The 115,343-nt window shown below is 41.4% G+C and carries 97 protein-coding genes, 2 pseudogenes and 1 riboswitch (1 of these 100 only partly in view); of the genes and pseudogenes, 15 read left to right on the top strand and 84 right to left on the bottom strand.

Translation table 11 applies throughout. The features are described 5' to 3' along the window. Positions 1 to 7: 7 nt before the first annotated feature. Positions 8 to 2,575 carry a zinc-ribbon domain-containing protein gene (locus tag CD03_RS0107905; protein ID WP_027293182.1) on the bottom strand — a complete coding sequence of 856 codons (2,568 nt, stop codon included), beginning with the start codon at positions 2,573 to 2,575 and terminating at the stop codon, positions 8 to 10. A 659-nt stretch (positions 2,576 to 3,234) separates the two neighbouring features. Here CD03_RS0107905 and CD03_RS0107900 point away from each other — a divergent pair. Then, positions 3,235 to 4,125 carry an AraC family transcriptional regulator gene (locus CD03_RS0107900; RefSeq protein WP_027293181.1) on the top strand — a complete coding sequence of 297 codons (891 nt, stop codon included), beginning with the start codon at positions 3,235 to 3,237 and terminating at the stop codon, positions 4,123 to 4,125. A gap of 212 nt (positions 4,126 to 4,337) precedes the next feature. Here CD03_RS0107900 and asnB read toward each other — a convergent pair whose 3' ends face one another. The 6 genes and pseudogenes from asnB to CD03_RS32840 all read right to left on the bottom strand — a co-directional run bounded on the left by asnB (position 4,338) and on the right by CD03_RS32840 (position 8,674). Further along, positions 4,338 to 5,876 (bottom strand): asparagine synthase (glutamine-hydrolyzing), encoded by a 1,539-nt coding sequence (gene asnB, locus CD03_RS0107895; protein ID WP_027293180.1) that lies wholly within the window; start codon positions 5,874 to 5,876, stop codon positions 4,338 to 4,340. A gap of 423 nt (positions 5,877 to 6,299) precedes the next feature. After that, positions 6,300 to 6,518, bottom strand: a pseudogene (locus CD03_RS37130) (transposase domain-containing protein); the annotation flags it as partial. A 589-nt stretch (positions 6,519 to 7,107) separates the two neighbouring features. Then, positions 7,108 to 7,527: an IS66 family transposase zinc-finger binding domain-containing protein gene (locus CD03_RS39885; RefSeq protein ID WP_027293179.1), complete on the bottom strand. Its 420-nt coding sequence runs from the start codon at positions 7,525 to 7,527 to the stop codon at positions 7,108 to 7,110. Between the two features lie 76 nt (positions 7,528 to 7,603). Further along, positions 7,604 to 8,230 carry a tyrosine-type recombinase/integrase gene (locus CD03_RS39435; RefSeq protein ID WP_334291640.1) on the bottom strand — a complete coding sequence of 209 codons (627 nt, stop codon included), beginning with the start codon at positions 8,228 to 8,230 and terminating at the stop codon, positions 7,604 to 7,606. An 80-nt stretch (positions 8,231 to 8,310) separates the two neighbouring features. Continuing rightward, on the bottom strand, positions 8,311 to 8,460 hold the full coding sequence (locus CD03_RS39430) for an Arm DNA-binding domain-containing protein (protein WP_334291639.1): 150 nt from the start codon (positions 8,458 to 8,460) through the stop codon (positions 8,311 to 8,313). Beyond that, positions 8,438 to 8,674, bottom strand: a complete 237-nt coding sequence (locus CD03_RS32840; protein ID WP_044289236.1) for an excisionase — start codon at positions 8,672 to 8,674, stop codon at positions 8,438 to 8,440. Before CD03_RS32840 ends, CD03_RS39430 begins: the two co-directional genes overlap by 23 nt. Positions 8,675 to 8,861: 187 nt before the next feature. Here CD03_RS32840 and CD03_RS0107870 point away from each other — a divergent pair, with 187 nt between their 5' ends. The 4 genes from CD03_RS0107870 (at position 8,862) to CD03_RS0107850 (ending at position 11,863) form a co-directional block, all read left to right on the top strand. Continuing rightward, positions 8,862 to 9,383: a helix-turn-helix domain-containing protein gene (locus tag CD03_RS0107870; RefSeq protein WP_027293178.1), complete on the top strand. Its 522-nt coding sequence runs from the start codon at positions 8,862 to 8,864 to the stop codon at positions 9,381 to 9,383. A 603-nt stretch (positions 9,384 to 9,986) separates the two neighbouring features. Next, positions 9,987 to 10,820 (top strand): hypothetical protein, encoded by an 834-nt coding sequence (locus tag CD03_RS0107860; RefSeq protein WP_027293176.1) that lies wholly within the window; start codon positions 9,987 to 9,989, stop codon positions 10,818 to 10,820. A gap of 169 nt (positions 10,821 to 10,989) precedes the next feature. Further along, on the top strand, positions 10,990 to 11,265 hold the full coding sequence (locus CD03_RS32835; RefSeq protein WP_242849065.1) for an IS66 family insertion sequence element accessory protein TnpB: 276 nt from the start codon (positions 10,990 to 10,992) through the stop codon (positions 11,263 to 11,265). Positions 11,266 to 11,434: 169 nt separating this feature from the next. Continuing rightward, the gene (locus CD03_RS0107850; protein ID WP_027293175.1) at positions 11,435 to 11,863 is read left to right on the top strand and encodes a hypothetical protein; all 429 of its coding nucleotides are present in this window, start codon (positions 11,435 to 11,437) and stop codon (positions 11,861 to 11,863) included. 77 nt (positions 11,864 to 11,940) lie between these two features. On the opposite strand, the gene CD03_RS0107845 is transcribed toward CD03_RS0107850, so the two are convergent. From CD03_RS0107845 to CD03_RS37120, 12 genes and pseudogenes are all read right to left on the bottom strand, one after another. Continuing rightward, positions 11,941 to 12,780, bottom strand: coding sequence for a hypothetical protein (locus CD03_RS0107845; RefSeq protein WP_027293174.1), 840 nt, complete (start codon positions 12,778 to 12,780; stop codon positions 11,941 to 11,943). A 107-nt stretch (positions 12,781 to 12,887) separates the two neighbouring features. Next, positions 12,888 to 15,146 carry a DEAD/DEAH box helicase gene (locus tag CD03_RS0107840; RefSeq protein WP_027293173.1) on the bottom strand — a complete coding sequence of 753 codons (2,259 nt, stop codon included), beginning with the start codon at positions 15,144 to 15,146 and terminating at the stop codon, positions 12,888 to 12,890. Positions 15,147 to 15,161: 15 nt separating this feature from the next. Further along, positions 15,162 to 16,094, bottom strand: coding sequence for a HamA C-terminal domain-containing protein (locus CD03_RS0107835; protein ID WP_027293172.1), 933 nt, complete (start codon positions 16,092 to 16,094; stop codon positions 15,162 to 15,164). A gap of 163 nt (positions 16,095 to 16,257) precedes the next feature. Beyond that, positions 16,258 to 16,491, bottom strand: a pseudogene (locus CD03_RS32830) (glutamyl-tRNA amidotransferase); the annotation flags it as partial. Next, entirely contained in the window at positions 16,452 to 16,676 is a 225-nt protein-coding gene (locus CD03_RS37750; protein WP_156042826.1) for a hypothetical protein, read from the bottom strand. The gene CD03_RS37750 and the pseudogene CD03_RS32830, both read right to left, overlap by 40 nt. A 101-nt stretch (positions 16,677 to 16,777) precedes the next feature. Next, complete coding sequence (gene tnpC, locus CD03_RS0107825) at positions 16,778 to 18,400, bottom strand: IS66 family transposase (protein WP_027293171.1); 1,623 nt, start codon at positions 18,398 to 18,400, stop codon at positions 16,778 to 16,780. A gap of 275 nt (positions 18,401 to 18,675) precedes the next feature. Next, positions 18,676 to 19,032: an IS66 family insertion sequence element accessory protein TnpB gene (tnpB, locus tag CD03_RS0107820; protein WP_027293170.1), complete on the bottom strand. Its 357-nt coding sequence runs from the start codon at positions 19,030 to 19,032 to the stop codon at positions 18,676 to 18,678. Continuing rightward, a complete protein-coding gene (locus CD03_RS0107815; protein ID WP_027293169.1) occupies positions 19,025 to 19,405 on the bottom strand; it encodes a hypothetical protein in 381 nt (126 codons plus the stop codon). Before CD03_RS0107815 ends, tnpB begins: the two co-directional genes overlap by 8 nt. 342 nt (positions 19,406 to 19,747) lie before the next feature. Continuing rightward, positions 19,748 to 20,533 carry a hypothetical protein gene (locus CD03_RS0107810; protein WP_027293168.1) on the bottom strand — a complete coding sequence of 262 codons (786 nt, stop codon included), beginning with the start codon at positions 20,531 to 20,533 and terminating at the stop codon, positions 19,748 to 19,750. Between the two features lie 303 nt (positions 20,534 to 20,836). Continuing rightward, positions 20,837 to 22,075: a hypothetical protein gene (locus CD03_RS0107805; RefSeq protein WP_027293167.1), complete on the bottom strand. Its 1,239-nt coding sequence runs from the start codon at positions 22,073 to 22,075 to the stop codon at positions 20,837 to 20,839. Positions 22,076 to 22,290: 215 nt separating this feature from the next. After that, positions 22,291 to 22,617: a hypothetical protein gene (locus CD03_RS37125; RefSeq protein WP_052377727.1), complete on the bottom strand. Its 327-nt coding sequence runs from the start codon at positions 22,615 to 22,617 to the stop codon at positions 22,291 to 22,293. A 146-nt stretch (positions 22,618 to 22,763) separates the two neighbouring features. Beyond that, positions 22,764 to 23,102 (bottom strand): hypothetical protein, encoded by a 339-nt coding sequence (locus tag CD03_RS37120; RefSeq protein WP_052377726.1) that lies wholly within the window; start codon positions 23,100 to 23,102, stop codon positions 22,764 to 22,766. Positions 23,103 to 23,250: 148 nt separating this feature from the next. Here CD03_RS37120 and CD03_RS0107795 point away from each other — a divergent pair, with 148 nt between their 5' ends. Beyond that, the gene (locus CD03_RS0107795; RefSeq protein ID WP_027293166.1) at positions 23,251 to 23,430 is read left to right on the top strand and encodes an Arc family DNA-binding protein; all 180 of its coding nucleotides are present in this window, start codon (positions 23,251 to 23,253) and stop codon (positions 23,428 to 23,430) included. A gap of 411 nt (positions 23,431 to 23,841) precedes the next feature. Here the strand turns inward: CD03_RS0107795 and CD03_RS0107785 are convergent, their stop codons facing one another. After that, positions 23,842 to 24,390, bottom strand: coding sequence for a hypothetical protein (locus tag CD03_RS0107785; protein WP_027293165.1), 549 nt, complete (start codon positions 24,388 to 24,390; stop codon positions 23,842 to 23,844). Between the two features lie 186 nt (positions 24,391 to 24,576). Between CD03_RS0107785 and CD03_RS32820 the strand changes: the two genes are divergently transcribed. Next, positions 24,577 to 24,780: a hypothetical protein gene (locus CD03_RS32820; RefSeq protein ID WP_330373689.1), complete on the top strand. Its 204-nt coding sequence runs from the start codon at positions 24,577 to 24,579 to the stop codon at positions 24,778 to 24,780. Positions 24,781 to 24,955: 175 nt separating this feature from the next. Here CD03_RS32820 and guaA read toward each other — a convergent pair whose 3' ends face one another. The 5 genes from guaA to CD03_RS0107755 all read right to left on the bottom strand — a co-directional run bounded on the left by guaA (position 24,956) and on the right by CD03_RS0107755 (position 30,174). Then, the gene (gene guaA / locus CD03_RS0107775; protein ID WP_027293164.1) at positions 24,956 to 26,497 is read right to left on the bottom strand and encodes a glutamine-hydrolyzing GMP synthase; all 1,542 of its coding nucleotides are present in this window, start codon (positions 26,495 to 26,497) and stop codon (positions 24,956 to 24,958) included. Positions 26,498 to 26,705: 208 nt separating this feature from the next. Then, positions 26,706 to 28,031 carry an MATE family efflux transporter gene (locus CD03_RS0107770; RefSeq protein WP_044289234.1) on the bottom strand — a complete coding sequence of 442 codons (1,326 nt, stop codon included), beginning with the start codon at positions 28,029 to 28,031 and terminating at the stop codon, positions 26,706 to 26,708. A 75-nt stretch (positions 28,032 to 28,106) separates the two neighbouring features. Next, a complete protein-coding gene (locus CD03_RS0107765; RefSeq protein WP_027293162.1) occupies positions 28,107 to 28,622 on the bottom strand; it encodes a DNA-deoxyinosine glycosylase in 516 nt (171 codons plus the stop codon). Between the two features lie 219 nt (positions 28,623 to 28,841). After that, positions 28,842 to 29,099, bottom strand: a complete 258-nt coding sequence (gene spoIIID / locus CD03_RS0107760) for a sporulation transcriptional regulator SpoIIID (RefSeq protein WP_027293161.1) — start codon at positions 29,097 to 29,099, stop codon at positions 28,842 to 28,844. 79 nt (positions 29,100 to 29,178) lie between these two features. Continuing rightward, positions 29,179 to 30,174, bottom strand: a complete 996-nt coding sequence (locus tag CD03_RS0107755) for a hypothetical protein (protein ID WP_027293160.1) — start codon at positions 30,172 to 30,174, stop codon at positions 29,179 to 29,181. A gap of 242 nt (positions 30,175 to 30,416) precedes the next feature. On the opposite strand from CD03_RS0107755, the gene CD03_RS0107750 reads away from it, so the two are divergent. Continuing rightward, positions 30,417 to 31,388, top strand: coding sequence for an alpha/beta fold hydrolase (locus CD03_RS0107750; protein WP_027293159.1), 972 nt, complete (start codon positions 30,417 to 30,419; stop codon positions 31,386 to 31,388). 94 nt (positions 31,389 to 31,482) lie between these two features. Here the strand turns inward: CD03_RS0107750 and CD03_RS0107740 are convergent, their stop codons facing one another. Continuing rightward, positions 31,483 to 32,424, bottom strand: coding sequence for a helix-turn-helix transcriptional regulator (locus tag CD03_RS0107740; protein ID WP_027293158.1), 942 nt, complete (start codon positions 32,422 to 32,424; stop codon positions 31,483 to 31,485). 116 nt (positions 32,425 to 32,540) lie between these two features. Between CD03_RS0107740 and CD03_RS32815 the strand changes: the two genes are divergently transcribed. After that, positions 32,541 to 33,185 (top strand): peptidase E, encoded by a 645-nt coding sequence (locus CD03_RS32815; protein ID WP_044289232.1) that lies wholly within the window; start codon positions 32,541 to 32,543, stop codon positions 33,183 to 33,185. Here the strand turns inward: CD03_RS32815 and CD03_RS35890 are convergent. Next, positions 33,115 to 34,119, bottom strand: a complete 1,005-nt coding sequence (locus tag CD03_RS35890; protein ID WP_027293157.1) for an AraC family transcriptional regulator — start codon at positions 34,117 to 34,119, stop codon at positions 33,115 to 33,117. The two genes, CD03_RS32815 and CD03_RS35890, sit on opposite strands and share 71 nt — an antisense overlap. 133 nt (positions 34,120 to 34,252) lie before the next feature. Between CD03_RS35890 and CD03_RS0107725 the strand changes: the two genes are divergently transcribed. Next, positions 34,253 to 35,305 carry a uroporphyrinogen decarboxylase family protein gene (locus CD03_RS0107725; RefSeq protein WP_027293156.1) on the top strand — a complete coding sequence of 351 codons (1,053 nt, stop codon included), beginning with the start codon at positions 34,253 to 34,255 and terminating at the stop codon, positions 35,303 to 35,305. Positions 35,306 to 35,958: 653 nt separating this feature from the next. Here the strand turns inward: CD03_RS0107725 and CD03_RS0107715 are convergent. From CD03_RS0107715 to CD03_RS32805, 9 genes are all read right to left on the bottom strand, one after another. Next, complete coding sequence (locus tag CD03_RS0107715; RefSeq protein WP_197041644.1) at positions 35,959 to 37,014, bottom strand: uroporphyrinogen decarboxylase family protein; 1,056 nt, start codon at positions 37,012 to 37,014, stop codon at positions 35,959 to 35,961. 61 nt (positions 37,015 to 37,075) lie between these two features. Then, positions 37,076 to 38,320: a Gfo/Idh/MocA family protein gene (locus CD03_RS0107710; protein WP_027293154.1), complete on the bottom strand. Its 1,245-nt coding sequence runs from the start codon at positions 38,318 to 38,320 to the stop codon at positions 37,076 to 37,078. Further along, complete coding sequence (locus CD03_RS0107705) at positions 38,317 to 39,471, bottom strand: uroporphyrinogen decarboxylase family protein (RefSeq protein WP_027293153.1); 1,155 nt, start codon at positions 39,469 to 39,471, stop codon at positions 38,317 to 38,319. The genes CD03_RS0107710 and CD03_RS0107705 overlap by 4 nt, the downstream gene beginning before the upstream one ends. A 12-nt stretch (positions 39,472 to 39,483) precedes the next feature. Beyond that, positions 39,484 to 40,311: a carbohydrate ABC transporter permease gene (locus CD03_RS0107700; protein ID WP_027293152.1), complete on the bottom strand. Its 828-nt coding sequence runs from the start codon at positions 40,309 to 40,311 to the stop codon at positions 39,484 to 39,486. A 74-nt stretch (positions 40,312 to 40,385) separates the two neighbouring features. After that, entirely contained in the window at positions 40,386 to 40,532 is a 147-nt protein-coding gene (locus CD03_RS38220; RefSeq protein ID WP_197041643.1) for a hypothetical protein, read from the bottom strand. 26 nt (positions 40,533 to 40,558) lie between these two features. Then, the gene (locus CD03_RS0107695) at positions 40,559 to 41,446 is read right to left on the bottom strand and encodes a carbohydrate ABC transporter permease (RefSeq protein WP_027293151.1); all 888 of its coding nucleotides are present in this window, start codon (positions 41,444 to 41,446) and stop codon (positions 40,559 to 40,561) included. 23 nt (positions 41,447 to 41,469) lie between these two features. Beyond that, positions 41,470 to 42,861 (bottom strand): ABC transporter substrate-binding protein, encoded by a 1,392-nt coding sequence (locus tag CD03_RS0107690; RefSeq protein ID WP_027293150.1) that lies wholly within the window; start codon positions 42,859 to 42,861, stop codon positions 41,470 to 41,472. 247 nt (positions 42,862 to 43,108) lie between these two features. Next, positions 43,109 to 44,722, bottom strand: coding sequence for a response regulator (locus CD03_RS0107685; RefSeq protein ID WP_027293149.1), 1,614 nt, complete (start codon positions 44,720 to 44,722; stop codon positions 43,109 to 43,111). 46 nt (positions 44,723 to 44,768) lie between these two features. Beyond that, positions 44,769 to 46,511 (bottom strand): sensor histidine kinase, encoded by a 1,743-nt coding sequence (locus CD03_RS32805; protein ID WP_027293148.1) that lies wholly within the window; start codon positions 46,509 to 46,511, stop codon positions 44,769 to 44,771. A 74-nt stretch (positions 46,512 to 46,585) separates the two neighbouring features. On the opposite strand from CD03_RS32805, the gene CD03_RS37745 reads away from it, so the two are divergent. Further along, on the top strand, positions 46,586 to 46,729 hold the full coding sequence (locus CD03_RS37745; RefSeq protein WP_156042825.1) for a hypothetical protein: 144 nt from the start codon (positions 46,586 to 46,588) through the stop codon (positions 46,727 to 46,729). A 53-nt stretch (positions 46,730 to 46,782) separates the two neighbouring features. Here CD03_RS37745 and CD03_RS32800 read toward each other — a convergent pair whose 3' ends face one another. Continuing rightward, positions 46,783 to 47,838, bottom strand: a complete 1,056-nt coding sequence (locus CD03_RS32800) for a uroporphyrinogen decarboxylase family protein (RefSeq protein WP_044289231.1) — start codon at positions 47,836 to 47,838, stop codon at positions 46,783 to 46,785. A gap of 155 nt (positions 47,839 to 47,993) precedes the next feature. Between CD03_RS32800 and CD03_RS35885 the strand changes: the two genes are divergently transcribed. Then, positions 47,994 to 49,019 (top strand): AraC family transcriptional regulator, encoded by a 1,026-nt coding sequence (locus CD03_RS35885; RefSeq protein WP_027293147.1) that lies wholly within the window; start codon positions 47,994 to 47,996, stop codon positions 49,017 to 49,019. 233 nt (positions 49,020 to 49,252) lie between these two features. Here the strand turns inward: CD03_RS35885 and CD03_RS0107665 are convergent, their stop codons facing one another. From CD03_RS0107665 to CD03_RS0107620, 10 genes are all read right to left on the bottom strand, one after another. Continuing rightward, positions 49,253 to 51,055: an Ig-like domain-containing protein gene (locus CD03_RS0107665; RefSeq protein ID WP_027293146.1), complete on the bottom strand. Its 1,803-nt coding sequence runs from the start codon at positions 51,053 to 51,055 to the stop codon at positions 49,253 to 49,255. Beyond that, complete coding sequence (locus tag CD03_RS0107660) at positions 51,052 to 56,211, bottom strand: M60 family metallopeptidase (RefSeq protein WP_027293145.1); 5,160 nt, start codon at positions 56,209 to 56,211, stop codon at positions 51,052 to 51,054. Before CD03_RS0107660 ends, CD03_RS0107665 begins: the two co-directional genes overlap by 4 nt. Before the next feature lie 243 nt (positions 56,212 to 56,454). Continuing rightward, entirely contained in the window at positions 56,455 to 57,147 is a 693-nt protein-coding gene (locus tag CD03_RS0107655; RefSeq protein ID WP_044289820.1) for an HAD family hydrolase, read from the bottom strand. Between the two features lie 32 nt (positions 57,148 to 57,179). Continuing rightward, entirely contained in the window at positions 57,180 to 57,539 is a 360-nt protein-coding gene (locus CD03_RS0107650; protein ID WP_027293143.1) for an arsenate reductase family protein, read from the bottom strand. Positions 57,540 to 57,893: 354 nt separating this feature from the next. Then, positions 57,894 to 58,970: an LptM family lipoprotein gene (locus CD03_RS0107645; protein WP_027293142.1), complete on the bottom strand. Its 1,077-nt coding sequence runs from the start codon at positions 58,968 to 58,970 to the stop codon at positions 57,894 to 57,896. Between the two features lie 292 nt (positions 58,971 to 59,262). Next, positions 59,263 to 59,424 carry a rubredoxin gene (rd, locus tag CD03_RS0107640; RefSeq protein WP_027293141.1) on the bottom strand — a complete coding sequence of 54 codons (162 nt, stop codon included), beginning with the start codon at positions 59,422 to 59,424 and terminating at the stop codon, positions 59,263 to 59,265. 72 nt (positions 59,425 to 59,496) lie between these two features. Then, the gene (locus tag CD03_RS0107635; RefSeq protein ID WP_027293140.1) at positions 59,497 to 60,732 is read right to left on the bottom strand and encodes an NAD(P)/FAD-dependent oxidoreductase; all 1,236 of its coding nucleotides are present in this window, start codon (positions 60,730 to 60,732) and stop codon (positions 59,497 to 59,499) included. A 3-nt stretch (positions 60,733 to 60,735) separates the two neighbouring features. Continuing rightward, positions 60,736 to 61,197 (bottom strand): 4Fe-4S dicluster domain-containing protein, encoded by a 462-nt coding sequence (locus CD03_RS0107630; RefSeq protein ID WP_027293139.1) that lies wholly within the window; start codon positions 61,195 to 61,197, stop codon positions 60,736 to 60,738. Between the two features lie 14 nt (positions 61,198 to 61,211). Further along, positions 61,212 to 63,101 (bottom strand): anaerobic carbon-monoxide dehydrogenase catalytic subunit, encoded by a 1,890-nt coding sequence (cooS, locus tag CD03_RS0107625; protein ID WP_027293138.1) that lies wholly within the window; start codon positions 63,099 to 63,101, stop codon positions 61,212 to 61,214. 119 nt (positions 63,102 to 63,220) lie between these two features. Next, on the bottom strand, positions 63,221 to 64,246 hold the full coding sequence (locus CD03_RS0107620) for a LacI family DNA-binding transcriptional regulator (protein WP_027293137.1): 1,026 nt from the start codon (positions 64,244 to 64,246) through the stop codon (positions 63,221 to 63,223). A 212-nt stretch (positions 64,247 to 64,458) separates the two neighbouring features. Between CD03_RS0107620 and CD03_RS0107615 the strand changes: the two genes are divergently transcribed. After that, positions 64,459 to 64,968 carry an alpha-amylase family glycosyl hydrolase gene (locus CD03_RS0107615; protein WP_027293136.1) on the top strand — a complete coding sequence of 170 codons (510 nt, stop codon included), beginning with the start codon at positions 64,459 to 64,461 and terminating at the stop codon, positions 64,966 to 64,968. Here CD03_RS0107615 and CD03_RS32790 read toward each other — a convergent pair. The 9 genes from CD03_RS32790 to CD03_RS0107570 form a co-directional block, all read right to left on the bottom strand. After that, positions 64,940 to 66,694, bottom strand: a complete 1,755-nt coding sequence (locus tag CD03_RS32790) for a glycoside hydrolase family 13 protein (RefSeq protein WP_052377725.1) — start codon at positions 66,692 to 66,694, stop codon at positions 64,940 to 64,942. The genes CD03_RS0107615 and CD03_RS32790 overlap by 29 nt on opposite strands. 9 nt (positions 66,695 to 66,703) lie before the next feature. Beyond that, positions 66,704 to 67,549 carry a sugar ABC transporter permease gene (locus tag CD03_RS0107605; protein WP_027293135.1) on the bottom strand — a complete coding sequence of 282 codons (846 nt, stop codon included), beginning with the start codon at positions 67,547 to 67,549 and terminating at the stop codon, positions 66,704 to 66,706. Further along, positions 67,549 to 68,436 carry a carbohydrate ABC transporter permease gene (locus CD03_RS0107600; RefSeq protein ID WP_027293134.1) on the bottom strand — a complete coding sequence of 296 codons (888 nt, stop codon included), beginning with the start codon at positions 68,434 to 68,436 and terminating at the stop codon, positions 67,549 to 67,551. Before CD03_RS0107600 ends, CD03_RS0107605 begins: the two co-directional genes overlap by 1 nt. 82 nt (positions 68,437 to 68,518) lie before the next feature. Next, the gene (locus tag CD03_RS0107595) at positions 68,519 to 69,841 is read right to left on the bottom strand and encodes an extracellular solute-binding protein (protein WP_027293133.1); all 1,323 of its coding nucleotides are present in this window, start codon (positions 69,839 to 69,841) and stop codon (positions 68,519 to 68,521) included. 249 nt (positions 69,842 to 70,090) lie between these two features. Then, positions 70,091 to 72,034: a fructose-bisphosphatase class III gene (locus CD03_RS0107590; RefSeq protein WP_044289816.1), complete on the bottom strand. Its 1,944-nt coding sequence runs from the start codon at positions 72,032 to 72,034 to the stop codon at positions 70,091 to 70,093. A 147-nt stretch (positions 72,035 to 72,181) separates the two neighbouring features. Beyond that, entirely contained in the window at positions 72,182 to 72,943 is a 762-nt protein-coding gene (gene dapB, locus CD03_RS0107585) for a 4-hydroxy-tetrahydrodipicolinate reductase (protein WP_027293131.1), read from the bottom strand. Between the two features lie 19 nt (positions 72,944 to 72,962). After that, entirely contained in the window at positions 72,963 to 73,853 is an 891-nt protein-coding gene (gene dapA, locus CD03_RS0107580) for a 4-hydroxy-tetrahydrodipicolinate synthase (RefSeq protein WP_027293130.1), read from the bottom strand. Between the two features lie 69 nt (positions 73,854 to 73,922). Further along, positions 73,923 to 74,101: riboswitch (Lysine riboswitch) on the bottom strand. 39 nt (positions 74,102 to 74,140) lie between these two features. Beyond that, complete coding sequence (locus CD03_RS0107575) at positions 74,141 to 74,644, bottom strand: cob(I)yrinic acid a,c-diamide adenosyltransferase (protein WP_027293129.1); 504 nt, start codon at positions 74,642 to 74,644, stop codon at positions 74,141 to 74,143. A 98-nt stretch (positions 74,645 to 74,742) separates the two neighbouring features. After that, positions 74,743 to 75,369 carry a single-stranded DNA-binding protein gene (locus tag CD03_RS0107570; RefSeq protein ID WP_027293128.1) on the bottom strand — a complete coding sequence of 209 codons (627 nt, stop codon included), beginning with the start codon at positions 75,367 to 75,369 and terminating at the stop codon, positions 74,743 to 74,745. Between the two features lie 236 nt (positions 75,370 to 75,605). Between CD03_RS0107570 and typA the strand changes: the two genes are divergently transcribed. Beyond that, positions 75,606 to 77,426 carry a translational GTPase TypA gene (gene typA, locus CD03_RS0107565; protein ID WP_027293127.1) on the top strand — a complete coding sequence of 607 codons (1,821 nt, stop codon included), beginning with the start codon at positions 75,606 to 75,608 and terminating at the stop codon, positions 77,424 to 77,426. Between the two features lie 22 nt (positions 77,427 to 77,448). Beyond that, the gene (locus tag CD03_RS0107560) at positions 77,449 to 78,270 is read left to right on the top strand and encodes a hypothetical protein (RefSeq protein ID WP_027293126.1); all 822 of its coding nucleotides are present in this window, start codon (positions 77,449 to 77,451) and stop codon (positions 78,268 to 78,270) included. A 147-nt stretch (positions 78,271 to 78,417) separates the two neighbouring features. Here CD03_RS0107560 and nadA read toward each other — a convergent pair whose 3' ends face one another. The 28 genes from nadA to CD03_RS0107420 form a co-directional block, all read right to left on the bottom strand. Continuing rightward, positions 78,418 to 79,317 carry a quinolinate synthase NadA gene (gene nadA / locus CD03_RS0107555; protein WP_027293125.1) on the bottom strand — a complete coding sequence of 300 codons (900 nt, stop codon included), beginning with the start codon at positions 79,315 to 79,317 and terminating at the stop codon, positions 78,418 to 78,420. A 342-nt stretch (positions 79,318 to 79,659) separates the two neighbouring features. After that, on the bottom strand, positions 79,660 to 80,796 hold the full coding sequence (locus CD03_RS0107550) for a Gfo/Idh/MocA family protein (protein ID WP_044289230.1): 1,137 nt from the start codon (positions 80,794 to 80,796) through the stop codon (positions 79,660 to 79,662). A gap of 15 nt (positions 80,797 to 80,811) precedes the next feature. After that, entirely contained in the window at positions 80,812 to 81,933 is a 1,122-nt protein-coding gene (locus CD03_RS0107545) for a uroporphyrinogen decarboxylase family protein (RefSeq protein WP_160295781.1), read from the bottom strand. 22 nt (positions 81,934 to 81,955) lie between these two features. Next, positions 81,956 to 83,467 (bottom strand): FGGY-family carbohydrate kinase, encoded by a 1,512-nt coding sequence (locus CD03_RS0107540; protein ID WP_027293122.1) that lies wholly within the window; start codon positions 83,465 to 83,467, stop codon positions 81,956 to 81,958. Between the two features lie 12 nt (positions 83,468 to 83,479). Continuing rightward, positions 83,480 to 84,526, bottom strand: a complete 1,047-nt coding sequence (locus CD03_RS0107535; protein ID WP_027293121.1) for a zinc-dependent alcohol dehydrogenase — start codon at positions 84,524 to 84,526, stop codon at positions 83,480 to 83,482. A 27-nt stretch (positions 84,527 to 84,553) separates the two neighbouring features. Continuing rightward, positions 84,554 to 86,479 (bottom strand): transketolase, encoded by a 1,926-nt coding sequence (locus CD03_RS0107530; RefSeq protein WP_044289229.1) that lies wholly within the window; start codon positions 86,477 to 86,479, stop codon positions 84,554 to 84,556. A 38-nt stretch (positions 86,480 to 86,517) separates the two neighbouring features. After that, complete coding sequence (locus CD03_RS32785) at positions 86,518 to 87,603, bottom strand: aldose 1-epimerase family protein (RefSeq protein ID WP_044289228.1); 1,086 nt, start codon at positions 87,601 to 87,603, stop codon at positions 86,518 to 86,520. Positions 87,604 to 87,609: 6 nt separating this feature from the next. Next, positions 87,610 to 88,785, bottom strand: coding sequence for a uroporphyrinogen decarboxylase family protein (locus CD03_RS0107520; RefSeq protein ID WP_027293119.1), 1,176 nt, complete (start codon positions 88,783 to 88,785; stop codon positions 87,610 to 87,612). A gap of 35 nt (positions 88,786 to 88,820) precedes the next feature. Continuing rightward, positions 88,821 to 90,239: an L-fucose/L-arabinose isomerase family protein gene (locus tag CD03_RS0107515; RefSeq protein WP_027293118.1), complete on the bottom strand. Its 1,419-nt coding sequence runs from the start codon at positions 90,237 to 90,239 to the stop codon at positions 88,821 to 88,823. A gap of 55 nt (positions 90,240 to 90,294) precedes the next feature. Beyond that, on the bottom strand, positions 90,295 to 92,460 hold the full coding sequence (locus CD03_RS0107510) for a glycoside hydrolase family 36 protein (RefSeq protein ID WP_027293117.1): 2,166 nt from the start codon (positions 92,458 to 92,460) through the stop codon (positions 90,295 to 90,297). Between the two features lie 15 nt (positions 92,461 to 92,475). Continuing rightward, positions 92,476 to 94,509: an alpha-galactosidase gene (locus CD03_RS0107505; RefSeq protein WP_027293116.1), complete on the bottom strand. Its 2,034-nt coding sequence runs from the start codon at positions 94,507 to 94,509 to the stop codon at positions 92,476 to 92,478. Between the two features lie 46 nt (positions 94,510 to 94,555). Continuing rightward, positions 94,556 to 95,467: a carbohydrate ABC transporter permease gene (locus CD03_RS0107500; RefSeq protein WP_152614179.1), complete on the bottom strand. Its 912-nt coding sequence runs from the start codon at positions 95,465 to 95,467 to the stop codon at positions 94,556 to 94,558. A 33-nt stretch (positions 95,468 to 95,500) separates the two neighbouring features. After that, the gene (locus CD03_RS0107495) at positions 95,501 to 96,433 is read right to left on the bottom strand and encodes an ABC transporter permease (protein ID WP_027293114.1); all 933 of its coding nucleotides are present in this window, start codon (positions 96,431 to 96,433) and stop codon (positions 95,501 to 95,503) included. 93 nt (positions 96,434 to 96,526) lie between these two features. After that, a complete protein-coding gene (locus tag CD03_RS0107490) occupies positions 96,527 to 98,260 on the bottom strand; it encodes a hypothetical protein (protein ID WP_027293113.1) in 1,734 nt (577 codons plus the stop codon). Between the two features lie 125 nt (positions 98,261 to 98,385). Then, positions 98,386 to 100,449: a glycoside hydrolase family 36 protein gene (locus CD03_RS0107485; RefSeq protein WP_027293112.1), complete on the bottom strand. Its 2,064-nt coding sequence runs from the start codon at positions 100,447 to 100,449 to the stop codon at positions 98,386 to 98,388. 16 nt (positions 100,450 to 100,465) lie between these two features. Continuing rightward, positions 100,466 to 101,428: a hypothetical protein gene (locus tag CD03_RS0107480; protein WP_027293111.1), complete on the bottom strand. Its 963-nt coding sequence runs from the start codon at positions 101,426 to 101,428 to the stop codon at positions 100,466 to 100,468. A gap of 55 nt (positions 101,429 to 101,483) precedes the next feature. Further along, positions 101,484 to 102,512, bottom strand: coding sequence for a LacI family DNA-binding transcriptional regulator (locus tag CD03_RS0107475; RefSeq protein WP_027293110.1), 1,029 nt, complete (start codon positions 102,510 to 102,512; stop codon positions 101,484 to 101,486). 483 nt (positions 102,513 to 102,995) lie between these two features. Continuing rightward, the gene (locus CD03_RS0107470) at positions 102,996 to 104,024 is read right to left on the bottom strand and encodes a LacI family DNA-binding transcriptional regulator (protein ID WP_027293109.1); all 1,029 of its coding nucleotides are present in this window, start codon (positions 104,022 to 104,024) and stop codon (positions 102,996 to 102,998) included. Between the two features lie 468 nt (positions 104,025 to 104,492). After that, complete coding sequence (locus CD03_RS0107465; RefSeq protein ID WP_027293108.1) at positions 104,493 to 105,797, bottom strand: ATP-binding protein; 1,305 nt, start codon at positions 105,795 to 105,797, stop codon at positions 104,493 to 104,495. Further along, positions 105,794 to 106,510 carry a LytR/AlgR family response regulator transcription factor gene (locus CD03_RS0107460; protein ID WP_027293107.1) on the bottom strand — a complete coding sequence of 239 codons (717 nt, stop codon included), beginning with the start codon at positions 106,508 to 106,510 and terminating at the stop codon, positions 105,794 to 105,796. The genes CD03_RS0107465 and CD03_RS0107460 overlap by 4 nt, the downstream gene beginning before the upstream one ends. Before the next feature lie 120 nt (positions 106,511 to 106,630). Further along, positions 106,631 to 106,963: a helix-turn-helix domain-containing protein gene (locus tag CD03_RS0107455; protein ID WP_027293106.1), complete on the bottom strand. Its 333-nt coding sequence runs from the start codon at positions 106,961 to 106,963 to the stop codon at positions 106,631 to 106,633. Positions 106,964 to 107,169: 206 nt separating this feature from the next. Beyond that, on the bottom strand, positions 107,170 to 107,925 hold the full coding sequence (locus tag CD03_RS0107450; RefSeq protein ID WP_027293105.1) for an alpha/beta fold hydrolase: 756 nt from the start codon (positions 107,923 to 107,925) through the stop codon (positions 107,170 to 107,172). Between the two features lie 209 nt (positions 107,926 to 108,134). Continuing rightward, a complete protein-coding gene (locus tag CD03_RS0107445; RefSeq protein WP_027293104.1) occupies positions 108,135 to 109,403 on the bottom strand; it encodes an amidohydrolase family protein in 1,269 nt (422 codons plus the stop codon). 72 nt (positions 109,404 to 109,475) lie between these two features. Next, on the bottom strand, positions 109,476 to 110,435 hold the full coding sequence (locus CD03_RS0107440) for an ABC transporter permease (RefSeq protein ID WP_027293103.1): 960 nt from the start codon (positions 110,433 to 110,435) through the stop codon (positions 109,476 to 109,478). Further along, positions 110,435 to 111,532 carry an ABC transporter permease gene (locus CD03_RS32780; RefSeq protein ID WP_044289225.1) on the bottom strand — a complete coding sequence of 366 codons (1,098 nt, stop codon included), beginning with the start codon at positions 111,530 to 111,532 and terminating at the stop codon, positions 110,435 to 110,437. The genes CD03_RS0107440 and CD03_RS32780 overlap by 1 nt, the downstream gene beginning before the upstream one ends. Beyond that, positions 111,495 to 113,072 (bottom strand): ABC transporter ATP-binding protein, encoded by a 1,578-nt coding sequence (locus CD03_RS32775; protein WP_044289224.1) that lies wholly within the window; start codon positions 113,070 to 113,072, stop codon positions 111,495 to 111,497. The genes CD03_RS32780 and CD03_RS32775 overlap by 38 nt, the downstream gene beginning before the upstream one ends. 5 nt (positions 113,073 to 113,077) lie before the next feature. Then, entirely contained in the window at positions 113,078 to 114,298 is a 1,221-nt protein-coding gene (locus CD03_RS0107425; protein WP_027293102.1) for a BMP family lipoprotein, read from the bottom strand. Between the two features lie 185 nt (positions 114,299 to 114,483). Further along, positions 114,484 to 115,343, bottom strand: partial view of an AraC family transcriptional regulator gene (locus tag CD03_RS0107420; protein WP_027293101.1) — the 3' portion only. 4 nt of this gene lie beyond the right edge of the window; 860 of the gene's 864 nt are visible here — the last part of the coding sequence; its start codon lies beyond the right edge, outside the window; it ends in the stop codon at positions 114,484 to 114,486.

Below are 115,343 nucleotides of genomic sequence, written 5' to 3'. Positions count from 1 at the left end.
TATCTAATTATCTTCTACTCTCTTTTCTGCAATGCGGACACTGTTTTTTATCTCTGGTTCGGCTTATTACACTTGCTTTCCAGCGATGTCCCTCCTCACAAATCCATCCAACAACTTTATGACTCTTATAGAGGACATCATGGGCATTTAATGTTCCGTTTTCCCGATCATCCCATTCTTTTACCAATTCCGGATATAACGAAGCCAGGGAATTTTCCTTACACACACGGTATCCCGCACAATATGGACACCCCCTTTTGCTTTCCACCTCGTGGGCAATCCTTCGCTGCCATTCATGATGGGGATAGTCCGGACACTGCCACCAGACCTTTTCCCCGGATTTAGAAGAAACAATGGAAGGATTCAGATCACCATTTCTATTATAATTCCAGCGCACTGCAACATCCGGATACATTTTAATCAGACTTTCACCATTACGCACGTACCTGCTTCGGCATTTCGGGCATTTACATCCCATAACACGATTATTAATTTCGCATTCCCATTCGTGTCCCTGAGGACAGATCCACCATACCTTTTTATTAGATCTGGGACGTACATCCTGAGGATTTAACTTTCCATTCCTGGTATAATTCCATTCCTTAGCCAGTTCCGGATATTGGATAGCAAAGTTTTCATCCACTGTGGCCAGACGTTTGCTGCAATATGGACAGCCTCTGTCTAACATACTACGGTTAGCCACCCGCGCTTTCCAGCAATGCCCCTTATCACAAATCCACCATGCCTCCACCTTATTCCCGTAAGAAATCTCCCATGGAGAAATATCATTTTTGTCCCAGTCCCATTGCTCCAGCAGATGGGGATATTTTTCAGCCAGACTATTTTCCTTCGTAAATCTTCTGCCACTACAATATGGACATCTGCCGCTCCTAACCATTTCTTTCACTGATCTTTGCCACAAATGGCCCTTTTCACATTTCCAGCTGACATTTATATGAGAATTTACCGCTACATCATCCGGGGTGAGTTTACCATTCTTGGCCTTATCCCACATTTTAGCAATCCCAGGCTTTACTTTGGAAAGCCTGTTTTCATTACTTACCCGATGCCCAGAACAGTACGGACAATTCTGATTGCGATTCGTTCTCTTATTGGGTGTCGCCTTCCATACATGACCATATTCACATTTCCACACATATGGTGATCCTTCACCAAAGCTGACCATCTCCGGTGTAATAGGCCAATTCGCCTCCTTGTGCCACTCCCTGGCAAGTTTCGGATACCTGGATGCCAGGCTGTTCTCTTTTCTCCCATTAACAAGAAGTGTACGAATGTAATGCCTGTCCCGGTTCACATCAATATCCGCATTAATTCCCCCATTCGTATCCAAATGATATTTTACATTAATGTATTCAAAAATTTTAGAAATAACCTCATCCATATATTTATAGGATGCATCCACCTGGCATGTTATTTCTCCGGTTTCCAGGATTTTCTGCTTTTCTTCTTCGGAGCTGTCTTCCTCGTTATTACATTGGCTCTGGCTGGTAAATGTGAACTGCTTTAAGGACTGAGAAGAAGGGTGACCGTTTCTAGTATGGCAATGACTCATATCGTGATTGGTGTTGTGGATGTGGTTGGTGTTCTGGATGTGATTAGCGTTCTGGATGTGATAATCACCTTTTCTTTGCATCATACTTTGTTCGCTGCAATGACTCTTATTTTGAGTCCCGGTCTGATTCTTGCACTCCCTGATTGTCAAAATATCCATCCCGTGCCTACGCAAGTATTCCACTTTCTTTTTATCAAATGCTTCCCGGTTATAAATCTCATGGAACACCCCATTATATTCAATCCCCAATTTAAAATCCGGTATATAGATATCTACTTCAAAACCACTGATCATGGCACGGTTCTGGCAATCGGGAAAAAACTTCTTCATATAATAAAAAACAGCCTGTTCAGGAAAAGATGACTTACTTTGCTTATTACATTCCGGACATCCCTGAGCATTTTTTGTCCTGTTAACAATAACAGCCTGCCATTTATGAGACTGATTAAAACTACATACCCAAAACACCTTTTTCCCGCTGTAAGGATGGACCTCTTTGGGATTCAATTTATTCTTTCCATAATCCCATTCTTTCGCTATTTCCGGAAAAAATGCTTCTAAATTATAGTCCTCACTGACTCTGCTTCCATTACAATAAGGACACCCCTCTAAGCGGTACTGCTCTTTTGGTCCCAAAGACCATGAATGCCCCTTGTCGCATTTCCACCAATATTTTACTTTAGAGCGAGGAAGAACTTCTTCCGGCAATACTTTATTTCTGTCATAATCCCAGAAATCCAGCATTTTAGGATCAGTAATCGCTAAATTATATTCGGATGATGCCCTCCTGCGCGAACAATAAGGACAGTCCGTGTTTTTACATCTGGTCCGCCACGCTGGAGACATAGTCCAGCTATGACCTTTTTCACACTTCCATGCCACAGGTATTTTAGAACTGCTTGGTACCTCACCTGGTGATTGTTTATTTGTATCGTAATCCCATTGACTGATCATTTCTTCTTTGTGGTATTTTATGCAGTAGTCTTTAAAAGATAGCTTCATTTTATCACTCTTCTTTTTTGGTATTATGTTTATGATCGACTGGATCATATCACATTGTTTCGTAATTTACTGTTCCTGGATGGAAATAATATAATTTTTATCTTTATAATTGCTTTTGCTGCTATTTAATTTTACCTTCATAATTGCACTTGCTGCTTTTTATTATTACCTTCATAATTGCTTTTGCTGCTTTTTATTATTGGTTTTTACTATTGCCTTTCACTCTTGCTTTTCATTGTTTTATTTTCATTGCATTTCATACTTACTTTTTATCATTATCTCATAATTATTCTCCGACGTCATCCTTACTACTTGTAATCGTAAAAGCTATTCGATTTATATCATAAAAATAATCGATCTATAATCTTAATGGCGGACTTTCTTTTACTTTTATTAATAGATTATTTTCTGCTCCTTAGACTTCATGTTTTTTACCGCGAAGATTTTGTATAAATATTGCACATATTTATAATTATAGGTTTTCATTATTGCATTACTAAGCTACAATATATATCTATAAAAGCTGTAATCATAACAAGCCTATTTAATCAGCATTTAAAAAATGACTTATTAAATACTACCAAATCTGTGCAAATAAAAACAGGAAAAACGGAACCTATACTGTTATGATAAATCTACAAAGGCAAAAGGAGAACCACATGGAATGGACCGAAAGTATTAAAAAAACAATTTCCTATATAGAAACCCATTTACTGGATCAGGAAAACATACAAAATATTTCAAAAAAGATAGGCATTTCCAATTTCTATTTGCAAAAAGGTTTTAAACTTATGACCGGATATTCTATCTCAGAATATATTAAAAACCGCCGGCTTTACCTGGCTGCACTGGATGTCATCGCCCACAGAGACAAAATCATAGACCTTTCCTATAAGTATGGATACGAAACACCCGAAAGCTTCACAAAAGCCTTTGTCCGTTTTCATGGACTAGCTCCGCGGGAACTGAGAAAGAATCCTGAAAAAATCAAAATCTTTCTGCCTTTGAAAATAAAAATAAGTATTCAGGGAGGCAATAACATGAATTATACGGTTGAGAAAATGAAAAGTTTTAAAGTAATCGGTTTTCAAAATGAAGTTCCCTTTGATACATCTTATCAGGTAATTCCAAAAACCTGGAATAACTTTGCCCAAACATATCTCCTTCCACTTTATTCAAAAGAACAGCCTGAAGGTGATATAGAAGAAACTATCTGCAATTGCTGTATAGGCGAATATGGCATCTGCATTGATGATCTGGGCTCAGAAGAAAATTTCCGATATATTATTGGCGGTCATTATAACGACGGAAAAATCCCGGAAGGCATGATTATATACGAATTTCCAGAAATGTTATGGGCAAAATTTTCCTGCAAAGGACCTCTTCCCGAATCCTTACAATCCATAAACACAAAAATATTCAGTGAATGGCTGCCAGGTAACAGCGAATATGAAATTGCAATGGGGGCAAATATCGAATGGTATAGTAAAGGTGATATGACAGAGTTAGATTATGAAAGTGAGATTTGGATTCCGGTCAAACAAAAATAAGGTTATAGCTTAGTTGAAGATAATTTTATTGAATAATCTTTTAAACTTGCTTTACTTGCTTTCTAAAATCAAGTCTTGACTCAGCTATATGATAGCATTTCGGGGGGATTATATGGGGTTTCAGTTCCATACAACCCCCCCTAATTTCAGGTTAAAGCAAGAAAATACGTCATTTACAGCTTCACGTCACTGCAACTATCTGATTATATCTTCTAACATTTCACAAAATATAATTCATACCATACTAAGAATGTATAAATCGTCCAAATCTTTCTCCAGTTATCGGAGTTTCCTGCGATATAGTCCTCAAATATTTCATTAATTTCCTCTACGTCAAAGAATTTTTCTGCCATCTCGCTGCGGAATTTTTCCCGAACATCCTGATTATATCTATCATCTGCCATCCAAATCCGAATCGGCACAATAAACCCAAGCTTTTTACGAAAGGCAATTTCATCCGGCAGAACTTTTGCAGCAGCTGTACGGAATGCCACTTTATTCTGCTCCTCATTGACTTTATATTTAGAAGGCATCCGTGATGCAATGTCAAATATTCTAGTATCCGTAAGGGGCATTCTGATTTCCAGGCCAGCAGCCGTACTCATATTGTCTACATTAAAATAAATGTCCCCTTCCAGCCAAATCTGAATATCTACAGCCGACATCTTCGTAAGAGGATCCAGACCTTCTGTTTCCTCATAAATTCTCTCAGCAAGTTCAATCGGAAGAACATCCGGATCATACTTTTTCAGAATCCTCCGCTTCTCATCTTCCTTCATGATATTGGTATTTCCCACATAAAACGTCTTCAAATTTTCCCCATAGCGTTCCGCATTACGATACATATTATATCCGCCAAAGAATTCGTCTGCTCCCTCTCCGGAGTAACAAATCTTCGTGTGCTCGGCTGCCGCCTTACATCCAATGGCAAAAACAATAGCAGAAGCATCCCCAAGCGGCTGTTCCATATTATACATAACATAGGGAACTGTTTCAAAATATTCTTCTGGGGTAATCACACGTCTGGAACTCTTACGTCTAAGAATTTCAGCCGTCTGCTGTGCCAATTTTGACTCATCAAACCGTTCTTCTTCATAACCGCAGGAATCCGTCATCTCTACATCGGACATAGCCAGGACGTAAGAAGAATCAACCCCTCCGGATAAAAATGATTCCGCCGACTCATCCGCCGACTTTACCTCAGGCATAATCTTCTGAAGCGTAGTATGAATCTCATCTGCCCATTCCTCAAGAGACTTACTCTCATCCGGATGAAATTCCGGAGACCAGTAACGTTCAATCTTCAGCCTCCCCTTTTCCCAGACCATATAACGTCCGGGCATCAGCTTTTTCAGGCCACGGAAGAACGTATTCTCTCCCGCCACATAGGTAAGGCTCAAATACAACTGCAGCATCTCTTCATTCAATTCTTTCACAAATCCCGGCATTTCCAAAATCTTACGAATAGACGTACCATAGAGAAGTTCTCCATCTCCCGTCTCATAATAATAAAATGGCTTCGTTCCAAACTGATCTCTCAGACAGAAAAGCTGCTCTTTTTCATCATCCCAAAGTGCAAACGCAAACATGCCATGCATGTGGTTTGCCATGTCGCTTCCCCAGGTTTCGTATGCTTTTGTTAAAATTGCATGCTCACGGTTTTCGCGTGATAAAGAAGGGTCAATGTCCAGTTGCTTGCAAAGTGCTTCCCAATTGCGGATATGGCCTCTGTATTCTTTTATTTTTATCATGTATGTATCCCTCTCATATATAGTATCTTTTTCTGGTTTGTCGCTTCCAACCAGGATATTTGTTTGATTTACTTGTTTATTTTAGCATAGTATTGAGGATTCAGCAAGAAAACGTGAGAAATATGGGGGATTTTGTAGAAATGGGTGGATGAGGGGATTGCGCATTTACACCACTTCCTTTATATTTTTATGGGGCCAGACTCTTAATGAGTCCCGCTTGTTTGGGGATACCAATTAAAGTAACTCTCGGGAAGTCTTCTGTATGTACCGGAACTGTGACCTTACCATGTTTGGAAACTTATTCTCATCTTTACCCAGATAAGGAAAAGATGCTTTTCACACGTAAGCGCAAAATAATTCTACGTCCCTCAAAAATAATCTTGCATCTCTTTGCCAGGTTGCAAGAAATGCAAGCGTTTTACTTCATTTTACATTTGCGCAGCTATCTATCACTTCATTACTCCATGGCGCAAGCGACTCCAACTGTTTATCCGTCATGTGAATGCTTGGTCGATGCTCAAGTAAATAGTTTAGATATTTATAGATGTTTAGATCATTCGCTTTTGCCATTTCAACCATCGTATAGACCATGGCACTTGCGGCAGCTCCTTTGGGCGTATCACTGAACAGCCAGTTTTTTCGATTATGTGCCGTTTCAGGTTATGTGCTCCTAAACAATCTATAATGATATCATAGTTTCCTAAAATCATACGAGGAGGAAAACTATGAATCCACAAATCATTCAGAACTTGCTGAATACTTAACGGGTAGAGGGTATTCGGCACAAACTATTCACGCCTACTCAAAAGCGTTGGAACAGGCACCTGACACATGGAATACAAGTGTCCCTCAAGAATTATATGAGCACATAAATGCCAGCCTTCAATTGAAACAAAAATTATTTCTTCCAGGGATATACGGGATTATGTGTGTACAGATTACAAAAATTTAAGAACTTCCAGCATGGGAAGGTATGTAACGTCATTGCGCAACTTTTTCCGCTTCTTGGAATACAAAGCTTACCCTGCCCTTTACCCCTGCTGACTGGGCAAAATCAAAAGTCCCGGTTATTTTATCTGCAGATGAAGAAATGCGACTGCGCAGTCATTATCCTTCCAATCATGAATCGGGCGTCCGCAATAACATAATCATCCGGCTTATGCTTGACCTGGGGCTTTGGTGTGCCGAAGTTTCTGATCTGAGTATTAACGATATCATTGGAATAACGGTACTATCTGCCTCTGCAAGACAAAAAACATGCAGGGCCGAGAACTGCCAATCTCCTGCGAATTTGGTGCACTGCTTGAGTATTATGTTTTAAACTACAGGCCCCAGGTATCCGATAATCATTTGCATTTACGAAAAGTATATGACCCAGACAACAACAGAAGCTGATGCATAGCTGTGGGGGGATCAGCACCCCCGGGACATGTGCTTTCACAAACTGTATATTTGTAGCCAGCGTATTTGAGGTGGAGCATTCCGGACATTTATAGGTTGCCCGATAAATTTTTACAAGTGTTCCTCTGGCAGGGGTAAAGCGGAATTCCTGACAGACGAATTCTTTTCCGATCCGCTCTAATAAAGCATTGCATTTGATGCAAGACTGCTCTGCCTCTGTCAGTTCGATGACTTCCTCTTTTACCAGCACTCCTTTGAAGATTTCTTCACTCCTACTTTTGGATTTACGTATATGCTCATGGACAGTTGTTTCTTCATCCGATATTTCAGTGATCGATGCATCGGCTTCCTACATCAGCCTGCGGATCTTTTTCAGTTTCATGCTCACCGGCGGGGTCATATGAAGCAGTTCCATATAGATGCCCTGGCCCCTTTGGCATAACCATGCAGCCTGTAAGCGGCCAGAACCAGATCAAAATTCTCACGATCCTTCTGTTCCTAAAGCGAACGGACAGACGTTGATAGGATTTTGATATACGGATTGTACACTTTTCAAAGTCCACATCATCAGCCGTAAGTGCAAGTAGTTCTCCAATGCGTATACCTGTCCAGTACAGTATCATAAACGCCATGTAAGATTGATGCTTATTCATCAATGCATCAATGAATTTTGAAAATTCCTCTTGTGTCCAAAAATTCCTATCATCAGCATTGCTTTTTCCCATGCTTACAGCCTTTCTGCACGGATTATTGGGTAGGTCATAATATTTCACTGCATAGTTGAAAAGTGCCGGCACTTGATTGTTAATCGTTTTGAGATAAGTTTGTGCGTAGCCTTGTCCAATAAGTTCATTCTGCCATTTCCTAATATCGGGAGCTTTGATTTCATTCATTTTCAGCTTTCCAAAGTAGGGAAGTACCTTTAGGTCGATAATGTATTTTTTTGTTCTCATGGTATGTTCTTCAACCGTGTTTCCATATCGGCATAGTAAATCTTCAAGAAATCCTCAAACAACATATTGAAATCGGCTTGCTATGTAACAAGAAAGTTCCGTAACCATTCCTCGGCTTCTCTTTTTGTATTAAACCCTCTCTTTGTAGATTTTTTCCGATTGCCCTGCCAATCGGTATACCGATACTGGATAAGCCACTTCCCACTTTTAGGGTCTTTCTCCGCTTTCAATGCTCATTCCCCCTTTACTGCTTAGTTGCGCCCCATAGCCACACCATTTCTCTTCTAAATAGCGGCGGGGGCATTTTCCCGCGACAGTGATATAACCGTTCTTTGCCAGCTCATTGTTCAGATTTCGGATAATCTTGTAAGCCTGTCCCAAGGAAATACCAAGGTTTTCAGATAATTCAGAAGCAGTAATGTAAATTTTGTTCTGTGTATTCATATTTTCTCCTCCTTTCAAATCAGTTTAATTTTAAGCATATTTACTTAAATATTTTTATATTCTACCGTGTAATTTCTTGATTGTCATTTATTTTTATTAAACATATTTGCTTTCATCTAATCAATATGATATATTATTATGCAGTTGTACATATGTTGTCACTATCTTGTCATACGAAGGATTGCTTATGCAAATCGGTGAACGAATTAAAAAAATAAGAGAATTTAGAGATATAACGCAAAAGGATTTAGGGGTTGACTTAGGCTTTCCTGCCAATAATGCGGCTGTGCGTATCGCTCAATATGAAAATGGTTCAAGAATACCAAAAAAGGAGACTGCTCTTGCAATCTCCCAAAAGTTACGGTGTAATTATATAAACTTTTATGATGGTTCTGACTTAGGCGAAGCGGAACGAATTATGATGGATTTCTTTTGGCTTGAAGAGTCCGTAAATGGGTCAATCTATATTTTTCAGTTACAGAAATACAACGACAACAAGGACAACCGTATTGCCCATGGGATGTATAATGACCATCAATATGGCGGTGTCTATCCACCTGTTGCCATAGCACTCAACTATAACATGGTAAATGACTTCATGCGGGAATGGGCAATACGCTTTCAAGAATTAACGGATAAAGCGATTACCGCAGAAGAATACTTTGAATGGAAAATAAACTGGCCGTCCACCTGTGATGACGGTGGATGATTTGAACCGTCATGTCAGTGGAGAAAGCCTTAATACTCTTCTAAAGATAGACTGAAATTTTCCAGAAAGGGGACAAGCAATGATTAAATTCTTATACCGAGTTCTGTTAACTGCCAATTCTATTTTTTTGCTTTTGATGGTGTATTTTGTGAAAGAAAAGATATGGATAAAAAGCATTGGCGTCTATACCGCCATTTTATATGCTTGCATCCCATTATGTTTAGCCTATATTTGCATAAAACTTAGCCATCTTCTGTCAGATGACTGTATCAAAGGTAATATACTTGGAATCGAGTTAGCGAACGATGCTTATCTTCCGAGTTATCTCGGCTACTTTTTTGTTGCATTAAGTATTCCGACAAAAGATAATTTGACACTATTGTTTGTGTTTTTGATACTTTTTCTATTTGTTTTTTGTTCACAAGCCTTATACTACAACCCTTTATTTCTGATTTTAGGATATAAGTTTTACTATGTGACAAATTCAAAAAACATGAAAATATTTATTATCAGTAAGCGTGAAATACGAGTGTGCGACAATATTTCTTTTAACAACTTAAAGAGAATTAATGACTATACCTTTATTGATAAGGAGGATGATTAATGAATTATCTACTCGCTAAAGTAAATGACCGTAAAGAAAAATACCGAAAAGTAATATCAGGTGATACCATCTTTTATAGCTTGCCTACTGACTTGTCAAGTCATCATGAATATACACCCGCATATAAATTGGAAGATGACGAATGGTATTCAGTTAGCGATTTTTCAAAGAAAGAATTCTGCATTGCACTCATAAAAAATGAGTTCGATTCTACACCGTATAAACTTCTTACTAAAGCAGACCCTTGTAATGTTACATATCTCTGTGCTTTTCAAGATGATGCTGTTTATTATTTTCAAAGAGTATTTAAGCATAGCGTTCTTGAAAGGAAAAGAGCCATCATTCTTGGGGATGAAATAGCTGTGAGAGAAACTCCTAAGCAAATTGTTTTATCAGATATTGCAGACGCAATTTATGTTAAAGGTGACGATACGCTCTACTTTCGTAAACTTGAAACAATTGCTCCAATATTTACAGGTATAGAAACCCTTTATAGAGAAGCAACCAAAGACGAAGTGACCGATTTTTTAGGGCAATCATTTATTCATACTGTTGGTGAGTATAGCGTTGAAAAGGTTGGAAAAGCAAACCGCCAACGACTCGCTATGGCAATTGAAACTTTTAACAAATTAAAGCCGAAACAGAAAGCTGTCATTTTTCAATACACGAATGAATATTATCCTCAACTAAAATTTGACGGAAAAGCGTTCACTGTCAGTAACGAAGATGACATGAAATATTTCTTATATGGATTGGAGCAGCGATATTACACTACCCCCGCGACAAATGAAAAGCGCGTTGCAAATTCGGTTAGCAATATTCCCAAAATGTAATCCAAAGCACTTTGTACGTAAACGCCAAATAGTAAGTACCTTTTCAAAATCATCAATATGTGAGATAATAGACATATCACTATAAAGTCAAAAAAGTTTAGTTGCACAGCAAACTCGTTTGAGTGAATGGGCCGAACTGGTCAGAGATTGTCAAAATCGCCAACAGGGCATGAAAATCAATGAATGGTGTCAGCTGCACGACATTACGAAAACGAGTTATTACTGGAGACTCCGAAAAGTTCGTGAAGCTTTTCTGGCAGCTGCTGACAACACACCAGATTTTATGGAAGTTCCTTCTTCTGCAATCCAGTCAGAAAATATAGCACCGAATCATAAAACGGCTGCTATTATCAGAGGTAGAAACCACCTCATATTGGAAATCACAGACCAGGCATCTGCTTCATTTCTTCATACACTTTTGGGAGTGATGATGGATGCTCAATGATGGTACCGGATTCAAAAAAGTATACATAGCCACTGGTTTATCCTTACGATATTTTTATCCTCATCTTTTTATTAGAGTATGGATACTTGGCTTTTATTATAGAAAAATATAAGGATAAAAATTTATATGAGATAATGAAATCACAATAATCCCGAAAGGATGTGATTTCATGAACTACAGCGAAACTGTAAACAAAGTAATGGTGTTGCTGAAAGAAAAGGAGGTGTGTTCCAGCAGCAGGAAGTCACATAGAGATTGCTATGAATCCCTTGCACTTTTTATGAATCAACGAAGTGAGAGGTATTCAGATACGATCCGTGAAAGTTGGATTGCTGATATCAAAAAAGAATTACCACGACAAAGGTGTGCCATATGGGTGCAGTATGTATATCAGTTAGAAGAAATGGCTTCCGCAGGAAACATTTCTGATCGTAGGCTTTATCTAAACAGGTCGAATTATGATAAACTAACAACACTGTGGCGAAAAGACCTTGATATGTACCTTGATGAGTGTAGTAATCTCTATACTGCCAGAAGTGCAGTGGCAGATACAGCGTACCCACGAAAGGGGCATCGCCATGGAAGATATCTATATTGATGCTTCCGGTGACATGCGGTATCAGGCCACCCATAAATCTGTATTCCAAGGACGTCAAAATCGTCCTTTTTTTCTTGCTATAATCCCATCATTTCCCGTACCACGCGATCTGCCATCTTGATTGCGCCCACTAAGACCAGCATGTTAAAAATCAGTTCTCCCACATAAGACCACACCATGGTCACTGCCGATGCATCCGCCTGTACCACAGGTGGGGCTGATTCAAATAAGGAAAAGATAATACATGCCACTACAATAATCGCTCCCTCCAGACAGACCGCCGCATAGCTTTTTAAAAAGCTGATTCCAACACCCTGACTTGGTGTCCCGGCAAAAGTTGCCAGGGGCACCGGTGCAATGGCCGTATACAAATACAGACGGAAAAACCTGCCATAAACAGACATAATCATGATGAAGGATAAGACGGTAATAAAAATGCCACCAATCAAGGTGATCGCCCAAAGTGGAATACTCTCCATAAATCCGCAATTTTCCACTGCCTTTATAATCTCATCCGGCAAGACCGAATCCGCTGCATTTCCAAACCCTGCCGTTCCCATAATCGTTGCTATCACACCTTGCACAATCTGAAATAATGCCATCATCAGTTCCAGACCATAGGTAATCACACCCTTTGCCAGGGCAAACCGGACAAATAGTTTTGCTGCATGCTCCGGCTTTTTGATGTCCGTATAGCTGCCACAGGTCTTTACAACACCCACGACAAAAAATAAGACTAACAGTGCATAGCCGATGGCCTGCAGCACACCATGGATTCCCATGATTGCGTCCCAGATGCCGCCGCCCTTTAACTCTTGTGGGGACTGCGTTAAAAGCTGCCAGATTTCTGCCAATTTCTCATTCCAGGTGTTTAAGGCATTCTGCAGGTTTTGCACCACCCAATTATCTGATTCCATGTCTTTCACCTCCTATTTTAATATTTTTCTATATAAAAAGCCCCAAAGTGGAGGTGTTACCACTTTGGGGCTTGAATCTTTTATTCATTTATGTAAATATTACACTACTACAACACTATCTGTAGTATTTCTTTTTCATACTCAGTCATAGACAATAATATGGTATCCAAATTTCTTCTTATGATGCTTAGAATTTTATCTTCATCTGATGCCTCTAAGTTTACATGGTGTCTAACCAACAACCCCTGTATTTTTTCAATGGTAGGCGTTGGCACACCATATTCAAATAACACCCGCAAAGATGCATGAACAAAATTATTTTCAATCATTTCCGCTACATATGAATAATCACCAGCATTAATTCCTAATTTAGCACATGCATATTTTTGCAAGGAATCAACTATATTGATCCATTTAGGTGCTCTATATTGAAACCAGTTCTTTTGAATAGCAAAAACGTGTTCTATGACCCCATCAATAATTGTCTGAACTTCTTTTGGATACATTTCTTGTAGTTGGCTAACCGTAGTTGATTTAATATTTCTTTGTTCTATAAATTTTTTACATCTATACTCTATATCTTTTTCTATACTTTCTGAGATAGATGTCTGATAACAACAACTAACTATTTTGTTTATTATCTGCCCTTGAGCACCATATGTACGCTTTTCCTCTGCTGAAGGTAAATTTTCCCAACAGAGTTTAATTATGTATTGCATTCTCTTATATAATTGTGAATCAATTGTATTCCAAACAATTAAATTCCTTTTCTCATAATCCTGTAAATCTTCTTCGATCACTTTCAAAATATTTTTTTGTCCTTGTATCGACACTCCATTCCTAATCAGTATTTCTTGAAGTTCTAAATCCATTGAATGAAATTTTTCGTATTTTTCAGTATTATCTGCTATATCCTTTACATCAGCTTCTGGCAAATTCACTAACACCTCTTCATCAATAGGATTCTGATCATAAAATGGTAAATCTATAGATATCTTTACTTCTTCCGGTGGCTTTTTCAAGTTAATAACTCGTCCAACATAATGTTCCATGAGCCGTCCCGCACGCCCACGAATATTAGCATAATCAAAATAATCTACCGGTCTTGTCCCAATTTTATTGTCATAATATATTACATTTTTGGCGCTTGTATTTACTCCTTCTATAATCGTATTTGTACAAAACAAATACTCAATATTGCCAGAGTTAAAATATCTAATGGTTGATGATACAATATGCTTGGGCATGGCTCCATCATGTATCCCGATTCCATATTCCAAACAATTTTTTAATGACCAATTATACGAGATATTCTCTTCTATCCACTTCCCCAATGGTAAATCTAGTTGTGTCTCAATTCCCTTTTGATTTAAATGTGCATAGTATGCAAATGCCAATTTTCTAGCTGTAGAAGGTGATGAGCAAAAAACCAATGTTTGTCCTTCAACCGAATCAAGCATCTCAAATATACAATTTTCTTCGACCTTCCCCCCTCTTTTGGTTGACACATTCTCATACTGATTATCTACTTCTGTCGCAACCATCGAATAATTAGTCTTAACAAAAGTTGCATTGTACTTCTCTGCAAATCCTAACGAGATGGAGTCTATATTAGGTCCCAAAAAATAGAATTGGCAGGTAGGATTATTTTTTATTATTTTTATAAATGCATTATTTAATATATTACTTCTATTGTCTTTTCTCTGATTGCTAAGTTTATAGAATTCATCTAGAATAAATAACGAAATCGGGGGCAAATTTTGATATTCCAATACTCTCTCTGCTGTCAATAAAAAGATATTTCCTTTGCCTTCTGCTTTTTCTTGTGTAGTTCTTACTATGATTTTATAATTGTTGCTGTATTTTTTTAATTTATTGCGCGTTTCATCTAATAACGCTAGCGTAGGTTGAATAATAATAATGTTTTCAAATTTATTACTTGCAATAATTTCTTCAATTAATAAACTTTTTCCAAAACTAGTTGGAGCGCTTACTACTAAGCTTTTCCCACTATGTATTAAATCTACAATCTTTTTTTGTTCTGAATGGAATACTTTGTCCTCTAAATAATTAGATTGGTGAAAACCTTTTCTGACCATACAATCGAATTCATTAATATTCATTCCTATTTTTTCAAGATAGGGATAAAATCCAGCCGATTCTATTAATTCTAAAAATACACCTTTGCTTTCTTGTGCTGTATTATCCCAATTATCCAAAACTAGTATCAAAAGGTCTCTACCTTTTTGAATTTCCACTTCATTTTCACTACTGAAGCTCTGACTAATTTCTTTTATAATGCAGAAACACTCTGACTTATCTATTGTTTTGTGCATTTTTAGTTTATCTACTATTATTTGGTTCATAAGCCTCTTATTCCTTTACATAGATTGCATATGCCATAAACGTTCATGCATTTTTTTAATGAATTCTTTTTTATCCCTAATTGGAAACAAAATAAGAATAATATTTAACTGTTTCTTAAGTGAATGATCATTCTTTTCATCAAAATAGGCTTTTAACTCTTTTACATCCATTTCGTGATAGCTAATTGCTTCTGTTGTATTCATATCATCAAATAACTTATAAATATCATGTGGATAGGTACATAATAACGGGATATTTATCATTCGGATTTTCTCACCTAATTTGTTACATGAATTGAGTTGTTTTATCCATTTGTCCCGCTCAGGAATGGAATTATTAAATAAATTTTTTTTAATAATAACAAACTGCTCATTTAAATAATCTGTTTTAATGTGATCTTTAATATCCTGAATTAATTTAACAACTCCCTCTTTGCCCGTCTTGTATAATTTACTTTCTCCCAACCATAATATATTTTCATCTTTAGATATGTGTACTGCATCAAATCCATGTGCTGGAACATCATATGAATCACTAAAATAGACTTTAGAGACTAACGGAACCGTTCCTTTAAATTCTCGTAATATCAAATGTAATAAAAGCTCACCAAACTCACCACGATTTATAAATTTTGACTCTTTTATTTCATCCGCTGCTTGAAGATCATTATTCAAGTATACTCTCCTCATAAGATCATATTCCTTTACTTTATATATACTTCTTGCTGCTTCTCTAAGTTTATCTACCGCATTCATTTGATTTATACTATCATTTTCATACTCTGCAAAAACATATTCTGGAATAACCGAAATAATTGCTTCTGTTAAATCGTTGAGCCGATATAATGGCTGTCCGTTATCATCAATATCCACGTCTACCACAAAAGAATTTACATCTTCTTCCTGCACTCTCACCAATATTACATTTTTTTTATCAAATATCCTCATACTTCATCTTCTCTCTCTCAGTGTCTCAAGTCCAATGACGTTATTTCGTGTACTGTTTATTCTATATTTTAAATAGATTATACCACAATTAATGGTATTTTCTACCTTTATTCATGTATTATCATAGGCAAGTCGCTTTTGCTAATACGACTTGCCCTATCTTCTATCCTGCAATCAGTGTCAAAATCTCTTTTGCAAATGTTATGATGATTCCGCCCGCCAATGTCAAAAATCCGTTTGCTCTCTGACTTGGGTCGTGGGATTTTAGTGACAAGCCAACCTGCACAATCCCAAATCCGAGCAAGATCATCCCAATTGCACGAATCAAACTGAATATAAATGTGGAGAGATTATTCACTACTGCCAAGGGGTCTCCCGCTGCAAGTACTGGTGTTCCCATACAAAGCAGGACACCACCACCATATAAATGGCAAAATTCCTGCGCATCCGCTCTGCCTGTTTTTCATAAAGTACCTCCAATTCTTCTTCGCTGTACAAGATATATTCTTCTTCATTTACTGCATCCGTTTCACTGACTTCCATGAATCCCTGCAATGATTCTGCAAACTGAATCGTTGCCACCGCTAATGTAACTTTGCCATGCTCATAAATTTCACCTTTCCCGTCTGCGGATAATTCGTAAACGTCAAATCATCCGCCTGCCCAAATAAATACGCCGCTTTTTAGCGGCGTGGTTTATGACTCTTGGCGGGAAGATTTTCTGCCCAGGGCAGCAGCGATTCCAACTCTGTGGTCTTAATATTTCCTCCCCCATCAATGAGCTTTGGAAGTTCCTCCAGAAGATATTTCAAATAGTAGTAGGGATTCAGCTCATTTAGTTTTGCAGTTTCCGCAATACTGTACATTACCGCACTGGCCTGGGCTCCTTTAATCGAATTAATAAGCACCCAGTTCTTCTTACCAACACAAAAGGTACGGATGCTACGCTCAGAGGCTGAATTATCAATCGGTACATCTCCATTTGTCAGAAATACCCTCAGATATTTTTCCTGATTTACACTATATTTTAAACCAGCGGCCGTCTTTCCTTTGGGAAGACAGGCAGTATCATTTAAGCGTTCTTTTACCCATGTGAAATATTCCTCCACCAATGGCTTGATCGAGGTCTGCCGTTCCTTAATCCGCTCATCTGCTGATAAATCTTTTAGCGTACCTTCCAGTTTGTAGATGGTACTGACCCTTGCCAGAGCCTGGTATGCAATTGCGTTTTTAACCGCTTTCACGTTGTCCTTTCCGAATGCTTTTAATGCATCCGCATAATCCCGGCGGGCATGTGCCCAGCAGTTGGCATTGGTGACTCCTTCCAGCTCCCTGTCAAGCTTATGATACTGTTCCAGCCCATCCGTTACCAGAATCCCTTTATAATCTTTATAGAATTCTTTCGGATGCATACTGTTACGGGTCTTTTGATATTCATACAGTACGATCGGCTGCTTCCGATACATCTCCCCGCTGCGGTGAACCCACATGTAGCTTTTACTTCCGGCATTACGTCCGTCATGAATAACTTCTACAGGTGTCTCGTCTGCCTGATTGACCGGACACGCTAAAAGCTTTCTGTGCAGATGGTCATACAGGAAACTCAGGTAACGCTGGGCGCATTTGATCACCCAGTCTGCCAAAGTCTGTCTTGAAATCGATACTCCATTACGGTTAAACTCCTGTTCAATCCGGTAAAGAGGAAGTGAGTTCACATACTTGGCATTTATGATAGCGGCACCCAGCGAAGGTGTGAGGATGCTATTGCGAAGAAGATCTTTCGGACGGTCTGCACGTAAAAACTCATCCTGATGCTCTCCTCCAGTACCAACGTAGACATGCACTTTATGCTTCTCCACCGTCCATGAGGCGGGTTCATAACGAAGACGCTTGTATTCTTCTGCCGGCATTTCACGCCAGCAGCCTTTACCGAATACACCATCCAGTTTATCCTCAGGGACATTATGGTCATAGGGTTCTTTGGGAAAATCCTTCCGATCAGCATCACGTTTCCCTTTTTGTTTTTTGCTGCGCGGCTTCCTGGGCAGTACATCCTCCAAATCCACTTCTTCTGCACCTTCGCTGAGATATTCTGCTTCATTAAAAAAGGATAACTGCTCATCCATGGTATCCAGTTTCTCCGTGCTGCGGCCAAACCGCTGCCCGTTTGCGATACGTATCTGCTCGATCAGGTTTTCAAGATCTTCATTCATCTTGGTCATCTGTTCCTGCATCGAAACAATCATTAGCATCAGCTCCTGCTTACTGCAGTTATTTAGTTCCTCAATCGTATACTTTTTACTCATGTATGCGCGCTCCTATTCTATCTCCAGTATACTGCAAAAGCCTCAAAAAAGCCAATTCAGAGGAGTTTTCACTTCGTCATTCTGCCCTGGGGATGGGAGCGTTTAAAAGAACCGTGGCGGGCAGGTAAAATCACATCGTCAATGTGGGAATTTCATTCACCTAAACAACGGCTGCCCCGCCTCTGAGCCCCTAAAGTACCTTGTATTCGCTGGCAGAAGCGCCTCTATCACAGCAAAAAAGAGAGAAAAAAGTTCTCTCTTTTGCACAATACTTTTTAACAGACCTTATTTGGCTGAACGTCTTTGATTTTCGGCTCTATTGGATTTAAACCGAGCATCAGGAGCCGGAATTGTTCTTCCGTCAGTTCAGCTGCCTCCTCCTGTGTTCTTGGCCAGGAAAGGGAGCCATCCTCAAATCGTTTATAAAGAAGTAAAAAACCAATTCTCATCCATAACAACCCCTTTATTCGGTCAGAACGTCCACCACTGAACAGGAAGAGCGTTCCTTTCACAAATGGATTCCGGTCATAACGGTCACCGACAATCTGTGCCAGCCCATCAATCCCTTTTCGTAAATCCACGAATCCACATGCAAGCACCACCCGCCGGATACCGGCGGCATCTTCAAGCATCCCCGACCTCACGAAGAATCCTGGTGAGAAGATGGTCTGATATCGTATTAGCCAATGCCACAGTTGCTTTCGTCGTCTTTATAACTGCTGCAGCCTGAAAGTTAAAAGATAATTCTTCCGTATTTAGAGCGTATGCCGGCATTTCTGTAAATGTGATGCTGCTGTTATGCTGAACTGCCGGAACAGATGTCGGGTTATCTAACTGTCCATATGCTTCCCGGCGGATTTTTCGCAGCCAATAGTAGTAAGATTTTTCACTGACCTGATTATCAGCCATCCATTGTTTAGCTGTCTGTCCTTCTTCACGGTTCTGACATTGCTCAATAATTTGTTTCCACCTGGTGAGACGAATTTCATGCGTACTATTATCCATTATGGTAGCCTCCTTGAAAAAACTATTAGTTTTATGAGTTTTTTCAATTTTGCCACAAACTTCCGGAGAATACTAGGCGAGCTATTTGACGTTTACGGTCTAAACCCACTATTCACGGGAATAGTAGAGCCATTATAGAGCCAACAGGCAAAAGAAAACCCCGGAAACGCCCATTCTATGGGCATTCCCGAGGCCATATCCGCTACTCAAACTCAGCATGTTCTTGCCAGGAATTAAACATATTTATTTAATTCTCATATCAAAACCGCCTTATTTTTTTCTCTATTGCATATGTTATTCTATCTTACTGATTTTCTGTTGCCAAAGTGTTGCCATTGTCTTTTAACGCATATGTAAAGCATTTACGATTTTTTCTTTATCAATGTATCCATCTTTATCTATATACCCTAATTTTCTCAATCTACTCTGGGTAGCCTTTGTAAACCTTTCCGTCTCTTCTCCATTCAAAAGACTAATCAAAATCCGTTCATTTGGTTCCCATCTATCTTCTAACCCAACCGAATCCATTATCTGACGCAATTGAGCCGCTTCTTTTCTAGCTCTAAACTGCTCTCTTTTTAGGATTTCAATCTGCTGTTCATTTTCTTCTAGTTGCCTTCTATACTTTTTCTTTTCTTCTTCATCTAGATTTGCTTTATCCATTAGTTCATTAATTATTTTATCTTTATCGTCTTTCTGCTCTTGAATTTCTTCAGATTTTTCTGAACTAATATTATCTAGGTGGGATACTTTATCATTTAAACTATTAAGTTTCTCTCCGAATCGTTCCTCGATTTTCCCTAAGGTAACAGATATATCTTTCATAAATTTGTATGAACTATCATAAAATCTATTACTTGTTTCATCTGCTTTAAAGTAGAAAAAAATAGAAATAAAGATAGAAAAAAAGGCAAGCATTGTAGCCAAAATGCTTTCAATTGTAAAGTTATTTCTATAGATACAAATGCACATTAGTCCAACGAACATTATAACACATATACTTAACGCAATATATATGGTCTTTTTCAAAAAAGATGGCCCTTCTTTCAACAATATCATTTTATCTAGAATTTCATTCAAATTCATTTCATTTTCTTGATTCTGTTTTTCTTGCAGTTCCTTTTTCATCTTTATCTCCCCTTTATCTTGCCGTACCTATATTTTTCTAAATCAATGGCAACAAAAATTACTCAATAAAATCACTATACAAAACATCGCAGACAACCATATAGACCACCTGCCATAAAAAATAATCTGTGATAAATATTTTCTTATTCAAACTCGGCGTGTCCTTCGCTCATCTTAACTACTTTTATTTAAGTCCGATGCGAATTTAAGCCGTTTTTTACTTCAATTACATCAATTATTTTGACTTACTGATTTTCTGTTGCCACTATGTTGCCACTATTTATAAATGCTTATGTACATGTGTTAGTAAAATACAATGTCCTTTCCATCATTTAAATAATCTGGAAGCTCCACATCTTTTGTAAGGGGATGTCCGCTAAGTAAAATTCTTATTGCCCTAATGGAACGATATATATCTACCATCAATTCTTTCTGCTTTTCATATACATCTACATTGTAACTATTATTAGTTAATTCATGTGCAGGAACCTGTCTAATCTTTCTTACCTGTTTGATCGGTTTAATTATAACTTCATCTACGTCAAAATTAGCTTGAACATTTTGTAGAAGCCACTCTTTGAACATTACAATACTCCCCTTATCCTTCCCTTCCTCATCTTTTCGTTCAATTCCTCTTATAAGTACAGAATCTTTTTGAAAGGCTTTGATAGAAATATTGTGTACTACCAATTTTTCAAGCACTAATACAAAATCATAATAATTTTTCATTGTTGGCAATAGTATATTTCTATATCCCTCTGGCATATCTGTATAAAATGTTCCATATGTATGTGAAAATAATTTAGGAATACTCATTGCTTCACAAAGATTATTAATCACTTTCATTTCCTCTAAAAGAGCATGAAACATCCAGTATTGGGTGACCCATTCTCCCATAATCAAATTTTTAATAAACCCCTCACTGACTTTACAATTATTTTGATTTTCTAACTCAAAACCTTTCCAAAGCATCTGAATCTTAGGTGATAATTTAGCCAAATCTATTACAAAGACTCCTATTGCCCTATTTAGTTTTTCCCCCTCTATATATGCCATACCATAATCCTTAATATATTCGTTTGAAGAACCTTCTTCATAAAATTCATCTTTAATACATATAGTACCTCTATACCCATTATCCATAACTAAAAACTTAGGATTATTAATATATCTTTCTAATATTTCTATATCAAAAAAAATCACTTCAAACTGTTCCTTGCCTCTTTGTAAAAGAACGGTATATGGTTTCTGATAATCAATCTGGATTCCTTCTAATGCCATATCTGTTGGATAAAAACATGTATGTCCATCAGTATTCCTTGCATTTACTATTTGATGTTCCTTAGATAATTCTAAATCAAATCCTTTGATATGAGGATTCAACACATCAACTTCGGAAATTGCTTGTACAAATCCATCTTTGATTAATTCTATCATCTCATTTACTTCATAATTTTCTATTTCGTAAATAGGTAAACCATTAAAACTACTTGAATTCAAATAGTGACTAATAACTTCATCCAGTAATTTGCTATCCTTCATGGCACTTCCTCACATTTATTTATACAAAGATATTTTTTATTATATCACGCCCCTAACTAAAAATACAGATAAATTGTGTATAACCGTTTTAACCCGAAAAGCTAAACCCCAAATTTAACGATAGGAACATTAGTTCATTCTCTAATAATTTATAGCCTTTTTTGCCTTATAGAGGATACTTAGGACAGCCCAAAAATAATCTTTTCTTTTATATACTATTCTTCCGTATACTTGATCCTAATTTCATAGTTTCCATAGCTGCCATATACAATCTCCAAAGCATAACGTCCTATTTTCACCGTTCCCTCACTGAGAGGATAGAACAATTTATTATCCGCATCAAAAATAACAAACTCTTCAAGCAACTTATTCTGAACCGTGTTAAGAATTTTTTCAATACACTCATCGCAAAACACCTTTTTCATTCTTTGCACGCTCACAATACCTCTTTCACGCTGAACCACAGCACTTCCTTCACTCTGCCCCGGGCTTTTTGTAATACGAATACTGGTCTGGCTAATCTCATCATATCCAAAATTCATTCTTGTTCCGCCATCATCACTATCCGAATCAAACCATTTTCAAACAAATCCAAAGAATACAATCCCCCATTATTAGTACAAATAAGGTAAGCCTGTGCCGGATAACTCTCCATGCAGGTAATGCAGTCTTTAGAAGTATTGGGAATCTATTGAGCAGCTTTTTTAATATCCTGTCCATACTCGCCAAGTATCAGATCCCGTCTGATGATTTTGGCAATCTCATTATACTCATCTTCTGTTGCAGATGCCATGTAGGCACCTATGGTATTCAAAACCTCTTTACCTTTTTCATTCTGCCGGCTCACACGTAAATTACTTGTTGCAATCACAAAACAGCAGAGGCTTACCGTAGCCATACACATAATAAATGCTCCGTGCCATATGGAGCGTTTATCTGATTGGCTTAAATGCTTCATCGAATTGTCAAATTCATCCTCTCTCCAATATTCCAACCATGCACGTTTGATTCTACTCCACAGCCTCATACTCCACACCTCATACCTTTTCTATGCATTTTAATGTTAATTAACCACCTTTAAAATATAAAGTGCATCACCTAGCTGTCAAGTGACTGTATATATTTCATATAAGATGATTTACCATAAAGCCATACTAAAGATGGAGGATAGAAATATGGCTACAGATAAACGTGTATTCACCTTACGTTTAACAGATGAAGTTTTTGATAAAATCGGCATATTAGCATCAGATAATCACCGCTCTATGACCAATTATATTGAATATGTGCTTATGCAACATTTGGAGAAAATGGAGATGGAACATGGGGTAATTGAAATCAATCAGGCAGAATAGACATATTATTTTACTGTTTTAAGCCATCTTACATGTACAAAGTGCCATCACTAGACAGTCTTATGAACGTATAAAACCCTGACTAGTTGGGTTACCATATATTCATACTCGAAATGGTGGAAAAATTATGGCAACCAATAAGCGTGTATTTACCTTGCGTGAATACGTCCTAATGCAAAATTTAGAACAAATAGAAAGAGAACATGGGATAATCAAGATTGAAGAATCCGAATAGCCAACTTATTCTCGGGCTGTTTGAATGCTTAACATTCTCTTTCTATACAATAACGGGTGCGCCAAAAGTCGCACCCGTTACCCATATTAGCAATATACAATCTCAGCCAGTATAACCTCTTCTGCTGCACTTCTAATATTGTTCTTATCATATAAGTGCTTTTTCATATCATTTTCCTACCTTTCCATTCCTCTGCTTTTTGGCTTTTTCTTTGGCTGCCCAAACATTGGTACTGCCGCATCTTGCTTCGCCTTTTCAAGACGTTCTCTTATACTTTTTTCTTTTTCCAATTGCTCCACCTGCTTTTGTTCCGCTTCTTGCCATTCCCGGACTTCATCTTGCCTGACAGCGGCAAAAACCTTACCTTCTCCTAACACACGCACCACCCGCTCAAACATGGTAGAGAACTGTTTTAGGCTGCTATTTTCTTTAACGAGACTGTCATACCCTGAAATTAGCAGATTGTTCTTTGCCTTTAGCTCCCTGTTTCCTGCTCTAACCCGCTTTAATTCCTGCATGATTTCCGCTAGTCTTGCTGCTAATGCCGCTATCGTATTCTTCATCTTTATAAATAATGGCTTTGCTTTGTTTTCCCGGTAATTGACAGCCCGTTCCAATGCCTTTGCCGGGGGAAGTATCTCTTCCACCTTCCCCCGGAATTTCCTTAATTCCCTGTCAACACTCTCCATCACAGGCTTAAGTATTTCCAATTCCCGTTCATACATGTGGGTCTGCTTTAGAGCCAGTTCTGCCCTGCTTCTTGCTTATTCTGCGGCTTTTTCTGCCTTTTCCCTATTCTCCTCCAACGATTCTACGCTTGCCATGTTCTCTGTAATTTTCTCTACTAATCCGGCACTTTATTCGAACCGTGCCTCCGTCTGGACAAATCGGTCTTTTCAACCTATACAACTATGTTTGATATGTTCCGTGCATGGCAGCAAGAAGCCGCCAACCTGGAACAGGGCAACATCACAAAAGAAGAATATGACCAGTGGCGTTACAACTACCCCAAACTAGATACCTCAAAGCATTGGGTGCATCTTCCTTCTCAAGAGCTAAGTGATATGCTCGCAGAAGAATTGGAAAAGGAAAGCAAAAGGAAAAAGAAAAAATAGACACAAAAAACCTTACCGAAATTCAGTTATATATCTGAAAATCAGTAAGGTTTTTCTATGTTATTGAAGTATTTTATTCAATCGGTGATAACATAAATGTTGCCAAATCGTTGCCACGTACTAAACAAATTAGTTTGGAATCCGCATAAACACTGGGTTTGTAAATTCCATTTTATTACTCAAACTCAATCGTAGCCGGCGGTTTCCCCGTACAATCATAAAGCACCCTATTCACATGCTTCACCTCATTCACGATCCTGCTGGTCACTTTCCCCAGCACTTCCCAAGGCAGTTCTGCCGACTCCGCCGTCATGAAGTCTGATGTAGTAACCGCACGCAATGCCACAGCATAGTCATACGTTCTCTCATCCCCCATAACTCCAACAGATCTCATATTCGTAAGTGCTGCAAAGTACTGCCCGATCTGTTTATCAACACCGGCTTTTGCAATTTCCTCACGATATATAAAGTCTGCTTCTTGCAGTATCTCAATCTTTTCAGCCGTTACTTCTCCAATGATACGGATAGCAAGTCCCGGACCCGGGAATGGCTGTCTGAATACGAGATATTCCGGGATGCCCAGCTCTAAGCCGGCCTTACGTACTTCATCTTTAAATAAGAGGCGCAGAGGCTCAATAATTTCTTTGAAATCAACATAGTCGGGGAGTCCTCCCACATTGTGGTGGGATTTGATCACTGCTGATTTTCCTAAGCCGCTTTCGATTACGTCCGGATAAATTGTTCCCTGTACCAGGTAATCAACCTTTCCGATTTTCTGAGCTTCTTCTTCGAATACACGGATGAATTCTTCACCAATGATTTTTCTCTTTTCTTCCGGTTCTTCTGCACCTGCCAGTTTTTCATAGAATCTGTCCTGTACGTTTACGCGGATGAAGTTGAGATCATAATGGCCTTCCGGACCGAATACGGCTTCTACTTCATCTCCTTCGTCTTTACGGAGAAGACCGTGATCTACGAATACGCAGGTCAGCTGTTTTCCTACGGCCTTTGCAAGCATTACAGCTGCCACAGAGGAATCCACTCCGCCGGAAAGGGCACAAAGCACTTTTCCATCGCCGACTTTTTCGCGGATCTGCTGGATGGATGTCTCTACAAAGGAATCCATTTTCCAGTCACCTGCACAACCGCAGACATTATATACGAAGTTTGACAGCATTTTTGTTCCCTGCTGTGTGTGTACTACTTCCGGGTGGAACTGTACCGCATAGAGGTTCTTTTCTGGCATTTCCATTGCAGCTACCGGGCAAACTGGCGTATGGGCTTTGATGCTGAAGCCTTCCGGTGCATTTTCAATATAGTCTGTGTGGCTCATCCAGCAGATTGTCTTGCCGTCTATGCCCTCAAATAATTTGGAATTGGTATCTACATCTACTTCCGTTTTTCCATATTCACTTACAGGAGCAGTTGTGACTTTTCCTCCCAGTAAATGTGCCATCAATTGTGATCCGTAGCAGATACCCAGGATTGGGATGCCCAGCTCAAATATTTCTTTTGTGCAGGTTGGTGAATCTTCTCCATAGACACTGTTTGGTCCGCCGGTGAAAATAATTCCTTTTGGATTCATTTCTTTTATGGTTTCAAGATCCATGTCATAAGGATGCACCTCACAGTAAACATTGCATTCTCGTACACGTCTTGCTATTAACTGATTATATTGTCCGCCAAAATCCAGTACTATAACCATTTCTCTTTTCACGGTTTGTCCTCCTACGTTTTCTTTCATTCCTTAGTCTTTATGATGCATTCTCTCCATTATAATGGAAGAAATACAGTTTTACAAGTAATTTACTTTATTTTTTTCATCCTATTTTTAAATAAAATACCAAATTTTTATATAAATGATAAAATTTAACCAATACAAGGGGCTGTTGGATCATTTAATTCTGCCCACTGCACACACTCATTTATATCTTCTGATACTGCCACTTTCCTCTGGCATAACGGATCATGAAGCAGATTCCACGGAACAGCCAGTCTATGGTCATGGCTACCCATACGCCAAATACACCCCAGCCCAGGTATTTTCCCAGCACATAACTGAAAGCAATGCGGAAAATCCACATGGATAATATGGATATTATCATGGTCAGCCTCACATCATTTGAAGCCCGCAGAGTATTGGGCAATGAAAATGACATGGGCCAGATCGTACAGCAGCAAATGGCATGGTAGGTTAATATCTGTGTTGTCATCTGCGCGGTTACATCAGAAAGATTATAGACTTTCATGATCAAAGGCAGCAACAGGAATATAATAACGTTCATGCCCCACATGGCAACATAGACGATCTTCATCAGCTTTTTGGTATAATGTTTTGCCTGGTCGTAATCCCCTGCGCCCACACACTGGGATACAACTGTCAGGATCGCAAATCCGATTGCCATCCCCGGTAAAATCTGGAACATTGCTATGGTATTGGACACGGCATTTGCTGCGATAGATGCTGTGCCAAAACCGGCTACCAGACTGAGTACCAGGATTTTACCCAGCTGGAACATACTGTTTTCCAGACCGTTTGGTATTCCGATATGTAAAATTTTACGTACCATATGTCTGTCGAATTTGATAGAAAATGGCCGTGGAAGATGGATTTCCTGATTGGCTCTTGCAAGCAGCAGTATCATGATGACTGCTGCTACGATTCTGGAAATCAGCGTGGGTATAGCCGCTCCTGCAACTCCCATCTTCAAACCGAAGATCAAGATAGCATTTCCTGTTATATTTATGGCATTCATAAGCAGTGATGTTTTCATGGAAACTTTGGAATTGCCCATTGCACGAAATAGCGCAGCGCCGCTGTTATACAGGGCAATAAACGGGATGGATGCCGTTACAATTACTAGATATGTCTCTGCATGTCCCATGACATCTGCTTCTATCTGCCCAAATACACCGTGCAGGATCAATCCCTGCCCCAGATAGACCACCGCAGTAATAATAATAGAAAGTACAGTAGTAAACAGGACCAGCTGCTCTGCGGCCTTACAAGAGCGCTCTGCACGCTTCTGGCCTATATACTGCCCCGCTACGACTGCACCTCCGGTCGCCAAGGCCGCAAAAATATTGATCAGCAGGACCATTACGGTATCTACCAGCGATACACCCGATACTGCTGACTCTCCTACGCTGGCGATCATTACCGAATCCGCCATTCCTACGGTTACCGACAACAGCTGTTCAATAATCAAAGGTACAATTAATTGCTTCAGCTGTTTATTTGTGAACATCATTGTTCTCTCCCCCAATTCTTCTCTTCCTGTACATTTACTTGCTGATTTGCAGTTTAGCAGCGTAATCTTCTTCTGCTATCTAATATATTCCTTTATCTGTTTCCACTCTTGCAGCAGCCGTTCCATATTGAATGCAGCATTTGCCGGACTGCTGCTTGGAAGACGAGTAATTTCACGCTTTGTCTCTGGAAAAGAATACTTTTGATAAAGCTCATATGCTTTTCCACCGTTGGCGTATATTTTTCCGATATCAGCCTGTCCCAGAATCAATGGAAGATCTGCCGGAATGACATTTTTAATGGAACTGTCACTGGAACCAATGATATCACAGCTTGCTATTACATCCCAGATCGCAATGTGGTTATTCAACAGAAGGGTCTTCTTTTCCTCAATTGTCACAGGAACTTCGCCTTCAGTCAGCGCAGCTATGATTTTCCAGAACCGATTCTGTTTGTGCCCATAATAAAATTGATTTTCTCTGGATTTTACGGAAGGAAATGTTCCAAGTATCAGTATTTTAGAATCTTTGTCAAATACCGGATCAAAGGTATGGGACAAATGGGTATACTGTTGATTATCTTTTAATTTCATATCTTACTCCTGTCTGAACGAAAGCCCGGCTTAAGTGCCTGGCTTTTACAAGAAACTATAATATTATATCCCCTATACATATGGAATTCAATAGAGATATTATATGAAATTTACAGCATTTTGACGTTTATCTGATATTATTTGCCGGATCTTAGAAAAAAACGGGGAACATCCATTTTCGTGTCCCCGCTTTTCATAACTCCCTCTGTGAATCCCTGACTATTGGTTTGTCTGATGAAGATATTTTTCCCGTGTAGCAAGCCCACCTCTTATATGACGCTCGGACTTGTTGACATCCAATACCTTCCTGGCACATTTCGCCAGAGTTGGATTAATCTGAAGCAGTCTTTCGGTGACATCCTTATGTACCGTACTTTTGCTTATCCCAAATTTCTTCGCTGTTTGTCTTACTGTGGCATTTTGTTCTATGATATAATTCGCAATGTCTATTGCCCTTTCCTCAATATAACCTTTCAAGGAAATCCCCCTGCAATCACTGTGTTTTTAACATTGTATGCAGGGGGGTGTGGGATTAGAATATAGTATATGCCAAATTCTATTTCAGCTGTCCTCTTCCGGCTCCCATCAGCAATTTCTCCTCATTTCCTAATTTTACAGTACAAAAATCATTGTACCGCCCGCCTCCATCATAGTGCTTTACTTTCACCAGCTGAACCGTTTTTCCATCCAAAATCAGGCGTTCCTCAATTAATTTTTGAGAAAATAAGCGTTTCTGAACCTGTCTTTGTATAAAAAAGCCTTCTTCATCTAATATTACTTCAAACCGCTCCCGCAGAAGCTTTTCTGGTGCTTTCTGTTCCGTTGTATACCCTCCGTCCCGCACCAGAGCACAGAGATTAAGCTTACCTTCAGAGTAATATAAATAGCTGCTTTCTGAGACCAGGCATCCAAAATAAAAACCATCCAGACTATCTAAATCCCCGTCTATTATTCTATTTAGACCCGTTTTTCTCTTTTCTTCTTTTTCCTCTTTACCTTTTTGTAAAAAATCATTATACACTCCGACATATGTGGACCAATCCTTAGATATTTTTTCTGAAATCAAATCCGGCGCCAGTTTGATTGCTTTTTTTGCACATTCCTGAGCTTCCAGAACGTCCTCCGAAAGCAGCACACCGATCATATATTCATTTAAATTATTAGTAACATGTAAAACATATTCCCAAAGAATCTCATAGTCAGTCGGATATTTTTTAATTAGCTTTTTAAACCTTTTATCACATTCCTCATATTCACCAACTGTTTGCAATTGTTTTATATTTTGCAGTTCCCGTTGCTTTTCCGAAATCTCTGGAGATTCACCAAGCATAAATGCCGCTTTGCAGTAGTCACAGACAGCTATTTTTGTTGTCAAATCAACCTTTAATTTCCCATTACAATTCTGACATACAAGTTCTTCCATCACAATACCTCCCCATGCACACATATTTATACAAGCGTTTACCAGATCAGCGTTCATTCGTCCTGTCATCCCATCAACCAGTATTTTTACTCCAATCCCATATGGCTTCGAAACATCCCTTTCTCTCATTATAACTTTCTTTTATCCCATAAGCAATATCATCCCTTTGCATATTTCAGCATATTAGAAAAATTATGTTACTGCTCACAGGCATGCTGTAAACAGTGTTGCCGACCGTTCATTTTAACCATTTTGACCGCATAATCCGCCCTGGTAATCTCCCTTCTGATATGCTAAAATAAAGTAACTTTAAATGAGGCACATTATGCAAAATGGGTAACTATTTTATATATGGCAAAAGGGGGCGAAAAATGAAACAACAATTAAATGAAAAGATTCGTGTGGAAATCAATGATATGAAGCAAGGTATGTTTTTGCAAAGCGAGGACACTGATAATCCGGTATTATTATTCCTTCATGGGGGTCCCGAATCACCGGAGATTGCATTTACCCAGAAACATCCAACCGGACTGGAAAAAATATTTACGGTATGCTGGTGGGAACAAAGAGGCAGCGGAATTTCTTACAATCGCAGTATTCCAAAAGAAATGATGACAATCGATCAGATGATTTCTGACACTGTAGCGGTAGTCAACTATCTGCGCAGACGTTTTAGGAAAAATAAAATATACATAATGGGGCATTCCTGGGGAACTGTCCTGGGGATCCTTACGGTGCAGCAGGCACCGGAGCTTTTTCATGCCTATATCGGCATAGGGCAGGTTGCCCGACAGGCAGAGTCAGAAAGGCTTGCATATACCTTTATGGTCAAAAAATTCCAAAGCGCCGGCAAGAAAAAAATGGTCCGTAAATTTAAAAAGTTTCCCATCGATAAAGGCGCCGAAATCGATATAAAATACCTCTCTCTACGTAGTGACGGCATGCAAAAACTTGGTATTGGCACCATGCACCGCAGCAACTCTATGATGGATTGCGTAAAAATGGTACTTGGTTATAAAGGTTATACATGGAGTGAAAAAATGAAGTACCCATTGGGCAACAGTTTTTCTCTGAACTGCCTCTGGGATTTTGTACTGCAAAGTGATTTTTGTAAAAAAGTTCCCCGGCTGGAAATACCGGTATACGTACTCCATGGAAAGTTCGATTACCAGGTTTCTTACGTGTTAGCGAAACAATTCGTTCAGAACATAGACGCTCCGGTAAAAGGTTTCTATACCTTTGAACGTTCCGCTCATAGCCCATGTTTTGAGGAGCCTAAAAAGATGTGTCATATTTTACTTAAAGATGTGCTGCACGGAAAAGCCGATTTGGCTGATAACTAAATATTTAACTTTTCTATGAAAATGCTGCATCTAAAAATAGGTACAGCATTTTTCATTGGCTCTTCAGCATTCTGCATACATACCTGCATACTGTTTATACATCTGCAAAATATCTTTTTAGGGAATGTAGTCTTTCTAAAATTACCGCTTTCAATGATGCCGTTTGTATGAATATTATGGATTCCCCATAAGCAATAAAGTAATCTGCAATAAATTTCTCTTCGCCCTTGTTATAAAAACCTTGAATGAAATATCGGCCATTTTCTATGCAAAGTTTCATGGAAGGATAGTGTTCTTTATAATATATGTCTGCTCCTCTTTCGGATATTTCCACCTTAAAATCTACTGCATCCTGCATTTTATACAATTTGTCGGCTGATTTCTCAAATACTTCAAGTGGTTTGGATTTGTAATGACTGCATTCCCTAACATCCATAATCTTGTCACAGCGAAACACTTTCGGGCTGTCTGTCTCAAAGTCATAGCCTGTTGCATACCATTGTCCATATGCAGAGGAAATATTAAAAAATTGAATGGAATAATTTATTTTATGACCATTTTTTCGATAGGTTATTATGCAGACTTTTTCCTCTATGGCTGATTGTAAAATTGCACTTAGAAATTCGCAATGATTTCTATGTTGTATCCCAGCCAGACTAAATACTCTTTCAACTCTGCGAAGCATATCAATTTTTTCCGGGGATAAACAAAGTTCAAATTTCTTTTTTAGTTTTTCAGCACACAAATGAAAGGGGGTGCTTTCATAATCCCGCAATGTAAGCATTGAAAAATATAATGCATATACTTCATCCATGTTAAATACAATAGGCGACAACAGTCGATTGCGTAATATACCATAATAACCGTTTCTGCCGCTTTGTGAATATATTGGCATGCCGATACGTTCTAAAGCCTCCACGTCTCTCAGCGCTGTGCTTTTTGAAATACTATACTTTTCCATCAAATCTTTCAGATTGAAAATATTTTTATCATTTAGAAATAACATCATATCATTTATTCTTTCAGACTTATTCATTTTCCACCACCTAATATAAAATTCCCTTAAAATTCCCTCAAAAGGTATCATCTGTTGAAACCTTTTTATATTATACTTCAATTATCCAATACAAAAAAGAAGGAAGAGTGTAAAACATGAAAAGAATTTTCTTAGCCGCTTCATTTAAAGATGTATGCCCCCTATTCGCTGACTTTGAGAGAGACATAAAGGGGAAAATTGTGACTTTTATTCCTACGGCCAGTATGGTTGAAAACGTTGTTTTCTATGTGGAAGCCGGGAAGAAAGCACTTGAAAAGTTAGGTGCTATTGTAGACGAACTGGAACTATCCACAGCAACGGCTGAAGAAATACGCACGAAACTGAAAAACAATGATATCATCTATGTAACTGGGGGAAACACGTTTTTTCTATTGAAAGAGTTAAAAAGAACCGGAGCAGATAAAATTATTATAGAAGAGGTAAATGCGGGTAAATTATACATTGGAGAGTCTGCCGGAGCTATGGTTACTGCTGCTAATATTGAATATGCCAAAGGAATGGACAATCCCAAAAAGGCTCCCAGTCTGCTTAATTTTGATGCTTTAAATTTGGTGGATTTCTATACAGTGCCCCATTATACCAATTTTCCATTTAAGAAAGCAGCACAGAAAATTGTGAGTCAATACTCATCTGAATTAAAATTACTTCCTATCAGCAACTATGAGGCACTTATAATGGATGGTGATGAGATTCGGCACTGCACCGATAATCCAATGGTGACATATAGCAAAACCGTTTAAAAACTGTTGCAAAATACTGGCTGGAAGAGAACCCATACTCGTATGCAATCTCGGTAACCGTCCTGTCACTGCTCCATAGTTCATTTTTTGCTGATTCTATTTTCCGGCGCAATATATATTCCCTGGGCGGGATCCCTGTTGCTTTCACAAAATTAAAATGGAAGCGCGAAACAGACAGCGCCATCTGTTTCGCCAGCTCTTCTATTTTTATATCATCTTTGATATGATTTTCTATATATTGTAAAACTTCTTTCATCTGCTTTTCTTCTTTTTTATCCTTTTTCTCTTTTTTATCCTTCCTCTCTTTTTTCTCCTCTGACTCCTCCTTCTTATCATCTATATTATCTTCTATATTATCATCTATATTATCTTCTATATTATCTTCTATTTGTTCCTGCATATTTTCCATAATATTTTCTTCATATTTTGCCGGGCAGGCAGTCATTAACAGCATCAGAGATGACAGCGCGTTTCGAATTCTTGTACGATAAAATTTATCCGGACTCAGCATGATTTCCATAATCTCTTTGCACAGCCCGATCATTTGGTCATTTCCCTGATAAATCCTTCCGGTTTCTATTTCAAAATGTGAGATAAAACCCTGTGCTTCAGATTTATCACAAATAACCCCTGATTGTATTACATTTTTCAAGTCGATAATTAAATAATACAAAGATGCTTTATCTTCCGGATTCCCTCCGGTACTATGCCATTCTCCCGGCCTGGCAACAAAAATATCCCCGCTGTTAACCTTATAGGATTTTTCCTCCACACTGTAAATTTGACAGCCTTTTATCAAAAATACAAATTCTGTCATATCTTCATGGGTGTGTACTGTCAGCGGTCTGTGGGCTTTAGTATAATTTACTTTCCCCAACCGGAACAGCATACGTTCATCCTGGTAATACTCCACGATCTTTTTATCTTTTTTCACCGTTGTTATCCTCCATAAGACTTCCAGCCGAAATCTATGTTTCATTTTCAACTGCAATACAAACTCAAAAGCCAAACTGTCAATTTTGATTTACAATAATCTTAACAAAATTCAGCAAGAAAGGAAACACATTATGACACCAAAAGAAAATATGTTAAAAGCCATCCGGTTTGAATCGCCCGATTATATCCCCATGACATTTAAAATCAATGACTCCTGCTGGCATTCCTACCCTCAGGATTTTCTATTTGAACAAATGGAGCGTCATCCGCTGTTATTTCCGGATTTTCATAGACCGGCTATCCCCTATATACCAAAATACGCCGCAGTCGCAAAGAAAGATGTCCCCTTTAAGGATGATTGGGGTTGCATCTGGCATACAAGTATGGATGGCATTACTGGAACGGTAACGGAACATGCTCTGTCATCCTGGGACTCATTTGAAAGCTATAAAGGTCCTGACCCGGCATGCTGCATGGGTATCGGACCTGTGGACTGGACTGAGGAAGCAAAACGCATCAGAGACCTGCAAAATCGGGGAAAACTTGCAAAAGCCGGACTCAGACACGGACATACCTTCCTCCAGCTGTGTGATATCAGAGGATATGAAAATCTCATATTTGATATGGCTGACGAAGAACCAAACCTGACACAGCTTATAGACATGATTGAATCCTTTAACCTGCACATTATACATAAATATCTGGATATGGATGTGGATATCATTACCTATCCGGAAGATCTGGGCATGCAGACAGGTCCTATGCTGTCTCCCCACCATTTCCGGAAATTCATCAGCCCAAGCTATAAACGCCTGATGAAACCTGCCTTAGACAAAGGCACCATCGTGCATATGCATTCTGACGGTGATATACGATTGCTGCTTGATGAGCTTTTGGTAAGTGGTGTCGGCATCATCAACCTCCAGGATCTCGTAAATGGAATCGACTGGATTAAGGATCGTTTGGCGGGGCGTGTCTGCCTGGAACTTGACATCGACCGTCAGACTATCACCTCCCAGGGATCACCCGACCAGATCCATCGCCTCATAAAGGAAGAAGTTCGTAAGCTGGCATCTCCCAAAGGTGGACTAATGATGATTTATGGACTATATCCGGGGATTCCGTTAGAAAATATCGTGGCTGTTATGGATGCTATGGAGGAATACGCTGTATATTATTCATAACTAATATTTGAAATCTGCCATTAGATCTGGGATTAGATGTGTTACTAGATATACTAATACATTCAGTGCTACATCTGCTAATACATTCAATACTATATCCACTAATAAATCTATCAGCATATGCACTTCGGGCAGATTCAGTGTCCGATGGTGCATATGATTTATATATTCAAATTTCATCTGCTAAAGGGTGATAGAGCGAAGGTTTTATAGGGTTCTATTAGGTGATTTATATTTGGGTTTAGCTGAGGAAGGACGCTTTGTAGATGGACGTAGTGTACGGAAAGATGGGGGTGGGAAACTGATATGGACTCCGTCAGCTTGCCGCAGAACTGGTATTTTCTAACCTTTCCGAAGCACTTTTTGGCGGATAGTATTCGACTGGCTCCCATCGGATACTAAGCGGGCACTGAGCTGCGAAATGCATCAGGATTTCGGAGCGAATGCCCGCGGGCCGCCAAAAAGTGCTCCGGGAAGGTTAGAAAATGCCAGTTCTGCGGTAAGCCTTCCAAATCAATGTCCTGGTCCGCCCCCTTCTCTATCCGTACACTACCTCCATCTACAAAGCGTAATTTAATCAGCCAAACCCAAATATAATTCATTTAATAGAACATTACAAAACGCTCGCTGTAATACCAGATAATTGCTCCAATCTACACTAAATATTTTTCCTGATTTTTAAATATCTCAGCCATAATCTGAATATTTTCAACTGGTACATCCCCCGGAACTGCGTGTGTGGGTGCCAGAATATATCCACCGTTTCCTTTCATAATGCCTGCCGTTCTGATAATAACGTCCTTTACCTCTTGCGGTTCAGCAAAAGGCAATAAGGTCTGGGTACTGATACCACCCCAAAAGGTAAGTCTGCCTCCTGTTTTCTTCTTTATTTTTGCCATATCATAGATTTCAGCCTGAAAGGTCTGATAGACATCCAGACCAATCTCTATAAGATCTTCAAAGACAGCTTCAATGTCCCCGCAAGAATGCTGGATAACATATTTTCCAGCGCTTTTGATCTGGTGATACATCCTTTTCATTTGGGGCTGAATGAATTCCCTCCATTTCTCTGGTCCCATGATCATTCCTCTCTGCTGCCCCCAATCATCTCCAAGGCATATGCCGTCAATATCATACTCTAATGCAATCTGTATTAAACGACAGTTATAATCGCAGATCTTTCCTAGCAGTTCATGTACAAAATCCGGTTCCTCGATCATGAAAACCAGTAAATTCTCCATTCCACACAGTGTCCACGCTCGCTCGAACATGGAGAAACTGATAGAAGCTGTTTTAAAAGACGTTTTCCCATTTTCTGCAAGCTGTTTTAGCTTTTCACGTACCTGTTCTTCCTTAATTTCCGGAAAAGTATAATACTTTAAATCCTCCGGTTCACAAAGAATACAGGAATCAATCACTCCAATATCCTTATCCGCACCGTTTCGGTTCCAGCACACACCAAAATCGTCCATATAATATCCCGGCATGTTTTCGGCTTCTGTATATCCGCCATCTATACCCATCATATCAATATCATTATCCAGCGAATCCTGATAATTGCTTATTCCGGTAAATTGACGCATCTTTTCCAGTTCTTCCGATCCCAGCTCAAGATAATGGGGTATTCTATCTGTATCCAAATGTTTTATGCAGTTTATTACCCGCTCTCTGCCTGTCATAGTATTTCCTTTCCGAATCCTGTTCTTCATATGCATCTAGTACACATATCCCATCTGTTCCTAACTTCCCTCAGCTTCATTCTTCCCCATCCTACATCTCAACAACCGTTCCCGTTACCCTTGCTTTTTCTGCTGCAAAAGCAATTCTGTGACCCTGAAGCGCAGACAACGCACTCTTATCCCCTGCCCCATCTACATTTTCTCTGATCAGCTTCAGGAATTCTTTCATTATTCCATAGTCTCCGCCGCCATGTCCTTCCTTTATGGCATCAATCAGAATGGTCTCTTTCTTTCCCTTCTTAAAATCGATCAGTTCAATCTCATCCTCTTCCAGTCTGCCGTTTATTTCCCCTTTGCTTCCCATGAGCTTAATTACTCTGCTGCAATCCCAGGAAAATGCACTCATGGTAAAGGAAGCTGTAACTTTATTGGTAAATTCCAGATTGACCACCTGATGGTCAACCACATCGTTATCGCAGTCATAGACGCATCTGCCATATGGACCAGTCCGAAGCGCTTCCAGGATAGCTTCCTCACTGGTATCCTGGCTGACGACTTTTTTAATTACATCTGCCTGCCAGTTATCCTTCCAGTCTATATATATTCCCGGGGCATAATAGGCACACTCATCTGCTGCCGGACATCCATCCGTACATCGTTTAGCAGCTCCCGCCGGTGCCTTTTCCTTTTTGAAATGCCCCAAAGAACCAAAGGAAGATACTCTGCTGCAGTCAGAATCTGCCAGCCACAAAAGGATATCCATATCATGGCAGCATTTTGCCAGGATCATAGGGCTGGAGGTCTTGCTGTTTCTCCAGTTTCCGCGGACAAAACTATGTGCCTGGTGCCAATATCCTACATTTTCAATCAACTGAATATTCTGCAGTTCACCTATTTTATTTTCATCTAACAATTTTTTTAACGTCTTGAAAAATGGGGTATAGCGAAGCACATGGCATACTAAGAATACATTCGGATATGCCGACAACGCTTTTTCAATTGTATTGCATTCATCCGGCTGATTGGAAACAGGCTTTTCCAATAAAATGTGATATCCTTTTTCCATTGCCTTTAATGTTGGTAAAAAGTGGTCCTGATCCTGTGTGCAGATCAGGACAGCATCTGCCATTTTATCCTGCTCTAAAAAAGTCTCCCAATCTTCATAACAGTTCTCTTTTGGAATCTGAAACTCCTTTTGAAAAGCTTGTCTCCGCCTGGCATCGGGTTCCGCCACTGCAATAAACTCCAGTTCTTCCGGATGCCTGTATGCATAGGAAGCATAAGCCTGTGCTCCCCGTTGTCCCGCACCGATCAGTGCCGCCTTTATCTTTTTCATCCGTTCTGTCCTCCTGTTGTTGAATAACGTTCTGCAACTTCAATCATCACTTCATAATTTTTATATGCATTTTCGGAAAGTACCCTTCCCAGCGGGCATGCAGAAGGCATCAGCACAAAACCTCTTCCTTCACCTGACATCCCCTGGCGCACAGCCTCTTCCACTTTAATTTTAAATGCCTCCTGCCCCATCTGTTCGATATCGCTGATTTCAAGTCCTCCAAACAACACCATCTGCTGGCCATATTTTTTGCGAACCTCGGATAATTCCACATCACCCTGGGGAACAGGTTCGATGGGATCCAGCCCGGAACACCCGGTCTCTGCAGTATATTTAAGAATATCTTTCTGCCTTCCATGCTGGTGGATTCTGGCAAAACCTCCATGCCTCTGTATTGCTAAAACCAGCTCCCTGTCATAATCCGTCACGTATTCTTTGTACAAATATGGAGGCAAATATGGCGGTGCAGCATATTCCGGACCATATATCCTCCAAAGGCGCCCCGGCAGGTCTTCTGCGATCCGCGCCGTTTTCTTCAGTAATATTTCCTGCGCCTTTTGCAGCGCTTTATGAAAGAGTTCCTGCTCGGTCATCGCTATGATCATGTACTCTTCCATATCCATCAGGGACGCTATCTCACACAGGGCATCCCCCGTTTCTATCATTACAATGCCAGTGTCTCCGATTTCTCTTTCCACTGATAGCAGCTGTCTGTAATCCGGTTCTCCAATTTCTTCCGCAGGCAGGGAAATCCAGGCTTCCAGGTCCGTTTCATCCTTAATAAAATGCTCCAAGATCCACACAGTGTTCACATCCATATCTCTTCTGGTATGCTGGCGCAGTATACGCTCCCCCGCCTTTATTTCCGTAATCTCATGCTTTCTTCCCTGATCATCAAAATAGGAGGTCACTACCGTCTGTTTTTCCACTTGTGTGGCTGGATGTACAAATGGTATATAACACATAATAATACGGTCTGTTTTTTCCCTTGCCAGTTTCAGCAGAGGCTTCCAGGATGGGTGGTTATATATATTAAACAGATCCGGGTCATTCTCATCCTCCGAATACCCATTGATCTCGTAAAAGCATACCGGCGGCCTGTCCACAGGCTCCCCCCGCAGAACAGCCATCAATCGTTCTTTTCTCGTCATAAGCTTCTCCTTTTACTTCAGTGCCGACGTTGCCGTCAGAGCATCTTCGATCTTTTCTCCACATACGATATTCAGCAGAACGGCTGGCGCACTGATCATTACCATCGTTGCACCCAGCAGCCCCCAATCCGTGCCTCTTAATGAGGTAAAATAATTCAATGAAATGGGAAGGGACCTCATATTCTGTGAATCGATCAGCAGATATGCCAGTGAAAATTCATTCCAGGAATAATTCATGAATACCACAATCACTACGGTAGTTACTGCCGGCGCCACCATTGGCACCATAATCCTGAAAAATGTCCGGAACACACCACAGCCGTCAATATAAGCTGCTTCCTCCAGTTCAAATGGCAGGGACCTGAAATAGCCGGTAAATATAATTACTGATATGGGCAGCGCACTGGCGGTATAGAGCATGATCATACCCTGGTAAGTATTTCGTACTCCCAGATCTCCCATCAGACTGAATAAAGAGAGCACGATTACAAATACCGGGACAATCATCCCCACCTGCAGCAGGTTTACCATAAACCTGCTGAGCTTAAATCTCATTCTGGCAACCGCATAGGCAAACATGATCGCACAAAATATCGTAAGTAAAATCGTCCCCGCAGTATATACCACGCTGTTCAGGAAAAATCTTGGAAAATCAAATGTGGTAAATGCATCCGCATAATTGCTGAACATCCACTCTGCAGGCAATCCAAATGGATTCATCATTACATCTTCCTTTGTCTTCAGAGAAGTCAGTACCATCCACAATAAGGGATATAGAAACAGGAAACTGATCAGCACCATGCTTAGCCAAAGGATAATCTTTCTGCCTTTTTTCTTCATAATTATACCTCCTGGATATCGCAGGTCCCGCCTGCGATATCCATTAATAAGTAGTCTGAAAGGAACTTTCAAACTTATACCCCTGCAATACCGCAGATAGGTCTGCGGTATTGCACCAATAGAAAGTTTGAAATGCTTTTTGTTTCAAACTTATACCCCTGTATACCGCTGACAAGTCTGCGGTATGCATTAATAAGTAGTTTGAAACGCTTTTGTTTCAAACTTGCTCCTTCCTTTTGCTGGTGAACTATACCAGTTCAATCCGCTCTCTTGCCACAAAATGATTAATCACCATAAACACGCCGATGCCGATCACTGCAAAAATAACTGCAATCGCATTTGCCTCTCCAAACTGCTGGCTTTGATACGCCTTGTAATAGAGCTGATAGACAATTGTTCTGGTAAGGTCTCCCGGCCCTCCGTTTGTCATAACCTGCACATGTGCAAACATACCAAGCGTTCCTGCTGTAGATATAATCAATACAAATTTAATAATTTCCTGAAGCAGGGGAATCGTGATATATCTGCACTGCTGGAAGAAATTAGCCCCCTCTACCTTCGCCGCCTCCATATAGGTCTCCGGTATAGAACGAATCCCGGAATACAGAAGAACCATATTGTAACCAATATACTGCCAGACGAATACAAAAGCCACACACCAGATCGCCGTCTGTTCATCTATCAGCCAGGTATGTATCAGTTCGCTTAACCCTAATTTAGTCAATACCGTATCGATAATTCCCCAGTTGGGCTGCAATACCATTTTCCACATCAGACAGATAACTGTAATATTCAACACTGTTGGCATAAAATAGGTGATTTTAACATACCGTCTCATTTTTACAGAGCAGAGATTGATAAGCAGCGCCAGCAGTAATGATACAGGGCCGGCAACCAGCGTCTGCAGCAATACAATTTTCAGGGTATTGGAAACAGAATGCCAAAATACAGGATCTGTCAGAACCGCGCTGTAATTCCCGATTCCCACAAACTTCCCTATCTTAAATCCATCGTATTCAAAAAAGCTTGTATAAATAGTCGGAAGCATGGGGTATAAAATAAATACACTAAATATGATGGTGGCTGGTGCCAGGAACACCAGAATGATCCATTTTTTGCTTAAATATCTGTCCATGGCATTCTCCTTTTTGTATGAAATTACTTCTCAGAATCTTTCTGCAATTTATCCATTGTGGTGCAAAACTCATCTGCTGTTAACTGCTTGGTGAGAAGTTTTCCAATGTTCACTTCTAATTCTGCTTTGACTGAATCCTTCAAAAAGTTAGACGCATAATTAGGAATTACATCCATTCCTTCCTGGTTAAACAGGTCATAATAGTCCTTGGTAATGGGTGAAAGCTTAGGTTCCGTTCCAACATCCATTCCCACTGCATTGCCCATTTCTTCCGAAAAGAACTTTGCATCCTGCTCTACCATCCATTCTGCCAGTTTCACAGATTCCTCGATGTTTTCACTGTTCTTAGATACCATATAACCGCCATATGCCTGTCCCCATCCATTGAGGAATCCCGGTGTTTTATTGAAAGTCGGCAATGAAAAGTAATCCAGATTTTCCATTTTGTCAATTGATCCATATACCCACAACGGCGCATAGATCATTGGAGACTTACCGGAAGTAAACAGTGCCACATGTTCATCATAAGTAGTGGTGGCCGCATCTTTTGCAAATGCACCCGCATTAATCATCTGTTCATATTTGTTCATTGCATTTCTAAACGGTTCCGAATCAAATCCCATATCCCCGGCTATAATCTTCTTCATATTTTCAGGATCATCCATCGTAATCAGCTCCTGGGGGAGAAATGCGTAAGCAGTAAAGCTGCCAAGCATGGAAATCGGAACATAATCTTTTGCCGCAAACTGGGTACAGGCATCCAATAACTCTTCAAAATTAGTCGGTACTTTAATATTTTCCTTTTCAAATATTTCTTTGTTATAAATCATTGCCGCTGTATAATAGGCATCCATACCTGCACTGATTGCGTAGATATTGCCGTCACTGTAAGGAACTAATGCCGATTTAGTTTTATACCGGTCAATAAATCCGTCTTTTTCAATGTAAGGCGTCAGATTTACCGCATTATCGCTTTCCAGAATTATATTCCATCCGAAAAATACATCGGGCAGCTCTCCGGACGCATTATAGATACGAAGTTTTTCCTGATATCCTTTTCCCGGAAGTTCAAATTCAACGTCCAGATTAGGCAGGTCATTTTTAACATTTGGGGCATAACATTCGTTGTATAACCTGACCCTGGCTTCATCCTCAGACATTAAAAACGCCTTTAATTTTACCGGTTCTCCAGACGCTGTCTCTGCCGCCCCCTGCGTATCTTTAGCATCTGTTTCTCCGGCTGTTTCGTTTGATGCAGCTTCTTTCGATTCTCCTTTACCGGAAGCCGTATCCTCTGCTGTGGTTTCACTCTTTGCAGGACTCTTTGCCGTTTCTCCTTTTCCTGTGGAACATCCCATACACATTAAGGATGTAATTACTACTGCCGCCGCCGCTTGCATCCATCTCTTTCTCATATCTTTTCCTCCTTCAGATATTAATTGTAAGTTCAGTATATCTGACTTAACAGATCTCCGTAAGACAATATTGTTTGTTCATTGGTAATATTGTTTGTTTTCATTTATAGAAAAAGAGGCTGTCCCTAGTACAGCATTGCGCAATTAACAGTGAATTAAGCAATGCTGTACTAACCCATTCAGGAATTCATTCAACAGATCCTGTTGGAATTCTACGGGTTTTGGAAAGCCTCTTTTCCTTTATTTCCTATTCAATTTTATCCATGTACTTTGACGGTGATACTCCGGTATATTTCTTAAAGCATTTTCCAAAATAGCCCAGATCCCCATAGCCTACCTGTTCCGCCAATAGTGTCATATTCCGGCATCCCTGGTCAATTAATGTTTTTGCCCGTTCAATCCGAAGCGATGTGATATATTGATTCAGGGTAATTCCTGTCTGCTTTTTGAAACTATGGCATAAATAATGGTAATTAACGTAAAAATATCCTGCAATATCATTTATTTTAAACTCCGCTTCACAGAAATGCTCTGTAATATATGCCTTAATTTCCTCAATCTGCTTCATCCCTCTGGTATTTTTGTGCTCGCCAATATAGCACAATGCCTTGTCAAATAAATCCAATATCCGGCTCTGTGCCTGGCTAATCGTTTGAATCTCATCCAGTATTTCCATAGGCGACTGCATTTGCGTAAATATATCCGTAAACACAACCGACACCTCCTCCAGATATTCCATACAGGTAAAAATAAATTCCATGCAATGGCACTGCAGCATATCATAACTGATGCGAAGTTCCTGCGCTTCACTGAAAATCTTCTTAACAATACACTGGACGGATTCCCGGTCTCCCTGCCTCATCCCCATAATTAATTCATTCCTGATTCCTGAATGAATCAGGGTATTCTGGCTGATAAAAGATTTCGTCTTTTCATAGTCAACCACACTGTTTCCACCACTGTTATACTTATTCTTCAGGGAAAATAATGCCTGTTGATAGGACGTTGTTATTCCTCCCGGATCAGAAGCTGAATTTCCAATTCCAATGGTAACGGTAAATGGCAGATGCCTGGAGATAAACTCTGCAATCTGAAGCACATATTTCCTAATTTCAGCTTTGCTATTGTCCCTGGATACCTCCCCGCACAACAGGCAGACAATGCTATCCCGCTCATCCACACAAAAATAGGGCTGCATGTCGGCGGGAATCAGCTCCTGGGCAATGTTGCGCACCGCATACTTCCACAATTCCTTATCCGCCACATCCCACTGACGGGATTTAAAATCATCGATTTCCATGACCAGCACGACAAAAAAGTGATAATCCAGATTCATCCCTTCCAGTCCCGGTGACATTTTCCCATGTGTACCCCCTGCAGATATGACTCCCCGTATTAAATCATTTAATATCTTTTCCTCCAGCAAAGGCTGATTTCTTCTTACCTGTTTTTCCAGACTGGACAGTTTCACCTGGTAACTGCGCAAGGCTTCCACCTCTTTGGAAATCTCCCGGATCGCATGGCACAGTTCCTCTTCGTTCAGCGGCTTTAACAAATAACTTTTCACACCGTATTTCATTGCCTTTTGCGCATATTGGAATTCGCTGTGACCGCTTAAAATAATAATTCTGGTTTCCAGCTTCCTTTCGTAGATCAGCTTACTGAATTCAATGCCGTCAATAATCGGCATATTAATATCCAGAATTACCATATCCGGCTCTTCTCTTTCCACTAAAAGCAGGCCCTCTTCCCCATCAGAAGCTTCCCCTGCAATATGACAACCCATTCCCTCCCAGTCGATACATGATTTCAAATACTGCCTAAAGTAAAATTCATCATCTACAATTACAACCTTTGTCATAGTTTTTACACCCTGTCCTTTATCGCTTTTCCCAAACCTTCTTATACTACAGCCTGTCCTTTTTTGGAATTCTCACAATAACTTCTGTATACACCCCATAGCTGCTGCTGATAGCCAGCCCATAGGAAGACCCGAATACAAGCTTAAGCCGGTTATCGATAGAATTCAGACCGAATCCTCCTCTTTCATCTGTCTTTTGATCCCTCAGTACGGAATCCAGCTTTTCCTTTCGGATGCCCACCCCATTGTCATAAACCGAAATTAATATATCATCTGCATCACTATAGTATTTAATCTTGATATCTGATTTTACCTTTTTAGGCTTTATTCCATGATAGATTGCATTTTCCACCAAGGGCTGGAGCGTTAACTTTGGAATAACGTATGTTGCCAGCCTGGCATCCCCCTCAATCTGATAATTTAATTTATCTACATAGCGGATGCCCTGCATATATAAGTAATTCTTTATCAGATCCAGTTCTTCCTTAAGCGTAATTATATCCGTACCATTGCTCAATGAAATGCGGTAAAAATTCCCCAGAGATCTGGTGTACTGCATAGCATTATCTTTCATGGATATCCCAATGAGAGAGATAATCGTCTCCAGTGAATTATACAAAAAATGAGGTTTAATCTGTGCCTGAATTAATCTGAACTCATAATCCCTCTTCCGTTCATTTTCGATCTCAATCTGATGCATCAGCTCCTGTACCCGGTCCACCAATTGATTAAATCTTCTGGTCAGAAGATTCAGCTCCTGTGGCGATCGTACCTCCGTAGTATGGCTGTTTCCATTGATACAGTCAAAAGACTTCATCGCAACTGCCAGTTTATGGATAGGCTTTGTTACCCTGCTGGCTATTGCATAAGACAACACGAAGGAAAATATAATTGCAATGATACCAATATTGACCATCGACAGGGTGATTTTATCCATTTCACTTACCAGATAACGCTTTGGAACAAAGTCCATGACCTTCCAGTTATTAATGGGAATCTGTTCTGTCGTAATAATATATGCATCCTTTTTATTCGCATAGATCTCCAGATTCCGGATATCCTTATACAACAGCGATTTATCGGCAGAAGAAATAATATTCATATCTTCATTAACAATATAAAGCTCCGCATTCTTCTCGATAATATCCCGGTAAAACCCACTTACCTTGCTTTCCTTCACAATTGCAAATACATACCCCAGTACATTGGGAGACCAGATATCCATAACCTGCTTGGTAATTACAAATACATTTTCTTCCCCCACCAGTTCATTTTTCATTACAAGCGGTCCATACCAGGTCGGTTTATTGATAATATCAGACATCTGGATATTATTCTTTTCAAAAGTACTGCTAAAATTTTCTTTGGAATACATGCCCATATCATAAAATGTTCCGCTTTTAGATAGAATTACTACGGAATCTATGTAAGAATTCAAAGCCGATTTTGCATAAACTGCCCGAATCAGCTTCATTTTAATATTATATCTCTCTTCTTCCGAAACCGGAACCTCATCATGGTACTTTAAAATTTCCTGTAGCGTACTGTCTACGGATAAAGTAAGGATATAATCATTGATGCTGTTGACCAATAATTCCATATTATTGCACACCAGGGAGACTTCCCTTTGCTGGAACATCTTTGCCTTCTCAGTTATAGTTTTTTCAAAAAGGACATTAGATATGACCGCAATCGCAAGAATAACTACAATGATATTTAATGCACTGAAAAAAAAGAATCTCTGCTTTATCGTTGACTTTATCTTTAATGAAAAATGCGGCACCTTCATTAGACACTCCCCCTGATTGATCTGGATTTATCGCAGTAAATACCTTTTGATACTAGTGCTCCGTCCAGGCAGTAATGATAGTGACCGTGCTGAATATTTTGTCAATCTGCAAGGCGAAGGATGGAAGCGGAGTAGTTCCTCCGCTGACTGACGACAACGCGGCAGATGGCAAAATAGGCAGTACTGTCACTATTGTTACTGTCCGGATGGCGCACTAGTTTTCTATATCATACTATTTAAACTGTTACGAATCAATTACTTCCAGCATTTTCTACCATTTACTTTTTACAGCTTCCACATATGCTTCAATATTTTCAAAAGGTACCTCCGGCTCCAGCACATGGGTAGGCGCTATCACCAGACCGCCGTCCCTGCCCGCGTCTTCGACCATTCTTCTGACCTCCCTGCGTACCTCTTTTGGTGTCCCAAAGGGCATTGTTGTCTGGGTTCCAATAGTTCCCCACAAATTGACCCTGCTGCCATACCGCTCTTTTACGGCAACCGGATCCATACATTCCGGCTGTATCGGGTTGAGAATATCCACGCCAATTTCAATCAGGTCTTCTATGATGTCTGAAATATCCCCATCCGAATGGTAATAGCACAAGACATCCGGATTTATAGACTTTGCGCTGTCAATTCCGCGTTTCAGCCGTGGTTTCAGCCATTTTCTCCACAGCTCTTTATCCATCATCATCCCTCTCTGTGTAGCCACATCATCTCCGAATACCACAATATCAAATCCCGCCTCTGCGCATTTCTTAGCCATTTCACATTTTATCCTGCACATTCGTTCCAGGCATGCTTCCGCCATTTCTTCATCCGCCAGCATATCCATCAGCATATTTTCCATCCCCCTTAGGTACCAGGCAGCTTCAAATATATCAATATTACATCCTGAAGTATTCATTGTGATGCAATCTGCTGCTTTTAACTCCGCGATAGTCTCTTTTAATCCCTCCCACCGGTAATCTTCCAGAATATCCGGAAGGGGGAATTCCCATACTTCTTCCGGTGTTTCAAAAAATTTCATTGGGGATACAAACTGCCGGAAATGGTAACCGGTACTCCCAGCCTTATATCCCACCCCCCACTCATTATAATAATCATAGGATTGTCCGTCAAAATATGCAGAGAAATCCTGCAAATGTTCTGTGGGCTTCATTTTTACAGGTATAATACAGCTGCCATAATATTTCCGGTAATCTGCTGTATGATACCGTCTCTCAAATTCCACTTCCAATTCCTCACACAACCGTATAAAAAAAGGAATCTGCTCCGGCTGCCGGTGTGACATTGCCATAAAAAAATTCTCTCTATTTGTCATATTTCTTACCCCTTTTGGATTTATTTTGTTATAATCAAAATTATATCAATAAGAGGACATGCCGGCTTTGTCATTTATCATACAATATTTGCAAATTACATTATTTTTCTAAATCACACTACAATATTTCCATATTAATTATTGGGGGATTCAAAATGAAAAAAGATTATCAGGATACTTACTTGGACAACTCTATCATCATAGAATCGCTCCAGACCGTTCATTATTTTAAATTTAGTCCCAATTATAACTATCAGGGAGAATATCATGATTTCTGGGAATTTATTTATATCGACTTTGGAATTCTGAATGTGCGCATTGAAAATGATATCTTTACATTAGAAAAAGGCGACCTGATATTAGTGAGTCCGGATGCCTTTCACAACGTCTGGGGAAATTACCAGTACCCATCGGATATTGCTGTTATTTCATTTCGAAGTCCAACACCGCAGTTATCCCAAATCACCGGTAAAATCATGAAAACCAACCAGCGACAGCAATTCTGCATCGGTCAGTTCCTTAGAGAAGCGCGCCTTACATTTACAGTAAAGCTTGAAAAACCAGCTGTTTTAAAATTGGAAAAGAAGGCGGATCTGTCCTTTGGATGTGAACAATCTCTTAAAATCTTTATAGAATTGCTGATCATAGATCTTGTAAGAAACGATATGAAATGTTCACAGCAAGAGGGAATTCTGAAATCCAGTTCCGTATATTCCGGTTCCAATCAGGACGGTTTCGATCATGGAGAATCTGTTTTGGCAAGTAATGTTCTTGCAAGTTCTGTTCTTGCCGGTTCTTCTCCCGCTGTTCATGTCAGCTCTACTAAATCACATAAAGATCGGACTATTATCCGGCAGATACAAGATTATTTTGAAAACCATCTGGGTGACTCCTCCCTTACCTTACAACAAGTCTGTAAGGATAATTGTGTTTCCAGTGCCCTGCTTCAACAAATATTCCGCAGTAATCTGGGTACCGGCGTCATAGAATATTATAATAACCTTAGAATTGAACGTGCAATGCATCTTATTCAGATTGGAAAATATAATATGACGGAAATCTCCGAGATTTTAGGCTATAACAGTCTGCACTATTTTTCCAAATGTTTCAAAAAAGCTGTTGGAATTCCACCAACAGCCTACGCATCCTCTATAGAAGTATTGAATCATACTTATGAATAATTTTTTATCAGAACTAACATTTCCCTATTCTCTTTATAAAAATAAGGCAGCCGTTAAATAAACTTTCCTATCAAATATTAAGTCGGTATACTCCCTACCGTCATAAATACTCGATATTAGAATTTATTTTACAGCTGCCTTACTTTAGAGCGTGTTTTAAAATTTATTAATATTCATTTCTTTAATCTGCTCGCTACAGTTTGCTTTCTTACATTCTGATTGCTCAGATCTGATTACTTCACATATATCTTACAAGATGCTTTCTTACCTGTTGCTGTCTTTACAGTTATAGTCGTAGATCCTTTACTCTTTGCGGTTACTTTGCCTTTGGAATTGACCACAGCTACTTTTTCCCTTGATGATGTGAATTCTAATTTGTCATTTGCAGATATTGGTGTTCTGAGAACCTGTAATTTCTTAGATTTACCATTTTTTATCTCAATACTCTTTGCACCAAATAACACTTTCTTCGTGGCAACAGCATTTTCCTGTACAATAACCTTACATTTAGCACTGACACCACTCTTCATCGTAACCGTAATATAAGTATACCCAACTGATTTTGCTGTTATTTTTCCGGTCTTTTTATCAACCGCTGCCACCTTTTTATTTAAAGATGTCCATTTACGTACTGTATCTCCTCTACTACTGGACTTCACCTTTAATGCTGTGGAAGTTTTATTAACCTGCATCGTTGTAGACTTGGCATTTAACTTAACTTTCGCTTTCTTTTTCTTGATATCTCTCTTTTCCAAAACGATATCACAACGTTCACATTTTTTAACTTCCACACCTTTAGCGAAGATAGTTGACGCTTTTTCTACTTCCCAATCTCCTGCGCTATGTCCCAATGCCGGAATTTCTTCCGATACCTCATCCGGGCATCGCATACATACTTTTGTGTGGATTCCTTTGTCGGTACAAGTGGCTTCTTTTGTAATGCTCCATTCACCGTAATTATGTCCCAGTGCCGGAATCTTTGTAATATCTTTTTGCTCGCTGCATCTTTTGCAATATATAGATTTTGTTCCATCCTCTGTACAGGTTGCCACTTTATCGATTATGTAATTGGATTCCCAATCATGTCCTAATGCCGGAATCGCTTCTGTTACTACATCATGACACATACTGCATTCCTTAGTTCGACTTCCCGCTTCGGTACAAGTTGCTTCGTCAGTTACTTTCCAGTCACCATATTTATGCTCTAATGCCGGAATCTCTGTAACATTATCTCTCACATCACATCTTGTACAATGAATTGACTTTTCACCTTTTTCTGTACAGCTTGCTGCTTTATCTATAGTGAAATCTTTTTCCCAGTCATGTCCTAATGCCGGAATCGCTTCTGTTACTACATCATGACACACACTGCATTCCTTAGTTCGGCTTCCCGCTTCGGTACAAGTTGCTTCGTTAGTTACTTTCCAGTCACCATACTGATGTCCCAATTTGGGAATCACTGTGATATCTGTTCTTTCATCACACGTTGTACAATGAATTGACTTTTCACCATCTTCCGTACAGGTAGCTGGCTTATCCACCGTAAAGTCACTTTCCCACACATGATCCTGATTCTCTAATACAAGCACGGCATCTGTCACCTTCGTTGCATTAATCCTGGCATCCAGGGTTGTAAGCTCTCCGCTTGTAGAAAACTTTATTTTAGCCGAAGGATTCTTTAGCTTTAATACTCCAATTTTAGCAGTACCTGTCGTAGATATCTCTGACAGGCGGTCTACATAGAATGTGAAGATGGTCTTACTGCCGTCTTCTTTTTGTATCATCTTGTGGTAGGTGGAGGGGGACTTGTCGTCCCACTCCATCGTGCCTTCTGCCTTTTCATTCACAACTATGTCAAATTGTACCGAATATGCTAAACTGTCCATATTCTGTAACTCAACTGCCCATTGACCGGCAGTATCTGTAACGGACAATTTTATTTCAGGTGTTTTTGCTTCTGCCAAGGCTGTCATGGAGTAAAGCAGCATAAGTGCCAATACTCCCATGAGAACCTTAATCGCTCCTATCTTCCTCAATTATTCATCCCTCCATCTGCCGCATCAGACTCCAGCCTGATATTCGGCATTGTTTCTTCCGTAGGAGATTGTATCCATAATGTATTGCTTACGAGACGTTTGCTATCCGCATTATTCGGATCATCCGTACGATACATTACCGCCTGGATTTCTGCTGGAAGTACGCTGTTTCCACATACACCTTCTGTGAGTGCTGCTTCTTTTTGTACATCAGGTATGAAGATCCAGAAACCATTATTGATCGTCGTCATATCTCCTTCCTTAGGCTCTTCAGCAAAAAGTATGGATACACCATTCATAGGTCTTTCCTCTAAATCTATACTGCCTTCTTGTTCTCTGTCATTAACATTGTTAAATCTTCCCTGCAGTAAAATAGTATTGTAGACCGGATCTCCACGGTATGTACCTGTCACAATTAAAGTGCCTGCCTTAATGATATCTTCTTCTGCCTCACCATACCGGTAATCGCTTTCCAGATAACCGATTGCAGTTTCACTGATTTCAATATCATCACCAGGATAAGACATGAAATCAATATCTTCCATTGTCAGATCATCCGGTAAATTTGTAATCCTGATATATTTCTCATCATAGGTGTCGATTCTTCCATCTTCTTTTTCGAACAGATAAATCTGATCTTCTGAAGCAACAACATCCTGGTCAAATACTTTTACGTCTTTGTATTCACTACCATCCTCGCTGACAGATATCGTAAGCTTTCCAGTTGCATCGGCACGTTCTTGTTTAGGTGCCTGCTCTGTTACTTTTTCTGTTACTTTTTCTGTTACTTCCTCTGTTACTTTCTCTGTTTCTGATTCTGTCTCTATTTCCGTAACTGTTTCCGTAACATTTTCCGAATTTGGTTCAAAGGACGCTTGCGGATGATCCGTTTCACTTACATCTGTCTCTGATGTTAAAGTTTCTGTTACAGCAGTATCGGTAATTACTTCTGTCACACTTTCTTCCTGAGTCTGTGGCTCATTAGAAATACTGCTGTCTGAAATAGCTGATTCTGTTTCTTTTGCCGCAGCACTTTCCTGCGCCGCCTGTCCTTTTATTTTTATACCTGCAATGGAAATGTTCTTATCATTCATTGTGACAATTATTGCCCCATCCTGATCCGTTTCATAGCTCCAGGATTCCCGTGGCACCAGATTATCATGTTGAACCTTAATAGATGATGAACTTGCTTCTGCAATTACATTACCCAGAACATCGATAGCCTTTACTGAATAGGAAACTTCCCGATTGTTCATGGAGCCAAGAATATCTGTAAAAGCAGGTTCCTTCGTAAATCCTATCCCCTTACCATTTCTGCTAATTTCATATCCCTGCAGCATTTTATCTTCTGCCTGGAGACCTGATATTGTAACCGTAGCCGTTTTCTGATCTATTGAAGCGTTAACTTCGATATTTCCCGTAACCGGTGCGGTTCCAGCCATTGCTTCTCTTCTGGACTGGTCATTGAGATAATAAATCTTACGGCTTTCTTTCTCATATTGATTCATTTGAGATTTCACATCATCACTCAGATTAAGTCCCCAGCGTTCAAAGAACTCTGATAAATCTTTCTGTGCAACATAACTTGCAACTACTGCAAATCTCTGGTCTCCTGAAAGACCTTTTCCAATATTGTTACGATACGCTTTATTCACCAGGTTATAGAAATTATCATCTGCGCCCAGGTCATATGCCAGATGTAACTGCCAGTACATACCTAGACTTACAAAAACATCGTTTGATAAACCTACTGCTCCTATCGAAGTCTTTTCAAATATCTTCTCATACTTATTGCTTGTTTCCAGTCTGGAAGGAAGTGCATTTTGTCCTCCGTCATGAGTCTGTCCAAACAGCGAATATATATTATTTGTAGTCTCCGCTTTACCTAATGTATCCATCTGATGCCCGATTTCATGTGCGATACCCCAGCCATACAAGCTATTTCCATTTCCTTCTCCCGTAACGCTGGTTGGTCTTCCCTGAACCAATGCACCCGCAGAACCATATCCTATTCCGATATGGGCACCGCTTGCATACATAAATGCTCCGCCAAACATACGGGCATATCTTATATTGACTCTGGACCGCTCTGCTTTTAAATCATCTACTCCATGAGTAGTGTATAAAACATTCAGCAGCTCTTCCCATGCAAGTACATTATTGTACAGCTTATCTACTTTAGAATCCAGTGTATCCGTTCCACTATTTATTGCCTCTTGAACTGGTACAGCCGGGAGTGATAACAATACATTCGGCAAAGAAATCTCTGTACTGTTTTTGATATTAGTCGCCATGTTTTTATTTGGAATACCCAGTCTGTAAGCTTCCAATTCTGTAATATAGTCGGATATAATATCTCTTCTCTGTACATCATCCATGCTATCCCATTTTGATAATTCAAGCACTGGAATTTTCGTATATGCCCCGCGAATCTGAAGCTTGATTTCATCTTCTTTATTTCCCGAATACTGCAGGTACAGTGCACCGCCCTTTTCTGCATTGATTGTCATAAGCTGCGGAATATTAATGACATTTCTACCACTGGACAATGGAATACTGCTTCCTGACCATGAAGCTGCTTCTGCAAAATACTGTGTTGGTGTAATAGTAACATTTTCTCCCTCAGGAATATCTGCATAAATAACAATCTGTTTACCTGCATTTGCAACAATCCCCAGTGGTTGGAACGTATTAATCTTCTTTAGGTTTCCCGTTGTATCTCTGGACTCAACACCATCAATTATTTTGCCTAACTTCGACGGATTATTCTCCAGTAATCCCCTGGCAATGGAAACTTCATCCAGTAAAACAGTTTGATCTACATAATATCCGGAAGTGTCTTTGAGTAACGCCTCCAATTCATCAATTTGTTCCTTAGTTACTCCATCAGCGAGCTTTGTAAGACTCTTATTGGCAAAAAGCTCTTCCACTTTTTCATTAATGCCGGAATAATCATAGAATGCCACTTCCGACAGTGAGATATTCCCGGCCCCATCCCACTGATTGACCTCAATACCAATCTTTTTAATATCTTCTGTTTTCGGGAATGTCAGAACTGCATATCCGGAAGAACTTGGATTTCCTTTTACATTCAGCCAATTTGCAATTATTTTTTCTTCACCCTTACTGTTCCAAACCCGAATCTTATATTTATATAAATAGGTTTTATACTTGCCATCAAGTCTAGGAACATATACTGCGTAATCCATGGTTTTGGGATCTTTGAATTCAAATACAAATTCTTTATTTTCCCACCATGCTCTGGCTGTCCAATGAGTAAAATAATCTCCATCCAGGACATCCTGCACCTTAAACGTTCCCTGGTAAGACGGGTTAACATTTGCAGGGTAAGTCATCTTAATACTTGACACATCCGAATTAGGTATTCTATTCAGCGTTGGGATTTCCGGAGGTACTATTTCTTCTCTTTTTGGCGTTCCTGTTGATTCAAGTGATGGTCCGCTTTCTCCCTTTGTATTGCTTGCTGTTACGTATACTATATATTCTTTATCATTGATCAGATCGGGAATAACAAAACTTGTCACCGTCAGCCCGCTCTTTGCTTTCACAAAAGCTCCGGTACTGTCAGCCAGTTTATAATAGACACTGTACGTTTCCGCATTCTTCGTCTTTCCCCAGCTTGCCTTCAATGAATTATCACCAGAAGCAACTTTTAAATAATCAGGTGGAGACGGCGGAGACTTCGGTTTCGGTGTAGCTTCTATTTCCTGGGATGCAGGTCCCTTCCAGTCATCATTAACCGCATAAACTACAAAATAATATTTTTTTAGGTTTTCTAACCCTTTAATTTCCGCCGTAGTTCCTTCCACCGATACCTGACCAGTATATTTACCGGATGCCAGACCATATTTCACCATATATCCGGTTACATTATCCACTGCTTTCCATGTGAGGGTAACTGTTTCATTGTCCTCTGCTGCCTGAATATTTTTTGGAATAGCACTGTCATTAGTTGGATTTACCGGTACAATATCTTTTAAAAATTTAATCTCTTCCACTACTGCATAAGTAGGCTTGCCTTCTTCATTTGCTACCTTGGTTACGGTAATTGTTACTTTCTTCACCGCTACCCGCGCTCCAAGATTGATTACAACTGTACTTCTGCCTTCTCTTGTCTGAATCGCGTGTACCCCTTGCGGTGCTTCATTGGAAAACTCAAATTTTTCTGTATAGATCTTACCATTCTCTTCATAATCAACTGTTGCTACTCCCGCTTCTATTGCGCCGGATGCTGATGGAGATGCAATCTCAATCTGTTCCATCTGTACCGGCTGCTCAAATGTCACCGGAATGCTCAGATTTTTTTCTTTACTTGTCTCAAAGGTAACCGGTGCTGAATTTGGTTTCAGAATATCTTCTGCTGCACCTGTCGTAACTGTTACATCCTCAGGCAGTTCCTTCATCGATGCTACTGCTGCTGCAATTACTTCCGTATCATATAATACTGCCTGTCCCACTGCATTACGGTTTCTGTTCACCAGTGCAATATCTTTGATATCGACAATACCATCGCAATTTAAATCTGCGGCAGCATCTTTAGAACCTGTTGCTCCATCTTGCAAACCCAGGGCAGACTCTATCACTGCCAGGTCCTTATCATCTACGGCACCGTCACCATTCACATCACCCATGGTAAATGCCTGGCTCTTTGTATCAATTACAATTTTTTTCGAAAAATCTTTCAAAGTTATCTTATCAGATAGATAGGATTTATATCCTTTTCCCCTTAAAGCAATCTGATAAACACTGTTATTTGGTAAATTAGAAAAATCAACATTGTAATAATTCACCTCAGACTCTGTTGTGATCGGAACCCCTGAGCTGTTATGTGCCTCCATTTTTACGGTTCCTGACTGATTTTCCAATATAGGAAAACCTTTCTCATCCTCTGTTTTTTCGCCTAATTCGATTTCAGCCAATACACTTCCGGAATCGTTCAGCAATTGTGCTTTTATATCTTTTTGCTTAACCCTATCTAATGCTTCCGGATAGCTGAGATCCAGAACTACACTAATATCGCCATTACCATTTGTGTTAGCTGATGCATCCTTTTCATTCCCTGCTGCAAATGCTGTTACATCAACACTTGTAAACAGAAGAATCATGGCTAAAAAACCTGCCAATACTCTTTTCATTATATTCTCCTTCCTTATTTATATATCGGTTAGTCCTGAAAACATCCATAATTTTCCATATTTAGAGTTTAAAAAAACAACTGCTCGCCATCTGCAAACAATTGTTTTTTCGACAGGCTTCCCCTTAATTCATACTTATATGATGCCTTAAGTTGGTAATTTTGTCAATAGTTTTAGTCACATATTTTCATCAAATTTCACTCTTTTTTTGTCCGTGTGACCAAACTTTCATATTAAGATTTTTCAATTTTTATCCGCTATCAAAATCTCCATTATATCACTGAGATTATCGCATATTTTCAAACATAATTTTATAATTTCTTCCGTAGGATGATCCAGATCCGGTATCATTACAACTTTACAGCCTGCGCCGGATCCTGCCCGTATTCCATTGGGACTATCTTCTAAAACCAGACACCTCTCTGGGTCTGTACCCAGCTTTTTTGCAGCCTTCAAAAATACATCCGGTGCGGGCTTGCTGTTCTCTACTTCGTCTCCGCAAACCACCACATCAAAATCCATAGGAAGTCCTGCCAATTCAAAATACCAGGCAACTGTTTCCCTGTGAGTTGAGGTTGCTAAAGCACGTTTATATCCGTTTTCCTTTAAATAACCCAAAAGCTCACACAGACCTTTTTTCATCGGCATCCCATGCTGTTTCAGCCTGCTGTTCAAATGATCACACCGAATACTGCGTGCCTTATCATAATCCACCCTATCTCCATACCATTCAAAGAAGAGTTTCCTGGCATCTGCCACATTTCTTCCGCGGGTCTGTGAGAGCTTCTCATCATCGATATCAAATCCCAGGCTATTGCCTGCATATTTCCAACCGTCTGCTGCCAGCTTTTCCGTGTCAAACATAAGTCCATCCATATCAAAAATTACAGCCTTAATCAAATTATTATTCCACTCTTTCTTCCATTCTGTCTTCATCTTCTGCTTCCGGGCCGGCAATTGCCGGTATATCATTTCGCCAGTTTTTCTTCCCACTCTTTTTCTTTAAAACCAACCAGTACAAAGTCATCCCCAATCACCAACGGCCTCTTAACCAGCATTCCATCGGTCGCCAGAATCCCGTATTGTTCTTCTTCACTCATTTGAGGAATTCTTTCTTTCAGATTCAATTCCTTGTAAACCACTCCGCTGGTATTAAAAAACCGTTTTAAAGGAAGTCCGCTCCTGCAATGCCACTCCTTAAGTTCCAATGCATTTGGATTTTCTTCTTTTATATGGCGATCTTCAAATTCTACCTGATGTTCTTTCAGCCACTTCTTTGCTTTCTGGCAAGTCGTACATTTTGGATACTCTGCAAATAATACTGACATATATAATTCCTCCTGATTTAAAGTTATTATTTTCCAGACTTAATGTCTGTCCTATTTTCTTACTTATTATATCACACAGAAAATTACTTTCCTATTCCTATTTCACATTTGTAATTTCAGATACTTTTAATTTTTGTTACTTCTGATTTATGTTACTTTTGATTTATGTTACTTCTGATTTATGTTACTTCTGATTTCTAAAGTTTCTTATCTTAAATTCATCCTCCTATATTTCATCTCCACATTTATTCTCAAGAACAAAACAAGGGAATATGCTCTGATCTCTCATCGCATATTCCCTCATTATATCATCTTAGCAACCAATCAAAGTCTCTAAGCCTGTCCCGTATTTTATTACTGGGCATTATTTGCATCTGCATTATTACCATCTGCTGCATCATTCGCACTTGCATTGTTATTTGCATTCTGTCCTGCTTCTGTAGCCGCATTTGACTCTGAAGATGCATTTGACTCTGAAGATGCATTTGATTCAGCATTGCTGCTGCCTGCATCTGTATTAGTGCTGCCGCCGCTAGTATCTGTAATCGATGTAACCTTAGCGCTGCTTACATCACCGGTGTAGTTGATTCCAACCGTTTCACCAATCATAAGACCGCCCGTGATATTAACCGGTACTCCAGTGATAGTAAAGCTTAACTCTTGTCCATCATCTGCTGAAATTGAAAGGGTGCTCATTGTTACATCTGTGATAGTCCCTGTAACTTTAGTACTGTTTTCCGTTTGTGGTGCTGAATTTGTTGTATTGTCGGTAATTTCTACCGCCGGTACAATTTCCGGACCATATACGTCGCCTGTGAATTTTACTGATACATAATTTGTATCCTGGATACCATTTCCAAGTACCATTTTACATTTGTCATGTGTAAAATAATAGGAATCTCCATCATCACCAAGGATTACAATTCTTTCTCCTGTGATTTCAGAAATTGTTCCGTTTAATGTTCCTCCGGTTGCATTGGGATCAGCTGTTTCTGCTACAACTGGCTCACCCTCTGTAATTTTCTCTGCACTTGCATCCATATCTTTGATTCCAGATACCTTAGCTCCCGATGTATCTGTGTCTACTACTTTGCCTTTATACAGGATAGTAATCTGGCTACCTGCTTTCAGCTCTGCAGTTGTCTGCATCTGTGCGCCCGTTGTTGAAAATGTAAGCTTTTTACCTCTTGCTGTCTGAATATCAACGGAATCCGCTGTCACCCCTGTAACGAGTCCGTTTAATTCTCTTGTCTTATCCGTGCTGCTTTCTGTCTGCGGTTCTGTTGTCTGTGTCTGAGTCTCCGTCTGTTTCGTAGTTGGAGCTTCGGTCACTGCCAGGGTCTGCGGTTCTGTTTCCTTTTCTTTATCGCCGCATCCTGCTAAAGATACCGTAACCAATAATGCTGCAAAAAACAATGATATCCTCTTCATTATTTATTCCTCCTTAATTTTCCTCAATTATAAGTATTACCAGATTTCACCTTATAATCCATTTCATTATAAATCTTTCTACGGTAAAAAGCAACTTTTACTGGAAAAATTTATAAAGTCTTCAGTATTGCATCGTAATTGTATCACTTATTTAGATTATCTTAAGAAAAAGCTGCCATTTTATACGGATCATTTTCTATTTCTCCGTACTGCATGGCAGCTTCTTCTTTACCCGCCGTTCATCAAATGTCCGGCGGTATATGCATACTTAAGTATCTTTTTGTAAATGCAATTATTCAGCTTCTACAAAAACATCTTTTCCCATACCACAGATTGGGCAAACCCAGTCTTCTGGAATATCTTCAAATGCTGTTCCAGGAGCAATTCCGCCATCTGGATCACCTACTTCCGGATCATATTCATATCCGCATGGTTCACAAATATATTTTTTCATGTTGTTTCACCTCCTTTAAATAGTGTAAGTCTTTTCAAAACTATAAACTGTATTATATCATATTTTAAAAATTTATCCAGCAAATTCGTATGCGCCGGTATTTTCATTATACCCATAAAAATCTGCAAAAGACAAATTAAATACCTTTTCTGACAAATCTCCCAATGGAATCTGTTTACGAATCAGATATAAATAAATACCGGTATTCGAAATATCTCCCTGAATCAGAATACTCTGAAGTTTTTCATCCTTAATGAAGGCTTTTTTGTAGCTGTCTTTTCCCTTCTGGGTACAGATCTTCACACCTTCTTCTTTATCATCCAGTTTTCCCACTGAAAGCATAGTTATTCCATAGAAATTACTGGTATTTTTAAATGGATACGGCTTCTCGTATTCCAGCACTGCACCACACATATTCATTGCTGCAGTTTTCCCCTGCTCCATAGCGTCCGGCCATACTCCGGATAAACCTGTCACATCGCCTGCTGCGTAGACATTCGGGATATTTGTCTGTAAAAATTCATTTACCCCGATTCCACGTTCTATCTCAATGCCGCTGTCCTTCAGAAAATCCACCTTGGGACGGACACCTGCTGCAACAATGATAAAATCACAGGGTATGCTTTCTCCATTTGACAGCTGAACTGCTATGATATTTCCATTATCATCTACCACGGAATCATTAGCGGATACCCCAAGTTTAAATTTGCATCCCGCCTTTTCAAATGCCGCCTGATAAACACTTGCTGCATAGGCATCTGTCTGAAGTGGCATTACACGATCCGCCATTTCTGCTATTGTAACCTTGCCTCCTAAATGTGTCAATGCTGATGCCGCATCCAGTCCAACCAGTCCGGATCCTACAATAAATACATTTTTTCCGTAAGTATCCAGGGCAGTCTGTATTGCCCTTGCATCACTTAGATCACGAAAGCCAAAGACATTTTCTGCCTCCCGGAAATGAGGAATCGGCGGTACCACATAAGCGGATCCGGTTGCCAAAAGAAGCTTATCGTAAGGAACGAAGGCTCCACAGGCCAGAGTTACTTCCTGCTTCTTTGTATCCACCCGGGTTACTGCTTCCGTATCAATAAAACGAATTTTATTTACTTCAAAGAAATTCTCAGGAACAAAATTAATTCCTTTTTCTGTCCGCTCTTTGCCAAGGACTTTGTGCAGCATACAGCGTGAATGAACCTGGTCATCAATAGAAATCACTGTAATTTGGGCATCATCTTCCATTTTACGAATACGTTCTGCCGCTTTGATTCCCGCAGCACCAGCTCCGATGATTACAAATCTCTCCATATATTACACCTCCTTTACAAAGATTGCCTGCTTCGGACAGGCTGCCACACAAGACGGGCCTTCTTCGCCAGATGGATCTCCATCTTTATCCTGGCAGAAATCGCATTTTATCATATAGGTTCTGGAATAATCAGGTTTTGGAACCCCGAATTTACAGTTCATCACACACATATAACATGCTGCGCATTTATCCCTGTCGTATTCCACCAACCCGGTTTTCAGGTTTTTCACCAATGCTCCGCTCATACAGGCACCCACACAGTCCGGTTCATCGCAGTGGCGGCAGAATACCGGAGTATAGCCGCCCTTTCCATCATTATAGATATAGTTCCTGGATTCGTTTTCCGGGTCCGTCAGGCACAGGTCATAGATGGTACCAGGTGTCTTACGGTGGGCATTCATACAGGCAATGCTGCAGTTCTTGCATCCGTCACATTTCGATGCGTCCACAAATATACGTTTCATAAGGCGCCACCTTTCTAGATATTAAGAGCACTTCTCTTTTCTTCTATGATTTTCTCTAAAGTATCAGCGGATGATTTCGCATCTCCGTCTATAATAACCTGACCGCCTGTCAGTGATTTCATATCTTCTGTCAGGACTTTTGTCACCAGTGAACTTCCGGTTACAAAAGGCGGTACGCCAAGGTGAAGGGGCAGACCCAGTGCAAGTCCAAAGCATCCGTCTGCAAGTGCCTGCTCTTCCAGCCACTGTGCTGCTGATAATACCAGCGGCAGCTGAGGAATATCAATGCCGATTTCCTTCGCAAGTTCCGTTGCCACCATTTCCAGTCTTCCGATTGCAAGACATGGTCCAAAGTTCAATACCGGAGGAATTCCAAGTGATTTACATACTTCTTTTAAGTTTGGTCCGGCAAGTTCTGCTGCTTCCGGTGTCATCAGTCCGCAGTTTTCGATACCGCCTGAAGAACATCCTGCACTGAGTACAATGATATCTCTTTTGATCAATTCTTTCGTAAGCTCTACAGTCAAAGTATCGTGTCCGTATGCTACGCTTGAACATCCTACAACTCCAGCCACACCTTTGATCTTGCCGGATACAATCAGGTCGATTAACGGCTTCCAGGAATCACCCAGGAATTTTTTCAGAGAAATTTCACTGACGCCGGTTAACGTATTTTTATTTCCATGTTCCGGAAGAAGATTCATTTCTACACTGCCGCGGCGTGCAACATAGCCGGCAATAATTTCATCGATGATACGGTCTCCGTCTTCTACTCTGCTCTCGAATTTAAATGGAATCAGCTCTGCATTTCTCTTCTTAGCCACATCATCTATACAGATCTGTTTAATTTGAAGTTCTTCACAAATAGGTTCAATACCCGGCAGTGTACAGTTAAATTCTGAAAGAACCGCATCAATGCCTCCGGTAGCCAGAATTGCTTCACTTGTATAGTTGTTACCTGCATGACCGTCAAAAATCTCCGTATAATGTGCACCGCGAAGCTGAAGATCCTGGCCTACACAGGTACATCCAACCAGTTTAAATCCTTTTGCACCCACAGCTTTCGCTTTCGCCACTACGTCCTCTTCAATCAGACGATCCTGGATATATGTAAACATGGAGTGCTGGTGTCCGGTAATCATAATATTGATATAATCAGTATCAATCACGTTAAGTCCAACCGGTGCAAATCGTATCTCCGGTTCACCTAACAGGATATCATTTAACAAATTTGTAAGCATCAGTCCGTATACACCGGTAGAAACCCCCAGTTTCAGGCAGTGAACCAGCATATCCATTGGATCTGAATTCAGGTTTGTGGAACATTTTACTACACCTGAGAATACTTCTGACTTGGATCCGCCCGGCATAATTCCAAGTGCTTTCCAGGCATCCAGGCGTTTGCCGTAAGCCAGTTTCTCAATCAATTCCATCTGCACATATTCCGGTTTGTAGAGGTCAGCCAGAACAGCATCTGCAACCTTTACTGCCAGATCATAAACATCTTCACCTTCAATGCCAAGTACTTCAGCCAGATTCCGAAGTGACGCTTCCGAACGGATCTTACCCTTTGCAAGTGCCGTATTCTTAAGGTTCAGAGCCGTATTTTCCACAACATGAATATAACATCCGCTTCCGGCTGCCACTGCTCTTAAAAAATTCCTGGTAACAATGGTATCTGCATCTGCTCCGCAGATACCTCTTGGAGCTTTCGGGGTAATTCTGCATGGTCCGTTAGCACAGAGACGGCAACAGACACCCTGCAGTCCAAATCCACATTTTGTAGACTGGGATTCCACTCTGTGATGAGATGTCTCCATGGGTAATGTCTTAATAAAAGCCTCCAAAGGTTTGTCTGCACTTTTGCAGGTGTTGCAGCTGAAACATGAACTACAATTTGACATGAAAATATCCTCCTTTAATGTATGCTTATAAACTCATTTGATATCAATAACTGTTATTGATACTATAACACGAAATTTTCTATTTGTGAAGAGGGTATTGATAAATTTTTATCAAATTTTCAAAATGTCTTTTTTCTGCATGTTGTTTCCCTGACAACCAGTTTCGGAAGGGTGGTATAATACTGGACCTGGAGAAGCGGATGCCTGATTTTTTGCAGCAGAAGCCTTCCTGCCTGAATTCCCATATCGTAAACATCAATGTCCACCACCGTCATAGGCGGCTCAATCATATGCGATAGCGGAAAGTCATCAAAGGAGATGACGGACATCTGCCCGGGTACCCGGAATTTCCGCTCATCCAGAGCCTGCATTACACCGTAAGCAATCTTATCGTTTTCGCAGATAATCGCTTCCGGCTTGTCAGGTGCATCTAATAGTTCCATTGTAAGCTGATAGCCGCTTTCCTTGGTGTAGGTTCCATGTTTGATAAAATGCTCCGGCACGCTGAGCCCATTTTCCCTCATTGCCGAAGTAAAGCCCAGCAGCCTGTCTGTGGAGATCTCGTCTTCTTTTCTTCCCCCCACAAAGGCAATCCTGGTATATCCATACTCCGCCAGGTGCGTTGCCGCCATTTCCCCTGAGATACAGTTATTGATATCAATCCAGCACACAGGGCTTCGAAATCTGGGTTTTCCAATCAGTATATGGGGAAATGCTTCATTCACAAGCAATTCAGCCAGTTCCTTCGATGTGGCGGACCCATGGACTACGATTACGTCAGCACGTTTTCTGGCAATGGCATCCTTTGCAATAGAAAGTGCCTCTTCTTTGCTCCTCGCTCCTGTAAAACTCATATTATAGGACTTCGCTCCAAGTATGGTCTGTACCCCGCACATAATTTCGAACATATGGGGATTGGAAAAAGCAATGCGCGACTCCAGCTTTGTCAAAAATATAATATTGTTCGTTTTTTGCCTGGCAAAATTACTTGCCTGGGAATTCGGCTGGTAATGCAGTTCTTCCATGATCTCCTTCACACGGATTTTCGTGGCATCTGAAATAGTGGGAGCGTCATTGATTACTTTGGAAACTGTTGAAATGGATACTCCCGCCTCTCTTGCCACATCTTTTATTGTTATTTTCATATGCACCTCCTGTGCTTATTTTATATAATTATCTATATGATAAAGCGCTTTCCTAATTTATTCAATCATTTTGCCTTAATTTGTATTGATCATTGCAAAGTTTATAGTATAATTCCACATATATATCATGATATGTAAGATTTTATTAAGCAATTTGTTTTGTCCGCTGTAACAAATCCAGTAAATCGTTTTCCCAAAAAAGGAGGAAGAGTATGAAATTAAGTAAAATGAAAAAGCTGCGTCGTTATCTGTTTTGTTTTTTGAGCATTCTTTTACTCTCAGTCACATTACTGCCCGCAAATGCCTTTGCAGCCACATCCCTCAGAGGCGAATCCATTTATCAGATTATGGTAGACAGGTACTATGACGGGGATTCCGGTAATAATGCAGCCGGAGAGGCTTTTCGCTATACCGAAAACAGCCAGGATGATTTCCGGTATATGCACGGCGGTGACTGGCAGGGTATTATAGACAAAATCCCCTACATAAAAGGCATGGGCTACACTGCTATCTGGATCTCTCCCGTTTCGGATCCACAGCTTTGGGGAGTACCGGATGCTTCCGGCAAACAGTGGCCGACCGCCTATCACGGCTACAATGTATATGATCCCAACAGGGCCAGCCGGTATTTCGGTACCGAAGATCCGGAGGCAAGTAATAGCGTTAACCACAACGCTGCCGTATTGAAACTTGTTAATCAGGAGTTCCCTTCCGGTGACTAATTATAAATCCGAAGGCCCCAATGCCTCCCTTTATATTCCCTTCACCGTACAAATCCGTCAACTCTTCCTGTTCTTCCAGGAAGTATAAATCCCTTCCGGTATTCATCCGTATCTCCACTGCTTCATTTTCACCACTCCGCTCTAATATCAGCAGATTCGCATGGTTCTCCGAAACATATAATCTTGTCTTCATACTGCTTTTAATAAACTTCTTCCTGATCTGCAGCACTTCTTTTACAAAAGCAGCTGTCTCATCCCCTTCCTCCCATTTCATGGGACTCCGGTATGCAAACTCCCGTATTCCCTCTATTCCCTTTTCATCCCCATAAAATAAACTTGGTATTCCGGGATAGAATGCCAATACCAGAAATGCCAGCTTCCATTTCCTCAGATCACCTCCGCACAGTGAAAGGAAACGCGGTACATCATGACTGTCCAGCAGATTCAGCTGGCAGCCGGATACATTGTCGGGATATCGGAAATACATTTTTCCCATAGAAGAAGCAAAGGTATCTGCATCCGTCTTCCCCAATGCAAAAAAGTCACGGCAAAGCCCCCGGAATTCATAATTCATAACAGAATCAAACATGTCACCTTGTAGCCAGACCCGGGCATTTTCCCACACTTCACCGATCAGGACAATGTCCGGATTTATTTCTCTTGCCGTCTGTCTGAAAAATCGCCAGAATTCTTTAGACACCTCATTTGCCACATCCAGCCTCCACCCGTCAATATGATATTTTTCAATCCAATAGCGGCTTACCTCGGCAAAATACTGCTGCACTTCCTTATTTGCCGTATTGAGCTTCGGCATTTTTTTCTCATAAGCAAAGCAGGCATAAGATGGGATTTCATCATCTAACGGGCGTACAACCGGAAATTCTAACTCGTAAAACCAATCCTTATAAATGGACTTTTCCCCTTTCTGCACCACATCCTCAAATGCAAAAAAATGCCAGCTGCAGTGATTGAATACTCCATCTATTATCAAATGCATGCCTCGTCTGTGCACCTCGTCGGCAAGACAGCCAAAGTCTTCGTCCGTACCCAGACAGGGATCTACATGATAATAGTCCCAGATATCATATTTATGATACTCTCCCGCCGCAAAAACAGGATTCAGATAAATGCAGTTAAAACCCATCTCCTGTATATAATCCAGGTTCCACAGAATTCCTCTGATCGTACCTCCAAGGCGGTTTTTACTTCTGTTACCGCTTTCCGTAAGGATCTCCCGGCTTTGGATTTCTAAATTCTCTTTTTCATTCGCAAAACTGTCGGGAAATATATTATAAACCACGGCATTTCGAAACCATTCCGGAATCTGCTGTTCCTCCTGACGCAGCATAAATGGATATTGAAAATACTCACTGCGTCCCTCCACGATCTGGTCTCCGATCTCCAGATCCGCTAACTCCCTGGTAAATCCCTCCCCATAGTAATAGGTCCATTCCGTTTCTTTTTCTAATTTAAAATAATAACAAACCCTCTGATAAGGGCTTTCAAAGGTCACTTCATAATAATCATGAAGGGCATCCCTAAGAACCTTTCTCATAGGCAGATATGTAAACTTTACCGGGGTATGCATATCTGCCCGGTCGGCATAGTAAAAGGAACATTCTGTTAAGTCCCCTGCCTTTGAGCGCAGCCTTATTGTTAAAACGTTCCCGCTTCTCACAAATGCATATTGTGACTGGGGAATATGTAATATTGCACTTTTCTCCATTTGAACCACCTAACCTTTCACTCCTCCGGCTGTCAATCCGGATATCATATATTTCTGTATACAGAAGAAAACTACTAAGATCGGAACAGATACCAGAATTGCTGCTGCCGAAAACAAAGGCCAGCTTCTGCTGTAATCACTTGACTGCAGCTGATACAGTCCTCCTGCCAGGGTATAATGATCCGCATTCATCATAAATGTGGTAGCAAAGAGATATTCATTCCACACAAAAATCAAAACCATTACCGCAGTCACAATAATTGCGGGTCTTGCAAGTGGCAGCACAATCCGGTACAGTAACTGAAAATTACTGGCGCCATCAATCTTTGATGCCTCTTCAATCTCCACCGGTATCGTGTCAAAATACCCTTTCATATTCCAAATCGCAAAGATACTCATGGATCCTGCATAGATTATTACAAGACCAATATTGGAATTCAGAAGATGGAATGTCTTAAACAGACGGAAAATTGCAAACATCGAAAGAATCTGCGGGAAAGCATTCAGCAGTAAAAGCAGCCGTAGGATCTGTTTTCTTCCTTTATAGCGGAAACGTGAAAAAGAATAGGATGCTGTTACCGCCGTCCCCATGGCAAATATCATGGTTCCCACACTCAGGACAACAGAATTTTTCAGCCACAGGAGAAACGGCTCATCAACCAGTATGGAATGGTAGTTTTCCCAGGTAAACTCCTGCGGGATGAAAAACTGTCCGGAAGAAAGTGCCGCAGACCCATTGCTAAAGGAAAGCGACAGCGCATACAGGATTGGAACAAGCCCGGTTAAACACAAAATTATAAAAACGAGATTTAATATGGATAAGCCAAGAATATTTTTCATTTTACGTCTGCACATCACACTTCCTCCTTTAACCCACGATTTGTAAAAAACGAAAATAGAATAATAAACCCGAATATAATGATTGATACGGCGGAAGAAAGGCCGTAATTATTGGAGACAAAAGCATTTTCATGGGCATAGGTAATAATAGTATCCAGCGTTGCACCGGATAGGGAACCTTTTTGCTTTGTCAGCAGATAGATAATATCGAACTGCTTAAAAGTGGTAAAGGTGGTCATAATAACAGCCGGCGCCATAATTGGCTTTAATGCCGGAATCGTTATATAAATATTGCGTTTCAACGGCCCTGCCCCATCTAACTTTGCACTTTCATAATAGCTCTGGTCAATACTCTGCAGTGCCCCGTCAATCATCATAATCATAAACGGCAGTGCCATCCACAGGTTCAGAACCATACTAGACAAAAATGCCGGAACATTTTGAGAAAGGAACTCAGCTTTTGGCATCCCCAGTGCTGCAAGTACCTTATTAAACAACCCGAACTCCGTATTAAACATTCCCACCCTCCACAAAAGAATGGATACATATGCAGGCATTGCCCATGGGAACATCAAAAGGGTTTTATAGAATCTGCTTAACTTTAATCCCTTAACATTTAATCCTAAGGCGATCAGATAAGCCACCCCAACCTGTATTACCATATTCATAACAGTCCAGATAATAGTTGTAAAAAGAGCAGACAAAAATCCGGAATCAATTTTTAACAATGCCCGCTCATAATTTTTTAAGCCGATAACTTTAAAATCAAACCAATGATAAAGATTCATATCCGTTAGGGATATATATCCGGTATATAAAATTGGAAAGACGACAATGGCTCCGATTAAGATTACTGCCGGTGTACAATAAAGCCACGGCAGTAATTTTCTTTTTTTATTCATCTCTGACTCCTTTTCCACCAACCTATACATTTTCGGCAAGCTCTCTAATATAAGAGAGTGGACATCACTGCCCACTCTGCATTTATTTCATATCGGAAATAGCGGACTCCGCTTCTTTTTGGTATTTATCTGCTGCCTGGTCTACATCTTCACCAGACTTATTCACAGCTGCCAGCAGAGACTCCGCAGGTCCCCACATAACACTCATTTCCGGAATATTCGGCATTGGCTGTGCCGTCTGAGCGGTTTTTTTCATTGCTGTAATCATTTCGTTTCCTGCTACGTCAGGATCATCATAAGCTTTTTCATTGGCAGGCGCACAGTTTGAATCCTTAGCCAAGGCGATGCCCAGATTCACATCCAGCATTGCCGTTAAGACTTTTCCGATCACATCCTTCTTATCCTTTACCGCATGTTCCATCACACCTACTCCCTGAATTCCGGCATAAGGTGCCAGCGCTTTTCCATTTGGCAGTTTGATATCCGACATAGACTTGATACCCAGATTAATTCCTGCATCTTTGATACCGGAAACCAGCCAGGGTCCGCCGATAATCGCTGCCGCTTTTTTATCATTGAAAAGTGTCGTCACCGTATTATAATCTCCATCTGCCTCCAGCTCCGCGAACTTTTTATTATAGGTAATTGCTTCTTTTGTCTCTTTGACATTTAATCCTGGTTCCCCTTTTTCATTGATAATATACCCGCCGAAACCATTGATGAACGGAGATACATTATATGCGGTAGAATGCTGGTTCACTAATGCATAAGTACCGTTTGCGGTATCTGTATTTGCCTTCATATAGTCATAGATACCATCCGCAGTATCCGGAATATCCCCCTGCCACAGATCTTTATTGTACATGAACAGCAGCGTTTCAAAATACACTGGCAGCAGATACTGCTTTTCTTTATACACACCGGCCTCTACTGTCATTGGCAGTAGATTCTCCAGTTCCTCTTTTCCGATCACATCGGTAATTGGAGCCAGGACCCCCATCTCAACAAAGGTACCCAGGGAGTCATGGGCATATAAATACATATCCGGTCCATTTTCAGCATCATTGCCATACAGCTTTATCTGATCTGTCAATCCTGTTTTCTTTTCAAATGTCACACTTATCTTATTCTTCTCCAGGGTTTTATTGACTGTATCCTGAATTGTCTTCATGATAGCCTCATCACCGTCATGCCAGATTTTCACACTGGCAGATTCCATTTTTTCCGTAACCTTTGTATTTTGCGTGTCCTTTGTATTCTCCGTATTCTCCGTATTCTGCGTATTCTGCGTATTCCCCGTATTTTCTTTTTGCTGTTCACTCGTATTACTGCTGACTGAACTGCATCCAGCCAATGTTCCTGTTACCATAGCAGCACATAAAAATACACTTAACCCTTTTTTCATGTTTTTCCTCCTTTTTAGGAAACTGTTTTCATTAGTTTCCAGTTGAATTAACTCATTTACTCTGTTTTTATATGTTATTTTTATCATAATATTGATTAGCTATCAATATTTTCTGTACAAAATCACAGATAAAATAGGGAAAGCGTTTTACTCCTAGAATATATTATACAGTTCCTATTCTAAAACAAAAAAATAAAACTATAACAAAAATGGGACTTGCGCATAAAAGCGAAGCCCCATTTTTTACTGCTAAATCTTCTCGTTGATAATCCCATGCCGGTATGCCGACAACAGGCTTTCCAATTCCTTAATGGTGTGCTGCAGTTCTTTTCCGATATCGGTATCCGCAACCAGCCTCCGGCGCATCACCTGTTCTACAACCATACTTTCAGAATGGATATCCGTCTCTTTTGCAATAGCATCTTCCATCGAAGTAAAGGGATCATGTGCTACCAGGCGCAGACCATAGGAATTGTAAACCAGGGTATAACCTGCAATGCCCGTCACTTTCTGGTACGCCTTGGAAAATCCGCCATCGATAATCAACAGCTTGCCATTGCATTTAACCGGTGTTTCTCCCTTTGAAAGCTGAACCGGCATATGCCCGTTAATAATATGCGACTGCGTAATATCCAGCCCGAACTCTTCCAGAATACGGTTTACCGTCTCTTCTTTTTCAATATATCGGTAATATGGATTTTTTTCTTCATGATGGGTTTCTTTATCTTTGATCAGATAACGCTCAAACGTAGTCATTTTATCTTTTCCAAAAACAGGGGAGTTTCCGTTGCTCCAGATATACCATAGGATATCCTGCCCCTTTTCCCGTTCCTCTTTATCCAGTACCGAATAATATCCTTTTCTGGCGTAAATTTCCAGAATATCATAAAGTGCTTTTCCACTGTATTCCGTTCCAAAAACCTTTACCTTTTTAAAGCTTCCGTCTTCATTCAAGGGCATACATCCATGATATAAAAGATTGGAATTAAAGATTTTATATAAACTTCCATGAGAAAATAAAAACCGCACATGCTTCTGCAGCTTTTCACATTTCATAAAAGCAGATTGAAGCCGATCCATAACTTCTTGTTCCGCTGCCGAGAGTTCATAAGGATTCTTAGGGTCTACCGTTGGGAAATTCGTATCAGATAAAGGATAAACCTTACCTTCCAGTTGAATCGTACCTGCTTCATAATCAATCTTATCCAGTAAAAGCCTGTCTTCCATCTCAAATTCCGGACGGCGCATGATAACCTGGCTTTCCAGTTTAAACTGAATGATAGCAATTGCCTTCTGCATTCTGCAGTCCCATTCCAGATCCTTGGTATTATATTCTTCCTTATCATAATTAATCTTAAAGCAGCTGCACTTGTCATTCCCGTAAGTGTTCATCGCAAAGTTCGCAAGGGGAATCAGATTGATCCCATACCCTTCTTCCAGCATATCCAGATTACCATAGCGAGCCGCAATACGGATGACATTTGCGATACTGGCTTTATGCCCAGCCGCAGCCCCCATCCACACAACATCGTGATTTCCCCACTGGATATCCACAGAATGATAAGTCATAAGCCTGTCCATGATAATATGCGGACCCGGTCCCCTGTCAAATATGTCTCCGACAATATGTATATGGTCGATAACCAGCCGCTGAATCAGGTTACTCAGGGCAATGATCATTTCCTTGGCACTGCCGATTCGGATAATCGTATTCAAAATAGAATTATAATACGCTTCTTTATCCTGAACCTCTTCCTTTTCTGTAATCAGCTCTTCAATTACATACGAAAAATCTTTGGGCAATGCCTTACGCACCTTCGACCTGGTATATTTGGATGCCACCCGTTTACAGATCTGTATCAGCCTGTGCAGCGTAATCTTATACCAGTCTTCCAGATTATCTTCCGTCTTCTCCACCAGTTCCAATTTGAGCTTTGGATAATAAATTAAAGTAGCCAGGCTTTTTTTATCCCGGCTACTTAAAGTATTTCCAAATTCTTCATCAATTTTCCTGCGGACAGACCCGGAACCATTTTTCAGCACATGAAGAAACTGTTCATATTCTCCATGAATATCTGTCAAAAAATGTTCCGTCCCCTTTGGCAGGTTCAAAATGGACTGGAGGTTAATAATTTCTGTTGAAGCTGCTGCTATCGTAGGATAGAGCTTAGCAAGACTTTTTAAATATCTCATTTCATAATCCTGTTCCACAAAAATATCCCCCTTGCTCCTTTAATCCCCCGGCAACGTTCCAAGGACAGACAATCCTGACTTATCCGCTGCGTGAGGGTAGAAGACCCCGCAGCCTGCTACGGGGTCTTTGACTAACAACGCCTTTATTTATTTTGCTGCAATTACATCGCTCATATCATAGAATCCTGCTTCTCTGCCCGCTAAAAATTTAGCTGCTTCCACAGCTCCTTTAGCGAATATTGCTTTGGAATATGCCGTATGCTTGAACTCGATCACTTCATCTGTGCCGGCAAAAAACACCTCATGTTCGCCCACTATATTGCCGCCACGTACCGCTGAGATACCAATTTCTTTGGCATCACGCTCTTTACGTTCCTGGCTTCTGTCGAATTTGTAGGTATACTGATTTCCCAAAGCTTCATTCATGCTGTCAGCCATGGCAAGTGCCGTTCCGCTGGGAGCATCTACTTTATGTTTATGATGTTTCTCCACAATTTCCATATCGAATCCCGCCGGTGCCAATACCTTTGCAGCATCCTGCAGCAATTTCAAGAGAGTATTCACCCCCAGAGACATGTTTGCAGATTTTAAAACTGCTACCACTTTACTGGTTTCTTTCACCCTTGCAATCTGTTCTTCTGAAAGACCTGTCGTACAGACAACCACCGGAAGATTGCGTTCCATACAGAAATCTAAAAGTGCATCCTCAGCCTTGGCTGATGCAAAATCTATTACAACATCCGCCTGCACATCACATTCACGGATATTGGTAAAAACCGGATATCCATTATCCCTGTTATCTACAATATCAATCCCAGCTGCAATCTGAGCATTGGGATCTTCATTTACAATCTGGCTGATCACCTGGCCCATTTTTCCATTACAGCCATGCATAATTATCTTTATCATACGTTACTCCTTATTGTGCTTATGACAGCTTTAATCCGAAATCCACCATTTCTTTTGCAAGTTTTTCTGCATTTGCATCTTCCATCTCAGTTAACGGTCCGCGAAGAGGTCCGACTTCCATACCCATCAGATTCATAGCCTTTTTAACAGGAATAGGATTAACTTCGCTAAACAGTGCATTGATCAATGGCAGTGCATCCAGCTGGATCTTACGGCTGCCTTCAATATCACCCTGAAGGAACTTTTCCACCATGTCATGTGTCTGCTGTGGAGCAATGTTTGATAATACGGAAATAACTCCCTTACCGCCTAATGACAAGAGCGGAACTACCTGATCGTCATTTCCGGAATATAAATCAATTTTACCATCCGTAAGCTGCATCAGCTTAGCAATCTGGGAGATATTTCCGGTAGCTTCTTTGATACCAACGATATTTTCCACGTTGCTAACAAGTTCAGCCACAGTTTCCGGTAAAATATTGCATCCGGTACGGCTTGGCACATTGTATAAAATAATCGGAATCTTAACTGCATTTGCAATTGTTGTATAATGTTTGATCAATCCCTTTTGCGTTGCTTTATTATAATATGGTGATACCAGAAGAAGACCGTCAGCTCCGTACTTCTCTGCTTCTACAGATAAATACACCGCTGTATCTGTGCTGTTTGACCCTGTACCCGCTACTACCGGAATTCTTTTTGCTACTTTATCAATCGTATATTTAATTGTTTCTAAATGTTCCTCATGAGTCAAAGTAGCAGATTCACCGGTCGTACCGCAGATAACAATTGCATCTGTTCCATTTGCGATCTGATCTTCCAGAATCTCTCCTAATTTTTCAAAGTTAACGTCTCCATTTTCTTTCATCGGTGTAACAATTGCCACACCTGCGCCTGTAAATATTGCCATGTGCTTTTCCTCCTTAAAAAAATAAGGACAGGCTAAAGAGCCTGCCCCTAAAGATTACGTAAAAAAATTCTTTTGGATAGCTCCCCATCATAATAATTATGATGACAGTCATATAGCTTTTCGCCACATGCCCAAGAATACGGCTACAGGTACCGCACCTTTCGGCGTCTTTCCCTTTCTAAAATCTTCATCTATGCCTGAACATATCCAATTCTATACTGATGAAACACGCGACCTCTATCAAACCTATTCAGTTAATCTAACTATAGCATCATTAAAAATCCTTGTCAACAATTGTTTTCGATTTTATGAATCGTCGACATCTGTGTCACTTCATCGACACAGTCCCAGAGTTCCTGTCCGTTGCAGATCCCGGTCATTATAAGCTCTGTCTCATCATCCTTCGCTTCAATTAAAGTGCGGATATCATCAATTGTCACAATTCCATGTTCAATCAGTCCCAGTACTTCATCTAAGATCAGGACTTCGCACCCCTCTGTTACCAGAACCTTTTTTGCAAAATTCATTCCATTGCGAATATTCTGTGCCTCTTCTTCCTTTTCTTCTGCACTCAGACTATCGAAGGATTCATCTGATTTTTCAAACCGGAATAACTTAATCTCCGGTTCCAGGCGCTGCAGGAAACTGATCTCTTCGACCATCCTGCCTTTCAGAAACTGAATGACAATCACAGATTTGCCCTGGCTGGCAGCGCGGATCCCCTGACCGATAGCTGCAGTCGTTTTACCCTTGCCTTCACCACAAAATATATGTACTGAACCTTTATCCATAGCGCACCTCTCTTAACTGACTGGTGGTTAAACCGCCATATACCAAACTACATCATCAGTTTTATTATTTTACTACAGTTAAATAAAGAATGCAATACTTATTCCATATATTCCAACTTGCTTACTGACACTTCATAAGCAATTCTTTTTTCAGTAATATCTCCCTCCAGTTTTTTCATGTACTCTCTGCTTTGTATTCGTCCCCACACCTGCACATGTCCACCTACGGAGAAACCGGAAGTAAACCTTGCATTTCTTCCCCAGCAAATGCAGGGAATGTAATCCGATTTGCCATATGGACGGTTGACTGCAACCAGCATATCGGAAATTTCTCTTCCAAGCGGAGTCTTACGATATACCGGAGGCTTACAGATAAAGCCATCCAGGAATATCTGATTTGTCTTCACCTTGTCATTTTCTTCTTCAACGAAAGTGACCTCTCTGGCAAATACGGACAACACCAGCCTGTTCTTTTTTTCTTCATGTCTGTTGTAGGAGCGGAACTGCCCCGTGATCTGTATGTATTCTCCCTGGTAATCCTGTGTCACGTCAATCAGTCTCTCTGAAATCATCACTGGTATTCTGTCCAGGGAATCGCTGAGTCGCTTAACCAGCACATCTAACATGTAGAATCCCTCCCCAAAAACCTCGTGGCTAAAAGTAAAGCCTGATGCAATTTCTCCAATAATGGATACCTGATTGTTTTCAATAATCTTATCTGTCATGAATAATAGTTCTCCCTTCTTCTTACGAAGTATCTCTTTTCGTATTTTGTATATTAATATATCTATTCGGCGAAAATCACTTTTAGAACCACAAATTTTTAAAATTTCATTATTTTTTTTAGAATTATGAATGAATGTCCCTTAAAATCGACAAAACCCCTTGTAATCTGGGAAAAATATGATAAACTGTATGAGTTATATTTTGTTCATTATATGGAAAGAAGGAAAATCATTTTATGAAAAGAGAAGATATTCGTAACATTGCCATCATCGCCCACGTTGACCATGGTAAGACCACATTAGTTGATGAGCTATTAAAACAAAGTGGTGTATTCCGCGCCAATCAGGAAGTCGCAGAGCGTGTCATGGATTCCAACGACATTGAGCGTGAACGCGGCATTACGATTTTATCCAAGAATACAGCTGTTTATTACAAAGGTACAAAAATCAACATCATCGATACACCAGGACATGCCGACTTTGGCGGCGAAGTAGAGCGTGTATTAAAAATGGTAAATGGTGTTGTTCTCGTTGTTGACGCTTTTGAGGGTTCTATGCCACAGACAAAATTTGTTCTTCGCAAAGCCCTTGAATTAAATCTTCCGGTTATTGTCTGTATCAATAAGATTGACCGTCCGGAGGCCAGACCAAATGAAGTTATCGATGAAATCCTGGAGCTGTTTATGGATCTCGATGCTTCCGACGAGCAGTTAGACTGCCCATTTGTCTACGCTTCTGCAAAAGCAGGCCATGCCGTTCTGGATATGACGGATGAAGCAAAGGATATGACTCCTTTATTTGAAACAATTTTAGACTACATCCCTGCTCCGGAAGGTGATCCGGAGGCTCCTACCCAGGTTTTAATCAGTACCATCGACTACAATGAATATGTAGGCCGTATTGGTGTAGGTAAAGTAGACCGTGGTACTATAAAGGTAAACCAAGAAGTTGTTTTGGTCAACCATCATGAGCCTGAAAAACAAAAAAAAGTGAAAATCAGTAAATTATATGAATTTGACGGACTTAGCAAAGTGGAAGTTCAGTCTGCAACGATCGGATCTATTGTTGCTATTTCCGGAATCGCTGACCTTCATATCGGAGATACCCTTTGTGCACAGGAAGATGTGGACGCTATTCCATTCCAGAAGATTTCAGAGCCCACCATTGCCATGCATTTCATGGTAAATGACAGCCCTCTTGCTGGCAAGGAAGGAAAATACGTAACCTCCAGACATCTCCGCGACAGACTGTTCCGTGAATTAAATACGGATGTCAGCCTTCGCGTTGAAGAAACAGAAACTACAGAAGCATATAAAGTTTCCGGACGAGGCGAGCTGCATTTATCGGTACTGATCGAAAATATGCGCCGTGAAGGATACGAATTTGCAGTAAGTAAAGCCGAAGTACTCTATCAAAAAGATGAACGCGGCAAATTATTAGAGCCAATGGAGCTTGCCTATGTGGATGTACCGGAAGAGTTCTCCGGAACCGTTATTCAGAAATTAAGCCTTCGTAAAGGTGAATTACAGGGCATGAGTATTGCAGGGGGCGGTTATTCCCGTCTGGAATTCTCTATCCCGGCCAGAGGCCTGATTGGTTATCGTGGAGAATTCTTAACAGATACCAAGGGTAATGGTATTCTGAATACCACTTACGATGGATATGGTCCTTATAAAGGTGATATCCAGTACCGCAAACAGGGTTCCTTAATTGCTTTTGAATCCGGTGAGTCTGTAGCTTATGGTCTTTTCAGTGCACAGGAACGTGGTACCTTGTTTATTGGTGCCGGTGAAAAAGTATATGCTGGTATGGTTATCGGACAGAACGGAAAAGCAGAAGATATTGAATTAAATGTCTGCAAGAGCAAGCATTTGACCAATACCCGAGCTTCCGGATCAGATGATTCCCTGAAACTGACTACTCCAAGAGTATTAAGTCTGGAACAGGCTCTGGAATTTATTGACACGGATGAGCTTTTAGAGATCACACCGGAAAGTCTCAGGATTCGTAAGAAAATACTGGATCCTACAATGAGAAAGAGATCTGCCAGAAAATAAATCTTTAGAAGGGACATTATATATGGTAAAAAACAAATCTTTTCTGATCATTATCTGTTTCCTGTTTTTAATAACAGGACTTTATGCCGCTCAGACAACCGCGTTTGCATCAGCTGCAAATGGAATGAAAAAACACTCGAAGAAAACAGAAAAGGTTATATTCACAGGTGCTTCCGGAACTGCCCTGATGGAAGGTTCCAGAAATGACGGAGATACCAAAAGACCTCAGAATATAAACTATGGAAAATGGGAAAAAGGAAAAGATTTATTTTTTATTACGAAGTCAGGATCTGGAATACTATGGTTTCTTTCGCCGTCTGAACGACAGACAATTTTATCCAGGTTCTCCTGTTTTTCCACTTCTTATGACAGTACCCATCCACAGGGAGGGGAATATCTGAGGAAGCTTCTTGACAGTGATAAACCACAGAACGTACACTATTCTGTCGCACTGATCATTGAAGGGAACGATATCCGCAAAGCCAGGAAACGATCTCAAATTCGTAAGCAGGCTCAGGTATATGCAGATTATTACCTGTCGCTGGCCCGCAGATATCCATCCTATAACTTTTATGTTATATCCAAATCTGCTTATGCGCCCGGTATTAAAAAGAGCAGAGTAAACCGCAAATCCAGGGCATTTAACAAAGAATTAAGACGGATTTTATCGGAACAGGCGCTGCCAAATATTAAGTATGAGAAATTTTATGAATATTCAAAAAAGCTTTATCATAAGAAACCTGGTAAAGCCGGTGCGACTGCTGACCAACATCCTAATCAGTATGTGACCCAGCAATGGTTTAACCGTATTTTAAAATATATGAATTTGAGCCCTAACGGATGATTCTGAATACATCAAAAAAGGAGGGATTTAATCTCTCCTTTTTTATTATGTTATTTAATTGTATATCTTTTGCTAATGTTCTTTTGTCTATGTTCTTTTCTCGATTTTCTTTTACCTATTTACTTTTACCTATTTTTTTACCTATTTTCATTTTCCTAGCAACAGCATTTTTTCCAGCGGCCTTCTGGCCAGCTCCATAATCGATTCATCTAATTCTACACTGTTATCCATATTTTGCAATTGATATAGAACTTTATCCAGACTGATCTTCTTCATATTGGGACAAAACTGGCGATGCCCAACGGAATAAAATTTCTTATCCGGATTTTGCTGCTGAAGCTCATAAAAGATTCCAATCTCCGTGCAGATAATAAAAACATCCTTACCGCTCTTGTCTACATAGTCAATAATCTGGGCTGTACTTCCCACAAAATCTGCCAACTGCAGCACATCCATACTGCATTCCGGATGTGCCAGAACCAATGCATTTGGGTGCAGTTCCTTTGCCCGCTGGACATTTTCCCTGGTGATACTTTTATGTACATGACAGAATCCATCGTGAAAAATAAACTGCTTCTCTGGAATCTGTGATGCAGCATAACGACCTAAATTATTATCGGGAATAAAAAAGATCTCTTTCTGAGGCAGCGCTCTCACAAGGTCAACAGCATTGGAAGAGGTCACGCATACGTCTGAATGCGCTTTTATTTTTGCTGATGAATTTACATAACAGACTACCGCTGCATCAGGATGTTTCTCTCTGACTTCTTCAATTGCTTTCACATCGACCATATGCGCCATAGGACAGTCCGCATAAATATCCGCCATCACTACTCTTTTCTCCGGATTCAACAGCTTTGCGCTTTCTCCCATAAAAGTTACGCCGCAAAAAAGAATATTCTTTTGTTTAACTGTAGTTGCTAGCTTGCTCAGGTAGAAAGAATCTCCTACATAGTCAGCAATCTCCTGCACCTTTCCATCCACATAGTAGTGGGCGAGTATTACGGTATCTTTCTCTTTCTTTAACTTCTCTATTTCTTCTGTCATTATGAATCCTTTCTTGCTGTCTGCAATTAGTTTGAATCATATCATATACTATATCATACAATATATATTGTTCTTATAGGAATTATATTTATATTACCTTTATTTGTCAATAGATATTGGGGGTTTTCAAGATTAAAGTTATAAAGTTATGGTCACCAAGAGCCTTTCCACTTCTACATAAAAGAAGCTCTGTCCTTTATCAAACAGAACTTCCAGAATAATATAACATTTGAAAAAAATGCATCTATCTGAGGTATCGGTCAAAACTATTTCGACATAATATCCCTTGACACCACAGGTAATTCTCTACGGAGTAGGCTGTTATCATGGATTCCTTTCCCTTCAATCCTGCAGGTCAATCCATTTTTTTAATCGGTCCGACTCATAAGCCTGCTCCATAACATATTGTATATATGCACCCTCCTGAAAGGACGGGCTAGGCGCTTTATCTTCATTTATACAGTTCAAAAAGCTGTATAGGCTGTGCACATGGGAGCGAATCCACCCGATGGAAAATTTGGGTCCCGGGAAGGTTCCGCCTACGCTTTCAAACCGCTGTACACACTCGATTTTCGTATATCCCTTCAGGCCACCAAAGGGCTGATCTGAAGCCGCGTTATCATAGAACTCCAACCAGTTGGGATCCATGAGATTAAAGCGCAGAGAACCCTTTTCTCCATGAATTTCAAATCGCAGTTCATCATTGGCACCGGTGGCTACCTTGGATGCCTCAATGGTACCGATGCCCCCCTCTTTCATTCGAACCAACATCAGTGCAACATCATCCGCTTCAATATCAACCATGTTTCCATTCTTATCCGGGCGTTGTGGATAAACAATTCTGGTATCCGCCATAATTGAGATATATTTCCCCAGCAAAAAGTACATCACATCAAGAATATGTGAGCCAAGATCAAATAAAACCCCACCACCACCAAACTTCTTATCCTGCTTCCAGCCGATTGGCTTATCCCGGTCAACAGACCCGGAATGGAGATAACATGCTCGAAAGGACATGATTTTCCCAAGCCTTCCCTCTTCCAGCAGCTCCTTAGCACGCAGCGTTGCAGGTAAAAAGCGGTATTGCAATGCCACCTGCCCTATGCGCTTACTCTCCTCCAGCTGAGTGATGATATCCTTTGTCTCCTCGAAACTGGTAGCCAGGGGCTTATCGCAGTAAACATGCTTTCCTGCTTTCAGCGCATTCATTACCCCTTCCTTATGATAAATGTTGGGCGTACAAATATCTACCACATCAATCTCACTGCAATTAAAAATATCATCCGGATTATCGGTGGCAAATTTAAATCCTAAACTATCCTTCGCTTGCTCCGCTACCGATTTTACCGCATCGCAAACTCCAACCAGCTTAATTTTATAGGGAAGATTACCATAATACAATGGAATCGTCTTATATCCATAAGTATGTGTTTTTCCCATAAATCCAAATCCAACAATACCTACTCTAATCTCTTTCATTCTGATACTTCCTTTCTATTTGTAATCTCTGTATTTTTTGGCTGCCCGGTACAGTGCAGCAATACTTTCTGGCCTGGTATCTTCCTGAATATTATGTCCGGGCCCCAACACATAGCCGCCTCCCTGACCCATAATCCGAATCATCCGCTCCACTTCGGCCTCAATCTCCTCCTGAGTGCCAAAGGGCAAAATACATTGCTCATCAATGCCTCCCCAAAAGCAGACACGGTCACCGAAGGTCTTTTTCAGTGCATCCGGTTCCATTTCTCTGGCTCTTACCTGAACGGGATTCAAAATATCTACCCCTGCATCAATCAGGTCTTCAATCAGAGGGAAAATATCTCCACAGCTATGCAGCAGAATTTTTACATCGGCCTGTTCATGGATAAACCGAAATATCTTTTTATGATAGGGCTTCACCACGGTCCTGTATATCTCTGGTGACATCTGCGGGCGATCCTGCATTCCCAGATCATCTGCATAGCCAATCACCTGAACGTATTTTCCTACCTGATCCAAATAGTTTTTAAAATATCGTTTCTGTAATTCAAACAACCGGTCATACAGTGCCCGCACAAAATCCTGGTCAATCAGTAAATCACAGCTGATATTTTCATAGCCTCTCAGCTTCTGGGAGGTTTCATAGAAGCCCGGTACCCCAAAATCGGCCACCACCGCATAGGGACTGTTTTCATATAGTTCCCTGGCCCTGTCCCGCAGCCCGATATACAGATCTGGATCATCCGGATTGGGCATTTTCATGTTGTCTAAATCCTCAATCACCGCATCCTTTAGCGGGTGATAGATGGTATCATAATATAAATGTGGATCTGCACGCTTCAGGCGGTTTCCAAACCCATTTTCGAAAATACCATCCACAATATGGGGAACCCCTACATTAAGTCCCACTCTCCGAAAATCTGATTCAAATCTTATCTTAAGTTCCTGACATGGTTCCACCGTTCCCATGGAATAATCAATGATAGGATCTTCTTCATCCTCCATGTGATAGTATTCCCTCAGCCTTTTGTGGGCATGATAATCAGTGCAGGTGACCACTGTGCCTCCAAAATCTACCGGCACCTTATCCGCCTCCTGGTGATTCAGCGTCCTGATCACTCTTTCTCGAGAATTCATCTTGACTCCGTCCTTTCTTTCCTCATACAATACCACGAAATCCCTCCAGTGCCGGATACAACTGCCTATACTTCCGGTATTGTTTCTGGTAGCGTTCCTGCTCTGCCGAATCAGGAATAAACGCATCTCCCACCGTCACTGCCATCTTCACGGCCTCGTCATACCCTGTATACACTCCAGTTGCAACACCAGCCAGCAAAGCTGACCCCAGGCAAACAGCCTCCTTATTTTTCAGGGTAACCATCCGCTTGTTGGTTATATCCGCACGAAGCTGAACTGTAAAAGCAGAGGATGCATTACCTCCGCTAACGGCCATACCTTCAAAATCTCCGATAGCCTTTTCTAAAATAGATATGTTTTCGGCCATCTCAAATGCAATGCCTTCAAAGATAGCCTTGTACATATGATATTTTGTAATGCCCGGGACTACCCCCGCGATTACCCCTGTGGCCCTGACATCCCAGTGAGGATTACAGGATCCAACCATATGCGGGGTCATGCACACACCGGTAGGCCCGCTGCACATGCTTTCCACCTTTTCATTCAAGATATCATACAGACTGATTCCCAGCTCCTTTGCAATACGTACCTCTTCCGTACAAAATTGCTCTACAAACCATCTAACCGACAGGCCGGCGGGAAAAAACGCCAGGGTAACATAGCGATTCGGCACTACATGGCAATAGGAGTTCAGGCTGCATTCCAGAGACGCTAAGGTATTAGCAGGACGTTCTGAAACAGCAGTGATACACTCGTAGGTTCCCGCAGAATCAGACACCTCTCCCGGGTTGATTGCCCCCGCCCCCAACGCACCGCAGGGCTGGTCATGCCCCCCCACCGCCACGGTCACTCCCTCCGGCAGGCTGAGCATATGGCATACGGCAGGAGTCAATTTTCCCGCCACTGTTCCTGCTGGCTGTAAGCTCCCTAATTTTCTCTCCGGCAAACCGGCCGCTGCAAGAATATCCTCCGACCATCTCTGGCGTCGGATATCAAATGCCATGGTTCTAGTGGCCAGTGAAAAATCAATAACCGGGTAAAGTCCTAATTTTCCAAGGATAAATTCCTCTACACTGAGAAAACGCTGAGTCTTTTCAAACTGATCGGGCCTGTGCTTTTTTAGCCACATAATTTTATTTAAAGCGAACATGGGGTGCAACGGAACACCGGTAATCTCATATATTTTTTGTTTTCCAACGGTATTATCCCACCACTCGGACTGTTCCGTCGCACGATTATCGGAGTTCATCACCCCTGGGCCAACGGCTTTTCCATCCTGGCCCACCGGAATATAGGTCTCCCCATGTGAGCTGACTGCCAGCGCCTCAACAGGATTTCCGCAGGTCTGTTCCGCTATCTGGCGAATAATTGTTACAACTGCTGTCCAGAAAATCTCCGGTTCAATCTCAACCATTTCAGGACCGGGACTATAGGTGGCGTATGCGTAATTTGCGCTTGCCAATATGCTCCCGTTATAATCAAAGGCAACTCCCTTACAGCTGCCAGAGCCAATATCGATTCCCAGTAAACTCAAATCGCTTACCCCCTATTCGTTGACCTTGATCATAATTTTAAAAAATTTTTCTTCACGATTTTCTATCATTTCAAAAACCTCTTTGATCTGATCCAGGGTGAAATAATGCGAAATCATTCCATCTATTTTGATAGTTCCTTCTCCCATTAGCTGAATCATCTCTTTATAATCCTGAGGCGTGTACATGGTAGTACCAGACAGCCGCAGCTCATGCTGGACGAAATCGGGCAGGTGCGGAATGTCATACCCATTCTGCAGAACTCCGATAATAACGATACGGGTCCCCCTGCCTGCAATCTGCAGAATCTGGTCTAATACCTTCCCCTTTTCACCAACACAGTCATAGAATACGTCGACCTCCCTGGCTCCACCCAGAATCCGGGTCAATCCATCCTCCAGCTTTTCCACAGACACATCAATGGTTCCATCGGCACCCAGCTTTTCAGCCAGACACAGTCTTTCTCCATCCCTATCAGCGATGACTACCTTTTTCGCCCCCAAAGCCTTACAGCTTTCCATACAAAAAATACCAATGGGTCCCGCACCGATGATTAAAACGGTATCTGTGTTCTGGATTTCCCCTCTTTTGGCACCATGATAAGCAACACAGGCCGGCTCCACCATTGCGCCGTCATCCATGGTCATAGTATCCGGAATTGGGATTACCATTTCCTGGGGCATACAGATATACTGCACATGCGCGCCGTCCGCCTCCGCCCCCGTGCACCGCAGGCTTTCACACAAATTATAGTTTTGGCTCTCACAAGCCTTGCAGATTCCGCAGACAAGATGTGGAATCACGGTTACCCTGGTGCCGATTGCAGGCTTGTCAACCTCTTCTCCCAGCGCCTCCACTTCTCCCGAAAACTCATGTCCCATAATAACCGGAAACGTCACATAGGGGTGTCTCCCAAAGTAAATGGTGGGATCTGAGCCGCAGACACCTACCCGGCACACCTTTATCAGTACCTCTCCCTTGGCCGGAGACGGTACCTCCGTCCTGTCTAAAACAATTTTTTTCGGCCCCACCAGTGTGGCTCGCAGCATTTGTTCTTTCATATTGATTCCTCCTGGTCTCTATCCTCGTTATTTTGTTTGATAAAGCTGTACTATGAATTCTGCGACACTCTGCTCATCCAGCTTCTGCCGCTGATACAGCCACTCCGGTGATGCAGATGCCCCATAGACTGAAACACCCTTTTTTGCAAACCGGCAATGTAATCCCTTCTCTGCCAGATAGGACCCGATAATCGTTCCGATCCCGGAACGCACATTATGATCCTCGTATGTCACAATCATCCCCGTATCTGCTGCCTGTCTGACTGCTTCCTCATCTATCTCCAGAGGACTTGTGCAGTTAAGAACACCTAGTTCCAGATTCCGCTGTCTGAGAATATCCGTCACCTTAACCGCTTTATGAGTCATGTTCCCGCAAGTGATAATGACACCGTCTCTGCCCTCCCGAATCCAGTCATAGACCCCATACCGATATCGGTAATTCTCATGATACAGCAGATCTCCTGCCGCATCCGTAAGCACCGGCACCTTGGAACGCCCCATAACAACACATATATTTCCAGGTGCTGCGGCTGCATACCGTATCATGCGATCCGTCTGATTGGAATCCGCCGGTATCAGTAATTGAAATCCCAATAAGTTGGATATCAGGCTGATATAGTCAATGCATTGATGGGTTTTCCCGTCCTCTCCCACATCCAACCCGTTATGGGTGCAGATTAATTTCACAGAGGAATGGTTGATATCACTCATTCGATGCTGTCCATAGGTCTCATCAATTCCAAAGGCACCAAAGTCAGCAAAAAATGTTAATATTCCACATTTTGACAATGCCGCCGCAACCGTTGCGGCATTGTGCTCCTGAATTCCACATTCAATTAAACGTTCTGGGAATTCCTTTCCAAAGGATGCCACTTTTACTGATTCAGCAAGATCGCAATCTATGGCCGCAACCAGGACATCTTCATTGGATTTTGCCAAATCACATAATGCATTTCCAAAAGCACTCCGACAATCAGTAGAACAGTCCTTTTCATATACAATCGGCTTGCCCGTTTTCATTTTTTCCTCTGGGCTGCATGCGGCCGTAGGTATCTGCCTCTTTACTTCATCCCTTTGCACATCCTCCTCTGCTGCTTTTGCAAGCTCCAGCTGCCCCAATACCTCCCTGCATTGTGAAGCAGTCAGTATCTTTCCATGGAAATGATAATCATTTTCTATCATGGGAATACCTTTTCCCATAACTGTTTCCGCCAGGATTACTGTTGGTCCTTCTTTACACTGGTGTGCCTTGCGCAATGCACGATACAGCTGCTGATAGTTATGTCCATCCGTCAGAATCACTTTCCATCCAGCTGATTCATATTTTTCTTGCAGCTGCTGGGGCATAATCCGTTTTATATCCCCGCTGGCCTGAAGTCCATTACAGTCAATGACTGCCGTCAGATTATCCAGATGATATTTTACCGCAAATTCTCTGGCCTCCTGCAGCTGACCTTTTCCCTGCTCACCATCTCCCATTATCACGAAAACATGGTGCTTTTCCTGTTTCAGCTTTGCTGCCAGCGCAAAGCCGCTGCCCACGGAAAGGCCTTGCCCAAGACTGCCGCTGCACCATTCAACACCCGGCACCTGCAGTCCGGGATGACCTTCAAACACACTGCCTTTCTGCCGGAACTCCTGCACTGCTTGTTGAATATTACAAAATCCCAATCTGCCAAGTGTCGCATAAATTGCTGCAGAGGTGTGTCCATGGCTAATCACGATCTTGTCTCTTTTGGGATCCTGAACTGTTTGGGGACTGACATTCCCACACAGCCATAGCATTAGGTAAATATCTATGGAGGACAGCGAGCCCCCCGGATGTCCTGACCCTGCATTTGTAGTCATTCGGAGAATATCTGCACGTGCATGATTCGCCAGTGCCTGTATTATTTCTATCTGTTCAATGGTGATATCTTCACTTTGAAATTGTTTCAGCGACAATAAATCCATTCCTATACCTCCCTTTTCTCCAAAGTTTACCATAGAGACTATTTCAACTTCCCGACCCTTTTTTCAAACACACAAATCTCATCCTTGTTTGTCAAGATTCCAATTTCCAGCTCAAAGCATCTTTTTTCACCGGGCTGCAGCATTTCCAGCGCTCCGTCTGCTTTCTGCTCCAGCCTGCCTGCGGGACGGCAATTGGCGGGCTCAATCCCGACTACATATTCTGCCTCCCCCAGCTGCTTCCATTCTGCCAGGTTCTTCAGCTGGGCCTTGTTGAACCTGATATAGACGCCTACCTCCAGCGTATCATTAATCAGTCCAACATACGTGGTTTGATCCGGATCGGTACACAAATCATGAAAAAACAGATTTTCCTTTGCCCCTCCCACCGGCTCTCCCACCTGATCAAACTGCTTCAGGTTCTGTCTGGACAGCTCATCATTTGGCTCAACTTTTTTGGATTTCAAGACGATTCTCGTTCCCACATCCAATATTGGATATCCGATATTTATATGGTACAATAGCATCAGCGGACGGGCATTAAATCCCATATTTTCCACCGTGTCATGAATGCGCAGAAAATTTTTCCCAAGCTCCGTACTGACCTCCCGTGTCAATGCCAGATTTTCACAATGCACCATGGATTCTTGAACCCGACCGGATACTGCCATGCGAAAGGTATCATCTGACCACTCTTCCCGAACACAGACATGATCCGCACAGATCTGACTAATTCTCCCATGGAGACCGTATTTCTGAGAACCGATAATCGGTTCTTCATCCTCACATGGACCTCCCACATTTGAGAGCCCGCAGGTTGTAAGCAGACCGGCAAAAAAGCTTCGCAGCCAATTCATTCCCTCGGGGTTGTAGTATGCCGGAGAGACGATGCCTGTTTTAGACATATAGCTAATGGGAACTCCCTGATAACTTGCCCAGGCAATATCCATTCCTCTGCCAGGCAGAACAGTAAACTGGAATCCTGTCCCGGTTTTAAAATCCACCGCCTCCACACCCCTGGCTTTTCCGTCAAGCATTTCGTACCGCTTAAGACCGGCCAGCTGGGAAATATCTCCCATTCTCTTCATCAGGAAATCATGGTTCTTGTTTATTTCAAATGTTTTCATTCTCACTCACCGCCTTGATTCCATGTTCAGCTTTTTACCAATGCATTCCCTCACCACTTTAACTGTCCGATTTGCACGGGCAAAGGCCTCGGACTGCGTATTCTGAGTGCTGCCATCCATAGCCATGCCCAGCGTATCCTCCACGAATGTGGCAAGCATAATTCCTCTGAAATCTTCAATGTTTTCAAACAATCTGGGATAGTACAGTTCCGGCTCCAGGGGGGCCGCATCCTGAATCAAAATGGCCATTTTTCCACTTAATTCCTTGACCATGCTGGAGAACACTGCAAAACCTGACATTGGGGAATTATTCACGGCTCTGATATTTCCGGTCTTGATCAGGTTGTTCACCTGATGAAGACCATTTCCGCAAAAATGAACCGTTCCACCGCTAAAAGCTTCAAATATCCTGGAATTGTAAGGCACCACAAATTCTTCATAAAGCTCCGGGCTTATAGAGACCAGATCATCATCGGATACCCAGATGCCCACACCCTTAGGTGCCCATACTCCCTGAAGACCATTGCTGCTGTCAAGACTCTCTCCGGTATGTTCTTTTTGAACCCTTACCCAGTGGATAAATGCGTCTGTAATCTTTTCCATCAGCTCATGAACAGCCTCCGGCTCCTCATACATCCAGACAAACAAATTGTCATAACCACACAGCTGTGCCGCTGTACACAAGGGGCTGTTCATATCACTTAGCCCTACCGGCAGATCACTGTGGGACCTGGCATAATCAATAAATTCAAGCACCCTGGGCATGACTCCGTCCCGATAGGGATCCGGCTGTCTTAATCTTGCAATATCAGAGACAGATCTGATACAGGTTGTTTTCAAACCCGGGTCGTCTCCGAATCCGGTTGCCTCCTTGAATTTACATCCAAAGGCAGATGCCGTCACCCCCGTACCGAACCAGGGCATAAAATATGGAACGGTATCATCTCCCGTTACCGACTTCAGATGCCTTTCAAAACTCTCCTCCTGGTAGCGTACCATGCTGGACGGATTCTTCCAATAATCCCAGGGCATCGGGTTATTTCCATAGCCGAAATAGCAGGGTGTGTTAACCACCAACGGCACATCCTCTGATTTCGTAACCGGCTCAAGGCGAAACGTTTTCTCTATCTTTTTACAGCGGCTCTCAATCTCAAATCCCCGCCATGTCTTTAATACACCCATATCTATCCTCCTAAACAGCCTGCCGCATCTTATAATCAGTCACAGCGAATCACTTTGATATTCATAAACTTGCAGAACATTTCCAAATCATCAGCCGCTGTCTCGCTAAACACCAGAACACCATGGTGGATTGCTCCTGCTTCTATCATCGCAGCCTCCATCTTTTTGATATCCCTAACCTTTATCCAGGCATAGGTACCTCGTATAAAGGGTTCTATGTTCACTGATTCTCCGGTAGAAATAAACATTCTGTATTCGCCTTCATATTCCAACAGTCGGACACACGTAACAGGTCCCTCCTTCATGCGGAATTCAACCGAACCATCACAGGCATCACCCCATATGCCAAGACGCTCATTGGCCATAAGTTTTTTGGTATCTGATTGTGCACAAAGACTGGGCGCTGCATTTCCACAATGCCAGGCAAGCCACATGTTATCCTCCGTGGGATGCAGATCTGTCCAGTCGATAAAGACGGGTGTCTCCTCATCCATGGTCACCGCCCGGGTCAGCAGCATAGTTGCCGCTCCCAGCACATCCACCTCACAGGCAGTGATATATCCCTGCTGGTTCAATCTGGCAAAGGTTGAGCAGGCAGCAATACCGTACTTCTTCTGCAGCATTGCCCAGCAGCTCACCGCCATACAGTCTGCATCCAGCTCATCATAGGCACGCTTCAATGCAATTTCGTATTTGGCCTGCATGATAATACTTGATTCCGGGATAGTCTGATCACAGACAAAGCCGGCTTTGATATCCGTGACAGTATCCACAACCTGGGGATCGGTATCCTTTATTCTATCTAGCTGGTCAAACAGAGTTGCCAAATCCATGGTCTTGAGCATCTGGCTAAAGGTTCTCTGGAAATTTTCCTCGCTGAAAAACTGAGATTCGAACAGCAGTGGACGAGTGCCCAGCTGTGCAATTTTTGCTCCTTTGAACCGCTTGATTGCGTAAACTACCCGGGCAAAGCTTTCAAAACCTTCCTGAAACTCCGGTTCCTCCGGATTACAGGTATTGATATGCACGAACTTAAATCCGCGCCTCCGGATTGCGGAAGTAGTCATAAACTGCCCGCACCAAGTATCTGTTGAGCGGGATCCCTTGTGAATCGGCCCGCTTTTGGTACAGAAATGCAGAATTGGAATATTCTTGTTCAGGCCACTCAAGACCTCTCCCACTGCCACCTCCATACCAAAAGTCATGTTTCCCACTGCCAGCGCATCTATTTGCTCTGAAAGATAGAGCTCCAAAGCCTTTTTTCCCTCCTCCGGAGTGCTGACACAGCCATCCTCCGTCAATTCAGCGGACGGAACCACAATTTGGACCTTGTCCACCTGCTCCATTACCTTAAGACAACGGTCGCGCATTTTTCCTGCCCATTTTCCCGTAAACTGATTTCCGTCCCATGATTCCCAATTTGATGGCAAAAAGCCTATTTTTATTTGTTTCATATTCTCTTCCTCCTTAAATTCCATGCCGCTTTGAATATGTTTCTAGCTGGAGCTATTAACATGTTCTATACAAAATAAGTTCTGACGTATTGGCTGATTCCAGATGGATTCTAAGTCCTTGATTCATCAGCTCACTTCCCGGAACACGCAATACGGAACCGCTATTGTGGCAGGTAATCTCGTATTCCCTTGCCCCGTCAATTCCCCGCAGATACAACTGATAGTCCGGGGCAGCCTCCGATAGCTTGAATATACCGCAATACCCTTTAGTTTTGTCTGCATTAGCATACTCCAGCACACAAAAATCGGTCGGGCTGCTGACCCCAATATAAGGTGTATGGTGATATACGGTAGGATGATTTTCCATTACCTCCCTGCAAAATCCCTTTGCAAGCTTAATGTATTTTTTACTTTTTTCAAAATAAGGAACGCTGCGATCTGCATCCTGGGCCCCAAAGCCTACAAAAATGGGTACAGCAAACAGACATACCCGCAAATGCGTATCCAAATCTGCCTGAAGGTGAGCGAATGCTATGTGATTATGGTAATAGCAAATCGCCTCCGGCGGCAAAAACATACTCATGGTGTTAATGCAACGAATGCTCAGGGGCATCTGACTAAAATCCGACTGAGTACAGTAATGAAATCTGGACAGCATCCCCAAATCATTTCGTCCACCACCGCTGGCACAGTTTTCAAAAACCGTATCCGGATATTTCTGCAGCATTTCCTCGAAAATTCCATACAAGGCTTCAAAATGCCGCCAGGCATTATTTTCTGCATAGCCATTCACCGGATGTTGAGCTCCCTCAAAATTTCTGGTGTTATAATCAATTTTAAAAATGTCCGGCTGCACCCGTTCAAAGATGCTTCGGATATATCCGGTTACATATTCCGCTGCCTGTGGATTGGAAAGATCCACATCCGCATCATTTTCAAAGTGCTTGACACCCTCAGGTTCATAATGTATCTTATATTCCGGATGCTCCTGATATAAATGGGAAGTAGCTTCGATTGCCTCTGGCTCCATCCAGAGGCCAAAGAGCATTCCCTGCTTATGCACATAATCCCGAATCCCGCGAAGACCTCCCTGAGGCAGAAAATCACCCTCAAACCAATCTCCCCGGTTATCCCACCAGCCGGCAAAATGATCTCCGTACCACCCCGCATCAACCACGAATGCCTCTATGCCCATTTCTCCTGCAATATCGATTTCCCGCAGTATCCAGTCCCCGGGCTCCTCCACAACACGTCCGGCTACCGTATACATGCCGGCTTTTCCCCTTCGCTGGGGAATGACAGAGGTTCTCAGATGACGATGCCATTCTGCCACGCAGCCATCCACATTTCCATGCTGTGGACCTATATGGATCGCCGGCGAGACGACCTTTTCCTGGGGCGCGATTACCCGCAGAGGTGCTTTCCCCGACGGCCCCATCTCAAATGACAGCATTTTACTGACCCTGTCGTAGTAGAGGGATGTGGTAAAGCCTGCCGACCAGGCCAAGGCCATACAAAATATCTCTCCTGTAATTTTGTTTTTCACATAATAGTATGGGGGACCGAACACATTTCTCTGTCTGTTTTCCAGGGTGGTAACCGGTTCCTCTAAATCAATCCATTTCAAGTTTCCTTCCTCGGACTGGACATAAGAATCCAGATATGCCACTGCGAAAGGATAGTCAGGATTACCGCTGTCTGGCAGAGATTTCAGAAAGCCATACTCCTGCGTATAGTGAACATCCCAGAGAAGACCGCTCATAGGCGCAATTCTTGACAGTGCCGCCGGACGGTCACCCAGATTGGTAACTTCCAGCCATCTGGTGAGAAAATCCGTAGTGTCCAGCCTTGTGCATACCTTTACCTCTATGGGGCGCAGCTGATGCTTCAAGGTGACCATAACCAGAGTGTGTCCGTCCTGCACCGTTTCCTCCTGGCTCTCCATCCGCCAGCAGTTATGCAGAGACTGCCCGTCAATTTCCAGCCCAAAGCTGTTGAGCCTGTGTCCCACCGGGTGAATTCCTCGAAATTCCATCTGACTCATCCCCCGCATGGGCAGGGTTTCGGTTATATTTTCTCTGTGGATCTGTCCGGATGCCGACCAATACAGTCCAACATAATATCCGTCCTGGAGAGTCTCCTCATACACCGTGGTGCCGGATATATACCGTGTAACATCCCTTCCTCCGTTTTTATAAAATTCTAAAGCTTTTTTTGACATATTCCTTCACCCTTTCTACGCTTGCCTTTTTGCTTCAAAAATATCAGAGGCTTGTCCGTGGACAGACAGATCAACAAGCACACCTTTTGTCATCAATTCCTTCCCTGACATTGACACTGTTTTTCCTGTATTCAGGGAGGACACTGTGTAGTCGACAGCTGCATCAAGTCCTTTGAGCCTTATTTTACCGGAAGATTGCTCCGCATCAGCACGGAACACAAAGGTAACCGCTTGCTCCTTGTCATAGGATACGCATGCCATCATGCGCCAGTCACAGCAGGTATCCGAATCATTATTATAATGGTAAACGTCCTGGGACAGCAGATGCCGCATGGTTTTATAATAAGGCAGGTTTCTTCTGATCGCATCATGAACTGCTGCCGGCCATAGTGAAATGCGTTCCGACAGATGACCGGTCAATGTTCCAAAACCAAACAGCCCCATCATCCTGCTCCTTACAACCGTATCTAATGCGGCCGGGTCGCTCTCCTTCAGCACCTCATCATGCTCGATCAGCCATGCTGAATTATAGGAGTTGGGATAAACATAGCTGGCAAACTCCATGTTGTTAATGACTTTTTCCGCTGGTGCCGAGCTGTCGCTGAGCCAGCTTGTGCGGATATAGGGTGCCAGGCCATAGTCAATCCTGGCCGGATAGCCGCAGGCCTCTATCACCAAATCCGGGAAGCGTTCATGTAGCTCTTTGAAAATCTCATATTTACCGGCCACCGCCATATAATTACCGTCTCCCTCCTGATGTCCATGATCGGTTCTTGTACATACAACCGGCTGAGAAAATGCAGAGTCATCCCACTTAATCCAGTCGAGCCGGAATTCCTCAATGATTCTGCTCACTATCTCTACTATGTAATTCTGTACTTCCTTACATCCCGTACAAATCTGCTTCACCCTCGGCCACCCTGCCACCTCGGTCAGGTCAAGAACGGCATGCTCATCCTGATTTTTTACCAGCCATTTTTCCGGTATCATACCGGTGGATACCCAATATTCGTCTATGATCATGGGGTCCACCCAAATACCAAATTTCATTCCCTTGCCATGGACATACTCTGCCATGGCGCGAAGCCCTTTCGGGAACTTCCTCCTGTCAGGCAGATAGTTTCCAAGCCGATAGCCCCAGGCACCATCTCCCTCCACAGAGGAGCCCGCCCACCAGGAGGCATCAATATAGAAGTTTTCCACACCGATATCTGCTGCAAAATCCGCTTCTTTGCGGATCGTTTCCTCCACATCCTCACTCTCTGTTGACCAGATATCATAGGAAACCCATGGAAAATCCTTCATGGGCTGGGGCAGCACATGTCCCACCATATAGCGTCTCATGCTGTTGGTGGCCTCGTCCAGACCCCCTGTGGCTGCTCCCAGGAATACAGTCGGCGAAGTCAGTACCCCCCCTTCCTCCAAGGTCTGGCTAAAATTTTCAAGCCCCATTTTCAGCACAATGTGCCCCTTTGGGTCAGGAGTCACAGACAAGTTCCATTCCCGCTCCCATTCGATACCCAAAAACAGACTTTCCTGCCTCTGCGTGTTCTCCAAAACCAGCCAGCCGGCATTTTCCGGCATATTCCATTTTCCTCCCCGGATGGTCAGCGGATCCTCCATCACCTGGGTCTGCATGGAGTAAACGTCTTTCCTTATGCTGTAAGCCACTACCGGCTCTGCACACTGAAGGGAAATATTTACTGGACTGAAATTGGTAATACAAAGGGGATGGCTGCCTATATTTTTTAAAGTACATCCAATCTGCACTACTTGACAGTCCGAATGAATTTTGTACTGGCAGCTCAGGACCAGCCCATTTTTATGCGATGCTGTAATCGTAATTACACGGCATTCTCCCAGAATTTCCTCCTTTATTTGCCAGTCGTGCCAGTTCTCTGTCAATTCGGTTCCGTTTTCCTCTGCCAGGATTCCGCAGGCCGACTGGGAATCAGCCCACTCGAACCCCGTATCCATATTCTGAAAGCTTTTCAGGTATAGCTTTTCCCCTGTATGATTAAATTGAACAAAATCAGAATATCCTTTCATCTTTCCTACCACCTTTGTCGTTGTTTTTGTTTTTATTTCAATCTGATTATCCTTTTACGGACCCTACCATAACTCCCTTGATAAAGTACTTTTGAAGGAACGGATAAATCATCAGAATCGGCACTGTGGAAAGCACTACCACTGCCAGCTTAATAGACATGGAATTGGCATTTGCCAGACTTCCAAAATCCAGCCCCATAAGATTCACCGAACCCTGTTCAAAATTAGTCAGCGAACGGTTCATAACACTCTGCAAATAAGTTTGAATCGGTACCAGCTTACTGTTGGTCACATAATAAGCACCAGTAAACCAATCGTTCCAATGACCGACAGCCGTAAACAGTGCAATCGCCGCCAGTATGGGCTTGGAAATAGGGAGAATCAGACGCATCAGTATCTGAAGCTCATTGGCCCCGTCTATCCGCATAGATTCCTTCAGTTCAGTGGGAATCCCTTCAAAAGAAGTTCTCATGATGATACAATTCCATATACTGAAGACTGCAGGAAAAATGTACACTCCAAAGCGATTAATCAGGCCTAAGCTTTTCAGATTCAAATAAGTGGGAATGAGTCCCGCACTAAAAAGCATTGGAATCATCATGTAAATCATAATAAATTTTCTTCCAGGCAGATTTCTCTCCGAAACACCATATGCAACCATCCCCGTGACGGCAACACCCGCTACCGTACCAAGGACAGTCCTGAGAATTGTATTGACATATGCTCCCAGAATAATATTGTCCCGGAGACATACAATATAATTTGCAAGTGTAAACTGCCTGGGCCAGAAATAAATTCCTCCCCGCATGGTATCCACTCCATCATTAAATGAAAGTATTAAAATATACCACAATGGATAGACACAAAGAAAACCAAAAAACCCTAACAGTATCTTGATTACAGCATCAAAAGCAATGTCACTTTTAGATTTAATCTTTCTTACCTTTGCTTTTTTCAAAACAATCCCTTCCCTTCTCCTGCATACTTTTGCTTACCACAAGCTGGAATCACTGAGCCTTCGGCTAATGCTGTTCGTCGCTACTACCAGTATCAGATTTATTGCGGATAACGCCAGGCCAATTGCTGTAGACACGCTGTATTGTGCCTGTGCAAGTCCTAATCGCACAATATAAACATCCAGCACATTTGAAACCTCCATGTTAACCGGATTCGACAACGGCAGAATCTGATCATAGCCCGCCGACAGTAAGGAAGGCATTGTTAAAATTAACATAATAGCAATAGTAGGAACAATACCAGGCAGATTAATATGCCAAATACGTTTAATTCGTCCAGCCCCATCTATCTTTGCAGCCTCATGAAGCTGTGGGTCAATGTTGGCAAGTGCCGCAATATAGATAATCGCTCCCCAGCCAAGGTTCTTCCACAAATAACTGAGGACAATCAATGCTCTGAAATATTCCACTTTTCCCATAAAATGTATTTGATCCATCCCCAGGGAACCCAGCATAGAATTGACAACACCTGTATCCAGAGCCAGTAACGAGTTCAATATGTATGCAACAACAATCCAGGATATAAAATAGGGGATATAAGATACACTTTGAACCAGCTTCTTATATTTTCCGTTTGCCAGCTCGTTGAGTATCAACGCAAATATAATCTGTGCAGGAAAATTTATGACTGTCCTTAAAACGGTTATAAGTATGGTATTTTTAAAGGACTGCCAAAAATACGGATCGGTTAAAAAGGAGAAGTTTTTCAGACCATTCCAATTACTATCCCAAAGTCCCAATTCCATTCTGTAATCCTTAAAAGCTGCCAAGATTCCTACCATCGGCTTATAGGAAAACAGAAACAACAGTACAATGCCCGGCAAAATAAATAAATAATTCCATGAATATTTCTGAATTATCTTTTTTACCGAACGTTTATTTCTTACCTGGCTGTTTGTCCGCAACATACTTCCTCCTCCATCCTTTTACTCGTATTTGGTGAAACGTGGCAGTGTTCTCACATCTTTTCACTGCCACACCACACCGGACAAATCACTGTCTTACTTCATTTTTGCATATTCCGTATCAAACTCTGCCTTTACCTCACTCCAATGCCCCTGCTGCTCAAGCTGTGCCTGATACTCTGCCCACAAAGTGTCAAATTCTGCCTCACCGCAGGCTACCAGTCTGCTGAAATAGTCGTTATCCAACTGCTTCAAAATACTAAAGTTGGTAGTGTAAGCACCATTGGCTGAAAACTGGATTCTATCCGAGTCCGGTCTTTTAATTGCATAGCCTTCTACCTCAGAATTCGATTTATGCATATTGAAAATCCAGAATAGCTGTTCCTCATTTTCCTTCCGATAGTAATTCAAATCTTTATCGAAAGGCGCAACGCCCACTGTGGTTGTATAGCCATATTCGGTCATAGCATTGTAATCGTTCATGGCTTCAATCAGCTTCTCATCGGTGATCTGGAAATACGGCTCTCCCAGATCCTCATCAAAGTCCCAGGTTGTACCACGGGGGCCATAGCTCAGCTCCCACTGTCTGTACTTACCCTGCTCCGCAAAATAGTCAACTAACTTTGCAACTGCCTCAGGATTCTTGCATGATTTTGTGACATAAAGCGCGGGTGTACCATAGGGATCATACTGTGCAGCCGCTCCGGCTTTTTCTATTCCATCCGCCAGTGGGTACTCCAGGATATCCATTTCACTGGCTTCATTTTTGCCTACCGTCACTGCACTCCAGAAGTTAAATGCATTCGTCATCACCAGACCAACCCGCTTGGTCATAATCTTTTCTGTCAACTGATCATTTTTCTGGGTAATGAATTCCGGATCGATCAGCCCTTGATTGTACAATCTGTTCATCCACTTCATTGCTTCCATAGTTTTAATGTGATCCCTGAAGTGAAGCATCTTGCCATCCACCTCATGGAAACCGCTTCCCGCCGTGGAAACTCCGAAGGAAGTCAGAAGGCTCCTATACCATTCACCCGCCTCGCCCATTGACATTGGCTGTATAGTCTGTCCTGATTCGTTCTGCAGCCCCTTCTCCTTCACGGCTTTCAGAAACGTTTCGATTCCCTCCAGATCCTTGACGTCATCTGACGTCATACCCACCGCTTCCAGATATTCCGGGAAAATGTACCATCCATCGGCTGCCCAGAACCCGTATTTGGATTCCATATCCTCATACCAGTTATGAGGGTAGCCATAGATGCTGCCGTTCTCATACTTGCATAAATCCATCACCTCGGAGGGAATTGAAGCTAAATTAGGATATTTGTCAGATTGGTTTAAATATTCATCAATTGGAACTACTGCCCCCGAGTTAACCAGCTTCTGCTGCCAGGTCATTGACATGGTGGTTGAGGACGGCAGCATGATAACATCATAATCCTCATATCCACCTCCGCTTATCATCAGATTAAATGCTTCATCTGCTGTTGTTCCCGAATTCAGGAAGGTCGTATTAAAGGCAACTCCAGTTTTCTCTGCAATCAGCCTTCCGATTTCAGTGTCCATCTGATTAACGGAGGTAGCTGCCGAAACCAAAGCATTGCCTACCCACGCATTTAAGATGACCAGATCATCTGACTTTCCCTCTGCACTGTCGGACGCTTCCTCATCCGAACCCTTCGAGTCTGTTGATTCTCCTCCGGACTTTTCACTGTCGGGTGCTTCTCCGCTGCTTCCCCCGTTACCGCAGCCGCTTGCCATCAGTAGTGTACCTGCCGTCAAAGTAACACTCAATAATAACGAAACCGCCTTTACATGTTTTTTCATCAATACACCTTTTCCCTTTCATATGGTTTTATTTATTATATCAAGGGCAAACCCTTTTCGGGTAATACACCCTTCACATCCCTTGATTAATCATACTTTCATCTTTCCTGCTTCTCCTGCCGATTTTATTCCTCTTGCATTTGTCTATAGAAATACAACTTGCTTCCCGGTTTTTCAGAAATTGTAATCTCAAGTCCTGTCTCTGACAGCTCTGAGCCTTTTTTACATATCCGTTCTTCCGTATCTACATCCTCTATCTCATACATTCCCTCCGCTTCTAATCCGCGCAGGACAAACTGTGCTGTGCAATAAGCGCTGAACGGCCTTTTCAAAACCATTACCATGCCCTCCTCAAGATCTTTACGATTCATCTGATAAGCAAACCAGTCAGTTCGCTCAAAGGAACATACATTTTCTTCATATGCCCAAGGACCTCCAAATAACTTTGCCTGATTCAGTCCCGAAATCGTTAGTGGATAATAATCACCGTAATAATATGGCCTTGCACGGCGGAGCTGGTTCATAATGGAGCGTGCCCAAGAGAACGGAAACTCACGCTCTTTAAAAGCTCCCAGTTGTTCCCTTGTACCGTTTAAATCTGTTATGGCAAAACCTACTCCGGGGCAAAACGCACTTCGCATATGGTAGGTATCCTCCGGTATGGTGGTGACCAGGGTACCGTAATGAGCACGCCAGAAAGACAATCCCTCCGTTGCAATCTGATTGCCTATGGGATCGGAATCTGGGGCAATGGGATAATCTGAACGGGATAAATCCACTGCACGGGTAATCGTATCTAGGTCTCCCCTCTGTACAATGTCGAAAATTAAATCCGGATGCCTACGCCTTAGCTCATCCCAAAACTCCAGCAGCCCTTCCACATAACGGATCTGGGTCATTCCCCTACGGTCCGGTGTATCCACAGAGTTCCAATAATATGCCAAACCTGAATCATTGCAGTCCTGACGAAAAATGTCAATTCCAATCTCCGAAATCGTCCTGGAAATCATATCTGTCATCCATTTTCTAGCTTCCTCATTGCCGAAGTCATACAGTCCGAACCGAACGTAGGGAAGATCCTTATGTCCACCAAAATTCGTAGCCTTATCTCCAATAATCCACTCCGGATGCTCCTTACTGATGGGTGTTCCCACCACTACACGCTCCGGTTCAAACCAAAGCAGATATTTCATGTTATGTTTATGAGCCGCATCACTGATTGGCTTAAGTCCTCTGGGATGGGCTGTTTTGTTGATCCGCCAGTCACCGGTATACAAAAACCAGTCTTCCTCGCCAAATACCTGATATTCGTCTTCCTCACGATCCGGTCCATACCAGCCAGCATCCATCCAAAAAGCATCATACTGCATATTTTCTGCCTGAATCTTATCCATCAATTCCAGCGCATGCTCCTCCTTCAGGCCGCCCCAGCCGCCGTGGCAAATGGGAACCTCCACCGGTTTTCCGTTGTAATGGGGTGTATGATAAATAAGATTATGTCTGCGAAGACTGTTCTGAGCCTCAATCCACTCTCCCTCCCATGGCATCAGCAGAATCCTTGGGGTTCTGATCTTTTCCTCTGGCTTAAGGGAAATGTTAGTCTCATTCATGCCGGCCTTCAGTTCTATTTCATCAGCTCCTGTCTTTTCTGCAGATATGATCCAGCTGCCTGCCCAGCCCACCGCACCAATCCAGCCGCGGCCATTCTGACAGATATTGAAAAACGGAATCGATTCTATTGTCTTGCCTCCGGGGCTGTCAATCTGAAATTTTCTACCCGGCTTCAACGGATAATTGCGCAGCGCATAGTTGTCCACTCCCGCCTCCGGGAAGCAGCCCTTAGAATACAGAACCGAGGGAATGATGTCTGGATCCACTGTCAAATTCATATGCAGCGGCAAAAGGTTGGAGATTACAGGCGAATGACAAGTTCCAATATTTTCAAGATAAAGAATCCATTCCACTGCATTGTTGTTCAAAAATTCAGTCATTTCACAGGTGAGCCGAATCAGCCCATCGTCTGATACATAGACTCTTTTGTGTAGGATTCTGTCACTATCCTGCCAGGCAATTTCGTCTTTCCACTTCCACTCCTTGTCAATGTTATCCAGCTGATTCCGTCCATACTGAATAGTAAACGGCGGAAGTTGAGATGCTCCTATTTTTTTCAGACAATTTTCGTAAGACATAATCTTCCTCTCTCTCTTATCTTATTGATTCTGCTTCAAAACTAAGATACCACTTATATTCCCCTTTTGCAGGAAGCACACTGTTTTGCTTATGCATTCTAGCCAGATCTATCCGATCATATGCCCCAGTGCAGGGCTCAAACGCAATGTTATGATATCCGTGAAAGCTTCCCTCATTTACCCAAATACTAAAATACGGAACAGTCTCTACCGGGAAGTACATGGTCAGCTTCATACCGGTCTGATTGTATCGATAGGCGCACCAACCTTCCCCCAGAGTATGGTCAAAGTAAATTTTATAATTATTTCCATCCTCCCGGATTGCAGGGGTAGTGCTCAAATTCTGAATACTGCCATCCCGCCGCCGTGTCACCGGCCAGGTCATTTTGTCTCCGTACAGTCCAAACCCGGCATCATATGCGAACACACAAGTCAGCTTGGGATCCTCCATACTTGGCAGCAATATTTCCGCTCCCTCTTCCGATTCAAGCATTGCATGTGCCGCCCAAAGGAAATCCATATCAAATTGGCTGAGGTTCAAAACCCGATACCTAATAGAAAGGCGGCTCTCAGAATAAAATCGGATTTCCTTTTCAAACCGATAGGGAAGCCGGACACCATATACCCACATGCGAATACAACTGTCCTCCATTGCATAATCCCATTCAAGGCTGCATATCTCCCCATGGTCCGGCAGCTTGATTCCTGACCAGGGATACTGCTCATAGTAGACCGGGTCAATGGTGGGAAACATGTCGTCAAACCCGCTGCATTCTGCCTCAACATAGTTCCCATCATAGTGATATTCCTTATAAGCAGAGGACTGTGCCTGCACCAATAATTCCTTTTGTTTTTCCTTGTAAACCAGGGAAACCATCTTCCCTCCGCACCCTGGTAAAAATTCCGCTCTTATGCAATCATTTTCTATTACAACGGATTTTTTATCCTTATAGCAGGAGCCATATGTCAATATCCCCATTGTCACTTCCTCCCTTTCACTCAACGTACCCACAGAATAAACAGAACCTGGGGAACTATAAATAATAGTCAATAATACTTTTCAAAACAACCCGGGGCGCAATTAAAACCTCTTTTTCCACCTCCAGCTGTCCCACCAAATGGCGATAAAGCATTTTTACGGCATATCTTCCCTGCTTTATGGGATCCTGGAATATAATTCCACTAATCGTCCCATCCTCTACATAGCTTCTGACCTCCTCAAAAACATCGGTTCCCAATATTTGAATATTCTTGATATTGTTGTCCTTCAAACATTTGCATACCGCAACCGAATTCCCCGTTGCGATATACACACCGCCAATACTTTCGCTGCCCTTTAAAATCTTTTCAGACAAATAGTAGGCAATCTGAGGATCATCCTGTGTTTCATAAACTCCTTCCACCTCCAAGCCGTTGCTGTCCGCTTCCTTTAAAAAGCCTGCCAGCTTTTCTTTGTGCTCAACAAAGTCCTTATTTCCGATAAAAACCGCTACTGTTCGCTCCTTCTGTACAATACGACTCATAAATTCCGCTGCCAGCTTTCCCGAGACATAGGTATCCACCTTCACACAGCACAAGCGTTCAAAGCCCATCAAATCGGAACCTAGCAGCACTGTAGGAACCGCCAGCTTATTCACCGCCTCCACAAAGCCCTTGTTATCGGCATCCTGGTGATAGGAGCATATGATAATAGCATCCACCTTATCCTCTATGCAGTCCGTGACCGCCTGCATGGTTTTCTCCTTGGTATAAGGTGCTGAAATTGTATAAAACCTTCCCGAAACGTTATAGTCCGCTAGCTGCCCCAGCTCTCGCTGTACACCTTTCTTTAATTCATTATAATATTCCGGCCATTCCTCTGTTGTAATGATTCCAATGTGTATTGGCTTCCGTGCCAAACTTTGTGCCACACGGTTCACCCGATACCCCATAGTATCCGCCTTCTTTAGAACAATGTCTCTGGTTTTCTGGCTGATTCCTTTTTTATCGTTCAAAGCCTTGTACACCGTATTGATAGAGACATCCATTTCTCTGGATATGTCCTTCATTGTTACACGCTGCATTTTAATCCTCGTTTCTTGGATAAACGTTTATCTTATTGTCGTCGCTTAAATGATGCGTTATATAACAGTTTTTCACTTATACAAAGTAATTTCTTCTGTATTTAACTCGTTTTTTAGATAAATCTTCTTATAAACTGTATTAGTCTATACTTTTTTCTTTTTTTACAGGGTGAACGTTTATCCTTTAAGCACATAATACTATATACTTTTTCGTATGTCAATAGTCTTTTTTATTTATTTTATCCATTATGTTTAATACTTTTTTCTTATACCTGATTATGTTATGGTATATTTGTGAATATATCCAGAAAAACCTTTTACTTTTTATGCATTTTGTATATAGTTATTTTCTCTCTAGCACTAAGATATGGTTTTACATCCATTTTTTTATTCATACAGTTTAAAGAGTGCATTTTTCCTATAATAAAAAACACCTATACCTATGTTACTTCATAGATATAAGTGTTCTCATTCGGATAATATTCAAGAATAGTAATCAATGATGCTTTTCAATACAACCTGGGGTGCAATCAAGAGCTCCTTTTCCACCTCCGCGTGCTCAACCAAATGACGATAAAGCATTTTCACGGCATATCTGCCCTGCTTTACAGGATTCTGAAATATGATTCCGCTCATGGTTCCATCCTTCACATAACTTCTGAGTTCTTCAAAAACGTCCGTTCCCAAAATCTTAATATTTTTAACCTTGTGATCCTTCAGGCATTTGCAAACGGCAACCGAGTTGCCCGTTGCGATGTAAATTCCGCCGATATTGGAACCGCTCTCCAGAAGCTTATCCGTCAAATAATACGCAATCTGCGAATCATCTTGTGTTTCAAAGACACTTGCAACCTTCATACCTCTATCATTAGCTTCTTCCAAAAAGCCCGACATTTTCTCTTTATGCTCCGCAAAATCCTTATTTCCAATAAACGCGACCGCAGCCTGCTCCGGCTGTATTATCTGACTCATGAGTTCCGCTGCCAGTCTTCCCGAAGTATAGGTATCTACCTTTACACAGCACAGACAGTTAAATCCCTCCAAACCGGACCCCAATGCCACCGCCGGAACAGCCAGCTTATTCATGGCTTCCACAAATCCTTTATTGCCTGCATCCTGATGGAAGGAGCAGGCAATAATAGCGTCCACCTGATCGTCCAGGCAATCCGAAACTGCCTGCATGGCCTTCTCCTTGGTATAAGGTGCTGAAATCGTATAAAATTTCCCCAAAATGTTATAATCAGCCAGCTGCTCCAACTCCAACTGTATACCCTTTTTTAAATTATTATAATATTCTGGCCATTCCTCAGTTGCAATGATTCCGATGCAGATGGGCTTACGTGCCAGACTTTGCGCAGCACGGTTCACCTGATACCCCAGCTCATCTGCTTTTTTCAAAATGGCTTCCCTGGTTTTCTGGCTAATCCCGCTTTTCCCATTCAAAGCCTTATAAACAGCATTTACAGAGACATTCACTTCTCTTGATATGTCCTTCATTGTCACACGTTCCATCCGATTTCCTCATTTCATCCTATGTTTTATCCAAAATCCGACAGGCAATGCCGGAAAATACCGGATTGCATTTCCATTATACTTTATCCGTTTCCAAAATTCCATATTTTTATTGAAATGGCATTGTTCAAAATTACATTATTCCTGAAAATCCAGAGAAAAATAAGGCAAAAGCTTTTCTCCCATGCTTCTGCCTTACCTTTACATTCATTTTTCTCCTGAACCGCTGCCTTCTGTTACAGCGTCAGGAATTTTCCCACTAACTTTTCTTCACTCACACTTCTTATCGGGTACACACATTTTCTCCCAAAATTCCCCGATATCCATTTCTTGTCATTAATCTCCTCCTTCGTTCTTATATACCATTGCTTGCTATGGGGAAATCATAACACATTTTCTTAATATTGTCCTGCGATGTCCGTTAACGATAGGTTTTTTGACCACATACTTAGGATTCTGAGACACGCTTTAGAAAAATAAAGTCACAAAAACCCTGAATATTTTGTCATCAAATTCATACTCCACACAACCTCCATATTTATCCGCTGCCGCCTGAATACTTTCCATCCCCAGGCCATGCAGTTTCTTGTCCTTTTTACCGGTCTCAAACCGTCCATTTCTTTTTATTGGCTGAACTTCCATACTGTTTTTAACAGAAATCAACAGCAGTCTGTTTTTTTGTGATATTTCCACAGAAATCCATTTCTTCCCATAATGGACTAATTCACACGCTTCAATGGCGTTATCCAGCAGATTTCCCAGAATAACACATATATCATTGTCTTTTACCATAACCTTATTCAATTTCTCTACTTTACATTTCATATGAATATTTTTATGTATAGCCTCTGTCTTTTTGTAATTCAAGATTAAATCTATAATCTGATTACCCGACCATACACATTCGTTTAATGCCTCTACCGGACCAATAATACTTTCCATATACTCCATAGCAGCTTCCTGCTTTCCCACCTTCATATACCGGTACATAATATTCACATGTTTCTTTAAATCATGAAAAATCTTCTGATTATCGCGGTACATCTGATTCAAATCACCCCAGCTGTCTTCCAAAAGCTGGTTTCGGATAAGTATCATCTTGGTATTTTCTTTTTCGTTCCGATACATTACATAAAGTCCAAATATCATAGCAATCATAAGAATCAGAGCCAAAAACAAAAACCAGTCAGCTATAAATCCCATACTGACTTCATTTGCATAAACCTTCTGAAAGTTTGATACTCCGATAAATCCAATCCCGCTAAGCATAAGGAGTCCCTTTGTATAATAGCTGATACGAATGGACGACCTTTCAAACAGACCTTTTAAATGTTTATATAAAATAAATGCTCCCACTCTTGTAAACAGCAGAATAAGGACCCTGCTGACACTTAAATCATTATCAATTATAATCCCAAAATCAGGCCGTCTGACCAAAATGCTTACCAGATATATGTTCATCAGATCAGACAAAGCCAGACCAATATTGAAAATTGCAGAGATTGTAAAAATTTGTATAATACTCTGCCGGTACAGCAAAAATCCGGAAAGAAAGACCAGTAAGATCGTCAGGAGCAGAACCCATCTTGAAAATAAAAGAACCCGTCTGTTCATAACCAGTATAGCCGCAACGAAGATCGTTACGATCTCTATTAATACATTATATTTTTTTCCGGATACTCTTTTATCAAAGAAGATCCCCATCATTTTCAAACAAAGCTGTATTTCTGCCGCTGTTAATAGAAATTGCATTCCTTCCAGAAATATGTTCATTTATAATACCTCCAGAACGTATGTATTTTCTCTTTTACTTCCTTCAGCCTGGACTGGCTGACCTTCAGACTAATCCGGCCTTCCATTTCCAGAACATTGCCCATCAAACCAACTACATGAAAAATATTAATGATATATCCTTTTTCAATAAAAACAAAATCCCTTGGCGACAATTTTGCATATACCTGGCGAAGGCTCTTCCGTTCATGCCTGCTGCCTGTTTTCGTTACAAATACAGCATTCTTGCCATCCCTGAATATATAGATGATATCCCGATATAATATTTTTTCAAACCGCAGCTCCGTATTAATAATATAGTATTCTTCGGCCTGAAGACTGAGTTCCTTTTGAATTGCCTCAAGAGCTTCCGGAATCTTTTCTTCCAGCATTTCTTTGGGGATAAAACGAAATGCCCTCACCTTGAAAGCATCCAGAACCACTTCAAAATGCGAAGTAATAAATATAATATAAGATTCAACACTCTGCTTGACTAATTTTTCTGCAAGTGTTAAACCGTCCATATCCGGTAGCTCTATGTCCAGGAAATAGATCTGATAACTTTTGTTACCGCCTAAAGCAAATAATAACTGCTTAGAACTCCCAAAGACTTCTACATTTTTCTCTATCCTCTCGCTGTTCAAATAATTAATAATATTCTGTTTTATCAAATCCGCACAATTTTCATTGTCATCTACAACTGCAATATTAACCATAACTGCACTCTCCATAGTATTTATCTCATTCCCACACTTTATCCTGCAACCGATGTACTTCATCAATTTTTTAAACTATATATAAAAACAGCCGTACGCTCTACACATACGGCTTTCTGTTTATTCTCTCATCCCTCCCTTTAACGCTTTTACTACTTTTAATATCATTTTCATCTCTTTGTTAGTACAATCACGCATTTCCATCGTAATATCATTCAATTGAAAATCTCTCGATTTCTTGACACTGTCACATAAAAGTTCATCCACGGAGACTTCGAAAATATTGGCTATTTTCACGATTGTTTCCAGACTGCCTTTCGACTTAGCAGTTTCCAGATTACTGATATATTGTGTAGATAAGCCAATGTTTTCCGCGAGCTGTTCCTGGGTAATGCCTTTACTTTTTCTAATCTTCTTGATTCTTTTTCCTAATTCGATATAATCCACTACCATATTGCTCTTCCCTCCTGCATTTGACTTTATTTTATGCAAGATACGGCAAAATTATAATGGACTATAAGTTTAAATCATTCTAATAATTATATTTTTATATAACTATTCATTGATTTTTTGCAAAAAATCCATGTAATGATTATAGTAAAAACCTTTTCTCCCATACAGAACTAAGCTGTTGGCATTAAAATTTTTTTATGCGTTCTCTATTCTTGTAAAAAACTACATGCTGCCTCATAAAATTCCTGCCCGTTTGACAACAGTGCAGGATGTCCGCCTTTTTCAAAGAGCTTTATTTTGCCATGCCCAATTTTCTCAATCAGTCCCTGATACACATCATCATAAAATTGAGGCGTTGCAAACTCATCCTCGCGGCTTCCTGTAAATAATATATCTGCCTTAAGCATTGATAAAGGCCTGTGAAAGAATTTCCCGTTCCCTATGTAATGATCATGGATCGCTTTTGTATCACAGTCTACTACCTGTTCCCAGGTTTCTCCATGGTTAAATATATAAAAGCCCCTTATACCTTCGTCCTGCTTGGATGCTTCTCTGTCTTCTATAACATTTTCTACAAATGCCTTCAAAGGGGTGTCCCCTTCAAAACTGTCAGCTATTACTTTATTTACCAGATCCGGCCGCTCTAACGCAACATTAATTGCAACCTGGGCACCACCGCTGCTTCCGATGAGGTTTACCTTCTGATAGCCGGTTTGTTCTAAAAATGCTATTACCTGCATCGCTTCGTCAAACCATAAATCTGTCTGGAATTCTTCCACCCGTTCTGATTTTCCATGCCCCAGAAAATCAATCAAGATGGTTTTAAAATTCTTTCGGTACAATTTTTCAACTTCTGCAAACATCCTGGATGACGCGGTATTACCATGCAGTAACACAAGGGGATATCCCTCCCCATTTTCTTCGTACCAGCATTTCTTGTCTCGAAATATAAAATATGGCATATGTTTCCTCCGTTAAATTTAGTTGTTATTTATTCTATTTGTTTATTCGTTTTTTGGATATTAGTTCTGGCTTCGTTTTTGTTTATTCGTTTTTGGCTATCAGTTCTGGCTATTAGTTCTGACTATTCGTCCTGGCTATTCGTCCTGGCTATTCGTCCTGGCTATTCGTTTTAGTTTATTAATTGTGTTTGTATTTTTTAGTTCATAAATTATTTTTTACTTTCCGTAATCTGTCTGACTTTATCGTACACTTCCTGTGCCTCCACACCAATATGAAACTCCCCGTCCTCATACAGCACTTTCCCATTTACCATAGTCAGCTTAATATTTTGTTTGCTTCCGCTGTATACAATATTCTTTGTTATATTATTTATAGGCTGCATATTGGGCTGGTTCAAATCAATCAGGATCAGATCCGCCAGTTTTCCTTCTTCTAAGGTATCACAATCTTTTAATCCCATTGCCTTTGCGCCGCCAACGGTCGCTGCATAGAGTACCTGATTGGCATCTACTACGGACGCATCATTTTCCCTGAGTTTGGCTAATCCGGTAGTTAGGAACATCTCACGGAACATATCCAGACAGTTATTGCTTGCCGGGCCATCTGTGCCTATCGCCAGATTGATTCCCAGATCCAGGATTCTTTTAATGGGGGCTGTTCCGCTTGCCAGTTTAGCATTGGAGCCGGGGTTGGTTATGACTGACATTCCATGTTCCTGAAAGATTTGTAAATCTTCTTCCGTCATATGCACACAGTGGTACCCTCCCCCTCCATATCGGAACATCCCAAACTGATTAAGATAAGCAGTAGGCGTCATATGATTGCGTTCCATGCATCCCTCAACTTCAGAAAGACTCTCGGAATTATGGGTATAAACGGGAGCCTGATATTTCCCGGCCAGATCTGCCACTCCTTCTAACAATTCTCTGGACGTGGTATATTCTGCATGAAATCCAATTTGAAAACTGATTAATTCATGATAACGATTGTATTTCCGATACCACTCATCCATCAGCTCCACCGACTGGGTAAAGTCGTTTAATCCACTGGTCATGACGGTTCGAAAGCCACAGTCCACAGATGCCTGCGCTATAGTATCCGGAGTAAGGTACATATCAAAATTAGCAGTTATTCCGCTTGTCAGATATTCCATAATGGCAAGCTTGGATAGGTGGTATATATCATCTGCATTTAATTTCGCCTCCATAGGGAAGACCTGCTGATGCAGCCAGTCAAGCAGCGGCATATCATCTGCAAAAGAGCGCAGAAAGGTCATCCCGGAGTGGGTATGTGCATTCTTAAATCCCGGCATCAGTAAATTGTCCATGCAGTTGATTTCCCTGTCCCAGTTTTCCCTGTTCTCTTTTTCCTCTCCCACATATGAAATCAAACTGCCTTTAACATGTACTTCCCCACGTTCAATTTCAAATCCATTTGCCAGTGTTAAAATTCTTGCATTATATAAACGTATATTCATGTGTCGCTTCCCCCATTTCATCATTTCTTAAATTCATCTGCTATTTTATTCATTTAAATTAATAACGTTAAATTACCGTTTCCCTTTATCATATATTTCGCCCAAAGCCCGTGGCGCATGGTTATGCCTGGAGAAGAACACCAGCAGCAGCAGCGTAAGGACATAAGGCAGAATCATCACCAGATCAGAATAAGTACCCGGCATATTCAAAACCCTGACCAATTGATAGCCTCCTGATCTGGCAAAGCCAAAAAGCAGACAGGCTCCTAAGGTGGGAATGATTCTCCAGTTTCCGAATATCATTGCCGCTATAGAAAGGTATCCGTATCCGGCATAAATTCCCGATGAAAAATTAGCAGATATGGAATATGCAAAACTGATTCCAGCCACCGCAGAAAGGGCTCCCGATATGCCGACCGCCAGAAAACGCACCTTTTCAACATCAACTCCGGCAGCGTCAACTGCATGTGGATTATCTCCACACGCCCTCAGATGCATACCAAAACCTGTTTTATATAGAATATACCATGCCAAAACCATAATTGCCAGTATAATAATCTCAAACGGATATATATCCTGAAACACTGCTCCAATTATCGGAATCTCTGATAATAGCGGTATGCTAAAACGGCTGGATACCCCAAGTACGAATTTATCGGAGGGGCTGGAGAAAATACTGCTGTTTATCTGTTTCGTCATAAAAGATGTCAGCGCCATGGCAAGTATATTCATTACCACTCCGCTGATTACCTGATTGGCACGGAAACGAATACACAAAACCGCATGAAGCATGGAATACACAATACCTCCGGCAACAGCACATGCCAATGCAATATAAAAAGTTATCTGTGACTCAGCCCCAAAATAAGACATGGCAAATACAGCCGCCAAAGCTCCTGAAAATGCCCCAAAACCTTGCAAGCCCTCCAATGCCAGATTGGTTATTCCGCTTTTTTCACTGTAAATCCCTCCAATTGCCATGACAAACAGGGGCAGTGCAAATGACAGTCCATCTATAATTATCCCTTCCATCACTTTCCTCCCATTTTGCTTAGCCGGTGTGAGAAATAAGCATTACATGCAGAAATCAGCAGAATCAGCCCTGTGATTACAGATGCAATTTCAGCCTCTACACCAGATGCCGAACTCATATAAGTACTTCCTTTGCTGATTATGGAGATGAGAAAGGAAGAGAAAAAAATACCTATCGATTGATTTCCACCGAGCAATGCTACAGCAATACCGTCAAATCCTGCAGATGGCAAAGTCCTTGGACCAATAGAGCCAAAATACCCCAGATAATACGTGACGCCCGCCAAACCCGCCAGCCCCCCGGAAATAACCATTGCAAGCACCATGTTTTTTCCAACATTCATTCCGGCATATTTGGCTGCGGTGCGACTGGCACCAACTGCTTTTATTTCGAATCCGGTTGTCGTCTTCTGAAAGAAAAAGCGCATCCATACCACGGCGGCAACTGCAAGTATAATGCCAAGCGGTATGTCAATCCTGATATTTCCTGCAGTAACATCCATCAATGTCAGCCTCGCCGCTTTGCTGACCGGATTAGACTGACGGGATACCGGATTGATATAAAATGTATTAATAAAGAAACTGATCACATACTGGGCAATATAATTGATCATGATAGTGGATACTACTTCATTTATACCAAAACGATATTTAAGACTCCCTACCATCCCTCCTATAAGAGCACCTGTTATGATGCCTATTACAATCACAAGGGGTTTGGCTGCAACTGCAGGCAGATCGCCATATCCTACCAGAACAGTGGCGAGATAGCCGGATACCAGCATCTGCCCTGAAACTCCAATATTAAAAAGACCAGCTTTTAAGGCTGCGGCAACTGCCAATGCCGAAAACAGCAGAGGGGTCCATGCATTCAAAAAGCTGGTAAAATCCGTCAGCATATTCTTGGAACCTGCATAGCTTTCTTTTGGGAGTATACCGCATCCCTTTAACAGATCTCCATAAACCATCACTGGATTTTTCTTTAAGATCAGCAGTACAACTGCACATACAAGGAAGCTGACAGCGATGGAAACTATCGGGATTACAGCTGTCCCTAACTTATCCTTTTCCCTTAAGGGAACGATCTGTTTCTTCATTTTGCCTGCCTCCCTTCACTCCCATCATAAACTGCCCCACTTCTTCTGAGGTCAAATGGTCTGCTGCCGCAATCCGGTTCAGCGATCCATTATAGATAACCCCTATGGTATCCGCCAGGTTCATTACTTCTTCCAGTTCCAGAGAAATAAGCAATATGGCTTTTCCATTATCCCGCTCTTTAAGAATCAGGCTGTGAATTCGTTCAATTGCACCGATATCCAGCCCTCTGGTAGGTTGTACGAATATCAGCAGTGATGCATCTCTCTGGGTTTCCCTGGCAATAATCGCCTTCTGCTGGTTTCCTCCGCTCATAGAACGGACTTTAGTCACGCTTCCTCTGCTGCACCGGATGTCATATTTTTCAATCAGGTGCTTTGCATGGCTGCGTATCGATAACTGCTGCAATACCCCTCTTTTTGAAAATGGCTCTTTGAAATAGGATTTTAAAACAAGATTATCTTCTAAGGAAAAGTCCATTACCAGACCATAATTCTGCCGGTCTTCCGGTATATAAGAAATTCCGGAAAGAACCCTGGATCTGATCGAAGATCTTGTAATATCTTCTCCACTCAGTAAAACAGAGCCATGATGCACCCGGATCAGTCCCGCTATGGCATCTGCTATTTCGATCTGCCCATTACCGGAAACGCCTGCAATGGCAAAAATTTCGCCCTGGCGTATTTGAAAGGATACGTCTTTTACTACCTCAAAACCAGACTCATTCTTTACGGTAAGATGTTCAATCTCCAATACACATTTCTTAAAATCGGCGGGTTTTTTAGGTGGCGTAAAATCTACCTCTCTGCCTACCATAAGTCTTGCCATCTCACTGGTGCTGACTTTTGAAACGTCAAAGATACCGGTTAGCTTTCCCCTGCATAAAACAGCACACCGGTCTGCCACCTGTTTTATCTCTTCCAGTTTGTGCGTAATGAGTATAATTGTTTTTCCGTCTTCACGCAGCCCCATTAATATTTTCATTAAAAATTGAATCTCCTGGGGGGTTAATACTGCCGTAGGCTCATCAAAGATCAGGATTTCTGCCTCACGGTAAAGCATCTTTAATATTTCCACCCGCTGCCGCACCGATACGTCAGCCGTTTCAATGATTTGCTCCGGATTAACTTTCAGTCCGTATTTTTCTGAAATTCCGGCAATTTTTCCACTGGCGTCCTTCTTATTTACCACCGGAATAAATCCCAGAAGATATTTTCTGGGTTCTATTCCCAGAATTATATTTTCAGTTATTGTATAATCACTTACCAGTTTAAAGTGCTGGTGTACCATCCCGATATTCAGACGGGAAGCAAAGCTGGGGGAAGATATTACGACTCTCTTTCCCCTGACATATATTTCCCCCTCGTCGGGTTCATACATTCCAAACAACATGCTCATAAGCGTTGATTTTCCTGCTCCATTCTCACCTAAAAGGGCAAGAATCTCGCCCTTTTTAATCCCGAGGGTCACATGATCATTCGCTGTAATTCCCGGGAACTGCTTTGTTATATTTTTCATCTCAACGATGTATTCTGATTCCATATTCGTTATTTCAACCCTGGAAAGTCATCCGGTGTAATATTATTAAAATTTGCTGCAGGAACGACTTCTCCACTTTGAATTAATGCATAAGCTTCATTCAATTTTGCAATCGAATCCTCAGACAGCTGGTTCCTTCCTTCTTCTTTCACATATCCTGTTGAATCTGTATCCGCTTTCAGTAGTATATTTCCACCGGTAAAGTCTCCAGCTGCAATCTTTTCCAGCTGTTTTTCAACATTTTTGCCCATCACTTTTACCGCAGATGTAAGCACGATATTTTCACTGCCCTTAGTGCCAAAATCATACTGGTCTGTATCGCAACCAATTACTTTTACATCCTCTGCCTCTTTTGCAGCAGTGAATACTCCTGTTCCAGAGTCTCCGGCAACAACAAACAGGATATCACAGCCTTCTTTGATCAATGCACTGCCAATAACTTTTCCGGTAGCCTGATCCGCGAAGCTTCCGATATAATTTCCGCCCACATCCTTATTGGTTACATCCGTTCCGGAATATGAAGGAAGCGCTATCAGTTCAACGCCTGTGCTATATTTCTGATTGGCATAGTTTATACCGGATTCAAATCCGTACTGGTAATTGACATTAGACGGATAGGCTATTCCACCAACAAAAGCTGCCTTTTTCGTCTTTGATTCCAAAGCTGCTGCCATTCCCGCCATAAATCCGCTTTCCTGCTCAGCAAATGTCATAGCACAGATATTTGGAAGATCTGCTTCGCTGCCATCCTCATATGCAGGGTTGGAATCTACAAGAATAAATTTTACTTTCGGATTGTCTTCTGCCGTAGCTGCAATCTGCGAAAATTGAAAGCCGCAGCAGACCACTACATCATAGTCCGCAGCGATATCCGCTACTGCGGTAACTGCAGCAGCGCTGTCACCGGAAGACTCCTGGACCGGCTTTACCGATGAATCCGGATATTTCTCAATAAAAGACTGAATTCCGCTGTAAATATTTTGGTTAAATGTTCCGTCATCTACACCTGACCCGCTAGTAACAATTGCTATTTTCAGCGCTGTGTTTTCTGATGACTCATTTGCAGCCGATTCTTTCGCAGCTGATTCTTTCCCAGCTGATTCTTTTACAGCTGATTCTTTTGTTTCCGCCTGTTTTGTGCTCCCAGTATTATCTTTACTGCTTCCACATCCGGCAGCCCCGCTTCCTAATATACAAATACAAAGAAATATTGATAGTAATTTTTTCAAAGTACTCCTCCTAACCAGAATCTGCAGTATCCTTATATCTGATGCTGCTCTTTTGGTTTTAGTGTTCCTCACTATCTGATTTCTTATACCTGAAAATCTCCCGCTTTCCTATCCGAATGATAGCTATAAAATTTGTAATTTTGCTTGATGAAGAAGTTATCATCGGTCTGATTGGTGTATCCAGTCTATCTGAACTCGGAAGGTGTGACCCCATATCGTTTTTTGAATATTTTGAGAAAACTACAGTAATTGTCATATCCTGACATCTTGGTAATTTCAGATACGGGATAAGTGGTATTCTTCAGTAATTCGACAGCGCTTTGTAAACGGATATTTGTAAGATATGCTTTTGGGGTTATACCCGTTTGCGCGAGAAACAAACGCCCCAGGTGACGGCGGTCAATATTCAGCAGACGAGATAATTTATCTATGGTGATATCTTCTGCATAGTTATTACAGATATAATTAATTGCCTGTTCTACATATTCGTTTTCAGACTTTTTATCATACAGCAGAGTATGAAGTTCATAAATCTTGGATAATAGAAAGAACTCCAGGCTGATATTTTGAAGTCTGACATGACGGATTTCTGAAAATAGATATTCTATATGCGGTGCATGGGCAACACACCGGTTGTTTTGAAAGACAGTGCATGAGAGAAATTCATCAGCACGCGTTCCTGTGAAGCCAAGCCAGACATAACACCATGGATCATGATTGTCTGCATAATACTTACACAACTCCGAAGGGCGTATCAGGAAGAGGCTTCCCTGGGTCAGGGAATAATATTCTCCATTTCTTATAAAATATCCTTTTCCGCTTTGGACATAATGAATAATGTAGTAATTTCGAATCTGTGGTCCGTAGAAATGATTTGGTACACATTTTTCATATCCGGCGGAAATCGGATTCATTTCTGCCAGATGACGGTTGGTTACCATCAATTCGTTCGTCTGTTCTGTAGAATCGGTTAGAGTGCGGTCATGAAAACAACTGTTCTCGTATGTGTATAAAGATGTATGTGCTACCTCGTAATGTGACTGTC

This window comes from Robinsoniella sp. KNHs210 (assembly GCF_000686105.1).
Taxonomy (GTDB): domain Bacteria; phylum Bacillota; class Clostridia; order Lachnospirales; family Lachnospiraceae; genus Robinsoniella; species Robinsoniella peoriensis.
The sequence above is the reverse complement of the archived record's forward strand: the minus strand, read 5'-3'. Positions and strand labels throughout refer to the sequence as shown.

What these genes read in the sequence shown, in the direction of transcription:
- CD03_RS0107535 (WP_027293121.1), bottom strand. Translation starts at nt 84,526, where the DNA reads ATGAAAGAACAAATGCTGCGAGCCACACTGGTGGGGCCGAAAAAAATT.
- CD03_RS0107870 (WP_027293178.1), top strand. Translation starts at nt 8,862, where the DNA reads ATGCAAATCGGTGAACGAATTAAAAAAATAAGAGAATTTAGAGATATA.
- CD03_RS0107725 (WP_027293156.1), top strand. Translation starts at nt 34,253, where the DNA reads ATGACACCAAAAGAAAATATGTTAAAAGCCATCCGGTTTGAATCGCCC.
- CD03_RS0107755 (WP_027293160.1), bottom strand. Translation starts at nt 30,174, where the DNA reads ATGAGAGAAAGGGATGTTTCGAAGCCATATGGGATTGGAGTAAAAATA.
- CD03_RS32815 (WP_044289232.1), top strand. Translation starts at nt 32,541, where the DNA reads ATGAAAAGAATTTTCTTAGCCGCTTCATTTAAAGATGTATGCCCCCTA.
- dapB (WP_027293131.1), bottom strand. Translation starts at nt 72,943, where the DNA reads ATGATAAAGATAATTATGCATGGCTGTAATGGAAAAATGGGCCAGGTG.
- CD03_RS37745 (WP_156042825.1), top strand. Translation starts at nt 46,586, where the DNA reads ATGATAGTGACCGTGCTGAATATTTTGTCAATCTGCAAGGCGAAGGAT.
- CD03_RS0107475 (WP_027293110.1), bottom strand. Translation starts at nt 102,512, where the DNA reads ATGCAGCGTGTAACAATGAAGGACATATCCAGAGAAATGGATGTCTCT.
- CD03_RS37125 (WP_052377727.1), bottom strand. Translation starts at nt 22,617, where the DNA reads ATGAATTTTGGATATGATGAGATTAGCCAGACCAGTATTCGTATTACA.
- CD03_RS0107485 (WP_027293112.1), bottom strand. Translation starts at nt 100,449, where the DNA reads ATGTCTTACGAAAATTGTCTGAAAAAAATAGGAGCATCTCAACTTCCG.
- CD03_RS0107635 (WP_027293140.1), bottom strand. Translation starts at nt 60,732, where the DNA reads ATGGAGAGATTTGTAATCATCGGAGCTGGTGCTGCGGGAATCAAAGCG.
- CD03_RS0107905 (WP_027293182.1), bottom strand. Translation starts at nt 2,575, where the DNA reads ATGAAGCTATCTTTTAAAGACTACTGCATAAAATACCACAAAGAAGAA.
- CD03_RS0107770 (WP_044289234.1), bottom strand. Translation starts at nt 28,031, where the DNA reads ATGATGTTCACAAATAAACAGCTGAAGCAATTAATTGTACCTTTGATT.
- dapA (WP_027293130.1), bottom strand. Translation starts at nt 73,853, where the DNA reads ATGGCAATATTTACAGGCGCAGGTGTGGCAATTGTTACACCGATGAAA.
- CD03_RS0107510 (WP_027293117.1), bottom strand. Translation starts at nt 92,460, where the DNA reads ATGTCAAAAAAAGCTTTAGAATTTTATAAAAACGGAGGAAGGGATGTT.
- CD03_RS0107600 (WP_027293134.1), bottom strand. Translation starts at nt 68,436, where the DNA reads ATGAATAAAAAAAGAAAATTACTGCCGTGGCTTTATTGTACACCGGCA.
- CD03_RS0107620 (WP_027293137.1), bottom strand. Translation starts at nt 64,246, where the DNA reads ATGAAAATAACAATAAAAGATGTGGCAAGAGAGGCGGGAGTATCCATT.
- CD03_RS0107715 (WP_197041644.1), bottom strand. Translation starts at nt 37,014, where the DNA reads ATGAAGAACAGGATTCGGAAAGGAAATACTATGACAGGCAGAGAGCGG.
- CD03_RS0107845 (WP_027293174.1), bottom strand. Translation starts at nt 12,780, where the DNA reads ATGGAATCAGATAATTGGGTGGTGCAAAACCTGCAGAATGCCTTAAAC.
- CD03_RS0107695 (WP_027293151.1), bottom strand. Translation starts at nt 41,446, where the DNA reads ATGGACAGATATTTAAGCAAAAAATGGATCATTCTGGTGTTCCTGGCA.
- CD03_RS0107740 (WP_027293158.1), bottom strand. Translation starts at nt 32,424, where the DNA reads ATGAATAAGTCTGAAAGAATAAATGATATGATGTTATTTCTAAATGAT.
- CD03_RS0107705 (WP_027293153.1), bottom strand. Translation starts at nt 39,471, where the DNA reads ATGACGAGAAAAGAACGATTGATGGCTGTTCTGCGGGGGGAGCCTGTG.
- CD03_RS0107900 (WP_027293181.1), top strand. Translation starts at nt 3,235, where the DNA reads ATGGAATGGACCGAAAGTATTAAAAAAACAATTTCCTATATAGAAACC.
- CD03_RS0107690 (WP_027293150.1), bottom strand. Translation starts at nt 42,861, where the DNA reads ATGAGAAAGAGATGGATGCAAGCGGCGGCGGCAGTAGTAATTACATCC.
- asnB (WP_027293180.1), bottom strand. Translation starts at nt 5,876, where the DNA reads ATGATAAAAATAAAAGAATACAGAGGCCATATCCGCAATTGGGAAGCA.
- CD03_RS0107495 (WP_027293114.1), bottom strand. Translation starts at nt 96,433, where the DNA reads ATGTTGCGGACAAACAGCCAGGTAAGAAATAAACGTTCGGTAAAAAAG.
- tnpC (WP_027293171.1), bottom strand. Translation starts at nt 18,400, where the DNA reads ATGAGTAAAAAGTATACGATTGAGGAACTAAATAACTGCAGTAAGCAG.
- CD03_RS0107440 (WP_027293103.1), bottom strand. Translation starts at nt 110,435, where the DNA reads ATGGAAGGGATAATTATAGATGGACTGTCATTTGCACTGCCCCTGTTT.
- CD03_RS0107605 (WP_027293135.1), bottom strand. Translation starts at nt 67,549, where the DNA reads ATGTGCAGACGTAAAATGAAAAATATTCTTGGCTTATCCATATTAAAT.
- CD03_RS32805 (WP_027293148.1), bottom strand. Translation starts at nt 46,511, where the DNA reads ATGAAGGTGCCGCATTTTTCATTAAAGATAAAGTCAACGATAAAGCAG.
- cooS (WP_027293138.1), bottom strand. Translation starts at nt 63,101, where the DNA reads ATGTCAAATTGTAGTTCATGTTTCAGCTGCAACACCTGCAAAAGTGCA.
- CD03_RS0107490 (WP_027293113.1), bottom strand. Translation starts at nt 98,260, where the DNA reads ATGAAAAAACATGTAAAGGCGGTTTCGTTATTATTGAGTGTTACTTTG.
- CD03_RS0107445 (WP_027293104.1), bottom strand. Translation starts at nt 109,403, where the DNA reads ATGAATATACGTTTATATAATGCAAGAATTTTAACACTGGCAAATGGA.
- tnpB (WP_027293170.1), bottom strand. Translation starts at nt 19,032, where the DNA reads ATGCTTGAAGATGCCGCCGGTATCCGGCGGGTGGTGCTTGCATGTGGA.
- CD03_RS0107550 (WP_044289230.1), bottom strand. Translation starts at nt 80,796, where the DNA reads ATGAAAGAGATTAGAGTAGGTATTGTTGGATTTGGATTTATGGGAAAA.
- rd (WP_027293141.1), bottom strand. Translation starts at nt 59,424, where the DNA reads ATGAAAAAATATATTTGTGAACCATGCGGATATGAATATGATCCGGAA.
- CD03_RS0107685 (WP_027293149.1), bottom strand. Translation starts at nt 44,722, where the DNA reads ATGACAAAGGTTGTAATTGTAGATGATGAATTTTACTTTAGGCAGTAT.
- CD03_RS39435 (WP_334291640.1), bottom strand. Translation starts at nt 8,230, where the DNA reads ATGAGAACAAAAAAATACATTATCGACCTAAAGGTACTTCCCTACTTT.
- CD03_RS0107590 (WP_044289816.1), bottom strand. Translation starts at nt 72,034, where the DNA reads ATGAGATATTTAAAAAGTCTTGCTAAGCTCTATCCTACGATAGCAGCA.
- CD03_RS0107515 (WP_027293118.1), bottom strand. Translation starts at nt 90,239, where the DNA reads ATGAAACAAATAAAAATAGGCTTTTTGCCATCAAATTGGGAATCATGG.
- CD03_RS0107655 (WP_044289820.1), bottom strand. Translation starts at nt 57,147, where the DNA reads ATGAAGACAGAATGGAAGAAAGAGTGGAATAATAATTTGATTAAGGCT.
- CD03_RS0107660 (WP_027293145.1), bottom strand. Translation starts at nt 56,211, where the DNA reads ATGAAAAGAGTATTGGCAGGTTTTTTAGCCATGATTCTTCTGTTTACA.
- CD03_RS32780 (WP_044289225.1), bottom strand. Translation starts at nt 111,532, where the DNA reads ATGAAGAAACAGATCGTTCCCTTAAGGGAAAAGGATAAGTTAGGGACA.
- CD03_RS0107840 (WP_027293173.1), bottom strand. Translation starts at nt 15,146, where the DNA reads ATGAACCAAATAATAGTAGATAAACTAAAAATGCACAAAACAATAGAT.
- CD03_RS0107850 (WP_027293175.1), top strand. Translation starts at nt 11,435, where the DNA reads ATGAACTACAGCGAAACTGTAAACAAAGTAATGGTGTTGCTGAAAGAA.
- CD03_RS35885 (WP_027293147.1), top strand. Translation starts at nt 47,994, where the DNA reads ATGAAAAAAGATTATCAGGATACTTACTTGGACAACTCTATCATCATA.
- CD03_RS0107615 (WP_027293136.1), top strand. Translation starts at nt 64,459, where the DNA reads ATGAAATTAAGTAAAATGAAAAAGCTGCGTCGTTATCTGTTTTGTTTT.
- CD03_RS0107815 (WP_027293169.1), bottom strand. Translation starts at nt 19,405, where the DNA reads ATGGATAATAGTACGCATGAAATTCGTCTCACCAGGTGGAAACAAATT.
- CD03_RS0107450 (WP_027293105.1), bottom strand. Translation starts at nt 107,925, where the DNA reads ATGCCATATTTTATATTTCGAGACAAGAAATGCTGGTACGAAGAAAAT.
- CD03_RS0107480 (WP_027293111.1), bottom strand. Translation starts at nt 101,428, where the DNA reads ATGGGGATATTGACATATGGCTCCTGCTATAAGGATAAAAAATCCGTT.
- CD03_RS0107710 (WP_027293154.1), bottom strand. Translation starts at nt 38,320, where the DNA reads ATGAAAAAGATAAAGGCGGCACTGATCGGTGCGGGACAACGGGGAGCA.
- CD03_RS0107455 (WP_027293106.1), bottom strand. Translation starts at nt 106,963, where the DNA reads ATGGTAGTGGATTATATCGAATTAGGAAAAAGAATCAAGAAGATTAGA.
- CD03_RS0107860 (WP_027293176.1), top strand. Translation starts at nt 9,987, where the DNA reads ATGAATTATCTACTCGCTAAAGTAAATGACCGTAAAGAAAAATACCGA.
- CD03_RS0107520 (WP_027293119.1), bottom strand. Translation starts at nt 88,785, where the DNA reads ATGGGTGTATTAAAGACATGGCGGGGATTTGAGATTGAGAGCCGCTGT.
- CD03_RS0107505 (WP_027293116.1), bottom strand. Translation starts at nt 94,509, where the DNA reads ATGAAAGGATATTCTGATTTTGTTCAATTTAATCATACAGGGGAAAAG.
- CD03_RS32840 (WP_044289236.1), bottom strand. Translation starts at nt 8,674, where the DNA reads ATGAATACACAGAACAAAATTTACATTACTGCTTCTGAATTATCTGAA.
- CD03_RS0107700 (WP_027293152.1), bottom strand. Translation starts at nt 40,311, where the DNA reads ATGAAGAAAAAAGGCAGAAAGATTATCCTTTGGCTAAGCATGGTGCTG.
- CD03_RS32835 (WP_242849065.1), top strand. Translation starts at nt 10,990, where the DNA reads ATGAAAATCAATGAATGGTGTCAGCTGCACGACATTACGAAAACGAGT.
- CD03_RS32820 (WP_330373689.1), top strand. Translation starts at nt 24,577, where the DNA reads ATGTTTGATATGTTCCGTGCATGGCAGCAAGAAGCCGCCAACCTGGAA.
- CD03_RS0107795 (WP_027293166.1), top strand. Translation starts at nt 23,251, where the DNA reads ATGGCTACAGATAAACGTGTATTCACCTTACGTTTAACAGATGAAGTT.
- CD03_RS0107750 (WP_027293159.1), top strand. Translation starts at nt 30,417, where the DNA reads ATGAAACAACAATTAAATGAAAAGATTCGTGTGGAAATCAATGATATG.
- CD03_RS0107470 (WP_027293109.1), bottom strand. Translation starts at nt 104,024, where the DNA reads ATGGAACGTGTGACAATGAAGGACATATCAAGAGAAGTGAATGTCTCT.
- CD03_RS0107560 (WP_027293126.1), top strand. Translation starts at nt 77,449, where the DNA reads ATGGTAAAAAACAAATCTTTTCTGATCATTATCTGTTTCCTGTTTTTA.
- CD03_RS0107570 (WP_027293128.1), bottom strand. Translation starts at nt 75,369, where the DNA reads ATGACAGATAAGATTATTGAAAACAATCAGGTATCCATTATTGGAGAA.
- CD03_RS0107765 (WP_027293162.1), bottom strand. Translation starts at nt 28,622, where the DNA reads ATGAAATTAAAAGATAATCAACAGTATACCCATTTGTCCCATACCTTT.
- CD03_RS37120 (WP_052377726.1), bottom strand. Translation starts at nt 23,102, where the DNA reads ATGAGGCTGTGGAGTAGAATCAAACGTGCATGGTTGGAATATTGGAGA.
- typA (WP_027293127.1), top strand. Translation starts at nt 75,606, where the DNA reads ATGAAAAGAGAAGATATTCGTAACATTGCCATCATCGCCCACGTTGAC.
- CD03_RS0107650 (WP_027293143.1), bottom strand. Translation starts at nt 57,539, where the DNA reads ATGTCAGTATTATTTGCAGAGTATCCAAAATGTACGACTTGCCAGAAA.
- CD03_RS0107575 (WP_027293129.1), bottom strand. Translation starts at nt 74,644, where the DNA reads ATGGATAAAGGTTCAGTACATATATTTTGTGGTGAAGGCAAGGGTAAA.
- CD03_RS0107645 (WP_027293142.1), bottom strand. Translation starts at nt 58,970, where the DNA reads ATGAAGAGGATATCATTGTTTTTTGCAGCATTATTGGTTACGGTATCT.
- nadA (WP_027293125.1), bottom strand. Translation starts at nt 79,317, where the DNA reads ATGACAGAAGAAATAGAGAAGTTAAAGAAAGAGAAAGATACCGTAATA.
- CD03_RS0107595 (WP_027293133.1), bottom strand. Translation starts at nt 69,841, where the DNA reads ATGAAAAAAGGGTTAAGTGTATTTTTATGTGCTGCTATGGTAACAGGA.
- CD03_RS0107630 (WP_027293139.1), bottom strand. Translation starts at nt 61,197, where the DNA reads ATGAAACGTATATTTGTGGACGCATCGAAATGTGACGGATGCAAGAAC.
- CD03_RS32800 (WP_044289231.1), bottom strand. Translation starts at nt 47,838, where the DNA reads ATGACAAATAGAGAGAATTTTTTTATGGCAATGTCACACCGGCAGCCG.
- CD03_RS0107465 (WP_027293108.1), bottom strand. Translation starts at nt 105,797, where the DNA reads ATGAACATATTTCTGGAAGGAATGCAATTTCTATTAACAGCGGCAGAA.
- CD03_RS0107785 (WP_027293165.1), bottom strand. Translation starts at nt 24,390, where the DNA reads ATGTATGAACGGGAATTGGAAATACTTAAGCCTGTGATGGAGAGTGTT.
- CD03_RS0107805 (WP_027293167.1), bottom strand. Translation starts at nt 22,075, where the DNA reads ATGAAGGATAGCAAATTACTGGATGAAGTTATTAGTCACTATTTGAAT.
- CD03_RS0107460 (WP_027293107.1), bottom strand. Translation starts at nt 106,510, where the DNA reads ATGGTTAATATTGCAGTTGTAGATGACAATGAAAATTGTGCGGATTTG.
- CD03_RS0107545 (WP_160295781.1), bottom strand. Translation starts at nt 81,933, where the DNA reads ATGAATTCTCGAGAAAGAGTGATCAGGACGCTGAATCACCAGGAGGCG.
- CD03_RS0107810 (WP_027293168.1), bottom strand. Translation starts at nt 20,533, where the DNA reads ATGAAAAAGGAACTGCAAGAAAAACAGAATCAAGAAAATGAAATGAAT.
- CD03_RS32775 (WP_044289224.1), bottom strand. Translation starts at nt 113,072, where the DNA reads ATGGAATCAGAATACATCGTTGAGATGAAAAATATAACAAAGCAGTTC.
- CD03_RS32790 (WP_052377725.1), bottom strand. Translation starts at nt 66,694, where the DNA reads ATGGAGAAAAGTGCAATATTACATATTCCCCAGTCACAATATGCATTT.
- CD03_RS32785 (WP_044289228.1), bottom strand. Translation starts at nt 87,603, where the DNA reads ATGAAAACATTTGAAATAAACAAGAACCATGATTTCCTGATGAAGAGA.
- CD03_RS0107530 (WP_044289229.1), bottom strand. Translation starts at nt 86,479, where the DNA reads ATGGATTTATTGTCGCTGAAACAATTTCAAAGTGAAGATATCACCATT.
- CD03_RS0107835 (WP_027293172.1), bottom strand. Translation starts at nt 16,094, where the DNA reads ATGAGGATATTTGATAAAAAAAATGTAATATTGGTGAGAGTGCAGGAA.